The 97,975-nt window shown below is 42.0% G+C and carries 76 protein-coding genes; 41 read left to right on the forward strand and 35 right to left on the reverse strand.

Annotated features, from left to right (window positions below; all coding sequences use genetic code 11):
• The 6 genes from IYN84_RS20260 to petA form a co-directional block, all read right to left on the reverse strand.
• Positions 1-549, reverse strand: a 549-nt coding sequence (locus IYN84_RS20260; RefSeq protein WP_196141106.1) for a hypothetical protein, incomplete at its 3' end; no start/stop codon positions are given.
• Positions 550-844: 295 nt separating this feature from the next.
• On the reverse strand, positions 845-1,372 hold the full coding sequence (locus tag IYN84_RS20265) for a ClpXP protease specificity-enhancing factor (RefSeq protein ID WP_196141107.1): 528 nt from the start codon (positions 1,370-1,372) through the stop codon (positions 845-847).
• Positions 1,373-1,447: 75 nt separating this feature from the next.
• Positions 1,448-2,077 (reverse strand): stringent starvation protein SspA, encoded by a 630-nt coding sequence (sspA, locus tag IYN84_RS20270; protein WP_196141108.1) that lies wholly within the window; start codon positions 2,075-2,077, stop codon positions 1,448-1,450.
• Between the two features lie 109 nt (positions 2,078-2,186).
• Positions 2,187-3,065, reverse strand: coding sequence for a cytochrome c1 (locus IYN84_RS20275; RefSeq protein ID WP_196141109.1), 879 nt, complete (start codon positions 3,063-3,065; stop codon positions 2,187-2,189).
• Positions 3,065-4,276, reverse strand: a complete 1,212-nt coding sequence (locus tag IYN84_RS20280) for a cytochrome bc complex cytochrome b subunit (RefSeq protein WP_196141178.1) — start codon at positions 4,274-4,276, stop codon at positions 3,065-3,067. The genes IYN84_RS20275 and IYN84_RS20280 overlap by 1 nt, the downstream gene beginning before the upstream one ends.
• Before the next feature lie 8 nt (positions 4,277-4,284).
• Positions 4,285-4,869 (reverse strand): ubiquinol-cytochrome c reductase iron-sulfur subunit, encoded by a 585-nt coding sequence (gene petA, locus IYN84_RS20285; RefSeq protein WP_196141110.1) that lies wholly within the window; start codon positions 4,867-4,869, stop codon positions 4,285-4,287.
• A 417-nt stretch (positions 4,870-5,286) separates the two neighbouring features.
• Here petA and IYN84_RS20290 point away from each other — a divergent pair, with 417 nt between their 5' ends.
• The 4 genes from IYN84_RS20290 (at position 5,287) to IYN84_RS20305 (ending at position 9,064) form a co-directional block, all read left to right on the forward strand.
• Positions 5,287-6,540, forward strand: a complete 1,254-nt coding sequence (locus IYN84_RS20290; protein ID WP_196141111.1) for an Nramp family divalent metal transporter — start codon at positions 5,287-5,289, stop codon at positions 6,538-6,540.
• 52 nt (positions 6,541-6,592) lie between these two features.
• The gene (gene pxpA / locus IYN84_RS20295) at positions 6,593-7,339 is read left to right on the forward strand and encodes a 5-oxoprolinase subunit PxpA (RefSeq protein WP_196141112.1); all 747 of its coding nucleotides are present in this window, start codon (positions 6,593-6,595) and stop codon (positions 7,337-7,339) included.
• Positions 7,340-7,406: 67 nt separating this feature from the next.
• Positions 7,407-8,123, forward strand: a complete 717-nt coding sequence (pxpB, locus tag IYN84_RS20300) for a 5-oxoprolinase subunit PxpB (protein WP_371735025.1) — start codon at positions 7,407-7,409, stop codon at positions 8,121-8,123.
• Positions 8,120-9,064, forward strand: coding sequence for a biotin-dependent carboxyltransferase family protein (locus IYN84_RS20305; RefSeq protein WP_196141114.1), 945 nt, complete (start codon positions 8,120-8,122; stop codon positions 9,062-9,064). The genes pxpB and IYN84_RS20305 overlap by 4 nt, the downstream gene beginning before the upstream one ends.
• 122 nt (positions 9,065-9,186) lie before the next feature.
• Here the strand turns inward: IYN84_RS20305 and IYN84_RS20310 are convergent, their stop codons facing one another.
• Both IYN84_RS20310 and IYN84_RS20315 read right to left on the reverse strand, forming a co-directional pair.
• Positions 9,187-9,852 (reverse strand): VWA domain-containing protein, encoded by a 666-nt coding sequence (locus tag IYN84_RS20310; RefSeq protein WP_196141115.1) that lies wholly within the window; start codon positions 9,850-9,852, stop codon positions 9,187-9,189.
• Positions 9,853-9,867: 15 nt separating this feature from the next.
• A complete protein-coding gene (locus tag IYN84_RS20315) occupies positions 9,868-11,322 on the reverse strand; it encodes a hypothetical protein (RefSeq protein WP_196141116.1) in 1,455 nt (484 codons plus the stop codon).
• 188 nt (positions 11,323-11,510) lie between these two features.
• Between IYN84_RS20315 and IYN84_RS20320 the strand changes: the two genes are divergently transcribed.
• On the forward strand, positions 11,511-12,308 hold the full coding sequence (locus tag IYN84_RS20320; protein ID WP_196141117.1) for a response regulator transcription factor: 798 nt from the start codon (positions 11,511-11,513) through the stop codon (positions 12,306-12,308).
• The gene (locus IYN84_RS20325) at positions 12,296-13,984 is read left to right on the forward strand and encodes a sensor histidine kinase (RefSeq protein WP_196141118.1); all 1,689 of its coding nucleotides are present in this window, start codon (positions 12,296-12,298) and stop codon (positions 13,982-13,984) included. The genes IYN84_RS20320 and IYN84_RS20325 overlap by 13 nt, the downstream gene beginning before the upstream one ends.
• A 67-nt stretch (positions 13,985-14,051) precedes the next feature.
• On the opposite strand, the gene IYN84_RS20330 is transcribed toward IYN84_RS20325, so the two are convergent.
• The 4 genes from IYN84_RS20330 to IYN84_RS20345 all read right to left on the reverse strand — a co-directional run bounded on the left by IYN84_RS20330 (position 14,052) and on the right by IYN84_RS20345 (position 24,704).
• Positions 14,052-17,549, reverse strand: a complete 3,498-nt coding sequence (locus IYN84_RS20330) for a PAS domain S-box protein (protein ID WP_196141119.1) — start codon at positions 17,547-17,549, stop codon at positions 14,052-14,054.
• A 6-nt stretch (positions 17,550-17,555) separates the two neighbouring features.
• Positions 17,556-21,497: a response regulator gene (locus tag IYN84_RS20335; RefSeq protein WP_196141120.1), complete on the reverse strand. Its 3,942-nt coding sequence runs from the start codon at positions 21,495-21,497 to the stop codon at positions 17,556-17,558.
• 188 nt (positions 21,498-21,685) lie between these two features.
• Complete coding sequence (locus IYN84_RS20340) at positions 21,686-22,741, reverse strand: HD-GYP domain-containing protein (protein ID WP_371735014.1); 1,056 nt, start codon at positions 22,739-22,741, stop codon at positions 21,686-21,688.
• Positions 22,742-22,889: 148 nt separating this feature from the next.
• Positions 22,890-24,704, reverse strand: a complete 1,815-nt coding sequence (locus tag IYN84_RS20345) for a monovalent cation:proton antiporter-2 (CPA2) family protein (RefSeq protein ID WP_196141121.1) — start codon at positions 24,702-24,704, stop codon at positions 22,890-22,892.
• A 566-nt stretch (positions 24,705-25,270) separates the two neighbouring features.
• Between IYN84_RS20345 and IYN84_RS20350 the strand changes: the two genes are divergently transcribed.
• Entirely contained in the window at positions 25,271-26,167 is an 897-nt protein-coding gene (locus IYN84_RS20350; protein WP_196141122.1) for a universal stress protein, read from the forward strand.
• A 132-nt stretch (positions 26,168-26,299) separates the two neighbouring features.
• Here IYN84_RS20350 and IYN84_RS20355 read toward each other — a convergent pair whose 3' ends face one another.
• From IYN84_RS20355 to rplM, 3 genes are all read right to left on the reverse strand, one after another.
• Complete coding sequence (locus IYN84_RS20355) at positions 26,300-29,284, reverse strand: TonB-dependent receptor (protein ID WP_196141123.1); 2,985 nt, start codon at positions 29,282-29,284, stop codon at positions 26,300-26,302.
• Between the two features lie 293 nt (positions 29,285-29,577).
• Complete coding sequence (gene rpsI, locus IYN84_RS20360; RefSeq protein ID WP_196141124.1) at positions 29,578-29,970, reverse strand: 30S ribosomal protein S9; 393 nt, start codon at positions 29,968-29,970, stop codon at positions 29,578-29,580.
• 12 nt (positions 29,971-29,982) lie between these two features.
• The gene (gene rplM / locus IYN84_RS20365; RefSeq protein WP_196141125.1) at positions 29,983-30,411 is read right to left on the reverse strand and encodes a 50S ribosomal protein L13; all 429 of its coding nucleotides are present in this window, start codon (positions 30,409-30,411) and stop codon (positions 29,983-29,985) included.
• 355 nt (positions 30,412-30,766) lie between these two features.
• On the opposite strand from rplM, the gene IYN84_RS20370 reads away from it, so the two are divergent.
• Positions 30,767-31,105 (forward strand): HU family DNA-binding protein, encoded by a 339-nt coding sequence (locus IYN84_RS20370; RefSeq protein WP_196141126.1) that lies wholly within the window; start codon positions 30,767-30,769, stop codon positions 31,103-31,105.
• Between the two features lie 93 nt (positions 31,106-31,198).
• On the opposite strand, the gene zapE is transcribed toward IYN84_RS20370, so the two are convergent.
• Complete coding sequence (gene zapE / locus IYN84_RS20375; protein ID WP_196141127.1) at positions 31,199-32,296, reverse strand: cell division protein ZapE; 1,098 nt, start codon at positions 32,294-32,296, stop codon at positions 31,199-31,201.
• Between the two features lie 47 nt (positions 32,297-32,343).
• A complete protein-coding gene (locus IYN84_RS20380; RefSeq protein WP_196141128.1) occupies positions 32,344-32,997 on the reverse strand; it encodes an alpha/beta hydrolase in 654 nt (217 codons plus the stop codon).
• A gap of 311 nt (positions 32,998-33,308) precedes the next feature.
• On the opposite strand from IYN84_RS20380, the gene IYN84_RS20385 reads away from it, so the two are divergent.
• From IYN84_RS20385 to IYN84_RS20395, 3 genes are all read left to right on the forward strand, one after another.
• Positions 33,309-33,875, forward strand: coding sequence for a YhcB family protein (locus IYN84_RS20385; RefSeq protein ID WP_196141129.1), 567 nt, complete (start codon positions 33,309-33,311; stop codon positions 33,873-33,875).
• 220 nt (positions 33,876-34,095) lie between these two features.
• Positions 34,096-35,382, forward strand: coding sequence for a YdgA family protein (locus tag IYN84_RS20390; protein ID WP_196141130.1), 1,287 nt, complete (start codon positions 34,096-34,098; stop codon positions 35,380-35,382).
• A 204-nt stretch (positions 35,383-35,586) separates the two neighbouring features.
• Positions 35,587-36,723: a S1C family serine protease gene (locus IYN84_RS20395; protein WP_196141131.1), complete on the forward strand. Its 1,137-nt coding sequence runs from the start codon at positions 35,587-35,589 to the stop codon at positions 36,721-36,723.
• A gap of 89 nt (positions 36,724-36,812) precedes the next feature.
• Here IYN84_RS20395 and murA read toward each other — a convergent pair whose 3' ends face one another.
• Together murA and IYN84_RS20405 are read right to left on the reverse strand one after the other, a co-directional pair.
• Entirely contained in the window at positions 36,813-38,075 is a 1,263-nt protein-coding gene (gene murA / locus IYN84_RS20400) for a UDP-N-acetylglucosamine 1-carboxyvinyltransferase (protein WP_196141132.1), read from the reverse strand.
• 37 nt (positions 38,076-38,112) lie between these two features.
• Entirely contained in the window at positions 38,113-38,343 is a 231-nt protein-coding gene (locus IYN84_RS20405) for a BolA family protein (protein WP_196141133.1), read from the reverse strand.
• Between the two features lie 322 nt (positions 38,344-38,665).
• On the opposite strand from IYN84_RS20405, the gene IYN84_RS20410 reads away from it, so the two are divergent.
• The 11 genes from IYN84_RS20410 to IYN84_RS20460 all read left to right on the forward strand — a co-directional run bounded on the left by IYN84_RS20410 (position 38,666) and on the right by IYN84_RS20460 (position 47,375).
• Complete coding sequence (locus IYN84_RS20410; RefSeq protein ID WP_196141134.1) at positions 38,666-39,643, forward strand: calcium/sodium antiporter; 978 nt, start codon at positions 38,666-38,668, stop codon at positions 39,641-39,643.
• A 220-nt stretch (positions 39,644-39,863) separates the two neighbouring features.
• Positions 39,864-40,838, forward strand: a complete 975-nt coding sequence (locus tag IYN84_RS20415; protein WP_196141135.1) for a KpsF/GutQ family sugar-phosphate isomerase — start codon at positions 39,864-39,866, stop codon at positions 40,836-40,838.
• Positions 40,838-41,377 carry a 3-deoxy-manno-octulosonate-8-phosphatase KdsC gene (gene kdsC, locus IYN84_RS20420; protein ID WP_196141136.1) on the forward strand — a complete coding sequence of 180 codons (540 nt, stop codon included), beginning with the start codon at positions 40,838-40,840 and terminating at the stop codon, positions 41,375-41,377. Before IYN84_RS20415 ends, kdsC begins: the two co-directional genes overlap by 1 nt.
• Complete coding sequence (gene lptC, locus IYN84_RS20425) at positions 41,374-41,970, forward strand: LPS export ABC transporter periplasmic protein LptC (RefSeq protein ID WP_196141137.1); 597 nt, start codon at positions 41,374-41,376, stop codon at positions 41,968-41,970. The genes kdsC and lptC overlap by 4 nt, the downstream gene beginning before the upstream one ends.
• Positions 41,970-42,704 carry an LptA/OstA family protein gene (locus IYN84_RS20430; protein ID WP_196141138.1) on the forward strand — a complete coding sequence of 245 codons (735 nt, stop codon included), beginning with the start codon at positions 41,970-41,972 and terminating at the stop codon, positions 42,702-42,704. The genes lptC and IYN84_RS20430 overlap by 1 nt, the downstream gene beginning before the upstream one ends.
• A 20-nt stretch (positions 42,705-42,724) precedes the next feature.
• A complete protein-coding gene (gene lptB / locus IYN84_RS20435) occupies positions 42,725-43,450 on the forward strand; it encodes an LPS export ABC transporter ATP-binding protein (protein ID WP_196141139.1) in 726 nt (241 codons plus the stop codon).
• 250 nt (positions 43,451-43,700) lie between these two features.
• Complete coding sequence (locus IYN84_RS20440) at positions 43,701-45,218, forward strand: RNA polymerase factor sigma-54 (protein WP_196141140.1); 1,518 nt, start codon at positions 43,701-43,703, stop codon at positions 45,216-45,218.
• Positions 45,219-45,306: 88 nt separating this feature from the next.
• Positions 45,307-45,594: a ribosome hibernation promoting factor gene (hpf, locus tag IYN84_RS20445; protein WP_196141141.1), complete on the forward strand. Its 288-nt coding sequence runs from the start codon at positions 45,307-45,309 to the stop codon at positions 45,592-45,594.
• Positions 45,595-45,703: 109 nt separating this feature from the next.
• Positions 45,704-46,165, forward strand: coding sequence for a PTS IIA-like nitrogen regulatory protein PtsN (ptsN, locus tag IYN84_RS20450; protein ID WP_196141142.1), 462 nt, complete (start codon positions 45,704-45,706; stop codon positions 46,163-46,165).
• Positions 46,166-46,253: 88 nt separating this feature from the next.
• Positions 46,254-47,108, forward strand: coding sequence for an RNase adapter RapZ (rapZ, locus tag IYN84_RS20455; RefSeq protein WP_246723072.1), 855 nt, complete (start codon positions 46,254-46,256; stop codon positions 47,106-47,108).
• 3 nt (positions 47,109-47,111) lie between these two features.
• Positions 47,112-47,375 carry an HPr family phosphocarrier protein gene (locus IYN84_RS20460; RefSeq protein WP_196141143.1) on the forward strand — a complete coding sequence of 88 codons (264 nt, stop codon included), beginning with the start codon at positions 47,112-47,114 and terminating at the stop codon, positions 47,373-47,375.
• 29 nt (positions 47,376-47,404) lie between these two features.
• Here IYN84_RS20460 and IYN84_RS20465 read toward each other — a convergent pair whose 3' ends face one another.
• The gene (locus IYN84_RS20465; RefSeq protein WP_196141144.1) at positions 47,405-48,316 is read right to left on the reverse strand and encodes a transcriptional regulator GcvA; all 912 of its coding nucleotides are present in this window, start codon (positions 48,314-48,316) and stop codon (positions 47,405-47,407) included.
• Between the two features lie 604 nt (positions 48,317-48,920).
• On the opposite strand from IYN84_RS20465, the gene IYN84_RS20470 reads away from it, so the two are divergent.
• Together IYN84_RS20470 and IYN84_RS20475 are read left to right on the forward strand one after the other, a co-directional pair.
• The gene (locus tag IYN84_RS20470; protein WP_196141145.1) at positions 48,921-49,898 is read left to right on the forward strand and encodes an arginine deiminase-related protein; all 978 of its coding nucleotides are present in this window, start codon (positions 48,921-48,923) and stop codon (positions 49,896-49,898) included.
• Between the two features lie 84 nt (positions 49,899-49,982).
• Complete coding sequence (locus IYN84_RS20475) at positions 49,983-51,680, forward strand: protein kinase (protein ID WP_196141146.1); 1,698 nt, start codon at positions 49,983-49,985, stop codon at positions 51,678-51,680.
• Between the two features lie 29 nt (positions 51,681-51,709).
• Here IYN84_RS20475 and IYN84_RS20480 read toward each other — a convergent pair whose 3' ends face one another.
• Positions 51,710-52,834, reverse strand: a complete 1,125-nt coding sequence (locus IYN84_RS20480) for an FHA domain-containing protein (RefSeq protein WP_196141147.1) — start codon at positions 52,832-52,834, stop codon at positions 51,710-51,712.
• A 288-nt stretch (positions 52,835-53,122) separates the two neighbouring features.
• Positions 53,123-54,469, reverse strand: coding sequence for a DUF819 domain-containing protein (locus IYN84_RS20485; protein WP_196141148.1), 1,347 nt, complete (start codon positions 54,467-54,469; stop codon positions 53,123-53,125).
• 362 nt (positions 54,470-54,831) lie between these two features.
• Here IYN84_RS20485 and IYN84_RS20490 point away from each other — a divergent pair, with 362 nt between their 5' ends.
• The 6 genes from IYN84_RS20490 to IYN84_RS20515 all read left to right on the forward strand — a co-directional run bounded on the left by IYN84_RS20490 (position 54,832) and on the right by IYN84_RS20515 (position 60,042).
• Entirely contained in the window at positions 54,832-55,395 is a 564-nt protein-coding gene (locus tag IYN84_RS20490; RefSeq protein WP_196141149.1) for an RNA polymerase sigma factor, read from the forward strand.
• A complete protein-coding gene (locus IYN84_RS20495; RefSeq protein ID WP_196141150.1) occupies positions 55,385-56,056 on the forward strand; it encodes an anti-sigma factor in 672 nt (223 codons plus the stop codon). The genes IYN84_RS20490 and IYN84_RS20495 overlap by 11 nt, the downstream gene beginning before the upstream one ends.
• The gene (locus IYN84_RS20500) at positions 56,056-56,949 is read left to right on the forward strand and encodes a hypothetical protein (RefSeq protein WP_196141151.1); all 894 of its coding nucleotides are present in this window, start codon (positions 56,056-56,058) and stop codon (positions 56,947-56,949) included. Before IYN84_RS20495 ends, IYN84_RS20500 begins: the two co-directional genes overlap by 1 nt.
• Positions 56,950-57,073: 124 nt before the next feature.
• Positions 57,074-57,994 carry a DUF1684 domain-containing protein gene (locus IYN84_RS20505; protein ID WP_196141152.1) on the forward strand — a complete coding sequence of 307 codons (921 nt, stop codon included), beginning with the start codon at positions 57,074-57,076 and terminating at the stop codon, positions 57,992-57,994.
• A 93-nt stretch (positions 57,995-58,087) separates the two neighbouring features.
• Complete coding sequence (locus tag IYN84_RS20510) at positions 58,088-58,462, forward strand: BlaI/MecI/CopY family transcriptional regulator (protein WP_196141153.1); 375 nt, start codon at positions 58,088-58,090, stop codon at positions 58,460-58,462.
• Positions 58,462-60,042 carry a M56 family metallopeptidase gene (locus IYN84_RS20515; RefSeq protein ID WP_196141154.1) on the forward strand — a complete coding sequence of 527 codons (1,581 nt, stop codon included), beginning with the start codon at positions 58,462-58,464 and terminating at the stop codon, positions 60,040-60,042. The genes IYN84_RS20510 and IYN84_RS20515 overlap by 1 nt, the downstream gene beginning before the upstream one ends.
• A gap of 66 nt (positions 60,043-60,108) precedes the next feature.
• On the opposite strand, the gene IYN84_RS20520 is transcribed toward IYN84_RS20515, so the two are convergent.
• Positions 60,109-60,669 (reverse strand): hypothetical protein, encoded by a 561-nt coding sequence (locus tag IYN84_RS20520; RefSeq protein WP_196141155.1) that lies wholly within the window; start codon positions 60,667-60,669, stop codon positions 60,109-60,111.
• 165 nt (positions 60,670-60,834) lie between these two features.
• On the opposite strand from IYN84_RS20520, the gene IYN84_RS20525 reads away from it, so the two are divergent.
• The gene (locus IYN84_RS20525) at positions 60,835-62,094 is read left to right on the forward strand and encodes a hypothetical protein (RefSeq protein WP_196141156.1); all 1,260 of its coding nucleotides are present in this window, start codon (positions 60,835-60,837) and stop codon (positions 62,092-62,094) included.
• A gap of 537 nt (positions 62,095-62,631) precedes the next feature.
• Positions 62,632-64,296 carry a S8 family serine peptidase gene (locus IYN84_RS20530; protein ID WP_196141157.1) on the forward strand — a complete coding sequence of 555 codons (1,665 nt, stop codon included), beginning with the start codon at positions 62,632-62,634 and terminating at the stop codon, positions 64,294-64,296.
• Positions 64,297-64,911: 615 nt separating this feature from the next.
• Here IYN84_RS20530 and IYN84_RS20535 read toward each other — a convergent pair.
• The 3 genes from IYN84_RS20535 to IYN84_RS20545 all read right to left on the reverse strand — a co-directional run bounded on the left by IYN84_RS20535 (position 64,912) and on the right by IYN84_RS20545 (position 71,287).
• The gene (locus tag IYN84_RS20535) at positions 64,912-65,829 is read right to left on the reverse strand and encodes an RHS repeat-associated core domain-containing protein (RefSeq protein WP_196141158.1); all 918 of its coding nucleotides are present in this window, start codon (positions 65,827-65,829) and stop codon (positions 64,912-64,914) included.
• Between the two features lie 194 nt (positions 65,830-66,023).
• Complete coding sequence (locus IYN84_RS20540) at positions 66,024-66,899, reverse strand: RHS repeat domain-containing protein (RefSeq protein ID WP_196141159.1); 876 nt, start codon at positions 66,897-66,899, stop codon at positions 66,024-66,026.
• Between the two features lie 17 nt (positions 66,900-66,916).
• The gene (locus tag IYN84_RS20545) at positions 66,917-71,287 is read right to left on the reverse strand and encodes an RHS repeat domain-containing protein (RefSeq protein ID WP_196141160.1); all 4,371 of its coding nucleotides are present in this window, start codon (positions 71,285-71,287) and stop codon (positions 66,917-66,919) included.
• 467 nt (positions 71,288-71,754) lie between these two features.
• Here IYN84_RS20545 and IYN84_RS20550 point away from each other — a divergent pair, with 467 nt between their 5' ends.
• Both IYN84_RS20550 and IYN84_RS20555 read left to right on the forward strand, forming a co-directional pair.
• Positions 71,755-72,228 carry a hypothetical protein gene (locus IYN84_RS20550; RefSeq protein ID WP_196141161.1) on the forward strand — a complete coding sequence of 158 codons (474 nt, stop codon included), beginning with the start codon at positions 71,755-71,757 and terminating at the stop codon, positions 72,226-72,228.
• A 17-nt stretch (positions 72,229-72,245) separates the two neighbouring features.
• On the forward strand, positions 72,246-76,424 hold the full coding sequence (locus IYN84_RS20555; protein ID WP_196141162.1) for a two-component regulator propeller domain-containing protein: 4,179 nt from the start codon (positions 72,246-72,248) through the stop codon (positions 76,422-76,424).
• 145 nt (positions 76,425-76,569) lie between these two features.
• On the opposite strand, the gene IYN84_RS20560 is transcribed toward IYN84_RS20555, so the two are convergent.
• Entirely contained in the window at positions 76,570-77,559 is a 990-nt protein-coding gene (locus tag IYN84_RS20560) for a CoA ester lyase (RefSeq protein WP_196141163.1), read from the reverse strand.
• Between the two features lie 512 nt (positions 77,560-78,071).
• Here IYN84_RS20560 and IYN84_RS20565 point away from each other — a divergent pair.
• The 4 genes from IYN84_RS20565 to IYN84_RS20580 are packed head-to-tail and all read left to right on the forward strand — an operon-like array spanning position 78,072 to position 82,902.
• Positions 78,072-79,193: a CoA ester lyase gene (locus tag IYN84_RS20565; RefSeq protein WP_196141164.1), complete on the forward strand. Its 1,122-nt coding sequence runs from the start codon at positions 78,072-78,074 to the stop codon at positions 79,191-79,193.
• 3 nt (positions 79,194-79,196) lie between these two features.
• A complete protein-coding gene (locus tag IYN84_RS20570) occupies positions 79,197-80,882 on the forward strand; it encodes an acyl-CoA synthetase (RefSeq protein WP_196141165.1) in 1,686 nt (561 codons plus the stop codon).
• The gene (locus tag IYN84_RS20575) at positions 80,879-81,775 is read left to right on the forward strand and encodes a CoA ester lyase (protein WP_196141166.1); all 897 of its coding nucleotides are present in this window, start codon (positions 80,879-80,881) and stop codon (positions 81,773-81,775) included. Before IYN84_RS20570 ends, IYN84_RS20575 begins: the two co-directional genes overlap by 4 nt.
• A 47-nt stretch (positions 81,776-81,822) precedes the next feature.
• On the forward strand, positions 81,823-82,902 hold the full coding sequence (locus tag IYN84_RS20580) for a MaoC family dehydratase (protein ID WP_196141167.1): 1,080 nt from the start codon (positions 81,823-81,825) through the stop codon (positions 82,900-82,902).
• Between the two features lie 17 nt (positions 82,903-82,919).
• Here the strand turns inward: IYN84_RS20580 and IYN84_RS20585 are convergent, their stop codons facing one another.
• Positions 82,920-83,762, reverse strand: a complete 843-nt coding sequence (locus tag IYN84_RS20585; RefSeq protein ID WP_196141168.1) for a 1-aminocyclopropane-1-carboxylate deaminase/D-cysteine desulfhydrase — start codon at positions 83,760-83,762, stop codon at positions 82,920-82,922.
• 219 nt (positions 83,763-83,981) lie between these two features.
• A complete protein-coding gene (locus tag IYN84_RS20590) occupies positions 83,982-84,299 on the reverse strand; it encodes a hypothetical protein (RefSeq protein WP_196141169.1) in 318 nt (105 codons plus the stop codon).
• A 449-nt stretch (positions 84,300-84,748) separates the two neighbouring features.
• Here IYN84_RS20590 and IYN84_RS20595 point away from each other — a divergent pair, with 449 nt between their 5' ends.
• The gene (locus tag IYN84_RS20595) at positions 84,749-85,708 is read left to right on the forward strand and encodes a porin (protein ID WP_196141170.1); all 960 of its coding nucleotides are present in this window, start codon (positions 84,749-84,751) and stop codon (positions 85,706-85,708) included.
• A 99-nt stretch (positions 85,709-85,807) separates the two neighbouring features.
• Here IYN84_RS20595 and IYN84_RS20600 read toward each other — a convergent pair whose 3' ends face one another.
• Positions 85,808-87,760, reverse strand: coding sequence for an EAL domain-containing protein (locus tag IYN84_RS20600; RefSeq protein ID WP_196141171.1), 1,953 nt, complete (start codon positions 87,758-87,760; stop codon positions 85,808-85,810).
• 215 nt (positions 87,761-87,975) lie between these two features.
• On the opposite strand from IYN84_RS20600, the gene IYN84_RS20605 reads away from it, so the two are divergent.
• Positions 87,976-88,521 carry a peroxiredoxin gene (locus IYN84_RS20605; protein WP_196141172.1) on the forward strand — a complete coding sequence of 182 codons (546 nt, stop codon included), beginning with the start codon at positions 87,976-87,978 and terminating at the stop codon, positions 88,519-88,521.
• A 419-nt stretch (positions 88,522-88,940) separates the two neighbouring features.
• Positions 88,941-89,462, forward strand: a complete 522-nt coding sequence (locus tag IYN84_RS20610) for a hypothetical protein (RefSeq protein WP_196141173.1) — start codon at positions 88,941-88,943, stop codon at positions 89,460-89,462.
• Positions 89,463-89,538: 76 nt separating this feature from the next.
• Here the strand turns inward: IYN84_RS20610 and IYN84_RS21030 are convergent, their stop codons facing one another.
• From IYN84_RS21030 to IYN84_RS20630, 5 genes are all read right to left on the reverse strand, one after another.
• Positions 89,539-89,835: a hypothetical protein gene (locus tag IYN84_RS21030; protein ID WP_210330773.1), complete on the reverse strand. Its 297-nt coding sequence runs from the start codon at positions 89,833-89,835 to the stop codon at positions 89,539-89,541.
• 115 nt (positions 89,836-89,950) lie between these two features.
• Complete coding sequence (gene ssb / locus IYN84_RS20615) at positions 89,951-90,475, reverse strand: single-stranded DNA-binding protein (RefSeq protein ID WP_196141174.1); 525 nt, start codon at positions 90,473-90,475, stop codon at positions 89,951-89,953.
• Between the two features lie 552 nt (positions 90,476-91,027).
• Positions 91,028-92,608 carry an NAD(P)-binding domain-containing protein gene (locus tag IYN84_RS20620; protein WP_196141175.1) on the reverse strand — a complete coding sequence of 527 codons (1,581 nt, stop codon included), beginning with the start codon at positions 92,606-92,608 and terminating at the stop codon, positions 91,028-91,030.
• 20 nt (positions 92,609-92,628) lie between these two features.
• Complete coding sequence (locus tag IYN84_RS20625) at positions 92,629-93,870, reverse strand: MFS transporter (protein WP_196141176.1); 1,242 nt, start codon at positions 93,868-93,870, stop codon at positions 92,629-92,631.
• On the reverse strand, positions 93,863-97,975 hold a 4,113-nt coding region (locus IYN84_RS20630; protein WP_196141177.1), incomplete at its 5' end, for a non-ribosomal peptide synthetase. The genes IYN84_RS20625 and IYN84_RS20630, both read right to left, overlap by 8 nt.

The following is a 97,975-nucleotide window of genomic DNA, read 5'->3' on the forward strand; positions in this document are numbered from 1 at the left end:
CGAATAGATAGTAGTGAAATTCAGCGCATCGGCACCACTGCCCTGGTAGATATTATCATACTGGATTTTTTGGCCGCTGGAGCAGCTGATAGGATTGCCTTCAGCGAGTTCTATTTTACACTCTTGTCTTCCGCAGGCTTCGGGGGTTCCGTCTTTGTTGGCATCTAGCACAGAGGCATGAGATGAACTATCACAATAAGTTTCAGCAACATTAATGCTGTAAAAATCTTTGGTAAGCCAATTTCCACTAGATGGGCATCCTTTGCTGGCTAATCGATATTGAACACTAAATCTTGCAACTTCACCGTCGTAAAGAAAACCGACAAATGATTCCTGACAAACAATCCAGCTTTGACTACTTTTCCACGCTTCATATGCTTCTACTTCTGTCGAATATTGCTCATCATTGACTAGCCATTTTTTAACATTTGGATCGTCTACCGGTGCAATCCAATTTAGTTCCTGAGCGTGCACTTCATAAGTGACCAAAAGAAAAAAAGAAATTATTAAACTAGAGGTTAAGTGTTTCAAAAGCTGTTTGGCAATCATTTTACATTCCTTGAAATATCCTAGAACCAAAAACATATTTTTATAATGATTTAAAACCAACGATATGATTAGGTATCAGGTTATCTAGGTGCGGTTAGCGTTAGGCGGCGCATCGTAGCGAAAAAGGGCTAAAAAAGCTACAGGCAGGCAAGCATATCCTTAGTAAATATTACACATATCAAATAATTAATTCGCTCCATAAACCAATTTATTTGATTCATAAAAAAACGCCGGATATTGACCGGCGTCTTTTGGAATAATCAAATTATGGATTTTAGAAAAATCGACTAAGAACCTACTTGATAACTTTCAGATGGGAACCACTACGACCTTTGTCACCACTTTTGTCGTCCGTCTGAGCTTTACCTTTTGCTCTTGAATCTTTTGCTTCAGAACTGGTTGGTGACTCCACCGCTTTAAGACCCTGAGACTTGTTCGGCTCATCTTCTACAAGTGCATCAGTTTCGACGATTTCTTCAGACTCATCCGCCTCTTCCGTTTCCAGAACCGGAAACGCCATTCCCTGACCATTTTCCTGCGCATAGATGGCAAGAATAGCATTCATTGGAACATATATTTGTCGAGACTTGCCTGAAAACCTTGCGCTAAAAGATACCGCATCATTGTCAGCAAACCAGTCTCTTACCGCACCAGGACTCGCATTAAGTACGATTTGATCATTTTGAATGTGCTCAACCGGTACATCGACATTTTTTTGAGTGGTATCAACTAAAATATAAGGCGTCGCACCGTTATCCAGAATCCACTCATAAATTGCGCGGAACAAATAAGGTTTGTTGGAACTAAAATTGTCTTCGTGCATGATTTCTTGAACAGGTAATTTGAGAGGTGCTTTAACGGGAGCGATTAAACTCCCGTCAAGCGGGTAAATAATGACTTAGTTACGCAAGTCGCGTTCTGAGTCAGTTAAGCTGGCTTCGAAAGAATCACGCTCGAAAAGTAACTGCATGTAGTTACTGACTTCCTTCGCGCCACGACCAGTCAACTTGATTCCCATTGCCGGTAAACGCCACATAAGAGGAGCCAGACAGCAATCAATCAGAGAAAACTCTTCACTTAAAAAGTAAGGTGTTTCACTGAATACTGGTGCAAGTGTTAGCAAGCTTTCGGTTAGTTCTTTACGAGACTTCTCAGCTTCTTTTTCTTTTCCATTCAGGATGGTATTCATCAGACTGTACCAGTCTTTCTCGATTCGATGCATCATCAAACGAGAACGTGCGCGAGCTACAGGATAAACCGGCATCAAAGGTGGATGCGGAAATCTTTCATCCAGATACTCCATAATGATTGGAGACTCAAACAATACCAACTCTCTGTCCACTAAAGTCGGTACAGTGTTGTATGGGTTAAGGTCAATTAAATCTTCAGGTGGCTGCTGATTTCCAACCACTTCGATGGCTTCAAAGTTAACCCCTTTTTCAGCCAGAACAATACGAACCTGATGGCTGTATACATCGTCTGAGCCTGTGTAAAGAGTCATTACTGATCGTTTGGCTACTGTTGCCATTGAGAGCTCTCCGTAATTGCACAAAAGAGTAGCGAGCTAAAAACTCACTACTCTTTACAAACTAATAATTAAATCAAACGAAATCTATTCTTAAAAGCTTTCGCATTTATTAGTGAATATCTTTCCAGTATTCTTTCTTCAAGAAGTACGCCAAAACACCAAAACCAAGAATAAACAACAGAACCCAAACGCCCAATCGTTTTCTTTCCTGCTTAATAGGCTCCCCGACGTAATCCAGGAAATAAACCAGATCAGTCATCGCATGATCAAACTCTTCTGGATTCAAGTTACCTTCTTGAACGATCTCGAAGTACTTACCTTCTTTAGAAAGTTTCACCAGTTCAGCTTCTTTTTCGTGAACCAGTTTTTCTGCTGCAGAAAGAACTTTTCTGGCCGCTTCAACATCGTTTCCATCTTCAATTTGCTTACGCGCATTGGCGATATCCGCTTTTGCGTACTCGATATCATTTTCAAGACCTTTAACCTGCTCGGTTTTGGCTTGAATACCTTGCATTAGCTCGAGCACGTGTGGCATACCAACATCTTTAAAGACACCGTTGTTTACCCCATAAGGACGCGACTCATCCTGATAGAAACCACGCAAATAGTTATACAACCAGTGGTTTCCACGAGAGCGAGCGATAAGCGAAAGATCCGGCGGCGCAGCACCAAACCAGTTAGCCGCAGCCTTCTTGTTCATATTGTTGGTCATCAAATCACCGATTTTTCCACCGGTAAAAATCAGATTGTCCAACATTACATCTTCAGGAATTTTCAAGTCTGTCGCAGTACGCTTATAACGCTGAAAGCTCAGTGCATGACAACCCATACAGTTGTTCATATAGATTTGTGCACCATTTTGTTGAGCAATAATCAGCTTGTCGCCAGTCAACTTTGGCATGTCATCATTTGGAAAAGTGAGCCCTGCTTCCGCCGCAGAAAGAGACAATGAAAACAGCGCACTGATTGCTATAATTAATTTTCTCATTAGTGTGTCACCCTCTCTGGAACAGGCTTAGTTTCTCCCCAAGTACTCCACCAAGGCATCAACAGGAAGAAGGCGAAGTAATAAACCGTACAAATCTGAGCGACCAAAGTTCGCATAGGTGTTGGTCCCTTCATTCCCAGATACCCCAGGATAACAAAGGCAACAACGAACAAAGCAACCCATAGTTTGAAGCTCCAGTGCTTGTAACGAACCGACTTAACTTTTGCTCTGTCTAACCATGGCATAAAGAAAAGTACGATTAATGAAGCAGCCATTGCAACAACACCTAACTGTTGATCAGGAACCGCACGCAGAATCGAGTAGAAAGGTGTGAAGTACCAAACCGGCGCAATGTGTGCAGGTGTCTTTAATGGATCCGCTGGCGTAAAGTTTGGTGGCTCAAGGAAGAAGCCGCCCATTTCTGGCGCAAAGAAAATAACCAGACAGAACAGGAACAAGAATCCAGCAACACCCACAATATCTTTTACTGTGTAGTAAGGATGGAATGGAATGCCGTCTAACGGAATACCATTTTCATCTTTGTTTTTCTTGATTTCGATACCATCAGGGTTGTTAGAACCAACCTTATGAAGTGCAACGATATGCAAGAAAACCATCAATAATAATGCCATTGGCAAAGCAACAACGTGCAATGCGAAGAATCGGTTCAAGGTAGCGCCAGAGATAATGAAGTCACCACGGATCCACTCAGTGATATCTGCGCCATAAACAGGAATTGCACTGAACAGATTAATAATTACCTGAGCACCCCAATATGACATGTTACCCCACGGAAGCAGATATCCCATGAAAGCTTCTGCCATCAGAAGAACAAAGATGATCATACCGAATAGCCATACAAGCTCGCGAGGTTTACGGAAAGAACCATAAATCAGACCACGGAACATATGCAGGTAAACCACAACGAAGAAAGCCGACGCGCCAGTGGAGTGCATGTAACGCAGTAACCATCCCCACTCAACGTCACGCATGATAAATTCAACCGATGCGTAAGCGCCTTCACCTGAAGGGTTATAATTCATAGTTAACCAGATACCAGTCAGAATTTGGTTGACCAGTACAAGTAACGCTAAAGAGCCAAAGAAATACCAGAAGTTGAAGTTCTTTGGAGCGTAATATTCGGCCAGATGTTCATTCCAGACTTTTGTCGCAGGGAAACGATCATCGACCCATTGCATCAATGCAGCCATTTTAGTCATTATGCGGCCCCCTCATCGACACCGATCATGATTGATGAATCGGAAGTATAAGAATAAGGTGGTACTTCAAGATTTTTTGAAGCCGGAACACCCGAGAAAACACGACCAGCAAGGTCAAAACGAGAACCGTGACATGGGCAGAAGAAACCGCCGCCCCAATCAACTTCGGTTTCTTTCTGATGCTGTGGTACACATCCCAGATGAGTACAGATACCAACGAGTACCAGTACGTCTGGTCTGACAGAACGAACATCTTTGTCGACGTAAGCTGGTTGCTGTTCAGGAAACTTTTCTGAAGTAGGATCTTTTAAATCATGTTTTGTATTTTTAAGCGCCTCAATCACTGAGTCGCTACGCTTAACCACAAAAACGGGTTTTCCACGCCACTCAACCTTGACCATTTGGCCCACTTCCAATTTATCAAGAGAAACTTCTACAGGCGCACCAGCAGCTTGTGCTTTTGCGCTAGGGTTCCACGACTTGACAAAGGGTACGGCCACGCCAACCGCGCCTACTGCACCAACAGCAGAGGTTGCTAGCGTTAAGAAACGGCGCTTGCCGTTATCTACACCATCATTACTCATTCGGATAGTCTCCCCATCGACCGGTAATTCTATTCATTACATTGTTTTTATCTGGCAGTTTGATTCAATTTTCAGCCATTTTTCGGGCCATCAAACCACCGAGAAATAGGATTCGCGGGCAGATCATAAAGAAAACCTATAACTTTTACAAGGAAATGGCATTTTTTGTTTATAACATATTGTTTTATAACATAATTTATTTTCTAATTCAGAAAAGTCGCTGCTATGTTCCAGCCCTTTTTGTACTAAGAAATTAAGGTTATTTGGCTTTGTCGTTAAAAAGAGGATATTTTTAACTAAAACCAGCATGTTTTACTCTGTGAGCAAATTATGACAATGTTGCTCGCGAGCCCTGAGTTAGCACCGATATAAAGCAGGCTACCAACAATCCGATAAAACAACTAGTCAAACGCCCATATGAACAAAAGCAAGCTCCACTTTAAACTACCTCAGCTGGGACCAGCGATATTGGTTACCGCTGCATTTATAGGTCCGGGTACGGTGATTACAGCAAGCCTGGCGGGGGCAAATTTTGGTTACGCCTTACTTTGGGCCATTTTATTTTCAGTGCTGGCAACGATTATATTGCAGGAAATGACCGCAAGACTGGGAATTGTAACCGGCAAAGGTCTGGGGGAAAATATTCGAGCCAATCTGAAACACCCTTTGTTGCGAGCGCTTTCAATATTGATGGTCGTTAGTGCGCTCATTATTGGCAACGCAGCCTATCAGGGTGGCAATATCTCGGGAGCAAGTCTCGGGCTGTCAGCTCTTGCGGGAGATTTAGCCATCTCAAGTCAATCTATTAATAATCAATCGATTAATTTCTGGCCACTAATTATCGGTAGCATTGCCTTTTTCCTGCTTTGGCGTGGCAGTTTTAAACTGGTTGAAAAGTCATTGATGGTTCTGGTTGGCTTAATGAGTGTTGCTTTTTTAGTGACCTTTCTGCTAACCCGTCCTGATATTGGTGCGCTATTTTCGGGATTATTGCTTCCGGTTTTTCCAGAGGGAGCAACATTAACCATTATCGCGTTAATTGGAACGACGGTAGTTCCCTATAATCTTTTTCTGCATGCTGCCAGTGTCAGTCAAGAATGGAAGCATCCGGAAGATCTGGGCAAAGCAAGAAAAGATCTGTTTATTGCCATTCCTGTTGGCGGTCTGATTTCTATCGCCATTGTGTCAACCGCTGCCGCTGCGTTTTTCGGAAAACAGATTCAACTCTCTTCGGCGGCAGATCTCGCACCAGCCCTTGAGCCGCTTTTTGGCGAGTGGGCAAAAGTGTTTATGGCATTGGGTCTTTTTGCTGCCGGGATCTCTTCGGCGATTACTGCACCACTTGCTTCGGCCTATGCGCTAAGCGGTATTCTCAATTTGAATAACCAGCTGAACTCTCTGCCATTCCGAATAGTATGGATCGTCATTCTATTGGTCGGAGTAACTATTGCTAGCGCCGGATATCGACCAGTAACCGTGATCTGGTTTGCACAGGTTGCCAACGGCATTTTATTGCCCATCGTCTGCATTTTCTTGCTGTGGCTGATGAATCAGCCGATACTTAAAGAGCATAGAAATGGAACCATCCAGAACATTCTGGGATTTATTGTTTTGGCAGTTACCCTGGTTCTGAGTGCGCGAAGCTTAATGTCAGCTTTTGGATTGTTGTAACTTTGAGCGGGATTCTTTTTTTGAGAAATAATTTTTATCAGGTATAGCTTTTGTGGATATTAACTGCGATATGGGAGAAGGAATAAGTCTCGCTGACTGTCTGAGCGACAATCAGTTAATGCCTTATATCACCCGTTGTAATATTGCCTGCGGTGGACATGCCGGTAGTGAAGCGATTATCAGAGAAACCATTCTTAATGCCAAAAGACACAAGTTGTCTATTGGCGCTCACCCCGGATATGAAGACAAAGCTAACTTTGGTCGCAAGTCTCTTGATCAATCAGTAGAAAGAACCGTTGAATCAGTGCAAAAACAGCTTGAATGCTTTTTTGAGATCGCAAGGCAGTGCGAAGTTAAAGTCGACCATATTAAACTGCATGGTGCGCTCTACAATGATATAGAAAACAGTGAAAACTCAAGGTCAGAGAATGAACTGGGCAGAAGACTGGTGAAACTTTTTCAGAGTGATTACGATCAAGTTCTGATTCTGGGCCTTGCACAGGGACAACTTGCTCATCTTTGTAAAAACAGTGGGTTGATATTTTTTGGAGAAGCCTTTATCGACAGACGATATTTGGCGAATGGAAAACTGAGTCCGAGAAATATTTCCGGCGCAGTCATTCAAGATGCAGAACAGGCATCCGCTCAAGCACTCAACCTTATAGAAAAGAAACCAATTGAAACGCTGGATGGGCACTCTATCTTGATAGAAGCCCAAACTCTGTGCATTCATGGGGACAATCCGGCAGCACTCGGAATATTGCAGGCAATTCAATCACGATCTAAGATTAATCATTGACTCGGTATTTCACACTTAAAATTCATTAAGCCAAGGATCAACCATTAATCCGCCAGACTATAAAATTATTGCCAATGGCGACAGTGCGCTGACAGTTGAATTCATGGCGCGCGTAAGTCCCCTTTTATCCCAATATATTCATCAGTTAAGTGAGAATTTAAAAAACCATAAGCCTCAGTGTGTGAATGAAATAATACCGGCGTATCGAAGTTTGACTGTTTGTTTTGATCCTCTGATTTTTGAGCACAAAATAGTTGAGGAACAACTGGAAAAAGTAATCGCTCAATCGTATTTTAATGACCTGCTGGAAGCCAATGAAACGCTCATTAAAATTCCAGTTTGTTATCAGGGAGATTTCGCGTCGGACCTAGCCTTTGTCGCAGAAACAAATAATCTGACCTGCGAACAGGTTATTGAGCGTCATACAAAGCCAACCTACCTGGTCAATATGCTTGGCTTTCTTCCCGGCTTTTTATATCTCAGCGGTTTGGATGAAAGTTTACATACAGCCCGTAAAGCGATCCCTGCGCTTCAAGTGGAAGCGGGAGCCATTGGTATCGGCGGAGGACAAACCGGAATTTATCCTTTTGCCAGCCCCGGAGGGTGGCATATCATAGGTCAAACACCAGTCAAAATATTTAAGCCTGAATCAGACACACCTTTTATCGCCAAACCTATGGATCATATTCAATTTGTTCCAATTGACGAAGCTGAATTCCAAAGAATCGCCCGGTCAGAAAACGAGTTTTCAGGTGTCGATATTAGTGAGAAAAACCGGCTATGAGTTTACGATTTATTAAACCAGGGTTACAAACCAGCCTGCAGGATTCTGGTCGTTCAGGCTTTATGCATCATGGAATAGGCGCCGGTGGTGTAATGGATAGTGATTCAGCTAGTCTGGCAAACTGGCTGGTTGGCAACCCTGCTAACGCCGCGGTACTGGAGATCACCTTAATAGGCCCGGTAATTGAGTTTTTGTCACCGATGACGATTGCCGTATGTGGCGCAGAGTTTGTTCTGTCCCTGAATGAATTCCCAATTGAAAATGGCGAGAGCATTGAAGTTGAAAAAGGAGATATTTTGACTTTCGGTCACAGAGAAAGCGGTTCACGTGCTTATCTGGCTTTTTCCGCCGAGCCCGATGTTGAAAAATGTTTCGACAGTTTTTCAACCCAGCTCTCAGCCGGTTTCGGTGGTTTTAAGGGCAGAGCATTTCAAGCCAATGAAGAACTTGCACTGAAGAAGATTCGTCAGACGAAAACTCGTCGCCTACCGCGTAGTCTGGTTGCAAACTATCTGGGAAAATACCTGTTTCGCTGCTGCCCTGCGGTGGAAACCGAAAAATTTGAAACATCTGTACTGCAAAAGTTTCAACAATCGGCCTATCAGGTTTCAGCGGATTCAAATCGAATGGGAGTCAGGCTAATTGGCGAGCCTATCGACTACCAGGCAATTGGCGAAATAATATCCGGCGGCCTTACTCAGGGCTCCATTCAGTTACCCTCGTCAGGCTTGCCTATTATTTCGTCAGTGGATGGACAAACTATCGGCGGTTATCCCAGAATAGCCAATATTATTAGTGCCGACCTTCCGCTGCTGGGTCAATTAAGAGCAAATGACAGAGTAAGATTTCAAATAGTTACTCTTGAAAAAGCAGTCAATTTTCTACGACAGAAACAGGCTTATTATAATCGGCTTTTAGCAGGCAAACTCACAGCACATTAAACGACTATTTGACTTGTTCACTAAGACTCAACTTAAACCTGTGTGTAATCATGATAGCAGGTAGAAGGACTTCATAAATTCATTTATTTCCTTCCTTCTACCTTCTACAAAGCAGATCTTCACTAGTAGCTAATCAGCCTGTCCAGACGCTCCAGGTCATTAAGCACTCGCCATATTCCTCCCCCTTTTTCGACTCGCTGCTGCCAGGCCAGTAATCGATGTTTATAGTCTCGAGGGTCAACATTATCACTACGCAATTTGGTAACGTTTAAAGCAACAACATTGATCCCGTGGACATCAATTGGAAAATTTCGAATATGCCCTTTGGGTAGATCCTCTTCCAGATCGGAAAAGATAAATACATATTTCTCTCCGGCCTGAGTCTCATTAACAAAGTCTGATGCTTGAACAACCCCGCCAGTAATATCTGTATTGCGGCTACCGAATTTTACCTGCGCAACAAAGTTATCAATTTGTTGCTTAAACAGTCGCTTTTGATCATTAGCGGTACTAGGCCTTAGATCGAAGGTAGCTTTGGCAATAATATCTTTTTCGCTAAAACTTCCACTATCAATTCGAGCAACCGCTATCGAATCACCACTATCGAGAGTCGCCAGTAAATAATTGATTATTACCTGTGCTTTTTGCAGCTCTTCTGTGTAAGTTCCGGATGTATCGAGCAACAAGTAAACAGCCCTGTTTTCTCGCTTGCCTTCACCGCAAGCAGAGAGTAGCAGTACTCCAAGCACAAAGCTGATAGCTATCACACATTTTATCAGTTGTTTCATTTTACGCTCCTCCATCTAGCCCAACTTCTGCACCGATACATTTTCTTTCTGTTGTTCGGATTTGCTTTTATCGCTTTGCCTGGACTTTACCAGCTGTTCGATACTCAAAGGCAACATAATAAAAATATCAAAAAGATAAATCATCATCTTGCTGAGGTGTTTAAAAAAGCCTCCGACCATTCTCAAGACTAATCGTAGAGTTCTTAACAATCCGATGGCAACTAACCCTAAAACAACCCTGAGAGAATGAATAAAACTCTCCAGAGGAATTGCAATAAACGCGAGTGCAAAAGGCAAAATAAATCCCATAATCATCTGTCCTATTGAAGGTATCCAGCGGAACTGTGCTTCGACAATCCCTCCCGCTGCACCGACGTTAACAAGAGATTGTTGCAGCGCTTCCCGATCAAGCGCTAACAGATCACGCATATAAGCCAGGGATGCTTCAATCGTTGCCAGGATTGTCAAAAGAATAAAGGTCACAACCATCATCCGACGGCGCATTCGATCTTCCATTGTTCCGATGATGGGAAATAAACCAGTAATTCTGAGCGACTCGAATAAAAACAGTCCCATGGCGATTTCAATCAGAATAATCACCAAAGCAGCAATGTCTGAAGTTTTCATGCTACCAATATAGCTTGAGCCACCAACCATTTCAGACATAGGCATAGCGATTAATTGAAAATTGATTAAGCCGCCCAGCACGGCAATAATCAACACCAGCCCGGAAATAAAAAACTGGGTCAAAGCTGATGAACCTAGAGCACTTAATGCAGAGTCTTTTTTATGCAGTATTTCAGCATAGTCGGCGATCTGCTGATCGATGTTTTTCGAACACTGATCGAGACCATTGATCTTTTCATCAACCTGGTTCAACTTGCTGTCAATATTTCGCCAATGGGGCTGCATTGCGGAGAGCAAGCGGTGGCTTTCTGCTGCCGATTTTTTAAAAGCTTTCAGAGTTTGCGCATGGGATTCATCCACTGCTTTCTTGATATTAGTTAGTATTTTAACGACTGTTGGATCGCCACTACTTGGCAAACTGGCAATCGTTTCCACAACATTACCCCATGCCGGTGGAAGTGGGGCCACCTGGGTCGACTTCTGATAGTCCGATTCAATATTTTCTATCGACTCTGAAATTTGCCGGTGAAGCGACGGATACCCGGACAGATCTCGCTTTACGATATTATTGATGCGGGTAAACTCTCTCTCTATGGCTTTTTCCGCCGCTTTTTCGCCATTAGCTAGCAGGACCTCATGATTTCTTTGAGTTAAACGTTTCTCCAGTTTGGACACACCAAATGCCCAAACTCTCAGCGTAGAATAAATGGAGTATCCACTTGTCCAGAAAAGCTGATGAGCCTGTTTACGACCCAGATACAAAATAATAATCGCGATAACAGCCCAGATAACCAGCGAAGTCGCCGGGCTATCGGACCAAACCTGTAGTAATTCATTAGCCATTGCTACTCTCCTAATTTGAATGCTGGTTGAATGAACCTGCAATTTGATTGAGCCTGGATTATCCCCCCCTCCAGTGAAAAATCTGTGAGAAAAATACGGCCTTCTGTGCGATAAAATATTTGAACTAAGTCGATGCATCCGACCCAAGCTATTGATAAGATAAAATTAACTAATATGAGGAGCGAGTTTTGGCGAGAATTTTCTGGGTTGAAGATCAATTTCACTGGATTGACAAGTTCAAGCCAATACTGGAGTCATCTGACTTTGGAGATTCTTCACTGACACCTATAAACAAGGTTGAGATTCATAAATTTCAGGAATCAGCCTGTCGCGCGATAAACCACGCGACAGACGAACCGGATATTGCCATTCTCGATGCGAATTTAAACGGAAATGATGATGCAGGGCTTACCATATCAAAGTTGATCACTCAAAAATGGCCCTCAGTACCTATCATCTATCTGTCTGAGCATAGCGGTACCGGAATCGAGCAAAAGGCCTTTGAAGAATCCAGTGCGCAAGACTTTATCGCCAAACATCAAAGGAATGTTGAGCAAGTCCTTACCTGGCGAATAAAGGCCTTACTACGTCATAAACAGATGCAGTCAACCAGTTTATCTTCTACCTGCGACAGAATAGTGAGCGGTCAACTAACTATCGACCTGACCACCTGGAACGTCTACTGGCATGGTGAACGGCTGATGAATCCCAGCAATGCTCAAAGACCACTTGCGCCGATGCCGCGAAAAATACTTAAATTGCTGGTTGAAGCATCTCCCAGTCCATTAACAACAGACCAAATAGCCGATAAGCTCGGTGTAGAAAGTTTCAGTTACGCCAACTATCGACAACACATAAAAACGCTACGTCACTCGTTTGAACAAGCCTGTCAGCGAAAACAGATAGACAGCTTTATTGACCAGGCTAAAAAAGGAAAGGGAATAGTCACTTTTGGTGACGAAGGAGCTTATCAATGGATGAAATAATCGAGCCTGAGAAGGTAAAAGCATCAATGGCATCTTCAAGTTTTCAACCGTTAAAGACTGTCAAAAGGCCTTTCTTTCATACGCCCTGGCTAAGTTTAATCACAAGCGTCATTTTAATCTTATACCTTTTCGCTACCAGTACGCCCCAGGTTTTGCAGAATTACGAATTTGTTAAAACTTTTCTTTCGCCACAGATTAGAACGCCGCTCCTGGTTGTTTTTTTTACCATCTATTTATTTGATTTTTATCTTTTGAAAAAAAGTCAAAAAAAAATAAAAGCACGACTTATCAGTCTTGACGAACAACTGGAACTTGCCTGGAAACAAAAAGCGAAACAACAGGCAAGAGCGAATACCTACTCTGGTCAGACCGATAAGCTGAAAGGCTTTATCAGTGACAAACTTCTGGAGTTTATGGAGTTTGATGAAAAATTTGTTCATTTTAAAGGGATCGCGAGCGAGGTCAGGCACAATGGCGTTATCAGCTTTGATAAAGTTATGAGTGCCTTGAAAAAAGCGATAGAACAACAAGGTTTCCTTTCGATCTATGAACAGAACAAGCAAGAGAATGACGACAATGAGCAATTATCCAGTCAAACTTTAAATGCAATGGCGCAATACCAGGACGCGCAGGACGCGATGGAATATCTATGGGCACTACTTGATCTATCTACGGCAGATAATATGGCAATTCATATTGGCAACCAGTTAATAGAGTGCGAAGAACATTATTTTCAACTTCAGCTGGATGCTGAAAAAAGTATGGACATAACACAAAGCATTCCGGTTTCGCCAACATTCTACCCACAACTCTCTCTTCTATTGACTTTATCATTATTGTCAAATGAACAAGAAATTAGGAATATGATTGCCTTATCAAGAATCAATCACAGGGTATTTGAGGAGCCGATCGAATTTTGCAATGAACAATTCTCTGTTTACGCAGAAGCTACTGACGAACTCCTTGGCAATTATAACCATATTATTCTGTTATTGGAGAATCTTATTAAAAATGCGCTTTTTTTTAGTAGAAAAACACCTTACAAACAGTCTGCTGATAAAGTTGTAATAAGACTATTCAATGAGACATCAAAAAACATTACTTTCTCTGTTTACAACAGAGGACCACATATCGGCATTAACGAAATGGAGAATATTTTTACTCTGGGTTACTCAACCCGTCGTAATCATAAACACAATGGAAAAGGCCTCGGACTTTTTTTTGGCAGACAAATCATTGACGGTTATCAGGGAGAAATTAAGGTTGAGAATATAGCGACGAACGCTTCGAAGCTTATAGTAAAATTAGTATTAACTAATGGAGAAGAGCTTTGTCACGAAATAGAATCCATTGCAGATAATGGGCGTCCGCAATGTCGTCTGGCTGAAGAAAAATTTACTGATAAAGTCCAGCTCAACTCTGTTATTCCTGTAAAAACACTCATATTTTGTCTTGCAGATACTTCATCAGAGCAATTCGACTTAGCTACGGAAGACCTGACAATGGAAAACCTGGCAATGGAAGACTATATCTACAATGAAGAAAAACTGCCTGTCTGGCAATTCAATTTCAGATCCTCAAAAAAGTCCAGCTCGCTTATATTAAAGGCGTTAGATACCACAGGGGTTCAGTTTAAATTTAGCCTGCCTTCGGCAAGCTCATTGTTGGAGGAATAATCAGATATCCCTGATATATTCGGGTTATCTGGCAAATAGAATATTCTTTGCTAAACTTTTGAGTACCTTAGCTGGATAACTGGATCCAGAAGGTACTTCCTTCCCCCTCCTGACTGTCAACGCCTATTACACCGTTCATTGCTTCGATAAGCTTTTTGGATATGGCGAGCCCCACGCCGGTTCCTTCTATTCCTGAGTCAAGGTTAACCAGACGCTCGAAGGGTTTAAATATTGCTTCATGATACTCGGATGGGATTCCGCCGCCTTCATCTTGAATAGAAAGTTTCACCAGGCTCTCCGGTTGCTTTTCAAAAAAGATATTAACTGTTCCTTGTTGACGGTTATACTTGATAGCGTTACTGAGTATATTCATTACCACTTGTCTTAAACGGAAAGGATCGCCCATTACCATGTAGTGATGTTCGTCTCTTTCATAAACTATTATATTCTCTCTTTCCTTTGCCATTGGCTCACATTGTTTAATACAATCTTCCACTATGTCTCTCAAAGAAACTTCGTCTAATCGAATATCGAGCCTTCCACTCTCTATCCTGCTAAGATCAAGTACTTCATTGACCAACCCTAATAGATGACGTCCCGCCCGCATTATTTCTTCTAAACTATCTAGCTGATCACCATCTAGCGGCGAGGCCTCGCTTTGTTGTAGTAACTGTCCAAAACCTAAAATAGCATTTAATGGCGTGCGTAACTCATGACTCATTCTGGATAGAAATTCTGTTTTTGCTGCGCTCGCCTTCTCCGCATTCTCCTGAGCGTTTTTCAACTCGGCCGTTCGCTGCTCCACCAACTCTTCCAAATGATCTCGGTAGTTTTCCAGCTCCAGTTGTGACGCCTTTCTCTGTGTGAGCTCCTGTGAAACGGTTGCCATGGCGATAGGCCTTCCTTTATCATCATCGACTCGAAATATGTCGAACCACATCAAGATTCTGTTTTTGTTCTTAAAGTGCTGAAAATAGAACTCACCAGACCATCGCCCCTGACTTAACACCGTGGGAATAATCTCATTGTTAACCTGCGGCTTATCTTCATCTGCAAAAAAATCAATAACCGTTTTACTATTAAACTCCTGATCACTTTCAATTCCAACCAGCTGCCTTCCCGAACTATTCAGGAAAAGTGCATTTCCCTGAATATCAGCGATACCGATAAAGTCGGAGGAATTATGAACAATAGATGCCAGCCTGGTCACTCCCTCCTCAGCTTTTTTTCTACGTTCAATATCGGTAATAAAACCAGTCATGATTTCTGGTTTACCTTCACTATCAAACTGAACCTGCCCCCTGGACTGTATCCAGCGATACTCACCATTTTTTTGTTTCAAACGCATCTCTACATCATAGGGAATATCTTCACTAAAGTGCATTTCCAGTGCTGACTTTACTCGTTCCATGTCCGCGGGATGAACAAGGGATGAGAAAGTATCGACATGATAGGGAAGTTCTTGTGGTTTGTATCCTAAAATCTCAAACCAGCGAGGCGAAAAATAGTCATGACCGGTTTTTATATTCCACTCCCAAAGGCCATCATTGGTTCCTTTTTCAGCTCTTCTATAGCGAGCTTCGCTATTCTTAACAGCTTTTTGAGCCAGGTATAAATCTGTAACATCCTGTACAGTTCCTCTTGATACGAGCGGTTCGTCATTTTCGTCAAATTCGGTATTACATCTTTCTTCCACCCATTTAACTCTTCCGTCCTTCATTAATAGTCGATGAGTAATTCGATAGGGCTCCTTTGTTTCAAGCGATATAGAATAAGCCTCGTTAACCCTATCCCGATCTTCTTGATGAATAGCCTCAATAAACGCTTCATAAGTTGCAGGAAACTTACTTTGATCAATTTCAAATAGTTTAAATATCTGGTCTGTCCAAAACAATTGGTTAGTTTTTAGGTCTAACTCCCAGCTACCGATCCTGGCGATATCCTGAGCACGATTTAATCTTTCTTTGCTCGCCTGCAATGTCTCATCTTTTTGCTTGCGCTCAGAAATATCCCTGACCACACCGGTAAAAAACGAACGGGAATCTCGCCTGGTTTCACTAACAGTTAACTCTATTGGAAAAACGGTTTGATCTTTTTTTATGGCATTAACTTCTCTTCCCAAACCTATCATCTTCTTTTTTCCGGTGTTTAGATAGTCTTTAATATATTGAGCATGGTCACTGTGGTATGGTTCAGGCATTAAAATTGAAATTTTTTTTCCTAACAGTTCATCTTTTGTATATTGAAAAAGTTCTAAAGTTGCGGGATTGACGTCCTGAATGATTCCACTGTCATCGATCAAAATAATACTGTCTACCGCAGCCTCAAGAATGTTGCGAATATTTTTTTCGCTTTCACGTAATGCTGTCCATGCTTTTGTTTGCTCAGAAATATTCTGACCAATACATATCAGAGAGGTATGTCCAGCTCCCGTATCTTCGAGCATTTCGGAATACCAGGCTATCGGAACCAGGTGCTTCTCTTTATTAACCACTGGAATTACCAAAGAGTTCATATGCTGTTGAGAGCAAGCCTTTTCAAAAGCCTCTCGAGCCTTGCTTTTGGTTTCAAGTGAAGCAAATAAAAAGCCCCACTCCTGCCCAATAGCGTCTTCCTCAGTAAATCCTAATAACTGAGTAAACCATGAATTAGTTTTTTGAATAACGCCCTTCTCATCCAGTTCAATAATAATCATCGGAGCGGTTTCAACAATACTTTTGGCAAAGTCTCTTTCTTCAGTAAGTTGAGTAGTTAACTCGTCAAATTTCTTTGCCAAAACCCCAAACTCATCTAATGTACGAGGTTTTATCCTCACTGGGGGAGAACCAATTTGACTGTTTACTTGGGTAAGATTTTTTAATGGAATAATACCTTGCTGAAAACTATTCCAGGCCAGTCCGGTACCTCCGACGGCTAACAATAGTAAAGTTAACCAGATAATCACGGTTTCTATGCCGAAGTAACCTGTTTTATTATAAAAATATCCAAGGAGAAAGCAGTCAACCAATAAAGGAGTAACTATCCCCAACATCATCACCTTATTTTTTATGGGCACAGCGTTGACACACACGTCATGAGGGATAACATATTTTCCCAATCGATCAACAAAATAAAAAAACAATGGAAATGACGAAATAAGTACGACAGGAACGATACCCAGCTGATGAACCAGCTTGTCATCTAGAGAGTATTCTGCGTAGCCTAGTCTTTGAAGAGTAATGTCTGCAAGATAAATCCCTCCCATAGAATACAGCGCAATTGCTGAAAAGGTAAACCAGGGCAAATGAGCTAAAACTGTTTGAACTTTTTGTTCAGCCTGGAATCTATCCGCACCGAGAATGCTTTCAAACCATCTCGCAAACTTCTTGGCCATTAACAATCCAGAAAACAGCAATACCAATACATATATTCCGCCAATATCGATAAAAATCAGATAAAACTCTGGCATTGGATAAAAGCCAGCTAATGCCATAAGCGAACCACCGACAAAAGGCGGTAAAAAACATGCTAAGATGATAAAACGGTAAGCCAAGCCAGTAATCGAATCTCCCTTATTTTTAGTCATTCTTCTCTATCCAAAAAACTGACTTAATTTTTGTTTAAATTGCTTTACATCAATTGGTTTTATTAGATAATCAACAAATCCAGCTTTTTTTCCTCGCTCAATATCGTGTTGCATTGCATTAGCAGTGATGGCAATTACAGGAATATTGCTAGTTAACTCATTATTCTTTAGTTCATCTAGTACCTGATATCCGTCCATTCCAGGTAAATTAATATCCAGTAAAATAAGATCTGGATGATAAGAAATGGCGATTTCTATGCCTAGCTCCGGGGAAGGGGAAGAAAGTAAGTTAATATCATTATTTGCTTGAATTATTTTTTCAACCAATTTTAAGTTAGCAGGGTTATCTTCGATATACAGAACCTTGTGTTGTTTATGACCATGTGACATGGAAGAAGTAGCAGTAGTTTTTTCTCTAATATTCTGGTAGCTTAAATTCGAGCGGCGGCTAGCATTTCTGGACAAACTCCCTTCGGGCAAAGTAATCCAGAATGTGCTTCCTACACCAGCTTCCGACTCAACGCCTACTGACCCTCCCATTTGCTCAACAATACTCCTGACAAGGGCAAGTCCAATGCCTGTACCTTCAATACTGCTATTTTCGGCTTCTAATCGATTAAATGGCTGAAAAAGTTCTCCGATTCTATTTTTTGCAATCCCTAGTCCTGTATCGATAATCAATATTTTTGTTTCTCCATTTTCTTTCTTATCAAGTTTTAGTTCGACCGAACCATTTTTCTTGTTGTATTTAATCGCGTTGGACAACAAGTTGAGTAAAACCTGACGTAGCCTTACTCTATCAGACCAGACTGTTCCTGAGCCAATAGAGTCATACCGGATTTCTATATTTTTACCTTGAGCAAGAGGTGATACCAGTTTCATACAATCTTCAACCGTTTTCCGCACACTCACAGGCTCCAAAGTCAGGTCAATTTTTCCCGATTCAACTTTTGCCAGGTCTAACACATCGTTAATCAGCGATAGTAAATGCTTTCCAGCTTTTTCTACTTCTTGTGCGCACTCTTTTTCGTCTGCATTAATTGATTTACTATTAAGAATTAGCTGATTAAACCCAATAATCGCATTCATGGGTGTCCTCAGCTCATGACTCATATTGGATAGAAAATCCGACTTGGCCTGATTCGCTTTTCTCGCTTCTTCCAAAGAAATCAGCATTTCCTCTTCAGCTCTTTTACGCTCATCAATATTTATTGAATAGCCTAATATTTCCTGAGGTTCGCCTAATTCATTCTTTATCAGTACCAGCTTATCCATAACCCAGCTATATTGTCCTGAAGCATCTAATATGCGGTACTCTCGCTGATAGGTCCCTGCTTGCATCAACTTTGAGTAATCATCCTCCAATTTTTTTCGATCGTCTGGATGAATTCTATCTAACCAGAAATCCTGACTTTCGATAAATATTTTTGGTGAGTATCCTAACTGTTTCTTAATGTTTGAACTAATCCAGGTCATTTTTAAGGGAGGATTCTTATCGCAGGTAAACAGTGTCACCGGAGTTTCGGAAATTAAAAAGTCCAACCTCGACTCACTTTCTTTGAGGATTTCCTCAGCATTTTTTCTTTCACTAATATCCCGCACTATTGCAACGAGGTTCGACTCAGCTCCATGTGAACCGATATACTGCAGAAAGATCTCTACCGGTGTTTTTCGACCATCTTTGGCTTTTACTATAGCTTCCTTCCTGAATGTGGACAGCTCGCCAAGTCTCATCGAGTTGGCCAGGTTAACCATTTGCTCTTTGCTGACATTTACCAGAATTTCATCCGGAAGGATCGAAAATATCTCTTCGCGAGTATAGCCGAGAAGTTTTAATGCGCCTTGATTAACATAGGTAAAGCTGAGATTTTTGGCGTCAGCAATAAATACGGCATCGAGAGTTTGATCAAGCGTTTCTCTAAATCTTTGAAGTACCTGTTCAGAACTACGTCTTTCAATTTCATTTTCGATGCGAGAAGCAAATATTTTCAGAATTGCGAGTTTGTTGCGGGGATCATGAATGACCTTCTTATCCATAATTCCTATCACACCAATACTTTCACCTTTTCGGTTTATCAACCTAACGCCGATAAAACTTTCAATATCATTCGTGTTGGCCCACTGTATATCGGAAAAACTTTCACTCATACCACTCGAACAAAGATAAGTCTTTTGTTCAAGCAAGTACTCTATGGGAGTTCCTTTTGCGTCAAATTTATAACTTTTAACAAGGTTGCTATTATCCCAATAGGCGAGCATTTTGAAATGTGTTTTCTCGGTTGGAATGGCGAAGAAACAGGAGTCAACTTGACAGGTTTTCGCCAGTCCTTCCATCATTCGTTGAAAGAAGTTTTTGTCGGTAACGGCGACCATATTTTCTACGAGCGCCTGTAGTGCGAATTGATGTTGCTTAGTCTCAGTAATGTTCGTTCGAATTGAGGTATATCGGTACGGTTTTCCTTCATTATCAAGAAACGGTGTAATCGTTGAGCTAACCCAGTAGAGACTGCCATCCTTACGACGATTACAAATTTCACCATGCCAGGTTTTACCAGATGATATACAACTCCACAAACTTTGATAAAAGTCTGACGAATGAACTCCGGACTTGAGAATTCGATGATTTTGTCCAATTAACTCTTCTTTTGAATAACCGCTAATATTACAGAATCTTTCATTAACGGCAATGATGTTTCCTCGTCTATCAGTCGTACTGACTATGGCGTGTTCGTCCAGTGAATATTGAATTCTTTCCAATTCGTAGAGATTCTTTTCAAGCCGTTGTTTGGTCGCTTTTATTTCTCTGTACCTGAAGGCTCTAACCGTAACCATCGAAACAAGATGCTTGCCATCAACCGGTTTCACCAGAAAATCATCACCTCCTAATCTCAAAGCATTAATCTGTTGTATCGGATCTTCCTCGGAGGAGAGAAAAATGATCGGAATATCCAGATATTCAGACTTAAGCCGTATCATCGATGCAAGTTCAGGTCCCATTATTTTTGGCATATAGACATCAAGCACAATAACATCCGGCCGAAAAGATTCGAGCAAATCCAATGCTTTTGTTGGGTCAGAAAGTTCTTCTACTTCTATCCCCACCTGGGCGAGATTAAGACTCTGTATCTCTAATACAAACTTGTCGTCATCAACCATCAATACTTTTATTGGTTTTTGCGGCCTTTTCTGTGCAAGCATTGAGATCCCTTCTATCAAGGTATCGGGGTCAAATGGCTTACAAATATATCGACTCGCGCCAGCTTTAAATGCCGCTAAACGTGCTTCTTGTGATTGTTCTACGGAAACAACAATTATGGGAATTGTATGCCTTTGCTGATCGGTAAGATTCTGAATTGCCTCTATACCGGCATAGTGATTTCCTTCCAGATTTAAATCCATTAGTACGACATTGGGTAACTCAGAATTTTCTTTAAGTAACCCTTTTTTGAACTGTTCTGTCGAAAAAAAACACTTGGCTCGAAAACCTGATTGAACAACCAGATTTTCTAGCACTCTGGATTGCTCTTCATCATCTTCGACAATAAAGACCAAAGGACTGTCTTTTAGAACATTGCTCCCAGCGGTTTGAAATGAGCCGAACGGACGGATTTTAGGTGGTGAAGTTAGCTGGTTTTGAATAGTACTAAGTAATGAATCAATGGTCTGCCATTCTGTTTCGTTGGCAGACAGTTCATGCAACTTTTCATTGAGTAGCAGTAGTTCTAGCTGTCCCGCACTATTATAAACGGATGAATGCTCATACACCCCGGCTAAACCTTTCAGGTTGTGCACCAGCAGCCGCAAATCAATTTGTAGCTCGGGCGAATTGGTTTCTTTCTTGAGCTTTTGACAAAGACCATAAATTTCGACAAACCTGGCTTGAAGCTTACTAACGTAAGCTTTGTCAATTTTGCTAAGGCTGACAGCTGGTGATTTATCGCTTTTCACAGTCTAAGATCCCATAATTTTCCTGTCCAGAATGTCACAAGGCTCTGATGCATCATCCCCCATCAGACCTGAACTATTTATTTTTTCTCTTTGTTTTCTCTGTTATCATCACAATCAACCTCTTTATAAAAATCAACAAGCCAGACAATCTCAAAGTTTTCACTTTGAAATACTAATCGGTTGCTTGTCTAGTCAGAAAATCGTGATCGAATTTCGAGAATACCCGGCAATATATTCAAAAACGTCTCGACTACTCTTGGTTCGAAATGGCTGCCCTTGTTAGTCTGGATAAACTCTATAGCTTGTTCGATAGGCCAGGCTTTTTTGTAAGGACGTTCAGAAGTTAGAGCATCAAAAACGTCAGCAAGCGCAGCTATTCTGCCGGCTTCAGGAATTTCTTCACCTCGGGTTCCATTGGGGTAGCCTGAGCCATCCCATTTTTCGTGGTGAGTAAGGGCGATCTCTCTCGCCATAACGAGAAGCTCAGAGTCATCCCCGTCGAGTAGTTGAGCACCTATTTGCGCATGGGTCTTCATAATCTCCCACTCATCAGGTTCAAATCTTCCCGGCTTAAGCAATATGTGATCTGGGATCCCTATTTTGCCAATATCATGCATGGGACTGGCGTTAAGTATCAATTTACAATCTTTCTCATTCCAGCCAAGCGCCTCTGCCAGTAATGCGCAAGAGTGACTCATGCGCAAAATGTGATTACCTGTCTCTTCATCGCGATATTCGGCTGCTTTACCCAACCGCTGCACCACTTGTAACCTGGTATCTTCCAGCTCCTTAGTTCGCTCCTGAACAAGTTGCTCCAGCAAAGCTTTTTGATCATGAAGAAAATGATGGGCAAGTTGAGCATCAAGCAAATTTTTAACCCGCATCAGCAGCTCATTAGTGTCAAAAGGCTTGGAAATGTAATCTCGAGCCCCAAGTTCAAGCGCTTGAAATAACGTATCCTGACTATTTTGTGCCGTTAAAATAACTACCGGAGGTAACAAATCGTCGTTTAATGCATTCAGCCGCTTTAACACCTCGAACCCGTTCAAATAAGGCATATTGATGTCCAGCAAGATAAGCTCTGGACGATTTGCTCTATAGGTATCGACGACCTCCCTGGGATCATCGATTAATACGAGGTCTTTATAGTTACTCCGGCGTAAAACTTTTTCGACTAGCTTCAGGTTCGACTGGTTGTCATCGACAATCATTATTTTTTTCGAATAATTGTCTGTTTGATACACGCTAAACTCCCACAAATACCGCCCATTCACTAAGAATAGTAGATTTTGTGAAATTCTCCTTAAAATTCACGGTATTACTGATTGTTCTGTCGCCTGCTGGGCTATCCATACACAGCGCCATTCGCACCAGAACAACGCCCCTCTTATTTTAGCGCTCGTTACTATCCTTTTTCTCCTTTTTATCTCTTTGCAGCACCTGTTTAAGATCTTCCATTCGCTGTCTGACCGCTGCGCCATAACTTTTGTCATCTCCCCATAGAGAAGCCAGCATCGTCAGTGACTGTTGATCATGTAGCGCAAACATCTTACCAGCCTCTTCAGCTTGCTGGTAATTAACGCCCAACTCAGTTAATGCCTGGATACCGAGGCGCAGCGCAGAGTCAAATGTTTCTCTTTGGTATCCGGCAATGTCTTCTCGAATTAACTCGTAGGCATGACGTCTGTCGATAGCTCGTGCGAGTATTCTCAAGTGTGGAAAATACTTTTTTGAAGTCTTTACAATTTCAAGCGTTTTATCTGGCTCATCAACCGCGATAACTAAAACCTGGGCTTCGTTTGCTCCTGCCGCAATCAACAGATCTTTCCTCGAAGCATCTCCGTAGTACACCTTGTTGCCAAAACGCCGTAACAAATCGATTTGACTGGGACTATGATCGAGAATGGTTAAATGAAATCCTTGAGAGTCCAGTAAGCGGCCAATGATTTGTCCAAAGCGGCCGTATCCTGCAATAATTGCGTTACAGGTAGGTTCGATTTCATCTTTTTCGCCATTTAACACTTTTTGCCCTGGTTGACTGTTATACCATTCGAAAAAAATAATCAGTAACGGAGAAACCAGCATCGAGAGTGCAACCACCACAGTTAAAGTATTACTAATTTGATGATCAAACACTCCAAAATTTAAGCCTGTTGAAGTAATTACAAAGGCAAATTCACCTCCTTGAGCAAGAGCGAATGTAAACAGGAAGCCTTGTTTATTACCCATCTTAAAAATAATGGAAAGAACTGCCAAAACCAGCGCTTTGAGTGCAATCAAACCAATTGTCGCTCCCGAAATCAGAAGAGGTGATTCAATGAGCACAGAAAAGTCAATATTGGCGCCAACGGTTATAAAAAAGAGTCCTAAAAGCATTCCCTTAAACGGCTCGATATCAACTTCCAGTTCATGTCTGAACTCACTTTCAGCCAACACCACGCCAGCAAGAAAAGTCCCCAGTGCAGGAGACAGTCCAATCGCTTGCATAAGCACCGCAGTGGCAACAACTATCAACAAAGCAAATGCGGTAAAAATTTCGCGCAAATGAGTTTCAGCAATAAAACGGAATATAGGTGCTGACAAGTATTTTCCACCGACGACAATACTGACGACAGTTGCGATGGTTACGATAATCTGTACCCAGACCGGGTAATCAGCAATCAAACTTTGATGAGAAACAGGATCATTGGTAGCAGCCGAGGAAACCGCCAATAATGGTAGTAAAGCGAGAATTGGTATTACCGCAATATCTTGAAAAAGTAGTACCGAAAAGGCATTTTTCCCGGCCTGTGTTTTCAGAAGTCCTCGCTCAGATAGCGACTGAATCACAATCGCTGTTGATGATAAAGCGATAGCCAACCCTATCCCCAGGCTGGTTTTCCAACTTAATGAAGACAGTTGCATTATAAAAAAAGTGACAAGCAACGCAGTAGCCGCAACTTGTAGAACGCCGAGTCCGAGAATTGTTTTTCTTAATCCCCAAAGTAACCCCGGACGAAGCTCCAGGCCTATAAGAAAAAGCATCATAACCACCCCAAACTCAGCGAAATGCATTAGATCGGCATGATTATCAACTAGCTTGAGCGCAAAAGGACCGATTAAAATCCCTGCGAGTAAATAACCAAGTACCGAGCCCAACCCCAATCGTTTAGCGATAGGAACAGAAATTACGGCAGCACATAGATAAATCATTGAAGCGGCGAGCATAGAAATATTCTTTTTATGTTGGTTCTATGTTAAATCTAGTTGAGAAGCGACTATTTTTGAAGTCGGTTGTTGTGGCGCAGTATTTCATTCGCTCCGAAGAGCCTGCCAGGGAGTGCTATTCAGAGCTATTCAGAGTTATTGAGTGATACAGGCGAAATCTGAAGCAGGACAGCTCAGTTAGCAGATTCAAATGGAGGATTAACTGACCAGAACAGTGCAGGATGGATACTTTGAGAATATTCATACTGCGACATACGATCTACAACTAACAACTAACAAAACAGTCATCACCTACTTTTTATCGTTTCGATAGAAAGCTGAGTTAATGACAACTTGCATTCCAACTTTTTGTTTAATCCCTAAAATATCTCAGGGCGATATTTATTAGACTGTCTGATGCTTATTGGTGACTGCTCGTTTTTATAGGCATATACTTTTTTAGACCACTTGGAATACCAATCCGGTTCGGCTAAATAAAACCTATTCTCCAGGACGGTTCACTAAATTTTTCGATATCTACAGCCTGTTTATAACAGGATTTCGTGTTGTCGATAAGGAGGAGCAAAATGGACAGTTTCCGCAAGGTACTAATTATTGATAATGACAACGAAAGTCTGCAATTAGTCATTGACCATGCCTTAACGGTAAAAGATTCGTCTGACACCGAGTTTCACTTTTTAAGTTGTAAACCTCAAGAAGTCCCGTTTATATCGGAGGCCAGTCCAGACAGACATAAGCAGTTTTTTCATGAACGAAAAGAAGAGCGAGTGAACTACCTCGTTCAACTTGCTGAAGAACATATTCCCGCAACCCATAGAGTTGAAATCCATGATTTATGGACTCATCCTCCGATGGAAGCTATCGAACTCGCTTGTGAACTAATCAAACCCGACCTACTGGTTAAGTTATCGGATCCGAATCATTATTCGGAGTTTTTTCATAGTAGAACGCTAGATTACAAGCTCATTAAAAGCTGTCCAACGGCATTAATGCTCGTTAGAAAAGACGAATTTGGAGATAAAAAGGTACTTGCCGCAATCGATGGCGGAACACAAGATAACGTAAAATGTGAGTTGAATGAAAACATTCTGGAGTGGGCAGAATCTATTGCCGGCTCTTTCGGCTCTTTACCTAGTCTGATCAGTGCTCATATGACTCCGATCCTCGATCCGGCTGAGTCGTATCAAAATAAAACACTCCGCAGATACCGTCAGAAAGTCGTTGAAGAACAGCACGAAAATATTCAATCATTGGTGAAGCATAGACACTTTCACCTGAAAGACAGACACATTGTAGAGGGCTATATAGAAGATCGAATTAACGAGTTGGTCGAAAAAGAAAACTATCGGCTGGTCGTTTTAGGCAATCACAGAAACCGAGGACTTAGAGGGCACTTTGTTGCCAATACCGCAGAGCGATTAATGGAAAGAGGAAAGTCTGATTTACTTCTTGTCCCCTATTAACAAGAGTTAAATCGCTATCGAAATACAAACACGATTTTTTCACCAAAAAAGAAAATAATATTCTGCCCAACAAAAAATGCCACCCTGGTGGGTGGCATCAGATTACAGGTGAATCAAATCGATCTTATTTGCCTAGAACTCGACTCTTGCAATAAGTGAAAGATATCTTTCCTGCTGATAGATCTCTGTCAATCCATAGTTTCCACTATTAGTCCATTCATTGACATCGACTGCAGTATCCGCCGCAAACAAGTTATAAACGGTAGCTTTCAACAATAGACCTTCGAGAATCTCATCGTTTCGATAGCTGAACGAAAGATCAACATTATGCGTCCAATCCAGATTGCCAGCGGAACCACGTGGAGAAGGATTTCCTTCAGCATCGTAGAAACCACCAATATACCAACGGCTGACACAATCAGACCAAGGGCTATCAGGTGCACATGAATCCACTCCTTCAGGATGCGGAGTCAAAGTATTTAATGGACGACCTGAAGCACCACGATATACAAAGCTCAAAGCCATGCTGTCACTAAGATCATAAACTCCAGAAACCTTGACTGAGTGGCGTCTATCATTCGGTAAATCACCATAGGCATGATCGAGTGCATCACCGTAGTCATAGTCAGACGTCCAACCAGGATCCGCCTGACCATTGGTTGTTTTTACCAACCCTTCGGTATTACCGTAGCTGTGAGACCAGGTGTAAGAAGCAAATATTTCAAAGTCATCGGTAACAGGACCGTTTATCTGAAAATCCCATGCGATATATTTTCTAACCGGTTTCGCGAGCTGCAATTCATCAGGTGTCAAAGTAACATTATCCACCGTTCCATCGCCATCAAAGTCATAGGCAATCTGAACCTCATCACCAGGATTTGCAAGAATATAGAAGCTACCTTGTCCGGTATTGTTATCGATACCAAGTTCTTCCAGCTTGGTTGATAAAACCGGCATATAGTCAGTATCTTCAACTGAACGGCCGAGTTCATTATAGGTCGCAGTAACACTTGCGGTGTATTCATTTAGTTGAGTAGAGTAGCCTATCGACAACTGGTCAGAATACATGGCTTTTAGATTTTTGGATGCGATCAGGTTTGGATCGGTAATTCCTCTTTGACGATAATCTCGAGGAAGCAAACGATCTCCACGAGCTGGAGAACCATCTTCCAGACGCGCTGGAACTTCACCTGGCGTTAGATTCTCATAATAGTCAAAGTACTCGACTGAAGAAGATCCCTGAACAATGTTCATCCGCGCAGCAACAGGTTGAAAGTAACGCCCAAGCGACATAAACAATTTGTCTTCACCTTTGCCATCAATGTCCCAGATAGCAGCCAGTCTTGGTGCAATATTGCCCGAAGTATCAACATATTTTTCTCCACTGGAAACAGTGTTAGCAAAGTCGACAACACGAACCCCATAATTGAATGTCCATTCATCATTGAACTTCCAGCTATCTTGCGCATAAAACGCTTTTGAACTCACCGTTGAGTCTGAAAAGCGATTTCTGATTCTGCGTCGAACAAATTCGGTACCTTCTGCCAATCCAGCTTCAACAGCAGCGGTTCCAACACTTCCATAAGCGTCACCCGCAATACCGTAGGCCCACCAACCGGTAGCCGCGCTGTCATCCAGATCATTAAGGTCACCAACAGCAACACCATTTTGACGATTGTTAACATATACATCGATATCGTATTGATCGATACCAAAGGCAATAGAGTGACGATCAAGGTCAAAACGAAAATCTACCCTAAACTGATCGCGAGTAAACTTCTGTGGTTCAATACTGGAATTGCTGTAGGAATATCCGGGGATATCAGTACAGGTTCCGGTGCTGCAATCTAACACTGAAGGATAAAAGTTAGCGGGTACTGGAACCTCCTCTTCTTCAGTTTGACCCCAGACCATATCCAGAGAGAAAACGTCATTGAATTCACCGTGATAAGTGATCCCCTTGAACATGCCGCCATCTTCAGCAAAAGATATACCATTAGACTCAGGCGCAATTGTATCGCTGGCAACATCGTATGAATGATTGAGAGTAGTGAATTCCCTTTTTGTATTGAAAGCTGTTACCCCGACAGAGTGACCTTCAAACATGTGCCAGTCAACATTAAGGAACCAACGGTCTGATTTAGTTTCCGTGCTGTACCAGGAAGAATTTCCCGCGCCTTCGGAATTGGTCGTTTGTGGGTTGTACAAGAAATAGAAGAAAGCTTTGTCTTCGACAATAGGACCGCTTGCCCAGATATTGTACTCGGAAAACTCTAGCTCATCTCTTTCGTTATTCAGCTGGTATAACTCAGGATCACTCATCAGCCTGACAGAATTATGTGGCTTGTAACCAAATTCTGGATCGATTCGGTATTGAGCACCGAATTTGAATTCATTATCACCTGATTTAGAAACTGTATTAACAATACCACCAAGGGCACCACCAAACTCAGCTGTAATTCCGCTGGTTTGAACATTAGTCTGTTGAATAGCTTCCCACGGCATTCTGAAAGAGCCTAAGCCAGATTCAATCTGAGTAATATTAATACCATTCAGGTAATAACCATTTTCTGCAGAAGATGCACCCCCTATCGAAGACGCGCCATTGAACGCTCCTGGTGCAGCATTTTCTACCGTACCCGGTGTCATTAATACCATTGACTCAAGACCCGCTTCTACCGGCATAATCTTGATTTCTTCAAAATCAAAAGCACGACCAGCAGTTGTCTCTGCCATATCGAGCTTTTGCATGCGGGTCCCGACAATCTGTAGGACCTGACCACGGTTTTCCTCTCCGAGGACAGTCTCCATAATAACGGGCTTACCAATCAATACTTTGAATGACTCAGCCTCAGCTTCAAATCCATCTCTCTCAATCATTAGCTGGTACTCACCAGCAGGAAGATTTCTCAGGGTGTAATTTCCCAGAGAGTTGGTTCTTATGGTTCGCGTTATACCCTTTGTTTTGTGAATAACGGTAATCGCAGCATTTGCTACGTCTTTACCACTTGCCGACTCAACGTGTCCGCGCAACTCCCCACCTGTATCTGCCGCCATAACAGCGGCTGAACATAAAGAGAGTGCGAAGCCAGCAAGTATTTTTGTTTTTAGTTTCATGCTATCTCCTAGTTCCCCTAATCGACTTGCTTACAATCGATAGATAGTTGTTTCTCGGTTGTTAGAGCAACAATGAAATCAGCGACTCTTAGAATCGCCAGTTTGCATCTGATTACTCGAAGGCAACACTATCACAACAAAGCTATTGCGCACAATAAACATTTTTTTATATACACATAATTGAATTTCAAGGAGGGTCTGACAGTTTTTGACGGGCATAAAAAAACGCCTCCAGAAGGAGGCGTTTTGATAAGCAAAACCGTTTGGGGAGGGGCTGTTCCCCGAATGAAATTTTAACGCTTTGAGAACTGTGGACGCTTACGCGCTTTGTGAAGACCAACTTTCTTACGCTCAACAGCACGAGCATCACGTGTAACGTAACCTGCTTTGCGAAGTGTTGGACGCATTTCTTCATCATATTCCATCAATGCACGAGTGATTCCTAAACGGATTGCACCAGCTTGACCTGTATCACCGCCACCTTTAACAGTAACGTATGCATCGAATTTCTCTAACGTCTCAGTCAACTCAAGTGGCTGACGAACAACCATTCTTGAAGTTTCACGACCGAAGTATTCATCCAAAGGCTGTTGGTTAACAACAATGTCACCTTTACCTGGGCGAAGGAATACACGAGCGGTTGAGCTCTTGCGACGACCTGTACCGTAATATTGAGTATTTGACATTATCTTCACCAATTAAATGTTAAGTTCTTTTGGTTGCTGTGCCTGATGCGTATGCTCAGGACCAACAAAGATTTTTAGCTTGCGTAAGCAGGCACGACCAAGAGGATTGCTTGGGATCATACCTTTTACCGCGTTGTGTAAAATGCGCTCTGGCGCCTTTTCTCTTAATTTATCAAGAGTAATTCCGCGGATTCCACCTGGGTAGCCGGTGTGGTGGTAGTATGTCTTAGCAGCTTCTTTATTACCTGTTACAGCAATTTTCTCAGCGTTAACAACAACGATGTAATCACCGGTATCAACGTGAGGAGTATATTCTGCTTTGTGCTTGCCGCGTAAACGACGAGCGATTTCTGTGGCCAAACGGCCAAGTGTTTTACCAGTTGCGTCAACAACGTACCAATCACGTTTAACTGACTCTGGCTTTGCACTAAAAGTTCTCATTTTTAGCTCCAATTTCGGGCTTTGCTAGGCCTTGTTTAAGTTATTACTTTAAAAAAGAGCGCGAATTTTACAGAAATGGTAGCGCTAGCACAACCTATTTTAGCTAAAAAATAGCCCGATATCGGTAATTATGGTTATTAATTCGACAATTTAACCAAACCCCATGAATCACAAGGGCTAGATAGTGCAAATAATCGAGTTTTTTTGCAAATAATGCTTTATTTCCGCGGGTTTCTAAGTTAAAAAGCTCTACAGCTAGGGGCTTTTTTCAATTAACCCACATTTTTGGCTAAATTTCGAGCTTTTGCGGCTCAATCGTTAACTTCTAATCATAATTTAACTTTCAGGAACTAAAATGGCTGCTAAAAAACCAAAAACCATTAAAGAAAGATACACTAAAACTCAGATTCTTAACGAAATTGCCGAGTCTACTGAGCTTTCCAAGAAGCAAGTTGGTGCTGTACTGGACGAGTTGACTGACATTATCGATCGCCATATTAAAAAGCGTTCTTGTGGTGAGTTTGTTTTGCCGGGATTGTTGAAGATTCAAGCGCAAAAAGTACCTGCTCGTAAAGCGAAGAAAGGCGTTCCAAACCCATTTAAGCCTGGCGAACTAATGGACGTTGCAGCTAAGCCGGCGTCAATTCGTGTAAAAGTGCGTCCTTTGAAAAAATTGAAAGACATGGCCAGCTAATCGCGGTTATTTCATTCAAAGAATTAAAAAAGCCGTGGTCATTACCACGGCTTTTTTGTTTATGATTGAGAAAAAAACAAATAAAATACAAGGCTAAGCAAGATGCTGTTTTGCCAGGTAGTCATGTGACTGCATTTCCTGTAGACGACTGAGTGTCCTTTTAAACTCGAAAGCTAACTGGCTCCCCACATAGAGCTCTTCCAACTCAACTGCAGCAGTTATCATCAACTTGACATTTCGTTCATAAAACTCATCAACAAGACTGATAAAACGTCTTGCCGCTGAATCATCCTTTGCCTCGAGTTGAGGTATATCACTCACCATAACTGTATGGTAACAGCGAGACAACTCAATATAATCGGAATGGCTTCTCGCAGTCTCGCAAATTGCTTTAAAGTCGAACCAGACGACGCCTTCCGCCAGACGAATAGTTTCAATCATTCTATGTTCAACTTCAATAGATGTTCCTTGTCCCACTTCTTCAGTCGCTAACTGGTCAAAACTGACATTTAAATTATCAATGGCAGCCTGATCATGGGGAGTATGGAAAATATCTGCTTGCTCCAAAGTTCTTAGTCGATAATCAACGCCGCCATCAACATTTACAACCTGAGTATGGGCTTCAATTAATTTGATTGCGGGTATAAATCGTTCCCTCTGCAAGCCGTTCCAATAAAGACGCTGGGGAGGAATATTTGACGTTGCCACTAATGCCACTCCGCGCTTAAATAGCGCTTGAAACAAGCCTCCTAATAACATCGCATCGGTGATGTCACTGACAAAAAATTCGTCAAAACAGATGACACAGGTTTTGTTCGCTATATCATCCGCGATTTTATTTAGAGGGTCGCTTTGCCCCTTGTGTTCGGTCAGCTGCTCGTGTAGCTGATGCATAAACCGATGAAAATGCAGTCGCATTTTGTTTTCTAGCGGTAATAGATCGTAAAACATATCCATTAAATAGGTCTTACCACGACCGACGCCCCCCCAGAAATAAAGCCCTTTGACCGGCTCCGGAGTTCCGCCAAGCCAGGCTCTAAACTGCGTAAGCATCCCTTTAGGCTGATTCGCCCGTATTAGACGATGAAATAAGTCATCAAGCAGCTCGACAGCCATTGCCTGAGCGGCATCATGCGTATATTGACCTGACGCCATATCTGCTTGATATTTTGACAAAGGAGTTTGTTTCATAGTCTTGGTGTTAATTTCCTGCTGCAGGTTAATGATTATCGCTGGCGCTAAAATTTAGATGACAAATTTACATGATGACTCACAATTTCTTCGATATGACTACGCAGCTCCACCAGGCGCCCGTGAAAAAAGTGGCTGGCACCTTTCATTGTAATCATTGAAGGAGTTTTTTCGAACAATTTGACCCATTCAACCACTTCCGAATAATCCACTAACTCGTCGTCGTCCCCCATAATAATACGCCAGTCGCAATCCGGACGAACAAACCCGTTAAAATCAAATCGCTTAACCGGTGGCGCAACGCTTATCAAAAGTTCTGGTCGCAGTCGCGGTGAAGCAAAGGAAGATACATAGGCTCCGAAAGAAAAACCACTCAATATCAATTTTTTATCTGGAAATTTTTGCTGCATCCATTTAATGACAAACTCGAGATCTTGCTGTTCTCCTCTGCCCTCATCATATTTTCCTTCACTATTACCAACCCCTCGGAAGTTGAATCGAATACTCGGAAATCCAAGACCAGCAATAGTTCGTGACAAAGTATGAACAACTTTGTTAGATAACGAACCTCCATGAAGAGAGTGAGGATGACAATTGACAGAAAAATAAGGAGCACTGGACAAGTTCTCCGGCATATCGAGCAAAGCTTCTATTGTACCGTCAGGCCCAGCGATGGTTACTTTTTCGCTTGTTAGTTTCATTACAGATATATTAATTGACTATTCAGACTATCAAAATCGCGGCATTTTCTCACTAAACCACTAAAACTGCCAGAGCTTCATCCAGTCTGCTCATATACTCAACCTGTTGCAGCTCAAACTGACAGCAAAAACTTTATGACAAGGATCAAATTAGACCAAATGCTATTCGACTAGACAGGCTAACTGGTATATATTTAAGGAGGTAGTATGATCTATATGTTAACAAGGTTAAGCAAGGCCAAATACCTGTAGAATCAGGTTGTATAGTTCATCTGACAAGCGACTTGACGTATTAATTATGAGGTAAGCTAATGGAATATTTTGCAACAGTTCTGGGAATAATTATTGCGGGAGCAGCAGGCTTTATATTCGGACGCAATTATTCTACAGATGCAAAAGAAAAGTCGAGATTAGAGCAGGATCTTAAGAACAAACAGGCCGAGCTAGAGGCATTTAGAGGAAAAGTAACCAGTCATTTCGAAAAGACTGCTGACTTGTTTAACCAGGTTTCTGATAGTTATCAATCACTTTACGATCACATTGCTAAAAGTTCTAATCAGCTATGTTCAGCCCCCAGCTTTCAATCTCTCCCCAAAAAAGAGACTGAACATTTAGGCGCTCCTGAGAAGCAGGCGCCAAAAGCTGGAGGAGAAGAGCTGTTTGATGCAAACAAGCTCTACAATGCACATGACTATAGGAATCACCTTGAAGAGACTGCGACGGAAACTGAGAAAGAGTCTGATACCGTTGTCAAATTTAGTAAAGCGAAAGAAAAGGATAGCAGCAACTCTAGCGAGCCAGCGTTGGACTATGCAGTAAAAGCAGAAGGTGTAATCAATCACAACAGCCTTGATATAGACGGCGTTAAAACTTCCTAGTTACCCGGCAGCCATTCGCCAGGACCGATTTCCCCAAAAGAGACTTTCGAGTCTCTTTTTTGATTACCAATTGCACATTCCAGAGATAGTCACAACGCTTAGTGGAATAAGACACAAGAAGTTTCGTTTTCCTGTGGTATGATGTGTTGCCTCGGCTTCTCGCAGTGCAGCCGAAATAGCATCAATAACAGGAACAAACGACTGAAATCAGGAAGTTATAATGAAAAAGCTCTTAATCATCATCATTTTACTGGCTGCAATTTTGCTTGGTGCGCCATTTTTTATTGGTTCTTCAGCTGAATCACAGGTTCGTCAGATGTATACATCAATAGATGAGCATCCGGCTATCTCCCTAAAACTAACCGAGTACCAAAAGGGCTGGTTAGAATCGGCAGCTAAAGTTGAACTATCTTTCGAAGCGCCAGAATTTAATGAAGTACCACGAATTGTTTTTACCCAGAAGATCTATCACGGTCCGATTCTATGGAAAGCAAACGGATTTGGACTTGGAATTGCTGACTCCATATATGGTGCAGAATTACCCGATGACGTGAAAGCAGAACTAGCAAAAGTCGACTCTATCAATGAGGACACTTTTAAAGTTACAACACGTATTGGATTTGGTGGCTCATTTGAATCGCACCTGGCACTTAAGCCTTTTTCATTTGAAAAAGACAATGTTAAGTTAGATGTGGAAGCCGCAAATATTGACTCTAACTTTGATGCAAGCGGCATTATCAAGGGTGAAGGTCACTGGGGTGGTATGACTGTCACCAAAGAAGGAAATGAAGCGTTTACAATGAAAGGAATGACTCTTTCTAGCAACCAAACCCTAATTAGTGGAACTATGTTCAGCCCTGATATGCTAACAGCAGGCGATGTAAAATTTTCTATCGAGCAAATCAATGTAGTTGGTGAAAACCCGGGACAAAATGTGAAGGTTGGCGATGCCTATATCAACGCAGATTCTTCGGTTGAAGCAGGACTAATGAACTTCAGCCTGGTGTTTGGCGCAAAATCAATTGACGCTATCGGAAAGAGCTTTACTGATTTAATCTATGATATATCCTTTGATAACCTCGACATAGAGTCAGTCCAGGAGTTAAACAAGCTGGCGAGTGATCCTGTATTGAAAACTAACCCAATGGCAGGAATGGCTAAGATTCAGGGAATGCTACCACAACTGGTTGAGAAGAACCCTATTATTAAAATCAACCAATTGGGAGTTGTTACCCCGGAGGGTGATATCTCTTCAGATTTAGTTTTTGCGATTGATCAAGAACTTTATGATGCAAACAACCCTATGACCATGATGTTTGCTATGGATGCAAAGGCCAAAGGCCATGCACCAGAGTTATTCTTCACTCAAATGGGTCTGGGTGGTCAAATAGAGCAGATGATTCAACAAAACTTTCTGGTAAGAGACAATGGCCAGCTAAAGTTTGACTTTATGTTTAAGCAAGGCCAGGCGACCTTGAATGGTCAGCCTATGCCGATGGGTATGTAATCCTTAACCCAACAAATCATTTGTACCGAATAAGGCTCCTACAAGGAGCCTTATTTTTTACAAATCCACAATTAGTTGCTGATGTCTGCTTGCTATGAACCTCAGGTGTGAATTACCATTATTTGCCAAGCGGACTTCAAAAATACCAGGGGAAACCAAAGGCCTTTATTACCCTGGCACCAAAAAACAGTGAAATTAAGATCTATGACAAAATTTATTTTCTACTTTAAGTCTATTTTCTGGGGTGTGCTGTTCGGCCTTACAATCCTTTTTTTCCTCCCCAATAGCAAACTACCTTTTAACTGGGAAGTTGCCAATGAAATGTATCAATTTCTGAAAAGTGAACATCACCGCCATCTGGATGATAGAAATCAGATACTAACGATTGAAAGCCTGTCTCTCGCGCCAGCTGTAGATGACGCCTCCCCTTCAGTAGTTAGTATTAATGTATTTCGTCCCAGACGCTTGCGCTCTGATAGCCGGTTAGCGCCAAATCAAAGAATAGTAGACTTCACAGTAGGTATTGGCTCCGGGGTAATTATTTCAGAAGAAGGATATATTGTTACCAATAACCATGTTATCGAAAATGCAAAGCAAATAAGCATCAATCTACCGGATGGACGAAAGCGGTTTGTTGAGCTGGTTGGCAGGGACAAAGAAACTGATCTTGCGGTATTAAAGACCGACTTGAAAGGGTTAAAGCCAGCTAAACTGGCTGACTCTTCAAAAATAAAACCGGGAGAACTAGTCATGGCAATCGGCAGTCCCTTTGGTGCTACCCAGTCAGTTTCACTGGGAATTGTCAGCGCAATTACTTATGGTCTGCCTTTCAACAGAATTCAGACAGATGCAGCCATCAACAGCGGTAACTCTGGAGGAGCCCTGATCAATACCAAGGGTGAAGTGGTTGGTATTAACCAGATGATTTTAAGCTCATTGGGAGGCGGGCAAACAGGCGTTAACTACGCTATTCCAATCAACTTTGTAAAACGCATCGCATCTGAAATCATCAGCGATGGATTTGTCAGACGAAACTGGCTGGGAATAAATGTTGGTGAACTATCCGCAGAAATCTATCAACGCTATTTTCCAGATGTCGAATCAGGAAAAGGGGTCGGCATATCATCAGTGGATAAGGATAGTCCGGCAGAAAAAGCAGGCTTAATGCAGAACGACCTGCTTATTTCGTTTGATGGACAGACAGTTGAAAATTTGAAACTGTTTTATGAACTATTTTCTTCTACTCCTATCGGAAAAAATGTAGAGCTTGAGGTTATTAGAAGTGGGGAAACGCTAAAACTCAATGTCCAGCTGATTGAAAAACCATTTGGACTCGATTGAGACCTCAGCAAAACACTGGTAGGTAGAAACCTGTGTGTAAAAAAGCCGTCAATCGACGGCCTTTTTAGTTTTAAACAATTACCTGCAAATTAACTTGGAACCCGTCGAATACTTGCCCCCATTAATTGCAGCTTTTCTTCAATACACTCGTATCCTCGATCAATATGATAGATACGATCAACCAGGGTATCACCTTCAGCCACAAGTCCTGCAAGTACCAGACTAGCTGAAGCTCTTAAATCAGTCGCCATCACTTGTGCGCTAGACAGATGCTCTACTCCCTTACAAATAGCAGTATTTCCTTGTATTGTCATGTCAGCTCCCATACGTTGCATTTCACTAACATGCATAAAGCGATTTTCAAAAATAGTTTCTATGATCACCCCCGTCCCTTCTGCAACCGCATTTAGCGCAGTAAACTGAGCCTGCATATCAGTCGGAAAACCAGGGTATGGTGCAGTAGTAATATTCACAGACCTGGCCCGTTTTCCTTCCATATCCAGTTCAACCCAGTCAGGACCAGTAGTAATCGTCGCACCAGCTTCTTCCAGCTTTAGTAATACCGACTCCATAATTTCAGGATCAGTATCTCTAATTTTGACTCGACCTCCGGTAATTGCAGCTGCTACCAGATAGGTTCCCGCTTCGATTCTGTCAGGTAAAACATTATGATGACAACCGGACAACCGCTCTACACCTTCAACAGTAATAATATCCGTGCCAGCCCCGCTTATTTTCGCACCCATAGCGATAAGACAGTTAGCCAGGTCCACAACTTCCGGTTCTCTGGCAGCATTTTCAATAATACTGGTGCCTTTGGCCAAAGTTGCCGCCATTAAAATGTTTTCGGTTCCAGTTACACTGACCGTATCCATAAATACTCGCGCACCCTTCAGGCCTTCTGGCGCTCTAGCTTTGACATAGCCGTCGGTCACATCAATTTCAGCGCCCATTGCCCGCATTCCTTTGATATGCAGATCAACCGGACGAGAACCAATAGCGCATCCACCAGGCAAAGAAACATCAGCCTTTCCGAAACGGGCTAGTAAAGGACCAAGTACCAGAATTGAAGCCCGCATTGTTTTTACCAACTCGTATGGGGCTTCAAATGAATGAATGTTAGTAGTGTCAATTTCAACCGTCATTTTTTCATCTAGCGTCATCGAACACCCAAGAATACCCAAAAGCTCCAGGGTGGTCGTTACGTCATTAAGATGAGGGACATTACCAATTGAGGTGACTCCATCTGCGAGCAGCGTCGACATTAATATTGGCAGCGCAGCATTTTTGGCACCGGAATTTCGGATACAACCATCAAGCTTTTTACCACCGGTTATTTGCAATTTATCCATGGACTCTCCACTAAAGTTGGATGACCAGACGCTGCAATCAAGCAGCTTCTTCCGGTGTAAGCGTTTTTAAAGACAATGCGTGCAGATCACCTGAAGCGATATGCTCTTGAACAGTGGCGTAAACCATTTGTTGGCGCGCAACCGGGCGTTTACCTTCGAATTCTTTGGAAATTACCGTCGCTTCAAAGTGATAACCATCACCACCAACTTCGACGGATTCACAATTGAGACCCGCTTCTATCATTATTTTTACTTCATTTTCAGTCATTTAGCTTCTCGTCAGTTTGACAGACCTGCAATTTAGCCGCGCATTGTACCGCGAAACAAATGTAAGTATAAACTTTCTGTTACCTAAATTTGTGTTTTTCTGGCGTACAAATGTGACGGAATTAAGTATAATAGCGCGCTTTTTAGGCAAGACTTATCGCGCAGAACGCGTTATTTCGCCAGTTTGGGGACGAGTCTGTTAACCTTTAAGTTAACGGATTGATACAATTTTCTTTTTGCTAATCAATTAATTAGAGAATTACACTAGGCATTCTTTTAGTTGTTTTAGCTGTTATTAGAACAAAGGTAATAATCTAACCGATATGCTTCTTAATTTTGCGATGGTCATCTCTGGCATTTCTTTGCTGGTATGGAGTGCTGACCGATTTACAGACGGAGCAGCCGCGATCGCGAGAAATTTGGGGATATCACCACTGATTGTAGGTCTGACTGTAGTAGCAATGGGCTCTTCAGCTCCGGAAATTATAGTGTCACTCAATGCAGCAGCCGCAGGCACGCCGGGTCTGGCAATAGGAAACGCCATCGGTTCAAATGTAGCAAATGTCGGCATGGTTTTAGGAATTGCAGCAATAGTCACTCCGCTACATGTTCAGTCGGCAACCCTGAAGCGCGAAATTCCGATACTTTTTGGAGTGATGGTGCTTGCTTTTGCGCTGATGATCGATCACGAACTATCAATAGCCGATGGCCTCATTCTTTTGTCCAGTCTGGTGGGATATCTCGTCTGGCTTACTTTTTCAGCTCTACGCGCTCGACACAAAAAAGACTTGATGCTTGAAGAAATTATCGAAGAACTTCCTGAGCAAATGGCGACCTGGAAAGCGACCCTTTGGGTAATTGCCGGACTTTTACTGCTTCAAATCAGTTCAAAGCTTCTGGTAACCGGGGCGGTAAGTATTGCTCACAATATTGGCGTAAGCGACTTCGTTATCGGAGTTACAATTGTTGCAGTAGGAACCAGCTTACCTGAATTGGCAGCTTCTGTGACAAGCGTGCTCAAAGGTGAACATGAACTAGCTATTGGTAATGTTATTGGTTCAAATATTTTTAATTTGCTCGCCGTACTGGGCGTACCTACACTAATCACACTGGTTGATGTCGACCAAAAAGTATTAGTCATCGATTATGCCTTCATGGTTGGTCTAACTGTCGCAGTCTGTTTTATGGCGTGGGGACAGAAAGGAAAACCGGGTGAAATAACCAGGTTTGAAGGGGGACTGCTTCTTGCCTTTTTTATCGGCTACCAGGCCTATCAATTTATTTCAGTGTCAAACCATTAAGCCGCACAACTTAGATAAACGGCTTATTTCCTAAACCAAATGAAGTCACCTCTGTTTGGACCAATGGAATTTGGTAAACAACTTCTTCCTGAGCCCTATTTTAAGTCAGAAGCAAATAACACAGGTCAATAGTCTACAAATATTGTTAAAATAGACTGACAATCAACGATATACTTGGTTAACTTAGTTAATCGAACAGACAATGGTAAAATCTAGCACTATGACTGACCCAGCCCAGCTTATTCGCTGCGGACAAAATGTAATCGACATTGAGCAGTCCGCAGTTTCAAAGTTAAAAGACAAAGTTAATCAGGATTTTGTTAAAGCCTGCCAATTGATTCTCTCGTGCAAAGGGCGTGTTGTTGTCATTGGAATGGGTAAGTCCGGACACATCGGCAATAAAATCGCGGCTACACTGGCTAGCACAGGCACCCCCTCATTTTTTGTTCATCCAGGAGAAGCCAGTCATGGTGATCTCGGAATGATTACTGAAGCAGATGTTGTCCTTGCTCTTTCTAACTCCGGAGAAACCAGCGAGTTAACCAGCATCCTTCCCGTGATCAAGCGCAAGGGAATACCTTTAATTAGCATGACAGGAAACGCAAAATCGACACTTGCAAGTGCTGCAACTGCCAACCTCGATACGAGCGTCGAAAAAGAAGCTTGTCCAATGAACCTGGCTCCGACCGCATCAACGACTGTATCTCTGGTTATGGGAGATGCTCTGGCAGTAGCTTTGTTGGATGCAAAAGGATTTACCGAAGACGACTTTGCTCTATCTCACCCAGGAGGAAGTCTGGGCAGACGTTTGCTACTAAAAGTAGAAGATATTATGCACAAGGATAAGGATATTCCGATTGTTAAACAGGATACGCCGATTAGTGATGCCCTACTGGAAATTAGCGAAAAACGTCTGGGTATGACTTGCGTGGTTGACGATTCAGGGAAACTTGTCGGAATTTATACTGATGGCGATCTTAGACGAACTCTGGAAATGGACGTCAATTTTAAGACGACACCAATCAGTCATGTTATGACAGCTGGCGGGAAAACCATTGGCGCTAATAAATTAGCTGCCGAAGCTTTACAAATTATGGAAACCAGCGCTATCAATGCATTAATAATTACAGACAAAGATCACCGCCCTACAGGCGCGTTGAATATGCACGATTTATTGAAAGCAGGAGTTGTTTGATGATACTCAATTATGAGCATTCGCTCCTGGAAAAAGCGTCTCAGATTAAACTACTAATTTGCGACGTAGATGGAGTACTTAGTGACGGTAAAGTTTACTTTGGTAATGAACAGGAAGAGCTTAAGAACTTCAATATCAAAGATGGGCTTGGCATCAAACTAATGCAAAAAAATGGTATCACTGTAGCGATAATTACCGGTCGCCAATCGAATATTGTCGAACGCAGAGCCAAAGAGCTTGGTATTGAAAAAGTATATCAAGGCAGAAGTGATAAGCGAGCTACCTACCAGGAAATAATTGAAGACATGGGACTTCAAAAAGAACAGGTTGCGCATATTGGAGATGACTTACCAGATCTACCTTTGATGAAACGCTCCGGACTGGGTATCTGCGTTAATGATGGTTACTACTTCGTTAAACAACACGCAGACTGGGTCACTCCGAGTAACGGTGGCAGCGGCGCAGTAAGAGATGTCGCAGACTTATTACTAACTGCTCAGGGAAAACTACCGAATATCCAGGCGGAATATCTACAATGAGTATGACTTTAAAAACGGCGATCATATGTAGCCTGCTGGCTGCTATCCTTGCTTTTTTCTATTGGTCGCCCGTTTTTATTGCCTCTTCTGACAAAGAGGTGAGTTCATTCAAGAAGCCAGACACCCAAGCCGACTACTATTTCGAGAATGTAAAAATCGAAACTTTCGATGCGAGTGGCTTCCGCCTCAATCAAATTGTCGCTCAGAAAATAGAGCATTTTGATTCCACCAAGACCTCGGAGATAGCTGCACCGAAGGTAATCGCCTATAGCGAAAGCGACGCTCAATGGCTAATAAATGCAGCACATGGCAAAGTAAATCATCAGAGCGAAGAGATACAGTTGGAAGGTAGCGTGAAATTAACTCAAACAGCCCAGTATCAGCTTACGAGCCCGACAACGACACAAATTGATGTTGATGACCTGAGTATAAGCCTTAACCAGAACACTGCTACCAGTGAGAATGGCGTTAAAATTCTTTCAGGTAATTACTACACGACGGCAAAAAAATTAAACGCGCAGTTAAAAGAAAACACTATTTCCCTTTCTGGGCAAGTTGTGTCTTCAGAGTTAGAAAGTGAGCTCCAAAAGTAATGAACAATAAAAACGCAACAAAATTGTATCGCAAGTTATTCCTCGCTTTTCCTTTGAGCGTTGTATTTTTCTTATCTTCTACCGCCAATGCGGTAACGAGTAGCGAGATTGGCAACAATAAAATAACTAGCGACAGTTCCAAATTTGATTTAAATAGTAATCGGGTTTATTACATGGGGAACGCCCTTTTTACCAACAATCTGTTTTCCATTAGTGGTGAAAAAATAATTGCGCAAAAAAATAGCGCACAAGATACCAGCCAGATTGAAGTTGAAGGTAATTTTGCTCAGGTTCTGCGGAAGAAAGGCGTCGATGGAAATCAACTTAATTTTTCAGCAAAGCGCATAAAATATGAGATGTTAAACAAAAAAATGCTCGGAGAAGAGCTGGTTAGTCTGGAAATAAATACTATAGAAGGAAATCATTTTCAACTACAAGGAGAGCGTCTGGAAATGCTTGAAATCCCTACCGGGGACTTAAACTTAAAAGGACGCCCGTTAACACTTACTATATCTCCTGGCGATGGACAAAAGTTAACCGCAACTGCAGAGATACTCAATTATACTCAGAAACAACAAGTATTTGAGCTAGTAGGAAATGTACAGCTTAAAACGAGTAGAGAAACGATAAAAGCTGACCGACTTTTTTATGACGCAAAAAATAAACTCATAGATATTCCCCGCTCACAAAAGCAACAAGAAATGGTTCAACGTGTTAAATCCAATAACAATTGAAAAAATTAAAAGATAGACTCATGACAATACTTTGCGCTCAACATTTAGCCAAGATATATAGTGGAAGAGCTGTTGTATCCGATGTATCCCTAAAGGTGTCAACAGGAGAAATAGTCGGACTACTCGGTCCCAATGGTGCGGGAAAAACGACTTCTTTTTATATGATAGTAGGACTAGTTGCTGCCGACGGCGGAGAAATCACACTGGATGATGAGTCTCTCACCGCAATGCCAATGCATCAACGAGCTCAAATGGGAATCGGCTATCTTCCACAGGAAGCTTCCGTTTTTCGAAGGTTAACTGTTGAACAAAATATTCTCGCAATACTTGAGCTAGATACAACTTTGAGCAAGACGCAAAGGACAGACAAAATGATGTCCTTGTTGGAAGAGTTCCAAATTACACATATTCAGAAAAGTCTCGGAATGTCGCTGTCAGGCGGAGAAAGACGACGGGTCGAAATTGCCAGAGCGCTGGCCAGTGATCCTAAGTTTATTTTGCTGGATGAACCATTTGCAGGGGTCGACCCTATATCGGTCAGCGAAATAAAAAGTGTCATACAACAGCTAAAAGCCAGAGGCCTGGGAATACTGATCACCGATCACAATGTTAGAGAAACGTTAGATGTTTGTGAAAGAGCCTATATTGTAGAGTCAGGTAAGCTGTTAGCAGAAGGTACTCCGGAACAGGTACTGGCAAACGAACAGGTCAAGAAAGTTTATCTTGGCGAGAACTTTCGACTCTAGCAGATTACTGCTCGAGTCCCCTTTTGTCCTCACCCTTGATTGCAGGCTGTTTCTTTTTTATACAAAAAGTAATAAAAAATAATTTTGTTACTCTTTTGACTTGAATCGTGAACAAGTCAGCATCATATTAGTCTCATAGAAGATAAATTCTGCATAGAAACGAATAAGAATTTTTATCAATCAAGCTCGTTTACTGCTATAGTTAGAATTAAGTGGGGCAAGTTAAAACAGCCTCCGGAAAATAAAATTAATGAAACAATCTTTACAGCTTAAAATCAGTCAATCTCTAACCATGACGCCTCAGTTGCAGCAGGCGATTAAATTATTGCAACTTTCCAGTCTTGACCTTCAATCAGAAATACAGCAAGCATTAGATTCCAACCCTTTACTTGACTCCGAACAGGGCGATGACGCAACCTTTGACGGTTTGGGCGAACAGGATTCCAAACGAGATGCAGAAGATAATTCTGAACGGACGCTACTGGATGCATCGGAAACAGAAACCTCTGACAAGATAAATAGCGACAAAATAGACTCAGATCTAAGTATCGATACCCAATGGGAAGACTGGGGATATACCAGCACATCAAGCGGCAATCGAAACAGTGAAGAATCTTCCCAGTTTGAATATCAGGGCGAAACATCAGAGTCGCTGAGAGATCAGCTCCAATTCCAGATAGATATGCTTCGTCTTTCCGAAGTAGATAGAGCAATAGCGACAATTCTTATCGACTCAATTGACGAACGTGGATATATGAATGCCTCGATAGAAGATATTGTGGAAATGTTCCGGGAAGAGAAAGACGATCTACTTGATACATCAGAAGATATCGACATTGTTGAAGAAGATGAAGTAGAAGCAGTATTACACCTATTGCAAAGCTTCGAGCCGGCGGGTATAGCAGCTAGAGATTTGCAGGAATGTTTATCCCTCCAACTTGATAGACTGGAAAAACAGACTGTTGAAGTTGAGCTGGCAAAAGCAATTGTTGGACAAGAGTTTAAAAATCTTTCCAGTCGAAATTATCGCCAGATAATGAAGTCTATGGGGGTTAATGAGGAACAATTGAAGCGTGCGGTAGAAGTCATCCAGTCTCTAGATCCTCGTCCTGGCAATCAATTGACTCAAAATACGGCTGAATATGTAATTCCAGATGTCTTTGTTGCAAAAAATAGCAAAGGCGAATGGACTGTCGAACTAAACAACAGCGTAGCCCCAAAGTTAACAATTAATGAAAATTATGCAGCCTTGATTAAAAGAGCTGACAACAGTCCGCAAAACCAATATCTAAAGAATAATTTGCAAGATGCCAAGTGGTTCATAAAGAGTTTACAAAGCCGCAATGAGACGCTTCTGAAAGTTGCGGCTTGTATAGTCAAGAAACAGGAAGGCTTTCTGGAGTATGGCGAAGAAGCCATGAAGCCAATGGTTCTTAATGATGTTGCAGAAGAAGTCGAAATGCACGAGTCCACCATTTCTCGGGTCACTACTCAAAAGTATATGCACACCCCAAGGGGAATATTTGAGTTGAAGTACTTCTTTTCCAGTCACGTTGGAACAACTGCCGGTGGAGAGTGCTCTTCAACTGCTATTAGAGCAGTCATAAAAAAGCTTATTGCCGCTGAAAACCAGCAAAAACCTTTGAGTGATAGCAAGTTAGCAAACTTGTTGAAAGAGCAGGGTATAAAAGTAGCGAGAAGAACGGTCGCTAAATATAGAGAAGCTATGTCCATACCACCATCAAATGAGAGGAAAAAATTGATCTAAAACACTATTTAATATGACTACCAGCGTTAACCTGTTAACCAGGAAATGCAGAAAACAGTTTCCGTTCAACTAAAGAAGGAATAATACTATGCAAATTAATTTAACTGGCCACCATTTAGAAATCACTGAATCTTTACGTAATTATGTTCATGAAAAATTCGAACGGATCGAGCGTCACTTTGATCATATTAACAATGTCCATGTGATTCTACAGGTTGAAAAGCTTCGTCAAATTGCCGAAGCAAAATTGAATGTCAATGGCGGAGAAATATTTGCAAATAGTGAGTCTGAGGACATGTATGCTGCAATAGATACCTTGATCGATAAGCTTGATCGCCAGGTGATCAAACACAAAGAGAAGCTGATCCGACACTAAGGCATCAAATTTTTATCTATTTAGTAAAAAATAACTAAAAATATCGGGGTCGATTGTGCTAGAGTTATGCCTCAATCGACCCTTAGTTTTTTTATCGCCAATTTGACCCATGAAAATCAGTCAAATCCTATCGCCTGAAGCGACCTTTTGCAGTGTTTCCATTTCGAGTAAAAAGAAAATTCTGGAAAAAGTCAGTGAAGAAATGTCCAAATCTATTGATTGCCCTGCCCAGGACATATTTGAAAGCCTGTTTGCCAGGGAACGTCTGGGAACTACAGGTTTGGGAGAAGGTATTGCGATCCCCCATGGTCGAATAACAGCCTGTGAAAAGGCCACTGCGGTCTTTTTATTACTGGATGAGGCAATTGACTATGATGCGCCAGACGGCAAGCCGGTGGACATTATTTTTGCCATTTTGGTTCCAGAAAATGCTAATAGTGAGCAGCTAAAGTTTTTAGCTGAGATTGCAGAAGTTCTATCACAGCCGAATGTTGTATCTCAAATTCGCCATGCACACTGTGGTGATGCTTTGTTTCAAATTATCGATCAGGCAACTCAAAGACTTCATTAATACATTAAATTTTACTAACATTTAATGGCAATTTAACGCGGCAACGCTAGACTTATAATTAGAAAGTCCATTTTAATAACGGAATGAAATGATGAAGCGAATCATCGTTAGTGGTCGCTCTGGATCGGGGAAAACTGTCGCCCTTAGAGCCCTGGAGGATCAAGGTTTTTATTGTGTTGATAATATTCCTATCAAATTGATTCCAGCCCTTCTGGAGCAGGTTGAGTCCCATTATCCCGGCCTGGCGCTAGGTATTGACGCAAGAAACGTCACCCATACCGTAGAAGAATTTGACGCGCTTATTCAGCAGATAGAACAAAGCCAATACCACTTTGAAGTCGTATTTATTGATGCCAACGATGCAACATTACTAAAAAGATTTAGCGAAACTCGCCGACGCCACCCAATGACAGTTGAAGGACTTTCTTTGTCGGAAGCGATAGAGCAGGAAAAAAAGCGACTGGAGCCAATTAGCCGGTATGCTGAACTTGTGATCGATACCACCTCCAAATCGCCACACGAACTTTGCGAAGTGGTTATAGAAAGAGTGCTGGGTAACAAATCATCAAGGCTAAGCTTGTTGTTTGTCTCTTTTGGCTTCAAATACGGCGCCCCAAATGATGCAGATTTCGTGTTCGACGCCCGCTGTTTGCCCAATCCTTACTGGGACGAATCATTGCGTCCATTCAGTGGTAAAGATCAAGCCATCATAGAATATCTGGAGAACCAGCCGGCGGTACAAGAATACTACTGGCAGCTCAAAGTATTCCTGCAAACCTGGATACCAAAGTTTGAGCAGGATAATCGAAACTACCTGACAGTGGCTATAGGCTGCACCGGGGGCCATCATCGTTCGGTTTACGTCGCAGAGAAGCTGGCAAAGAACTTCTCGCCAGTCTACCCTGAAATTCAAATCAGACACAGAGAGCTGGACAAACATTAATCTATGCCAACAATTACTTGTCAGGTTGTCAACCTAAAAGGAATGCACGCCAGAGCAGCTGCACAGATAGTCAAGCTGGTTTGTGGCTACCATAGTCAGGTTACTTTAAGACATAAAGACAAGGAGGCTCCCGCCGATAGTCTGATAAAGCTATTAACCTTAAATGCTCCCCAGGGGTCGACAATTACCATTGAAGCAAGAGGAAACGATAGCGAACAAGTTCTTGAAGCTTTGAATGAACTTTTTGCAATAGGATTTGGAGAGTAGGTTTTCCGTTGAAACCGAAATCAATCCAGTTACCCTGCCGCCATAATTTCACCAGCTTCATCTTGTACAGTTTGCAGTAACCAGTCAGTAAATGCCTTTATTTTAGGTCGCTGCGCTGACTCCTTAGGGCATACGATATCGTAAGAAAAATCACTTTCCAGCATTAGCTCGAAAGGTCTGACAAGTCGACCAGCCTGAACTTCGGCTTGAGAGAGTACAATATGCCCCATAGCAATTCCCTGCCCATAGATTGCGGCCTGTTGCACCATTGAGGTGTGACTAAAAACGGGCCCCTGATTAAGGTTGATACCTTTCACTCCTGCAAACTTTAGCCAGCGACGCCAGTCATTTGTATTTCCGTCATGCAACAAAGTATGTCTGCGAAGATCTTCTGGCGACTGCAGTGGTTTATCTCCTTCGAGCAAGGCAGGCGAGCATAAAGGGGTCAGGCGCTCACTTAAGAGAGTAACTGAGTGCATACCCGGATAATCGCCGGTATCATAATAGATCGCGACATCAACATCTTCACGCACAAAATCAACTGTCTCATCACTCGCTTTAAGGCGAACTTCAATATCTGGATATAGCTGATTAAAACGAGATAGCCTCGGAACTAACCATACCGTTGCAAAAGTAGGTACCACGCTGACGGTTAAGGCTCCAGAGGCTCTTTGCGCTTTGATTTCTTCAGTTGCATTGCTAAGAATTTCAAATATATCTCTGATTTTCGGCCAATAGTTCTGACCTTCATCAGTCAATAGAAGCTGCCGATTTCTTCTAACGAAAAGCGGCACTCCCAGAAACTCTTCAAGTGATTTTATCTGATGGCTAACAGCTGCTTGTGTCACAAAAAGTTCATCTGCGGCGCGAGTAAAGCTTAAGTGTCGCGCCGCAGCCTCAAAGGCCCTCAGGCTTTTAAGTGGTGGTAAACGTCTTCCCACACACCTCTCCTAATTCATTAGTTTTTCTAATGTGAAACATTATAATTGATCGTTTGAAAAGGTACAAATCGATGCGTATAGTTCGCCCTGTGTTCAGCAGCGACTGTTCACACTACTGAAACATGATTGGTATACGCTATTTTGTAAACCGCTAGTTTCTGCTGATGACAAAGCTTTGTTAATCAGTAAATTTTCCAGTTATGCAGGGCGTTATTCGCTTCTGACTAACTAACACTCTAACAGAGTGTAGTCCTCCGCGGATGGTTAGTCATGGAATTAGAGGCTATGCCTCGAGATACATTGACTTGTATCAATGCTTGCCAGGTTAGTCTGCCCAATAATGGCAAGCACAGGGTTGAGAAACCCAAGTTTTGAGAGTTGTTTTTTGTTTCTGTCCCAACAGAATTTAATTAGTGAATGCTGTGGCCTCCTACCCCTTTTTTGGTCCTAAATTTCACAGCAAATTACTAGTAAGGCTTGCATTGCAAGCCTTTTTTTTTGCCTGAATTTCACGGTATTATCTAAAGCTATCAACAACTCGACAAAAACCAGCACAACTTGAAAAAGCTCAGTTGCTGGAAAATGGCAGGAGCAAGCTACAGCAATGTCCACAAATGTGAATACACAGGATAATAACCTACATCGGCAACCTCATCTTACCGAGTCGTTAATAATGGTGGAGCCGCTGGACTTTGGATTCAACCCTCAAACCGGGCTTGATAACGAGTTTCAACACCAGCCAAGTTCAAATCAGTCTGAGGAAATCAAGCTTTCTGCCCAGAAAGAATTCAATCAAATGGTTGAAAAACTGTCTCGAACAGGCCTCGAAATCATCACTCTTGGAAAACCACATACAAAAGCTCCCTTGCCTGATGCAGTATTTCCCAACAACTGGTTTTCTACCAGAAATGACGGAACTCTGTTCATCTATCCCATGAAAACTGAGAATCGTAAAGCCGAAGTACAACAGGACTCTCTTTCACAGAAGCTATCTGGAGAAGGCTACCAGATAAAAAAAGTGATGGATTTAAGAAATCAGTATCAACCGAAAGTTGCTCTTGAGGGCACTGGAAGTCTGATATTTCACCATCCAAGCTCACAGGTTTTTGCCGCTATCTCAGAGAGGTGTGACCCGGAAGCTTTCAAAGAATTTTGTGACACCTATGGTTACCGAGCTAACCTGATGCAAACCAAAAGCGCGAAAGGAACACCTATTTACCATACCAATGTTCTAATGAGTTGCGGTGAAAATTTTGCGCTGATAGCTGAGCCGGTAATTTCTGATGACATTAGCTCACAACAAACTTTGTCGAATCTGCGGGACATTGTTAGTGACGTAATCACTATCAGTGAAGCGCAAATGGCGGAAAACTTTTGTGGCAATATTTTACAAGTAAAGAATAATGAAGGTACTCCTCTCATTTTGATGTCGCAATCAGCATTAGAAGGATTTAACCGGGCTCAGATTAAAACCCTTGAGGCTCATGGTGAGATAGTTGCCTGCGCCATTCCCACTATAGAATATGTAGGGGGGGGAAGCGTTCGTTGTATGCTCGCAGAGAACTTTCTTCCCAGAAGATAGCAGGGTTACATCGCGATTAAAGGAAATTCCGGACTTTTGGGTCTAAAATGGATATAACGTAAAATATCCAGAATAAATAGTTCTATGGGATTTCCGCTCCTCGACGGATACAAAATCAATAAAGAGTTTGCCTCTGGCGGTATGGCGAAGATTTATGATGCGGTTCAGATATCCCTTAACCGCCCGGTAGCCATCAAATTTCTAAGCAAGCAGCTTCTGACTCATCGAGAAGCCAAAGAGCTCTTTGAGCGAGAATCATTGATTATTGCTCAGCTCAACCATCCAAACATCGTTCAGGTGATCGACAAAGGAATCTCAAAAGAGTCCCAGCCCTATTTTGTTATGGAGAAGCTCAAAGGAATTGATCTTTCCCAATTACTTGGTGGTGGAGAGCTCCCATATAGCAAGAAGATGGATATCGCTATTCAACTGTGCAAAGGGTTAGCCTATGCACACAAAAACGGTGTTATACATCGAGATATCAAACCTTCAAATATCATTATTGATCAACACGGTGATGTAAAAATACTCGACTTTGGTATTGCACTGGATAGTGAACAGCAATCGCCGGATTCAACACAATCAGCAGTCATGGGAACGCAGGGATATGTTGCTCCAGAGCAAATCGATGATTATAGTAACGCAACCTTCGTGAGCGATATTTTTTCGGTCGGGGTGCTTTTGTATGATCTTTTCGGCAAACCAGCTAAGGATGGAAAAAGAAGAGCGGATGCTCGACTGGATAATCAACTACCCTCTGACCTCGTCAAATTAATAAAGAAATGCGCACATGAAGATCCTCAACAAAGATATCAGTCATTATCATCTGTTCGTGATGAATTGCTGCGAATATCTCAAGGTACTCACCTTGGGAATACTGTCAAACAGGCCAAAAAAGACAATGAGGATCTGACCAAGAACTTTAATCTTCTGGATATATTAAGCGACCAAAAATATAAGAAAGTTTATTTATTTCAGAAAAAGAGCAATAAGCAACTACTCGTTATTAAAAGAACTGTCGGTGATAGTTCCGGGGTGAAAGAAGCCAAATATCTGTCAAGCCTGAAACATCCAAACATTGTCAATATTTATGCTGCGGTGAAATCAAAACAGAACTCAACTGTAATCAGTGAGTATCTTCCCGGCGGAAGTCTGAGCAATCAACTCATCCAGGATATCGGAGAGCAGGAATTTTTGGTCCAGGCCTGTCAAATATGTTCAGCTCTTTATTTCGCGCATCAAAATAAAATTCTCCATGGCAATCTATCTCCGAATAATATTTTGCTTGATGAAAAACAGAATCTTAAGTTAACCGACTTTGGGCAAAAAGCGAGCGCAAATGACAACCCCGAAGAAATCAAGGCTTACCATCCTCCCGGTCAACAAGGTCTTTGTGAGCAATATGACATCTATTGCATGGGTGCAATATTTCACCATATGCTATACGGCGTTCCTCCGGGGACCTCTACACCAAATTCTCATCGAAAAGTATCTTTCCGTCTCGAAAAGTTGATTGATTCGATGTTAGCGCTCGATCCTCAACATCGCCCCTCCACCGCCCAACAAGTCCTGGTAGAACTGCAGCGGATCGCAAATAACCCTGCAAACAAGAAGCTGAAGTCTCAGATGGGGGAAGATAACGACGATGCTTTCTTTCGAAAGAGAAAGCGTACCAGAAGAAAAGCTCAGGAAAAAAACAGCAATAGCTTGTGGCTTTCAATCCTGCTGGTACTTTCGTTAATGCTTAACGTCGCTTTAATTGTACGAGAATTAGTTAAATAAAAGTCTGATTTATTTTTATTCGCCTGGTTTTAAATAACACCAGAAAAAACCAGCGCAGCAACAATAGCGGCAATAGCGATCAAACCAATAACCAACTTTCCACTACTGGCACTGCTTTGCATTGGTTTGGCGTAATCCAATGGTTTATCACCAACGGATTGAAACTTCAGCAGAGTTCCTCCGACTACAAGTTCATCGCCATCTTGCAAAATAGCCTTGGCTTGCATTTTGCCATTGACCAGGAGACCGTCTGCCGCACCATTATTCTTTATTTCCCAGCCGAGCTCTGTTTCAGTCAAATAAACGTGTCGTGCAGAGACACTCTTTTCACTTGTAGACAAGTGATGTCCCAACATACGAGAAATATGATTCTCCGCATTCGTTATTTCGAACACTTTTCCCAAAGCATCAGATGACAACCCGTGCATAAAAACCTTGTGACTTGCTTTACCGTCCTTACTTATTACTTTACCATTAGATTTTGCTTTCGATTTTTTAGGCTTTGACACAGCATCTCGAACAACGGTTCTTGGTTTTGCTTCAGTATTCCCCTCAGGTCCTACAAGACTAAAAATAAACTCGTCCAGCCTGATTTCATCACCGTTACGCAACTCACAGGATTTAACTCTTTCGCCATTGACATAGGTTCCATTCGAAGAACCGAGATCCTGAATAGTCAATTTATCTTTATCAGAATGAAATTTGGCGTGCTTTCGTGAGACGTAACTCAAAGGAACAACAATATCACAAGCGTTATCTCGTCCAAGTACGGCTCCGCTGGTAATTGAAAAGTATTGACCTTCAAGTGGTTTGGTAAGCGCTTTTAACATCCAGGGGCTCACCGCCTGACGAATAACAGTTTTTGGAGCGTCGTGTTCGGGTTCGTTAGATCTGCGACTTCTCTCGGTTAAAGGATCAATGATTTCCAGCTCACTCTGACCAAGTCTGATGATATCCCAAGCCTTTAGTTGTGTTTGTTTGACAATAGGCACCTCATTGACAAAAACACTTCGCTTGGCGCTAATGTTTTTAAGCACCAGTTCGTCTTGCTGAATCACAATCTGGACGTGTTTTCCGTCCACGCCTTCATCAGAAACAACAATTTGACAATCCGGATCGGAACCAATCTCTAGCGTGGAGTCGACTAACCACATTGCTGGCTTCCTTCGATCCTTGAATTGAATTTTAAGCATCAGAGTAGGAATTCCCTATTTTATTGTTGTATTTTCAGAAATCAGTTAAATAACTTAAGTAGTTACTTTTTCAGCCATATAATAACTGTAAATCAAGGATTTAAAAATAAAATTTTGCCTGTATGAAAGGGTTTCTGTACTAAGTTTAGTTGATTTAGGCTAGATTTTCGGCAGAAAAAGCCGGGATACCGGCTCTTTCTCACAAATTTGAGAGTGTTTCAACTACTCTCCTCTACCTGTGTATGATGTTTAAACGGCCGCTGCCTTGAGTATCAACCCACAAATATAGGCAGCATAAGTTCCAAGCGCGTACCCCAGCACAGCGAGTAGAACACCTACCGGCGCGAGCGAAGGATGAAAAGCAGAAGCAACGATTGGAGCTGATGCCGCACCACCAACATTGGCCTGGCTACCAACAGCCATATAAAACACAGGAGCTTTGATCAATTTAGCGACAATAAGCATTAACGAAGCGTGAATAAGCATCCAGATGGCACCGACTACAAATAACCAGGGACGTTCAAAAATCGCCGAGATATCCATATGTAAGCCGATACTCGCAACCAGAACATAAATAAAGACAGAGCCTACTTTTGAAGCACCAGCAGCTTCAAATTGTCTAAGCCTGGTGGTTGAAAGAATCAGTCCAACGGTTGTTACAGTAACAATTAACCAGAAAAACTTGCTGGTTAAAGAATACTGCTTCGCTGCCGGCCAAACTTCTGCAATATATGGAGCCAAATTGTCCGCAACGAGATGACCCAGCGAAGTGGCGCCAAAAGCAATTGCAACAATGAGCATGAGATCAGTGAGATCGGGATTGCGCGAATGCTTTTTGTGAAACTGTTCTACTGTAGTTTTTAATTCTTCAATTGCTGAAGTATCGGCTCCAGAAGCTTCATCAAGCTGTTTGGCTCTTCCCGCCATTAACAACAGAACCGCCATCCATACATTTGCAACTATCACGTCGACAGCAATCATACTGGAGAACAATTCACCAGAAACCTCAAACACTTCCTTCATTGCCGCCTGGTTAGCACCACCACCAATCCAGCTACCGGCAACAGTGGTCATGCCTCGCCACACATCTCCGGCGACTACGTCAGGATTAATTGCCGCCATAATCAAAATTGCAATGGGTCCCCCGATAACAATTCCCATAGTACCGGTGAGAAACATAATCAGGGCCTTTGGTCCTAAAGCTTTTATCCGTTTAAAGTCGATGCTGAGAGTCAAAAGTACCAAGCTGGCGGGCAATAAGAATCTGGAGGCGACATAATATAGTTGCGCACCACTGGCTTTTATTTTTTCGTCAGTAGGGTCATCAAATGCCTGGCATTGCTCTAAAACTTTTGTGCCAGCATCGATCACTCCACCGAGTACTTTTCCACAATCATAGTCATAAGGAACAATATGAAACGTGTGTAGTAATGAAGGAATGAAATAACATAAAAGTAACGCTGGAACATATTTATAAAAAGATTTTAAAGTCGGGTGCTCACTTTTATGGGTATAGAAAACCAGTCCGAGAATAACGGTCAAAATACCAAATACAACGCCGTTATTAGTAATTAAATAGGTTATCGGTTCTTGCATGATTGCCCTTAGATCGTTTGATTGCCTTAGAATTTTCTTATAATTATTATTTTAACCGTCCATCAGGACGAACAACTCCCACCTGAGGCTTGTACTAACGCCTCGCATAAGCCGAGTCATAAGATAACAGCAGGCCGCCGAAATGTCATATCTATTGTCATTGATTTAATCAATATAAAATAGTCGGCAGCCTTGCGAGCAATCGATAATAGTCTTATAGTTCAATGAGTTAGATTCATAAAAATGGAAAAACTTGCATAGTTCCCGTAAGCGCGAGCCAAAAATCTATATTTATTTTATTTCAAAACCAACTTTTTACCTCTGCTTAACGACTTAGGTAAGCAGAAATTAACTAATCACTTATGCCCATGTTTATTAAAAAGAGCGATGAAAAACTAATTGAGCAAGCCCTCGATGGCTCTCAGAGCTCCTGGGTCAAACTGGTGAAGCGTTATGAAGGACTGGTCTACAACTATTGCCTGAGAATGACGTTTCAACAAACCGATGCCATGGATTTAATGCAGGAAGTATTTTTAGCGGTGTATCGCAACCTTCCAGCCTATCGAGGGGATGGACAGTTTAAGGCCTGGATGATGCGGATAGCAGCCAATAAGACAGCTGACTTTTTAAGAGCAAGAGGACGTAATCCTCTCTATCAGGCCGGAGAAGTAGAACATGATAAATATCATTCAAGCTCTTCACCTGAAGCAGAATACCAGCAATTTAGTCAAAATAGAGAGATCCTCAAAATGCTGAGTACGCTCTCAGAAGAGCAAAGAATGGTGGTTGAACTCAAGTTTTTTCAACATTTTACTTTTGAAGAGATCAGCCAACAAACCGGTGTTGCTATTAGCACCATAAAAACCCGTTTGTATTCGGCCCTACAAAAACTGAAAGGCCAGATGGAGGTTCAAAATGCACTGTAACCATCAAATTGTCACAGAGCACCTGACAGACTATATCGAAGGTAGACTATCGCCCGCTGTTAAAAAGCAGCTTGAGGAAACCCTTAATAATTGTGAAAGTTGTGCCCAGGTCTATCAAAATGCTCTCGCATTAGAGCAAGCAGCTCATCAATGGCAAGAACAAGTCGTGCCTGACTGGCACCGCACAGAATATGCAGTAAGGCCTAAGCCTAAAGTGAGTAATTGGCTTAGCTGGGGGGCATTAGCCACATCAACACTTGCGATATTCATGGTTATCTTTCAAGTTCAGATAGAAAGTACCGAATCAGGCTTTAACGTAGCTTTTGGTGGAGCCAGTGAGCAAAAAGTTAACCGGCTTGTTGAGAAAAGGCTTGCCGCTTACCAAAAACAGCAAAGCGTTTTGCTCGATGCAAGATTAATCGAACAAGAACAGAAGCTAAGCGATGCCAACAAAATAGCGCTTGCCAGCTTTCTTGAAAAAACTCGAGAAGAACGGCGCGATGATCTTAACTTTCTGGTAACAGGAATTCAGAGTCAACGAATGGCTGACCGACAGAAAGTCGAACGCCAAATTACCGCACTTGCTGATAACCAGATAGAGAATAATCAGTATATTAATCAACTAATCCAGTCTGCAAACTTAACTGAGGGAGACAAGTAATGAAACTCAAATTGTCTACAAATAAAACAATGCGTGTATTAACTATTGCATTAGCAAGCTTCGCATCTTTTTCACTAACTAGCGTAGCCGCCCAAATGGGAGAGGAGCAATATCAACGCTCGCAAAAAGAGCTAAAAATTATGAGCAAAATTTTTGAAGCATCGCTCACAGAAAATAAGGACCGCAGAAAAAATGTATTTTTTACTACGAAGCCCAAAGCAACCTATCTAGCAAAACAGGGTATGGTCTTTAGTTTCAATTTTGGTCGAACGAGTTTCGAGCATGCTAGTGACTGGGCTGCATTTGGAGAGGGCGTTGGCGCCCTGGTTGGTGAAATTGCGTCCGATGTGGGTAGTGCACTGGCAGAAATACCGGAAGCCCCTCCAGTTCCTGAAATCAATATTATGACAGAAGAGTACATTGAAGATTTTGCTGAAGCTTATGGTCATAGAATGGAAGTTCTGGAAAAAATGCGTGAAGAAAATCGAATGCAAAGAGAAAAAGTTAGAGAGTTGCAACGCGAAATTCGTTCAATAGAAAGAGATGCTGAAAGAGATAGCTCAGAGTCCGAGCGACTTAAGCGCAAACTTGAAAGCAAGCTGGAATCTCTTGAAAAACAAATGCGAGAGTACAAAAAGTCGATGGAGGAATATCGTCAGAAAAGAGATGCAAAATATACCGAAAGTCAACGTAAAAAAAGTGATGCTTTACTAACAACCTTATGTGACTATGGATCAACCTTGCGAAGCCTGAAAAGTGATGAATATGTGACTCTGATATTTGAGAACTATGAGAATAATAAAGACCAGGTCTATGTTTTTGAGTATGACGATGTCAAAAACTGTGACTCGGGTAGAGATTTACTGAAACGAGCTATAAGTTATCAGAATTGATACTCCGTACGCCAGTCACTACTTTTTAAAGGCACCCCTCTGGTGCCTTTTCATTTTTTGACAGTTTATCGACAGCCTGTCATGATTAGAGAAAAATTAATAATAGATAAGCAAAGTCGACCGAATGCGAATTACTATACCAGCTTTCCTCCTATCACTGTTTGCCCTTTCAGCTTCGATTGAGATTTTCGCCAACGATAGAGATAAAGATAAAAATCCTTACAATATCTACTCAAAAGAAAGCTGGTCAGAATGGAAAAAAGGTTACTGGCAAGAAGTTGCCGGACCTGGCGGCTGGCTTTCACTTAGAGGGCTTTTCTGGTTAACTTCCGGTATCAACAGTATCGGCTCTGACGCCCAAAATGCTCATCAATTTCCTTCGGATACACCCGCTTTTTTGGGAACTTTAGAGGTGTCTGAATCGACTCCTGATAGCGTACTTTTTGAAACAAACTTGCCGCAAGTCCTAATTAACGGAAAGAATTTGAAACAGTCCGAATTATCTCTATTGAAGCGAGATAAAGTCAGTTTTGAACATTATGAGTTTTTTATTATTCATCGAGAAAAAGGTTTTGCCGTCAGGCTACTCGATAAGTCCTCAGAAAACAGTCAAACTTTTAATGAGATGAAGTTCTATCCCTTTTCTACTGATTGGGTTATACCTGCAACGCTTATCAAGAGTAGCCCCAAGGATACCATTCGGATGGGAACCGTTTATGGAACAACACGTGAAGAAAAATCAGCAGGTTGGTTGGAATTTAAGGTGAAAGGAGAACTACATCGTCTCGAAGCTGTAGATTTTGGCAAGAATACCCCTCTTTATGTAATGTTCTCTGATGATACCAATGGTGAGACGACCTATGGAGCTGGTCGATATATTGAAGTCGACAGGCCAATAGATGGTAACAACACTATAATTGACTTCAATCGAGCTTATAATCCACCTTGCGCATACACCCCGTATGCTACCTGCCCGTTGACCCCTATTCAAAACGTCCTCTCGGTCAAAATTCTTGCCGGAGAACTCGACTTCCACAAAAAATAACTGCTGTTTTATTGGACTAGACTTGACAGCTCACCTTACATTCTCTACAGTTGTAGATATAAATATCTACAACTGTAGACATAAGGAGGAATTATGGAGTTATCTGACTTCGAGTTAGAAGTAATGCACATCCTGTGGCGAGCAGGCGAATCCAGCGCACCTCAAGTTCACAAGGCGATTGAGCAAAAGCGCGAAGTAGCCTACACCACGGTAAAAACCATAATAGATCGACTAGAGAAAAAAGGAGCGCTCGAGCGCACCCGGCAAGAAGGACGTACAATATTTTTTACCGCAACTATTGAGAAGAGCCAGTATCGTAAACCCATTATTCGCGATTTTATAAATCGAGTGTTTCTAGGAAACAGCAAACCGTTAGTGGCTCATATTCTGGAAGAAGAAGAGCTCAGCAAGGATGATATTCAATACCTTGAAGCGTTACTGAAGGAAAAGAAAAAGGAGCTAAAATAATGCTGACTTATTTAGCGGTAAACTCTTTAATTTCATTGCTAGTTTTGTTGGTTGTGAAGAGAATACAAGGACAAATAGATTACCGCTATTACCTTACTCTTTTTGCACTGATATTCTGGTTAATTCCTATACCGTATTTAAAAACACTATTACCAATGGAAGCTCAAGTCACAGGAGCAAACTGGCTGATTCCAAATGTCGAAATCACCCAGCCTCTGACATTTGTTGATAATATTGAGACCACCTCACCTGTTAACCTTACCCTTATTGCCAAAATTTTATTTAGTGTGGGTTTTCTTATTTTTGTTTTTGAATTAATTCGACATTTTTTATGGAAAAATTCACTGAAGCAGGAGCAATGTGGGACATTGACGATAAATAGTCCGGAAAAAATCAAAGTTAACCTAAGTAAAAAAATCTCCAGCGCCGTTCTTATTGGCTGGTTAAATCCAACGATTTGGATGAATCCCAGATTTTCAGCCAAACAATATATGGATGTAATAGTTACTCATGAAATTACTCATTTAGAGTCTCATGACAATATCAAACTTTTACTATTAACACTGGTTAAATCCCTGTTCTGGTGGAACCCACTTGTTCGACTACTTGTGAAAGAAATTCACTTTCTTATCGAAGCCAGCTGCGATAGAAAAGCAAGCAATAAGCTGGGGAGTTCAAAATACTTAACCGCTCTATCTGAAATTATGCTGCAAACAACCCGTTCCAAACCTCAGCTTTCTAGCAGTATGGCTTCAAGCACTCACACTAATCTCAAGCGAATTCAAATCATTAAGGAGAATCCTCAAATGGATACGACGAGAAAAATAACCTATATGTTCACCCTGACTTTTTCATTGGCATTATTTGCACTGGCTTCATTTAATACTCACTCCGAGTCTTACAGAATAAAGCAGGAATCGGTCAATATGAAAAAGTCGGAAGCCCCTGTTTCCATGCACTTTGAAAAAATCCCATTAAAAACAGCCTTTGAACTAATCGCGGACTTTACTGAAGCAAAAGCGATTGAGGTTGATAAGAGCATACAAAATACTCCTATAGACATCGAGGTAGAAGAGATATCAACCATTCAGTTAATGGATTTAATGGCATCGCACTTCAATCTCAAAATTATCAGTCAGTCGCAAAAGCTTTTTGTGAAACCAGGCAGCGGTGGCGTTAATGCAGAATCGAAGCTAGTTTTTGTTAAGGACAATAAGCCGGAAGGCGCTCATATTAGCTTTGCTATAAAACTCGAAATCAAGGACCCGGATAATTCCGAAAAGACCAACACCAAAAAAGTCGACTTCTCTGTTTGGAGCGAGTTCGACAAGCAGTCTTTTATAAAACTTCCTAACAATTGGCAAATGGTTATAAAGATCTCGGATAAAGACAATATAGCAATGCTAGATGTTAAGATGTTGGACTCGTCAAAATCTCCTATCATGGAGCTTATCGCCGAACCAAAATTATTGACGCCTTTTGGAGAAGAAGCTTCTATCGAAATGGGAGACGATAATCAGATGCTTTCGATAACGATCAGGGCAAACCGTTCATCTCTGGAGGATGCCCAAAAAGGATAGCCGGCTTGAAGAAGTCACTCAGTTACTGAGTGACTTTTATTTTATATCCAGACAGTGCAAACAGTTCTAGAAATTATATCTAACACCGAACATCGTTTGATCAAAATCGGATTCTTTTTTAAAGTCCAGAGTCAGAGCTATATTTTTGTTGATATTATAAGCACCACCAACAACAAACACACTCATATCATCATCACCTACATCGGTATATTCATAGGCAAGCTTACCTTCAAATTCCTTAGTTAGCATACTTCTTACACCCACACTAGCACGATAGCCGTCATCATCGAACCCGAATGAATTTTCTGCATTAATCCAGTCTAGTTGAGCAAAAAATGTTGATGAATCGCTCACATCCGACATAAACCCTAACCCTAAAGCAGTTGACTCTACCTTTGCGCCAGACTCTGCGAAATTTGTATAGTCGACATTCAGATAGAGTGAATCGGTTAGTTCATGATTCCATTTGACTTCGAATCCATCCAGATCACCTCCAGCATCATAGTCAAGATTAGCGTGGCTCACTTGCAAATAATCAAATTCCGGAGTTTCCGCAAAGGCCTGGTTTGTTGTTCCAGCTAAGGCTACTGCCGAGGCAACAATGGTTGAAAGTAATAGCTTTTTCATAATCCTTTTCCTTTATGATTAATAAACACGGGAGCAAGGTTAGCTTTTTGAAAGTTAACGAAAACTGAATAGCAACTTTTAGTTACATTTAGCGGGTATTAAAGCTAGAATCTAGTTGAGCACAATTTAAACAACAACTATCGATAAAAGGGATATCATCTGGCCATGAAAAGAACACCTCTCATATCGCTATTATTCAGCTTATTCGTTTTTCACAGTTTTAATATTGAAGCCGGAGAACTAACAAGAGAAAAAATAAAGGGCACTTACTATCTGGGAACACCAGAGCGAGGGAAGCAGCAAGTAGAAATTGACTTTGGGCAATTGGGTAACAAGTATGTCTTAGCTGTTGCCTGCAAAGGCTGCGCGCCTGCGACTTACAGCTTTCTCAAAGAGGAAAGCTCTACTCTTCAGGTAGCAACTTTTATGACGGCAGGATTATATGTATTTCAATTTAGTGATGATAGTTTCGTAGTCGTTCAACCGGATGCTTTACTTGGAAGAAAAGTATGGTCTCAAATTAAATATGCCAATATTTATTCAAAAAATCCGGATACCGCAAAGTCAATAACGAAGGAGCAAATTCAAAATTTTGCGCTCGATTTATCAAGAAAGATAATGAATCAAGACGTGGGTAAAATGGCGCATAGTGGCGGTACTTATCATCTAGCTGTTCCTATGAAGCATATGGGTAAAGCTCAAAAACAGCATCAAGTTACTTTCATCAGCGAAGGTCAAAAGCAGATCGATGTAAAACCCTGTGAAAGATGTGGTGTTAATCAATACAAATATTTACCTGAAGAAAGCGCTATTGCCGGGGTTGATATTTATCGCCATGCTACAAGTTACTACCTGTTTGATCTTAAAGACGGAGTTTTGATCTATACATTTGCCAACGCTTCCGGTTTAGGTAAAGTGTTATGGGGAAAAAACAACCACTACAATGTCTGGTCTAACAATCTTAATTACATCCGTCAGTTATTGAATAGTAAGGACAAGCAAAACGCTATTGACAAGTTAATGAGCAACTATTTTGCATCAATAAAATCTGAATTTGAAAAACGTGCACAAGAGGCTCATCAAAAAAAGGTCGCCAAACAGGAACTTCCAACGTCGGGGTTGAATGATAACAATCAGCGCAAGCAGGCTACGGCGGCAGCGAAACGTTGGGCAAAAGCCTGGGGCTGGAAAGAGTCAATAAAGGATGCTTACTTTACATCAGCAGACTGGGCCATTACTCGAAATCCCCTCTCAGGTATAATCACCGGGAAGGTCATTCGAGGTTTTGTCACTATGACTCACCCCGATGGTCGCTGTCGTTTTCAATATGTCAGTTTTCGACAGGACTATGATGGCACGCAATATATGAATTTTCATATGACAGGTGTCGGACCGGTGTATGATTTAGGCTGCGACAGGATTTAAGTTTTTTAAGGGCGTCAAGTGACGCCCTTTTCTTTATATTTTTTATATTTTTTATATTTTTCATACTTTTAGTATTGGCTAGCCATCAGGTACTTTTGTTTTTATCTTTATCTTCGTCCTTATTCTCTCGCCTGAAAAACAGTTCCAGAATTATTTTGTCGCTCAAATCCGACATTGATTATTAACCAAACGACATATCCGTCCACTTTTGAAACTACTTTTCTTCATTTTTTAGAAGTAACCTAAATATGTTTCCTTTTTGAACAAACTCTTTTTCAGCAAAAATTCTGAAATATTGACTCATCGAATTTGACTGTGACGGAAAAATTTTTCACCGAATGTCGCTTTCCAGATAATCTTTGTCGTCTTTGTACTAGCCCCAGTTTTTTCTTCAGTGCTAAAACTATTTACGTCGCTACGGCGAAATATCAAATAGTTCCAGTCGCTATTTTGTAATCATTCAAGTCCGATTTTCTTTGTTTAAACATAAAGAAAAAGAAGAAGTAAGTATGATAAATATTAAAAAAGGTAAAACTTATGAAGTCCAAAATTGCATTAGTAACCGCTGCAACTTTGTTGGCGCTAGGCGCTAACGCTGAAGCAGCAAATAAAGAGCGAGTAATCGTAAAATTTTCACCGGGTAAAGGTCAATTGGTTAAGTCTCTGGCAAAAAAAGCTGGCGGCCAGATCAAAGTTGACCTTCAAAAGCATGATGCTTTTGCTATGGAAGTGCCCTCTTCTGCGTTAAATGGACTGCGTAACAACCCAAATATTGAGTATATTGAAGCCGACGCCAAACGAAAGCTACTTTCAACTAATCTCAATGCAACCGAACTCGAGCCATGGGGAATTAGCCGAGTACAGGGCGACATAGTATCAGACAGCCTAGCTGGTAATCGCAATGTTTGTATCATCGATTCGGGATACGATATTCGCCACTCCGATTTAAGTGGCAATGTGGTTTCTGGAACAAGCGATTCAGGCACAGGTGACTGGTCTACGCCAGGAGGTTCTCACGGAACTCACGTAGCCGGAACTATTGCCGCTATCAATAACGGTTCTGGTGTTGTCGGCGTCATGCCAAATGGCAATGTCAATCTACACATCATTAAAGTATTTAACGAATCAGGTTGGGGCTACTCTTCCAGTCTGGTGAGCGCGGTTGATAACTGTGTAAACGCTGGAGCCAATGTTATCAGCATGAGCCTGGGTGGTGGACGTAGCAGCAGAACTGAAAAAAATGCGTTCAGCAATTACTATGGCCAAGGCGTGCTTAGCATTGCCGCTGCTGGTAATGACGGAAACACATCTCACTCTTACCCTGCGTCTTACGATGCGGTTGTTTCTGTTGCAGCTGTCGACTCTGGCAATAAGCACGCAAACTTTTCACAACGCACCAGCCAGGTTGAACTTTCCGGTCCGGGCGAAGCAATTCTTTCCAGTGTCGGTCTTGGCGATGGCCAACTAGCTCAGCTAAGTGTTGGTGGTACAGACTATTTTGCCAACGGCGTTGTTCCCCATATCTTCTATAACAGCAGCCTTAGCTACGATCCTCGTGGTAACGATGGTTCGGCTTCAGGCGAACTCGGCGTATGTACAACTACCGGTACTAGCTACAACTGTGGCGATATGACCGGAAAAATCTGCCTGGTTGAACGTGCTGAAAACCAGCAAGATGATTCAAGTTCAACCGAAAATAAATACCCTGAATTCCGTGGCGCGAATGCTTGTGCCGACGCAGGAGCTGCTGGGATCGTGATATACAGTAATGCTGCTCGCCCAGGCTTGCAGGCTCCATTTATGATCGACTTCAATAGTAAAATTGCCGGTATTCCAACGGCTTCTATTGATCGCGCAACAGGGTTAGCCATCGCTGCAAAAGCAGGACAATCTGCCAGCCTTTCCAAGTCAGGCAATCAGGACTGGGAATACTACAATGGTACTTCCATGGCAACGCCTCACGTTAGTGCTGTCGCTGCGCTAGTTTGGTCTCATCACAATACTTGTTCGGCATCGGAAGTTCGTAATGCACTTAAAGCAACTGCTGAAGATCTGGACGCTGCTGGTCGTGATGACAAAACTGGATACGGTCTGGTTAAAGCCCAGGCAGCTATCGACTATTTGACAGCTAATGGTTGTACCGGTAGTAACGATGGTGGCTCAGGTGGCACTTGTAAAGGTGGCCCTAAGAAGTGTGGGTAATATATAAGTAAATATCGAAATTCATTGTTACATTTGTAGTAATGTTTTTTGAATAAAAGCTCCGGCCTAATTGGCTGGAGCTTGAAGTGTATTCAATTGCTCTAAATATCAATTAAGATAGTCGATGGTGATAAGCCTTCGATACATTCCTTCATTGCACAAGCTTCATCAAGGCTACCTTCTATACCGAAAAAACGGATAAAGAGCGGATTCTTATGGATTCTACAAATGCAAACTCTAATCACATTCGGCGCCTATTCTAGGCAAAACTGGCATCAGATCCAACCAAAATAGGTAATCATTCCGAGCCGCCTCGCCAGCCAATAGCCTAAGCAATAAAAAGCCCCGAATCCTTATCAAAGTGCGAGGCATTTGACTAAAAATAGTAGGGATCACTTCAGTTTTTTATAACTATTAAATGTAGATAAAGTAATGAATATTGCGTAAACACCAATTATTAATGGGTGTGAAAATGCCCTAATATAAATATCTGAGTTCCACAACAGTCCAATTCCTTGGTCACTGGTAAGAGCTACCAAAATAAGAATAGGCACAAAAAATGACAAAAATACCACTGACGCATTTTTCACACCATCTCCGATAATTTTAAGTAGATTATTCACAAACCTCACTTGTACAACCATTAGTTATTCCTTGAGTTATACCTTCTTGAGTAACGGTAGCAATTGCTTCACCTGTAGCTTTACCACCTGCCAATTTACCAGCCTCCCCAAGGACGTTTGATTTTGTAACAGCTCCGACTATCTTATCGCCAGTTACTCCACCTAAGACGGTACCTACCGCCGCAGCACCAGCTGAAAGTGCCACACCTTTGTTTAATGGATCTCCATTTGCTGTGTTTTCAACCATTTGTGTCACCCCTCCTCCAACAGCGGCAACAGTAGCGGAGGGAATAAGCACTGTTGCAGCCGCTTCTGCACCTGTCAGTCCAATTTTAGCAACTGCTGCACCAGCCAGACCTCCAGTTGCTCCTACAGCAGCTCCGGTTAATATCGCAGCTCCAACCGTAGACCAGTTAATTTTCCTATCTCCAGTTAATGATTGAACAGCAATGGAAGACAAACCTCCAATAGCGGCTCCGACCGCGGCTCCCAATAGCCCGAACTCACCATCAGGATCTACATATTTGTATGGGTTGTTATTGACGTAAGGATATTTACCGAATCCAAGAACTAGATTCCCACGCCGCATATGTCCCAGATTATCGACCGGATCCCCCCCCATAAATCGCCCAATCACCGGGTCATAATACCTAGCCTGCATATAAGTCAGCCCTGTAACATCATCCTTCTGGTGACCGGTAAACCCAACATCACTATAGTTTTGTGATGGGTTTTTTCTTCCATCACCATAAGGGTCGTAGCTTTCACGCCAAAGAATATTCCCACTTTTATCCATGGCCGCCATAGGCGACCCGGATACATCATTGATAAAGTAAGTTACGGTTTCGGCGGTTGTTGAAAATGACAACAGTGCCACCAATAGAGTTAAAGTAGTTTTCAAAAATTTCATTTATAACGTTCCTGAATTAAAGATTCTATTAACGCTTTCCTACAGCTTTCATTAGGCTTTCTGTACGTAGAAATACCTTTTGTGTTTTGCGCTGAAAACCGAGTTACTGTTTGCCTGTAAAACTCCTTGTCTATCGATATATATTGCTACATAGACTACGAGCTAACTAGATACTCTTGACAAAAGCATATTAGCTATTCAATTTTCACTTTTTCGACTGCTTTATCTGCTAGCTTCTTAGTTAGCTTCTTCGCAACAACCTCAACACAAGCAGCATATCTATGCTTCATACCCGCCTTAACCGCCAGTTGTTCAACTCCTTGTCCGGCTCCAACTGCGATATAACTTACTAAAAGCTCTTTTCCTGTGCTTTCTCCCGCCAATAAATCAGCCCCTGTACTCGTTAGGCTTCCGATAAGCTCTAACTCAGTAGAAGCAACAGCTAACTCAGGAGAAATGGGAGTAGGAACGCATGCTAACTTTCCTGTAATATCCGAAAATCCATAAGCAGCCTTTGATGTCATCCTAAGTACATCAATTGAAATTTCCTTAGATGCAACCGCGGTGTCATTCGCAAAATTTGCATTTGCCTGTTCCCTCTCCTTATAACCGAATGCCTGATATAGATTCTTAATTAAATTAGGTTGGTTAATCGCCAATCCTTCTCTTCCATCTGGATCAAAATATTTGAAAGGATTATTGTTGCTATACGCATAAGGATTAAAGCCGTGAATACTCTCTTTTCTAAAATGCTCTATAGTTCCAACCGGATCAATCCCATAAAAACGCCCAATCACGGGGTCATAATACCGCGCCTGCATATAAGTCAGATCAGTCACATCATCCTTCTGGTGACCAGTAAACCCAACATCACTGTAGTTTTGTGATGGACTTTTCCGCCCATCACCATAAGGGTCGTAGCTTTCCCGCCAAAGAATATTGCCGCTTTTGTCCATGGCCGCCAAAGGCGACCCGGACACGTCATTGATAAAGTAAGTTACGGTTTCGGCGGTTGCTGAAAATGACAAGAGAGCCACAAATAGAACTAGTGCAGTTTGTAAATGTTTCATTGCTTACTCTCCTATTCTCAAAATTCTTTGGATGGATCCCAGCCACCACCACCAGGCTTTCCGCCGGTGTCGACATTTGTCTGCACGTTTCCGCTGTATGAACTACAGCCGGCACTGTTACAAGCGCGAACTCGGAACGTTTGCAAACTGGTAAGGGAGAGATCATTCCAATAGGAGGTATTGCTATTATTTGAAACCGTTAACCAACTACCCGCGCCAACTTTTCGATCAAGTTCATAACGCGTCGCGCCAGAAACGGCGTTCCATGTCACTTCATAGAAGCCATCGGAGTCACTGGAAGGAGCACTAAGTCCTGTCGGCGTTGCTGGAACCGAAGGTTCAACAGGCGCATTCACATCAACAACACTCGATTCTCGATACAAACTGCAGTAACCACCAGAGCAACTGCGTACACGATATTGATACGTTCCTGTTGAACGATTAGTTAATGTTTTGCTTGTTGCTGAGCCCGAATAAACGGTGGTCCAATTACCCGAGTTTTTCTTTTCCTGAAGAATGTAACTGGAAACGCCTTCCTCACTTCTCCAGTAAACGGAATAGCTTCCGTCATTGTCACTTTCGGGCACGGTAATATAACCGGGTGTAGCAGGTGCCTGAGGACCTGGTGCGCCTTCAACTTTTGCGATCTGTTTGCCGGCCAGGTAAACGTAGTCTGCAGGCTTTGAACCGCTAACACTAAATTTATGCAGAAACTGTCCAGCCTTGTTGTAAACAGGATAGTGAGTGCCGGTGTCATCGATGACTTTTGCCCTTCGTTTATGCGCATCATATCCATAACGTGCCACTGAACCGCTATTGACAGTCAGCATCAAATTCGCTTTATCATAAGCAAAGGTATGGCGCCCATTACTTTTCACATTACCGTGAGCATCGTAGCCAAAACTGTACGAGCGGCTGCCCGTTACTGAACTTAATTTGTTAGTGCTTCGGTTATAGCTGTATGTATAATTTCGACTGCCAAGTTTTTTATAAGTTATGTTACCCAGCGCATCATAGTTAAAGCTACCAGTTCCCCAAGGGCCATTCGCTGTCTTTAAACGATCCAGACCATCGTAACTCATGGTTCGATTCTCCGAACTGGAAATATAATCGGTGATACGGGTAACGTTAGCATTGGCATCATAGTCGTAATTAACCTTTGCGCGACTATCTACACCAACCACATCCGGAAGCATCTGAGCATTCAATGTTTGATTAAAGACTTTTCCATTACCATAGGTAAACTGTTTCAACTGGCCTGACGGATGATACTTAACATTTCTGGCGTAATTACCCGCTTTTGTTTGTTGGCCAAAAGCATTCGGTAACAAATCAATTAGACGTCCACTGGGGTAAGTAATGGCGCTCAAGTTGCCACGACCATCATAGGAGTAAGATATAGGAAAACTGCGACTATCGATAGCGAGTCTTTCCGAACTTAATTCATTCAAACTGTTGTATGTGTAGTACCACTTAACGCTACCACGATCGGCAGAAGTTAGATTGCCATTACGATCATAGGAAAAGCTCAAATCAGATGTACCTGATGGATAGTTTACTGTTTTAATATCACCACGAGCACTGTAAGCAAATATTGTTGCTTCACTTGGCGCAGTTGCTCCCTGATTACACCGGTTTGAACTATCACCAATTTTTTCCCACTTAAGCAAGCCAGCATTATCATAGTAGGTAGACGTATACCCTGTTTCCGGATTATAGGTTCGGCACAATTGATGACGGTTGTCGTACTCGTAGGTTCGCGTAGCGGATACACTGCCATTTCCCTGAGTGATCGACTTGGTTTTACCGAACGCATCCAGCTCGATGACAGTATCTACATTTTCAGGCGACTCAATTTTTGTAACCCGCTCGTAAGAGGGAGCACCAAACGCCTGGTAGGTATAGGTGGTTGTATGATAACGAGGATTGATCACCTCTTTGCGATTACCGCTAAGGTAGCTCATCGTTGTTTTGCCCACTGGTGTCGTTACGCTGACGACTCTCCCTAAAGCGTCATATTCAGTATGTGTTCCTTTCGTCTCGCCTGCATACGAAGCGGCAACCGACTGAAAAGTGACGCGATTGTAAGCATCGAATTCTGTTCTAATATAACGAGTCAAGGACGAGTCCATTAAATCAACTTCTTTTAACAACACGGTACGCATCAGTGCATCAAGATAGCGAGTCTTCTGATAATCGCCTTGAGTAACAACCTGCTTCCATTGCCCTGACTCCAGTCCTGCACCGCTGATAGCTATGTCGTCACCGTCAACCTTTTGATAATCAATATTGCTGCTTTGCCAATAATTGGTTCCATTTTCCAACGGGAGTACTATCTTGCTTAAACGCCCTACGACATCGTAGCTATATTGATTTTTGTTGCCTTCAAAATCAGTAACCGATGCAATGGTTCCATCGTTATTGACAGATGCAGACATAGGCGTCGTTATACCTGGAGAATAAATCGTTTGCGGCAGTCCGCGCTTATAATTGGAGAAAGTGTAGACTTTGCTGTTAGCGTCCTTAATCGTTTTGTAATTACCATCGGAATGATAAGTCCAGTCGACCACCTTTACGCCATTTTTGTACATGCTCGATGGCAAGTATTTACGACAAGTTGTAGTATTCGATGTGCAATAGACATACTTTTCAGTTGACACCCTGTCGTTATCAGTTGACGTATAATCGATATGGGAAACAGTGTCTTCCAAACCAATAACCCAATCAGCCACATGATCAATATAAGTGGTTTTCTTGATTAGCTTTTGCGATGCACCTTGCAAATAACTTTCTACCTGCTTTGGGCGATCAAATATGTCAAAGTCGGAATATTTTGTGTAGTAGTCATTGCCCTGATGAACTACTCGTTCCTGAGTGACTAGCTGAAGGTATTGGTCATCTTGAATATTCGAATTCAATTCATCAACAGCGCCTATTAATGTTCCTCTTGTATAGGAAAAGTAAGTCGACTGCAGATCAACATTATTTTCATCACGTACTCGGACTTTATACTTCAAGCCTTCACGCCAATCGTAACTGCGATGAAAATAGGTTACAGTATCTGTGCCATCAGGCGCAGTTGTGATTACATATTTATATACACTAGGCGCACTATCTCCACTGAAGGCGCCGTCTGTTTCACTGTAGTAATAGCTCCAGGTCATATTTTTCAATCCCGGACCGGTCAAAACCTTTTTAACCAATGACATGGTGTCAAACATGCGTTCTTCATAGTTGATAGACATACCGCTGGTCATCACTCGACGCGGAACATTGATTCTTCCGTGAGAGCGTTCCGACAAATAGAAAGTCCCTTTCAGACCATTAGGAGAAGTAATCGAACCTTCTGCAGAATTACGATTACCTTCTTTGGCCGGGTAGGTATATCCGCTATCACCATTGCCGTCAGTCCAATAATTCGGGATTGGTTTTACCGTGGCGATATCCATTAAATCCAGTTTCCAATATCTGCTATCAGGCAAGGTTATTTTATCCAGATAGGATTTACCGTAGGAATCTTGTGTATAACTATAACGCCAGGTTTTCCCATTGGCTGTGGCGGAACTAATCAATCCGCTAGCGTTATAATTAATGCTAATTGAGCGTCCGTCGTTGGAAGTGATAGAAACAAGTTTGTTACCATCATACTTGTAAGTAACTTTGTTTCCCCAAAGATCCTCAATTTGAGTAACCAGCATAAAGTAGACATTGCGAGGCATCATTTTAAAATCTTTATAGACACCTGGTGCTGGCGCTGAAACTAACTTATTAAAAGTGTACTTGACACCAGAAGGCGAACGAGCCACAAAGCCCTCTGAAGTACTGCCGATACATTGAATGGTCCAGAGTTGCTTAGTAATTAACTCCGTTCCAGACGGAACATTGGGAAAACTATTGCTACTATGCTCTACGATCTTTTGAGAGCTGCCGTCCGGCAAATTAAGTTGAACACCATTCCAGTATTCATGTGCTTCATAGACACTACCATTAGACATAATCGGTCCAGGATTTAAACCTCCGCTACAGCGATTACTTTTCCATCCACGAGACTGAGGTAGCGTGGTAGAAATACTAGGAATATTGAGCCCCCAATCACCAAAATCACGAGAATTCCGATCATAGAAATCAGCCCCATGAAATTTACGCCCCAGAGAAACAGGTAAACCACTATTTCCGGGAATTGAAATATCGGTATGATAAAAGCTTAAGCTTCCTGTATATAAATCAATCGTTTCGCCGAGAGAGTCAGTAGTATCAACAGTGATTTCATCATTCACTTTAAGTCTATTTATCACCTCGGTGCCAACGAGGACTTTTCCCTCACTGGCTGCCAAAGATTGCGACAAGAGTGACACTGCCGCAAAGTACTTTAAATATTTTGTCTTCATGATTTCCTCTAATCTTGTTCAAACACTCATGATGGGTTGGAGAATCCCAAACAAGTTTGCAGCTCAACGAATTTCGGTAGCGTGTTAACTACAGACCTCGCCTTGATACCAAGTGGTGCTGCCTACAAAGGGCAATTCGTGCCTCCTTATATCCGGCTGCTCAAAAATTCAGCACGACACAGGAGCCTCGGTTGCTTCGACGGTATTTTTGATTAATTCTTTAAAATCAGGTTATTACAGGAGTGCCAAGAGGTTGCAAAATCGTGCCCATCGGTAAAATGTCACATCATGTGGCGTGATATTTACAGTAAAATAGCTTCCGAAATTGAGATTTGAACGAATGAACCAATAGTAGAGCTCAGGCTTTTGAAACTTTACTTTTTTGTTTGTTTTATAATCAGCGGCAAAGTAGCGCTGAGTATGTAATGGAACTCAAGATGTTCAACTATTGATATAAGGAGAATAATTTGAAAGCGATACAAAAAACTGTTGCCATTTTGACATTGCTCTGGGGAGCAAGCTTATCAGACAGCATTCAAGCCAATCCGGGAGACGTTGGAATATTGAGCTTTGATCATCTGATAGACGCTCAGGATTTCTGTACCAATGTCAGTGACGTTACTGATTATTGTAACTACGATCTACGCTATCACTATAAATGGGGATGGGACTGGGTAGTTGATTATAGAATCAGGGAGTTTGACGAAGATCTACTAAACCAGGAAATGCCTTTTGTTGAACAAACTGACGCTCTCAATTACTGTAGCGAAATCAGTTCTGCAGTTGTTTCATGCACAGTAGCCAGCCGATCTGGCGGTGGCGAGTCATGGTTTATCGCTCAGGTTATGTCTGATTTAGATGATAAATGCCGAGTCTGCTCCGGTACGACCAATAACGTTGGCCTCCCTACAGATCCTGAAGAAGATCCCGACCCATTTTAATCTTACGGCACATAAAAATGCTAAAAATAACTACAAGGATATTGTTACTGTCAGGTTTTCTTTGTCTGGGCGTTCCTGCCCAGGCAAAAAGCACTATTTTCCTACAAAAGTCGAAACTGGTAACCCGGTATAGTACCTCACAATTCAACGATGTTAAGTTCGTAAGTTCAATCGAACAGGATAAGTACGGCTTTATCTGGATAGCAGGCTCTAGTGGCTTGTTCCGCTTTGATGGCTACAGTTTAACCAAGTATGTTCCCGACGAACTAACAACAGACTCTCTTCCTTATCATGATGTTAACCAGCTCCTCTACACTAGCGAGAAAAAACTCTGGGTAGGAACAAGCTACGGTCTGGCTATCTACAACGAGCAGTTTGATAACTTTAGGCAGGTAAAACTCGGAAATAGTGCTTCCAAAGTCAGCATCACTGCTTTGTATGAAGACAAACACCAAAATATTTGGGTTGGAACAAGAAGAAATGGTGTTTTAAAAATTGATAAACACCTTTCAGTCACTTCCTACTCACATGACTCACAGCCAGATTCTGAAAGAGAGTCCAGAATCCTAAGTTTTTTTGAAGATAGTGATGGAAGCATCTGGGTCGGAACACAGGATAGCTTTAGCCAGGTGGACCCTCAAAATAAAAAACTTATACAAAGACTAATAAACAAAAATATTTCCGTAACAAGCATTGTTTCTCATAAAGGTCAGCTATTATTGGGAACAAGCAAAGGTATAAAGATATTTTCGAAAAAGAATAATAGGCTCACAGGTTCTCTGTTAGAAAATTCCCAGTTTTCAAATGTCAAGATTCTATCAATATTCAAAGAAGAAAATGGCGATTTTGTGATAGGGACGATGAACGACGGTGTGTTATTCTATTCTCAAAAAATGAACATTCCACTACAATATTCTCACGACCAAGACGATTCAAATTCCCTATCGTCTAATACTGTCAACACTATATTCTTAGACCAGAACGATGAGATTTGGATCGGCTCTGACGTTGGCGTAAATAAAATTCACTATGGTTTAAAACAGTTTGACCTTTTTCAGAAGCAGTTCAATTTAAAAAACTGTCTGGCAGGAAACTCAGTTTATGCTATTTTTTATGATAGTTTTGACAATTTATGGATTGGTGTTGAGGGACAAGGATTAAATCGTGTAGATCTCAAACAAAAAAAATGCCAACTCTACAATGCAACAAATATTGAACTCACTGACACCAATTTCGAACTGGTTTTTGATATTAAAGAAGACGACCACGGACAAATTTGGATATCCTCATATAATGAAGGACTAATCAAATATGATCGAAACAATCAAAAATTCACCCGTGTAGAGCAAAAAAAAGGAAGTATAGCGGAGAAAATTTTAAATACCGCTTTTATTTATAAAATATTGAATGGCAAAAACGATCTCCTATGGCTTGCAATGCAAGATTACGGAATCGCTACGCTAAACACAAAAACTAATGAGTTCAAGCTTATTTCGCCGATAATAGAAAAAGCTTTAAACATTGAAGGTTTTACATCTCAAACAATCATAGAACAAGATGAATATATATGGTTCTCAGTTGAGGGTCATGGTCTTGTTTCGTATAACAAAGAAAATGATCAAGTCAAAAACTTTGTAAGAAAATCAAAAACTGCCCCAGGCATTCCAGAAAATATATTTGCGGCGACAAAAGATAAGAACAATAACCTATGGTTAGGCAGTCAGGGGGATGGTCTGTTTAAATTTAACATTAATGATAAAAGCATTAATAGATATAATCAATCCAAAGGGCTGCCTAATAATTCAATTTGGAGTATTATTGCCGACACACAGAATAAACTTTGGATAGGTACAGAAAATGGCCTATCAGTATATAGAGAAGAAAACGACTCATTTTCAAATTTCTTTGATACCGATGGACTTCAAGGGAATGACTGGCCTCCAACCGCATATTACAACGCTCGAATGAAGCAACTTTGGCTTGGAGGTTCTCAGGGAATTAATAGAGTTTTTACTCAGGACGAGCTTTCTAAACAAAGAGAAAACACTCCAATAATAACAGAAGTAAAAGTGAATTTTGAATTACCATTTGTCGAAGAAAATGGAATTGAAAAACCACTTTCTAGTTTAGTTATTGAGAAAACCCAGCTAAAGCTAAAGCATTTCCAAAACAATCTAAACTTTTCGTTTGTAGCAATAAACCATAGTGAAGCAGATCGAATAAAATACCAGTATAAACTGGAAAACTATCATGACTGGCGAGATACAGAATTTAATACGCGACACGTCAATTACACCAACCTGGCACCTGGAGAATATAAATTCTCGGTCAGAGCCAGCAATAGCAATGGTCAATGGAGTAACCAAAGCGCATCAATAAAAATTGTTATCTCTCCTCCTTGGTGGGCAAATCCTTTTGCATATATCGCCTATGTGATAACGCTAGTTATTTTTGTTTTTTCATTCATTGCCTACAGAACCAGACATCTGAAAAAGCGTTCGCAGTTACTGGAGAAAATGATATTTGACAGAACAGAAGAACTGTCAGAAGAGAAGAAAAAGGTCGAATTGTTACTCGATCGTAAAAATGAAGAGTTTGCGAATATATCGCATGAGTTCAGAACACCATTAACGCTCATATTGGGACCAGTACGTCGCCTGCTCAGCGAGCAACCAAACGAAGCGCAATTAAACAGCTTAAATGTGATAAAACGCAACGGCCATCGCTTACTTAGACTGGTAAATCAGCTGCTTGACTTAGAGACATTCCGAATACTAGGTATTACTCAGAAGCGGCTTTACGACACAGAAAAAACGACTCGCATGTTAACAGAGGCTTTTTCTGATTTGGGTAAGGAAAAAGGAGTAGCAGTCACAGTCCTGAAATTGGCGCAAGTGAACTGTCAGCTAACCAGTGACAGTTTGGAAAAAATATTACTCAACCTTCTATCCAACGCAATAAAGTACACCCCCTCCGGTGGTACAATTACAATTGAAACAACAAGAACGGTCAACAACTACCTTGAAATAAGGGTTTCAGACTCTGGAATTGGCATCGCCGCTGACAAGCTGGATTTTGTTTTTGAACGGTACAGCCGAGTTCTCACTCAGGATAGCGAACAGGTACCAGGAGCAGGCATTGGTCTGGCCTTGGTAAAAAATCTCGTAGAAAGCCAGCATGGCAGAATAAAAATTGAGAGTACGGTAGGCAAAGGAACAACTGTTTCGGTATATTTACCTATTGTAAATGAAACCAATGAAGTTATAGCTGACTATCAAGAAAGTAGTGATTTGCTTTCATTAGAAATCGAAAGCTTTAAGGATGGAAAAAAACTCGGAACCGACGAAAATAGCCATTCTTCTGACATCGAAACTGACGAAAGTCCCCTGGTGCTTGTTATCGAGGATAATCAGGACATGCAGCAATACATAGCCTCATGCATTAAAGACGAATATCAGGTAATCATTGCTGACGACGGCGAAAAAGGTATTCAGATTGCGGAGGCCAGAGTTCCCGATTTAATCATTAGTGATATTATGATGCCAAATAAGGATGGCTATGAAGTAACAAAAGCAATCCGTGAAAATAGAGTGACAAATCATATCCCAATTGTTCTTCTCACTGCTCGGGGAGATAGAAAGAGTAGACTTAAAGGGTGGAAATACAAAGCCGATGAATACCTGACAAAGCCATTCGATGTAGAAGAACTTAAACTTAGATTAAAAAGTTTGATAGACATTAGAAACCTACTAAAAAGGCGTTTTTCAGACACGGCTTTTACCCAAATATCGAATTTAGACCTAAAGGCTAATTTTGAGGTCAACGCATCCCCTTTTGGTGAACAGCCGGAATCCGAGCACAGTTTCACCGCACAAGACAAATTCTTGCTCCAACTCAACCAATCAATCGAAAAACTCTACAAAGATGCCAGCGTCACGAATCAAAGCATAGCGGACGCAAATCACATGAGCTTACGTCAGCTTTTCAGAAAAACGAAACAGGTCGTGGATATGACCCCATCTGACTACTTACGGCGATTTCGTCTGGAAAAGGCGAAACATTTGTTACTTCAGGGATTCTCAGTTAATCAAGTAGCGCTGGAAGTTGGTTTTTCTTCACATAGTTACTTTAGCAAATGTTTTAAAGCTCATTTTGGACAAGCGCCGAGTAGTCTTATAGATCAGAAGGAGGGCTAATATTTCTCAAGAATTATTAGCAAACTTTTCTCAAGTTTCAACTAAAAGACAATCCCGGTAGCACGTAGTTTTCAAAATTTCGAATACTATTTTAATACAAAAAAGACGCCTTCTGGCGTCTTCTCGTTTTATGGCGTTTAAGTCTCTAAAAGAAAGCCTTCTTAGCCTCTTCAGAAAGTTCCAGTCCACTCACATTCGCCCGCTGCAAAAGCTGCCAGTAATAGCGATAGGTCGCTCTGTCATGCAGCTCACCTTTAAATTGAATCGGTCCCCAGTCAGCAGCTTGCGCGGCCAGTAAAATTCCCTGCGCATCTTCTACTTCAGAATAATCTGGCTTCATTGCATCAACGATAGCCTGAATTTGAGTAGGATAAATACTCCACATTCGCAAGAAACCAAATTCATTACGCGCACGTTTTGCATCAGCCAAAGTTTGCTCTGCATTCTTGAGATCGAGGGTTACATTGTGGGCAGGAACTATGCCGTTGGCTAGTGCTGCCGCCACCATTTCAGTTTTTGCTCTGGCGAGCAAAGGATGATCAAACTGACCGGGACTGCGCATACAGGCTGCAGGAATAGCCCCATTGTGACCACTGACAAAATCCATCATGCCGAAGTCCAATACCTGGATCCAGTCAACCTCTGCAATTTGCCATACCTCTTTTAAAGCACCATGAGTCTCAATCAGAACATGAATAGGAATCGCCCGATGAATATCGTTTTCCCGTGCCACCTGTTTGATATAGGAAACCATCTCTGCAATTTGTGCCGCCCTTGTGCATTTTGGCAAGGTAATATAGGCTACTTTTTCACCGATTTTCGGCACCAGGATATCGACATCTTTTTTCCAGTGAGGGTGAGTATAATCGTGAATTCGAACCCCCATCATTCCGTGGATGTTGGAATCACTGGAGATCACTCTTGCGACCATTTCAGCATGTTCAGCCTCAAAGCCGGCTGCAGCGCCGTCTTCACAATCACAGGTAATATCAAACACGGGCCCCATTTTCTGCTGAAGTTCCAGAGCTTTTAAGATCAATTTTTCACTACCGGCGAAATGCTCACAACTAGGGATCACCGGAAACGGCTTTTCCTCATCAAATAGTGCATCGTTAGGATGAACGCTTGCTGCCATTATTTGCTCCTTATTAATTGGTGGTCAGAAGTTAAATTAGCCTCTTTTTGGCATTTTCGCTGACCTTTTATTAGTTATCGCACCATTTTTTGCCCGAATCAACTCGCTTCTTCCTATACTGCATATAGGCAATTTGTTGTACGAGTTTTGACCTGAATCCTTTAACCTGAAATAAGAGCTGAGCGACAAACGGCCAGTGATCTGCGACTGATTGCCAATAGACATATGTCAGATCATGGTTTCAAATCAAACTACTGACTAATTTAAAGCGCTTTTGAACTCACAACAGGTTTGAAATCCTGCAACTTTTCAGTTAGATTGAACGCAAGACATCGGACCAGTTAGAATAACAAGCTCAACAATAACGAACAAATGGCAATTTGGGAAATTAATTTTAATAAAATCCATGGCCACCTGATGGCGCATGAGCACCATTTTAAAAGGGCTCAAGTGATAATTTGAAGCGTAAGAAATATCTTTGGTAATAGAAGCAACCTAAAGGACAGGCAGATATGAACTACCATAACGAATTCCTGGAACAGGTAAACGAAGAAGATGTGCTTGGCGGCTTTTGGCCTGGCATTCAGTTGTATTACCCGCCAGTAAAGTATTCGCCCGCACGCGGCGAGTATGAAACCATGGAAGATGCCGTTGAAAGACTGAGAAGACATGCTCACAACTGCCCTGCACATACCCTGCTGTTTGACCTTGAAGATGGCTGCCGTCAAAAAGAAATGAGTCGTGAGCTGCTGCGCAATGAGCTACCTAAGTTCCCGGAGCGAAAATTCCAGATTGCGGTCAGAATTAATCCGTTCCGTACCGAAGAGTACGAAAAAGACCTGGAAATGATTCAGGAGGTAGCTGAATATATCGATGTAATTATCCTGGCTAAAGCAGGTGAAATGTATGGGCCAGCAGAGATTCGCGATCTATCTTCATGGTTGGTAGGAGTAAACCCCGACATTGAAATTCAACCGATTATCGAGCATCCTCGTTCGCTGAAAATAGCACCGGATTTAATGGCCTTCTCTACTGTTAAACATGTTGTCTTTGGGATTCACGACTTCTCCAAAGCCATGGCTATCCATCTTACTCCAGAAGGCTGGATCGACGAGTTAAAAACCTACTTACGTAACCTCTTACTGGAAGCAAGAATCTCCGGAACTGGGGTTATAGGGGGTGTGGAAGTACTTATTAACGACACACCAATGCCCGAAAAAAATATTGAGCCTCATGACGTCAGACGCTGGTTAGATTTGCACGGCGATCATGAAAGCCATGTCGTTCACCGCCACGCTACCGTCGAGGCTCAAATGGGACTGACCGGAAAGCAGGTTATCCATCCATACCACATCCACCTTTGTAAGGTTGCCTTTACTCCCTCACCGCTGATTATTCAACGTAATGTAAACATTCTTAAGGCAGCAATCGATGCCGATGCCCTGCTAGGTGGAGCGATAAAATTCGAAGGTGAAATGCTGGATCCCCCGATGTTTGGTAAAGCCCTGCAAACGCTATTAAGAGCCTACGCATTGAAGTCTCTCTCGCCTGAAGACAAGCTTTTTGCCATGGATGTTCTGAAGAAGCTACCGATCCATGTGATCCGAGAAAACTGGCCATACGGAAGGATTTAAGCAATGACTGCGAAATCAGAAAAAACCTCCAGGTTCGATACCTATTTAAATCAGGTAGATGGTGAGTGGCAATGGACTCTTCCGCAAGAATTTAACATTACCCAGGCGTGTGTTTGTTCTCATGTAGCTTCCGGTAATGGTGACAACATTGCGCTAATTGTGGAAGATCATGCTCTGGGAACCAAGCAACTGAGTTATCAATCGCTGGATGAACAGAGCGCGCGTCTGGCCAATGCGCTAAGCTCAAATGGTATAGTGACCGGGGACAGGGTATTAATCCGACTCCCCAACTCGACCGACTACCCGGTTAGCTTTTTCGGTTGTATCCGACAGGGTGCTATCGCAGTGCCTACCTCGACGCTATTGGCGGCTTCAGAAGTTGCCTATCTGGCCAAGGACTCAGGCGCCAAAGTATTGATAGCAGCCAAGTCAATGTGGCAGGAATTAAAGAGCCTGCTGGATGAAGATACTCAGCTTGAAGCCATCTACCTTGCCGGGCCGGGAGATCTCCCTGAATCTCCGCAAAACTCGCCAGTCAAGTTGTGTGACTTTGAACAACTACTGGTTGAAGCTTCAGCGCAACATCAGGTAATTGCTTCTTCACCACATGATCCGGCTTATCTGGTTTACACCTCAGGGACCACGGGCTACCCAAAAGGCGTGCTCCATGCGCACCGCTCTCTTATCGGCCGCTTGCCTGCCAGCCGCTACTGGTTTGATTTTAAGCCGGGTGACCGCATCATGCATTCTGGAAAATTCAACTGGACCTATGTTCTGGGTTCTGCACTGATGGATCCACTATTTCATGGGCAGACAGTGATTGTCCACGAGGGACCTAACGATGCCAATACCTGGCCGGAACTGATTAAGAAACACAACTGCACCATATTTATCGGCGTGCCAACTATCTACCGTCAGATCATTCAGAAAACCCAGTTTGGCGCGAAAGACGTTCCATCACTTCGCCATTGCATGAGCGCCGGAGAGCATCTTTCGGACGAAATGCTACTTGCCTGGCGAGACAGGTTCGAAATGGATGTCTATGAAGCTATCGGTATGTCAGAGTTTTCATACTATATTTCCCAACATAGAGGAGCACCGATTAAGCCTGGAGCAGCGGGTTTTCCGCAACCCGGACACAATGTCATGCTACTCGACGGTGAAGGGGAACCCAGTAAACCAGGCGAAGAAGGTATGATCGCCATTCCGGAAAATGACCCGGGACTGTTTTTAAATTACTGGCAACTACCAGAGGAAACTGAAAAAGCTCGCCATGATGGCTACTTTTTCACCGGTGACTATGCACGAATGGACGCAGAAGGCTATATCTGGTTCCTGGGAAGAAAAGATGACATTATCAATACTTTCGGTTATCGCGTTTCCCCCCATGAAATTGAGCGAGTGATCAAAACTCACCCCAAGGTCGCTGATTGCGTCGCGCTGGGAGAAGACATTGCCAAAGATAAGACACTGGTCAGTATCTGTGTCATACCGGTTAAAGACAGTGAACTAACCGAATCCGAATTACTAGAGTTTGGCAGCCAACAGCTTGCCAAATATAAAGCGCCCAAGATTGCCCATCTGTATGATGACTTTCCCAGGACCAAAAACGGTAAAGTCCTTAGAAAACAGATGCTACAACAACTGGCAGAAATAAGAGCGCAACAAGAAAAGGGAGAAACCGCATGAGCTTTCAATATCGTCCGCGTCGCAGCGTGTTATACGTTACCGCACACGAACCAAGACATATAGAAAAAGCGAGAAAACTGCCGGTCGATACAATCGTTTTTGATTTGCAAGAGTCTGTACCGCCGCAGCATAAAGAAAACGGACGAGCACTGCTGATCAAGTCATTGGAGAACAATGACTTTGGATATTCAGAAAAGATTATTCGAATCAACTCTCTCGACTCAGATTGGGGAATGGATGACTTGCGCGCAGCCGTGAGCTTGAATGTCGACGGAGTTCTCTTTCCAAGTGTCGAGAGCGGAGGTCAACTCAAGGCGGCTATCGCCACGCTGGATGAACTAGGCGGAAGTCATCTGGACGTCATGGCAAATATTGAAAGTCCAAAAGGCGTGCTGAGAGCGGAAGAAATTGCAGGCGCCAGTAATAGATTAAGCGCAATTGTGATGGGAACTACCGATCTTGCCAATTCACTACGTATTAACCTGACCCAGGATCGCACAGGTCTGTTAACCAGTTTGTCCATGTGTATTCTTGCTGCACGCGCGCACGATCGATGTATTATCGATGGACCTCACTTTGATTTAAAAAATATCGAAGCTTGTGAATTTTCCTGCCGACAAGCCAGAGATCTTGGCTTTGATGGAAAGGCTGTCATCCACCCGGTTCAGCTGGCCTATACCAATGATGCCTTCACCCCCAAAGGCGAAGACGTTAAACGCGCCAAAATGATTATCGAAGCTATCGGAGAAGCTCACGAACGAGGCCGCAGCACTGCGGTAATTAATGACCGTTTGATAGAGCCTTCTCTTGAACAATGGGCCAGACGTGTCATCGCACTCTACAACCAGGTGCATGAGTTGGGTCAGAGTGAATTAATTGGTCCTGAAAAATAACCTAATGACAATCTTGCTTTTCTAGCGAGCAGTAAAAGGATAAATGAATGAGTAAAGCGGGACGAAGACTGGCAACTCCGGAAGGAAACTTTTTTGAAGATTTTTCCATCGGTCAAAAGTTTGTTCACGGTGTACCCAGAACCATAACTCAGGGAGATTCTTCTCTTTACACTGCGCTCACCGGTAGCCGTTTTGCACTCCACTGCGCAGACACTGTCGCTAAAAATTGTGGATTTAACACCACTCCGCTGGATAACTTTCTGGTTTTTCATATTGCATTTGGAAAAACCGTCAACGACATTTCGCTGAATGCAGTGGCGAATTTGGGATATGCTGAAGTAAAATTTTATCATCCCTGTTTTGCAGGAGACACTCTGTCAGTCACTAGTGAAGTAATTGGCCTTAAAGAAAACTCCAATGGTAAAAACGGCGTTGTCTATGTACATTCACAGGCAATAAACCAGTCAGCTCAACTAATTGTGAGCTGGATCCGCTGGGTGATGGTCGAAAAACGTCAATCATCAACACCTGATACCAGGCCACAAATTCCTGAATTTAGCAAAACACTCGACGCCACAGATATACCTCTACCGGAAACGCTCGACTTGTCCGGCTGGAAAAGTTCCGACGGCGATAACCAGTACCGATTTAATGATTTTGAGATAGGCGACAGTATCTTTCATCGTGATGGCATCACGATTAACGACAGCGATCACTCACTGGCAACCCGCCTCTACCAGAACAACGCCCGAGTTCATTTCGACCAGAAAATGATGGACTCCAGCCACCATGGCAAGCGACTGGTTTACGGCGGACACATTATTTCGCTGTGCCGAGCTCTTTCCTACAACGGCCTGGGCAATGCACTCTGGCTTTGCGCTATCAATGGCGGCACCCATGCCAATCCGAGTTTCGCCGGCGACACTATCTATTGCCATAGCGAAATCATCGATAAGAAAAGGGTTGAGGGAAGAGACGATTACGGATTGCTTCGCTTGAGAATGCTGGGCATAAAGAATGATTCCCCCGACCTGATGGAGTTTATGTACCGTCAGGATAATGGTCGTACTCGCTATCATGATAATCTAGTGCTGGATCTGGATTTTTGGGCACTGGTTTATCGTTAAGTATTCTTCCACACGAATTACTGGCGAAGCCCCTGTAAGCCTCCACAATGAATAAGAAGAATACGGCTTCCAGCTTCAAAGTAGCCACCTTCTATCAAGTCGATCGTCGCGAAAAACGATTTTCCGCTATAAACTCTTTCAAGCGGAATATGGTATTGAGCTTCAAACTTTTCGATAAAACCATCTAGCTCACTAGTCGACTTGGCATAACCGCCAAATTCGTATCCTTTGATCACCCGATGACTATCTTGCCAATGTTTTTCCAGTAAATGGTAGCCAGCTTCTTCCTGCGCTAATAACTGGTTAAGGTGCTGCTCAATTTCATCATCGTTCTTAAGGACAGCTACCCCCAATACTTTTGTTTGCAATTTCATATAACGCGTAGCTTGAATATAGCCCGCCATACTCGTACCTGTTGCACTGGCAATCACAATATAATCATAGCTTTTTGGCACTTCCATCAAAGACTCAATGGTTCCTTTAACGGCTAATCGGTCAAAGCCTCCTTCAGGTATCCAGAAGCTCTCCTCTTCAAGTTTCGGTGGAGCCTCCCTAAGCTCACGAAACGCTTGCCGATCGACAAGATGGATAGTGGCTCCCCAGCGCAGTGCATCTTTAAGCATTGGGGTTAAAGGCTGTTCTGGATAACCGCGAACATAAAGTTTAACTTTCCAGCCTAGAAGATAGCCGATGTAGGACACTGTATGAAGCAAATTGGAATACCTTCCTCCCATTACCGCAACGCTGCGACTCCCTTGTTCCTCAATAGCTAATAAGAGGTGCTTCAACTTCCGCCACTTGTTGCCGGAGATGAGCGGATGCAGCAGATCGTCGCGCTTTATTTCCAGACTAACTTTCATTTTCTCTGCAGATGGGTGCAGAACCGGATGTACAAGGGAGTTTCCTAGCAGTGAATACAGATGTGATACTTTGCGAAATTGCACGATAAAAAAAGCAGTAATGATGGGCGAAAGAAATTATAAACAGGGTAATGAAAAAAGAAAGGCTAAGGGAGAAAAAAGTGCTCAGTTAGCGAGAAAAAAATCGACAAACCAAACGGACGGCCAGATGATTATCACCTAGCCATTTACGACTTGAGCGGAAGTAACAAGCCAGGAAGTATCTTTTCGGCGCCGATCCTGACGCTGACGTCTGTCCAGACCAAAGTTTCTTAATAGTGTTTCGACTTTCTCGTTACGACCACCTCTACGACGTTCAATACGACGTTCCGGCCCAACGTATATCCTTTCACCATTAATTACTCTGAAATTACTTTCTTGCGATACAGACTTGTTCATTATCTGGTCCTCATTCCAACATTCGACCTGTACTGGATACTGCGCAGAGCCTTTGCAAGCAATAGATTGCTTTCCCTGGTTCCACACTAAACCCGACATTCTACAGGCCAGTTCCTGCAATTTTAGTCGTTATTGGTCAAAATTCAAACTATAACCGGATAACCGGATCGATTTTGGCGATTAAGCGCCATCATTGTGAAAAAGCAACCATTTAACATCCAGAAGAGAGATTCCTTTGTTATCAATAACTTAAAAAAAACATTTTTCACTAACAAAGGGTAATAAGGAATATCATTCGCAGAATACAGCGTAATTATTTACATTCAGTATTTTAGGCTTAACTCTCGTTTTTTACGCCCTACTTTTAAAGTTAATCTTTTATGACCTATAAAATATCGCACTAAAAGTATAAAAAAGGGCTAAATTTGTATTCTGAATTTAATCGATTAGCGATATATGTCATATTTCTGTCAAATACAACCTCTAGAATGCCGAGCGTTCACAAATCTAAATATATAAATTATTTAATATCTATCGGAGAATAAGTAATGAAAATCAAAACTTTCGCTTTATCTAGCCTGGCGCTAGCGACTATGGCTGCTACAGCTCCAGCGTTTGCGGATGACGAGTGGGTTGATGTTTACGGCAAAATCATGGTGACCCTGGACAAAGTTGACAACGACGGTGGCGACGATCAGTGGGAAGTTAACAGTAACGCTTCTCGCTTTGGCATCAAAGGAAAAGGCGAAGCAGGTTCTCTGGAAGCATTCTACCAGTTGGAATGGGAAGTTGACGTTTCAGATAGCTCTAAAAGTTCTGATGACCACATTAAATCTCGTAACCAAATTGTTGGCGTACGTGGTGGATTCGGTGAAGTATTCGTTGGTCGTCATGACACTCCAACCAAAAAGCTTCAAAAGAAAATTGACCTTTTCGGCGACCTAAGTGGCGATATCAAGTACACCTTCAACGGCGAAGAGCGTGCTGACAATATCGTTCAATACACTACCCCGAAAATGGGTGGCTTCAAAGCTAAATTGGCTTTCGTTCCTGGTGAACAAACTGACGTAAATGATGGTCTGGCTGACGGAACATCTTTGGCACTTGAATACAAAACTGGTGATTTAAATCTGGGTGTATCTTTCGACTCTGACATCGAAGGTACTGACGTTGACACAATGCGCGCAATGGCACAGTACAAAATGGGTGACTGGCAGTTTGGTTTGATGCTTCAAGACACTGAAGTTGCTTCAGGCGAATCTTTCGATGGCACTATGGCCAGCGTAAAATACTCAATGGGTGACAGCGCACTTAAGCTTCAGTTGATCGATTCAGACATCTGGCAGTCAGGAGTTGCGAAAGCAAAATACGGCTCACAAACCTCTATCGGTTATGACCGTAAACTTGGCAAGAAAACTACTTTCTTCACTTACTACACTATGGGTGAAGTTGCAGAAAGTGGCTTAGATGACAGCATCTTCGGTCTTGGTCTTGTACAAAAATTCTAATGTAGGAACTCAATTTGAAGACGCTTGATGATATGAGCGTCCCATATATTCCTCAGAGTATTTTTAGCGCCTTTCACAGGCGCTTTTTTATTCTCTTGATTATACCGCTTTTAAATATTTTTCAATCGTATCAAGACGTTTAGGCTTTGCGTAATAGTACCCCTGAGCACCATCGATTCCTAATCGAGACAGACACCTCGCCTCATCTTCATTTTCAACCCCTTCCGCAAAAATTAAAAGTGACTTTCCTTTTAATGCAATCAATAAAGATTTAACTAACAGTTGGTGCGACTTTTCATCATGAATATTTCTGGTAATTCTACGATCTAGTTTAATCATACTAACCGGCAATGACTCCAGATAAGCCAAATCCTTATCCGGTGAGCCAAACCGATCAATACACCAATGAACACCAAGCCGGTGAATTTGTTTCATTAAAGGAAGTAATACTTCCAGATTATCCACAACTTCAGTTTCTTTTACTTCAAAAATAAAGCGATGACACATTTGAGGAAAGCAGGATAATTTACGAACCAGCCAACTGACAAAACGCTCATCCAGCAGGCTTGAGAAAAACAGGTTGATAGAAAATCGAGATTGTTTGTCAGTGTCTTCCAGATAGAGACAATGTTTAACAAGGCTGTCAATTACCTGTCGATCAAATTCCGACGCCAGACCACACTGCCTTGCCATTGGTAAAAACATATCAGCAGTTAAAACATCATCATCATCAAGCAAGCGCATGTAGACTTCCTGGTGATTGTGACCGCCTTCAGCTATTTCTGTATTTGCAAAGTAGACTAACTGCTGTCCATAGAGCTTAATTCTTCGCTTATCCAATGCATTTTGTAAAAAACTGCGCCACTTCAGATTTCCTCGAACCTTATTGTCTGCGAGGACTTCACCGTAAATATACCAATTATTGCCACCCTGAAGCTGCGCATTTCTAAGGGCCATATCAGCCTCAGCGAGGACCTTATAATAATCAAATCCCTGTTGATAGACAGACAGACCAATGTCAACAAAATGTTCTTTCACCGCAGTCTTGTCAAAGACTCCTCTTTCAAGATTGGAAATGAGCTTTTTACATAATTTATCAACATCAGACTTCACCTGATTTGGCAGTAGTAAAGCAAAATCGGTGACTTTTAATCTGGCCACCAAAGTGTCGTTCATTCCGGCTACAAATTGACGCAGATTTTCGGCGATTTCTTTAAGCAATTCGTCATCTAATACTCGATTATTGTCCTGATCAAATTCCCGAAAGCTAAGTAACATTAAGAGTCCCGTTTCCGGGCCATCTTCCGGCGACTCATGCTGATGAAGTCTCACTTGAAATTCGGCTTTGAAAAACATCTGGTTTCCCAGCTCCGTTATGTCATCGATGAACGAAGTTCGTCGAATTTCATTGGTTAGTGCCTGTTTGTCCTTGGTCAGGGTTCGATTACTGGCCAGTAGATACCCCAAAGCTCGAGCGATAGGAGTTCCTATTTCCTTTAGTTGGTTACCAGAAATCCCCTCGGGTTGGTTTAATACATCAACCGCGGCATCTTCGGTTCTAAATAATGGTCTAAACCAGTAGTAACCGCTAATACCTATCAACAAAACCAAAGTAATTAATAGAATCAGATTATTACCACCAAGTGCGCTTCCATATGAAGAGTCCAGCTTAAAAAATAGTACTAGCGTATAAAGTTGATTGTTACGATTAGTAAAATAAAATTGCTGCATGACTTCGCCAGCGTTTTCGACGTGACGCCCTATCTTGCTATCAATTCGTTGACCGTGATGATCAAGCAAATACCAATAGGAAACAGAAGAGATGCTATCAATCGATTGCAACAGTGTGGAAAGCCCCTGTCGATGCTTCAATTCATTTTCTAGCTGGACGATAATCAGGTTTACCTGAGCTGCCAGCTGAGCCTGATTGTTTCGTTCACTATTAACGGTCTGCTGCAAAGTTGTACTAAATAAACTTTGCTGATAGAGGGAACTGGAAAACAGCAGAAAAGCAATGACTAGCAAAAACTTGAATGCATTCTGTCGTAACATTAGAAATCCCTTTAAGATTTGTATAGCCTGTTATCAATAGCTCTACAACCTGAAAAGAGCCGTCCACAATCAAATAGATAATAACTATTTAAGTTTAGCCCATTCTTTAATTACTGTTACAGCAATTAAAGAACTCTTCACTATAATGGAGAAGATTACTTATTGCCAAGTTAATAGAATACTGTTCAAATAATTAAAATTCTGGAGATTGTTCAATGAAAACTTTACTTTCTAGCATTATGGCGACTTTCGCATATTTTTTCTTTTCGGCTAGCGTTTTCGCCTCATCAAATATTTGGGAGGGTGTTCCTTTGCCAGAGTTTGAGCTAGCAGATCAAAAAGGCGAGATAAAAACCAAAAACGACTTTCTTAATGATTGGCTAATCCTTTACTTTTACCCTAAGGACAAAACTCCAGGATGTACCGTTGAAGCCCAGAACTTCACCAATGACTATGCAAAGTATAAGGCGTTGGGAGCAAACATTGTCGGCGTCAGTTATGATGATGTGGAATCTCATAAAGACTTTGCTGATACCTATGAAATTCCATTTACGCTGTTAGCAGACACCGATGCAAAGTTAAGCAAGACCATGAAAGTCAATCGAATTTTACCCTGGCCTCATGCTTCACGAGAAACCTTTGTAATCAACCCTGAAGGTATTATTGTTCATCATTATTCAGATGTCAGTCCCAAATCACATTCTCAAGAGCTGCTAGAAGACTTGAAAAGTTATCAGAACAAACAATCTAAAAAGCAGTAGTTCCGGATAAATACCTTCTGAACGGGACAGAAACATTTTCCCTGATTAGCCACCTCATTCTTTGGCTCCAGGCTTGCGGTAGAAAATTTCTGCCACAGCACAGATAGATAAGCCATAGAACTACAGGCTTCAGGGAACAATGAGTTTCATGTTCAAAGTGCAGAAAAAGCCTGAGTTGTTCCGCAATCAAAGGTAAATTGTCCAAATTTTACCAGTTTTTCCTTTTTCTTCCTGAAGTATAGATATCCTCAGATAGGTCACTACCATAATCTTAAGCAGCAAGTTCAATGAACTGAATCAGCGGTAACCGGAAGCAGAGCTAAAAGTATGAAGATTTTGCGCCATTTCAAAAGCGCTATTTCTATCCAAGGCTCGCGACAGGTTGCCGAGTGACTAAAACATTTACAGGATTATTAAAAATGAAAAAACAGACTTTGTTTGTTGCGATTCTTTCTGCTTTAAGTCTTTCAGCTACAGCTCAGGACACCGGACCTAACTGGGGCAACCCCTACGATCTCTGGATTGGGGGCGTGACCTATCAATCGAATGGTACTGCCGGACCAACTCATAATGGCACTCATGGTAATACAGTTACAGGCGGCAGCTATAGCGTTTGTAATGGACGCCTGCAGGATGCGATTGCATCACACGCGAGCGAACCTCAAGTTTCCATGACCGGTTGTTATCTGAAAACGACCGTATTGTTTCAACCAGCCTTAGTCGCGGATGATCCGGTTACCAACTCAAACTCCGACAACCCGATTTGGGCAGAACTGGATGCGCTCAAGCTGCGCTATAACCTGTCAGGCTTCAGCAAGGAAATTCAGGCGTTGGAACAAAAATACAATATCGAAAGCTTTAGAACTGAATTTGAAGCTTTGTATATTAAGTCGATAACAGACCCCAATACAGACCCTGATGCTGGATATATAAGCCGCTAAGAAAAAGTTACACTTAAAGCCGATAACAATTATCAGTCCTGATTTTGGGGCTGATAATTTGAGACTCTTTTAATGACTATCCTTTATTTCTTTTCCTTACCGATTTCCTAAATTCAGACTCAGGCAGTTCTGGCTTTTTGTTTGTATTTTGAAGAAACGTTTTAAATGGATTACCTAAATCTGAATTAAAGGTATATCCATTTTCGAACAGAGGTCTTAATTTGGTCCATGCCTTTGTATCAGTTGATTTAGGAGCCTTAAATGCACTCCCGGTATTAAACATTGGGTTGGAGCATTGAGGACATAACGTGTCATATTCGACTTCTTTCCAGTTTCCTCGCTTATCCTGGATATACTTGTACTTTTTAAACACCTTGCGGCAATCTAGACATGCAAATCCTATTGTTATGTCTTTTTTTTGCGCGCCCAAACCCCACAGCAAAAAAAAAACCGCTGATACAGCGGTTTTTCTTAACTAACTCTGCTTACTAAAACGGGATATCATCATCAAATGAATCATTAAACCCTGTATTAGCTGGCGCAGGTTGTTGCGGTGCCTGCTGCTGTTGAGGGGCAGCCTGCTGGTAACCACCGCCTTGCTGCTGATAGCCTCCTTGTTGCTGACCGCCAGCGTTCATTCCACCGCCAGTACCACCTTCGGCACGGCCGCCCAACATCTGCATTTGGCCACTAAAGCCATCAACTACCACTTCAGTGGTATAACGATCCTGGCCTTGTTTGTCTTGCCACTTGCGGGTCTGCAATTTACCTTCAATGTAAATCTGAGAGCCTTTTCGTAAGTATTCACCAGCAATTTCAGCCAGCTTGCCGAATAGAGAAACTCGATGCCACTCAGTCTTTTCCTGCATTTGACCAGTATTTTTATCTTTCCAGCTCTCGCTAGTTGCCAGACTCAGTGAAGTTATTGCACTACCGTTTGCAGTGTATCTAACTTCTGGATCCTGACCCAGATTACCGACCAAAATTACTTTATTTACGCCTCTAGTGGCCATTCAACTACTCCCAAAAATATACTCGAATTTCAAGGAAAGGAGACTAATGACTAAATTTGGGGACAAATTGCCAACTCCCATTCCCGATACCGTTAACTGCATATCATATAACAACTGGCAAGCCATGTGAAAAACATTTCCAGTCAGTTTTTCAGATATTTCATTCAAGTGCCTGTTACCGCCATTTGCCATGGTAACAGCGGATTACTCTAAGAAAATCTCCCCCTGACAGGAGTTTATGTGGCCATCTGGATGGACAATTGTTCTGATTATGAGTCGCTTGCTTTATTTCTCAGCTTACTGCTGGCTAAGAATTGCTAGCCCGCTTCCCCCGTAGACAATTGCATATTATTCCATCAATTACACTTCGAATCTGTGCGTAGTTACCATAGCTTCCAAGGTTCATTTATGAAATTTTGCTCAATAGCAGACGAAATTGCCAGTTCTATCTAACGAGATCTAAATCGTTAAGGGGCACTTCAAAATTTAGTGGAATGGGCTTGATAACCCAGGCCAGTAAAGACCAACCCGGGTCAAATAATGTATAGCAAACTAAGCAATTGCTTCGACTTGAGAAGGCTTAGATACAGCTAGAGCTTCCGTCAGGTATTCACGCAGTGGTTGAATATGGTGTTCGTGATCGTGCCATTCCCCGTATAAGTTTTCGAGTAAATGAAACTCCCCCACAACCTCACCATCCACAATCTGGCGAAAAACAGGATGCAAGAATACGCTTTCTTTTGCCTTTTCAGGTACAGGATTACGATCAATCGCAAACGGATTGCCTACAACCTTACCGAACTCCAGAGATACCGTAAGGTAGTGTCTGGAATCCTTAAAATAAGCCTCGCGGATATAATCCATTGGCAACTCATCATAGTATTTTGCTTGTTCTTGACCGGCATCCAAGTCAATAACATCACATAAAAAGCCAAACTGCTGCCACAATGCAGAAGAAGTGTTAACTCTTTGCATTGCATTTTCAATAATGGATTCTACATCGCTATCAATATTGCGAGACTCTATAGCAGCCCCCTTATATTTGTGCTTAAGTATCTTGCTCAAAGCTTTAACGTTATAACGGAATCCGTGAATAAAGCCTGAAGTAGTTTTTCTAAAATCGCGTACATGAGTGATAGTACCAGCAAAGTACATATCACTAACATTGGTGCTTTCCCAGTCATTATTTTGCATCGGGAATTTATTCATATTGCACATTTCAGGTTTGATGCTCGGATCAAAAATGCTGTTATCAAATTTAAACCCGGTACAGTTAATAATACGGTCATAAACCAGAACTTCTTTTTCACCATTGGCATGCAAATAATCCACACTGACATGATATTTACCGTCAACAATTTCAATTTTTTCTATAAAAGCATCCAACAGGGCATTCTGAGATTTCAACTGATAGGTATCAAGGAAGTTATTGTTCACCGCTCTTAAGTGTCCAACATAGTGTGTTTCCCAGGCGAACTGTAAAACTTCGGGGCTGATAACATGAATAACAGATGCTGTAGGTGTTAAACTGTCTGCCGTTTCAAAAGCAGAATTACCTTTACCGATAATAAGAACTTCCTGATTAATAAAGTCCTTTGGGTCAACCGAAACTTCAGTGTAACAGTCTGCCAGTTCCATACCAGGAATATTCGGCTGATTAGCTTTTCCAAATCCTGTAGCAACGACTAATTTATTACAGAAGTACTGTTCACCTTGCTCATTAGTCAATATAAACTGACCCTTTTCACCTTCGCGCGTAATCGAAGATATGCGCTGTCCGTAATCAATATTAAGATTATAACGTTTGGCATATTCATTCATGTACTCGACTAATGAATCTGCATGAGGAAAATAGTCTTGATCAAAATCCTTAAATAGAAAATCGTCATGATCATTTAGTAGCGAATTCCAGTCCCAGCGTAGATTAACTTCTTTATCATCATAGCCTGTGTGGACTTTATTAATAGAAATCAATGTACGATGACGAGGGAACTTTTCAAACGAAGTTCCCGCTTGCTCGCCGGCTTCAAGAATCTTGTAATCCTCACCAGTTTGTTCGAAATGAAAGCCTAGCTGCAAGCCTGCAGGACCTGCACCTAAAATTATATAATCGAAAGTATTTTTTCGTTCCATGATAACTCCATTTTTTTTGTTTATTTAATAGTTGATTTAAAAATTGCGATAAGGATCAAGATCCCCCCGATAAAAAGAATGACATTGTTCACTAGAAAAATATCAGCAGCATAGCCAGCGGCAGCCATAGATAGCGGTGCCAGACCAACCGTAGTGAAACTCAATAAGGCCATCACCCTCCCACCAAACCGCGAAAGGGTATTACGCTGGATTAGGCTCTGGAGCGAGATAAACAGACAACCCGCAAAGATTCCGACGAAAGCTAGACATATTGCAGCGTAAGCAATAGTCGTCACCTGGCTTAGTGCAATAAGGCAAATTCCCAGAACGACACAACTGGTGACTATCAGCGCATTGATTTGCCTCTTTATTTTAGGCGCGAAAGCACTCGCCAAAGCCATGCCTACGATCATTGATATTCCATGAGCACTAAATAAAATACCAAGTCCTTTCACTGACTCGTTAAGAGTCGTCTTAACCAGTAGTGGAAGAGAAACAACAATTGGTCCTTCAACGAACAAACCGACCACTACGATAAACAACAAATTGTCTCTCAACACTCTTTTTCTTAGTACGTAACGTACGCCCGACTTAAGCATGGAAAACATCGGCTCTTCACTTTTCTCTTGCTGGATTTTTTGGCGTAAGAAAAATAGAGGTAAAAGAGAAGTCACTAATAAAATGCCTTCGAGGCCAAATGCATTAATCACTCCTTCTATTTCATTCTCAGGTATTGAGATGAACGTAGCTACGACCAGAGGCGCTATCACCTGGCTTAGCATTTGCCCTGAAAATAGCATCGAATTAGCTAATTCAAGTTTCTCGGAAGGCGCTAAACGAGTTAAGAAAGTTCTTACTGCAGGATGATTTATTCCATCAAGCAAGCCATGGACTATCGCAAACAACCAGACATACCAGAGACTCAACTGATTTATCCATAAGATAAAGCAATAAAGCCCAAGAAAAATCCCTAGTAATGCCCGGCTGACGATAAGCATTGTTTTTGGATTAAACTTGTCAATCACAGTACCGGACAGCAGCATAATTACAGCTCGACAGCTAGCTTGAATGGCTAACGCCAGACCTAAATACTGTGCCTTTCCGTATGCGCTGAGCACCAACCAGGGAAAAGCTATCACCGAAAAATAGGCTGCAAAAAAGTAAATAAAAGATGAAGCAAGAAACACGTAGAATTGCGTGTTTAGTTTTGTTTGCTTTTCTTTCTCAGACGGAAGTTCAATTTCCGCAACACGCTCATTCATAGTTCTTTCCTTTATCTCTTATGTAATCCTTAATTAAGCTAGCAACTTCACTTCCACACTCATTTGCAACCAGGGCCACATGACCAAAAGGTAATAAGTAGTGATGAAATTGTTGACAGCGTTCATTCCAAAATTGATAACAATTTGGAAATTTTTCTTTTCGATAACGTTCTCTGGAGTCTTGAGTTTCTATCAACAAAACTTCGGGCAATTCTTTTTGGGGTTGGTGATACTCCATTTCAATTTGAGTACAATAGGTCTTGAACATTCCTTCAAACACATCCAAATCAGCATGCTCAGGTAACTCATCCTTTTCTTTTAGATGCCGAAAGACTCTGCTAAGATTTTCACTCCAATCAGCTTGCTTGCTCATTACTTCATTTGCGTTTTCACTGAGCATTGAAAGGAGCTGCAACATTGCATCATATGGCTCAACTGGAGTACCAGGTAGATAGCCGCCATCCAGTAACACCAAACCACTTGCGCCATATCCAAGTTTCTGCTCCATAATACGATTCATTTCCGCTATCACGGCGCATCCAATTGAATGTCCCATCAACCAAACATTCTTCTCCAATATTTCAGCAGGTACTTGTTGCAAATAAAATTCTGCTAACGCTTGTGGAGAATCTTGCGGCTCACCATCTGCAAACAAGCCTTTTGCCTGAAAGGTATACACTGGATGGTCTTCAAAATTTTCTGCAAATTCGTGCAAGTAAGATCCGAATCCAGGACTACAGGGAGCTATTAAGATAGGCGTTTTATTTCCGCTAGCTTTTAAAGGTAAGAAATAGTTGTGTTGCGACGACAATTTCTGCCCCTCAATAATATTCGCTAGTCGCCGAATGGTTTGAGATTCAAATATATGATTGATTGCAATCGTCGCCTCAATAATCTTGTTCACCTGGGTAACAATTGAAATAATTGATAACGAATTGGCACCTTTTTCAAATAAGTTACAGGTCACCCCCATCTGACAGTCAAGAACCTGAGTAACGATTGCTAGCAATTGACTTTCAAGCTCACTATCAGGCTTCACGCAGTGTTCAACCAAGTGAGTTTTCGGCGCCGGCAATCGCTTTTTATCGACCTTGCCATTTGCAGTCAAAGGAAGTTCTGACAGCAAAGTTATTGATGCAGGTACCATATATTCTGGCAATGCTTTTTCTAATCTCAACTGTAATGCCTGAATAAATGAATCTTCTTCTGATAAAGATTTCAGTGGTGTATTGGCGACAATATAGGCCGACAATACATCTCCTTTGCCAACGACAACAGACGCGGCCTTTACTTTATCGTCAAGTTTAATTTGGCTCTCAACTTCACCCAGCTCAATCCTGAGTCCTCGCAATTTTACTTGCTCGTCCGCGCGGCCTAAAAATAGCAAATCTCCATTAGGCAAAAATTTCACCCAGTCACCAGTTCGGTAGAGACGCTCTTCTTTAATCGCGTGATGCTCAATCGATATAAATGCTTCATCCGTTAGTTCCGGTTTATTCCAGTAGCCTTCAGAGAGGCCATCACCTGCAATATACAACTCACCTCTCACCCCAACAGGAACCGGTTTTTGATTTGAATCCAATACATAGAATCTTGTGTTGCAGATTGGCTTACCAATCGATATTGGTGCTGTTTTGCTTTCTCTGGTAAACGACTTCGCACTACTCCAGATACTCACTTCCGTTGGACCATACTCATTTACTAACTTGGCATTCTGGCTCCACCGCATTTCCTGATGCTTTGTAACCACGGCGCTACGTAAAGAAGAACCGCCAACCACCACAGCTTTGAGGTATTGACCATTAAGTTCCATTTCCAGTAGGTTAAGATAGACCGTCGGAGGAATGATTAAATGAGAAACCTGTTTTTGCTCTATCAGGTTTGCCAGATAATTCATGTCAAGAATGCTTTCCTGCTCCGGTATACACAACAGACCACCATCACATAGGGTCCAGAAAATTCCCGCAGTTCCGGCATCAAAAGAGATAGAAGGAAAAGACAAGCAAACATTTACATGTTCAGGCGCATAATAATGCTTGCGGGCCTCATTGGAATGAACCAGTTGTCGGTGGTTTATTTTGACGCCCTTGGGCATTCCGGTTGAACCGGAGGTATAAATTACATAAGCGCCATGCTCCGGACTAATCGCGTATCCAAGATTATGGCCGTCATACTGGTTCAGCTTCTTCTCTATAGATTCGAGAGGAATACAATAAGATTTTGTTTCCGGCATTTTGCTTTGAAGAAGCTCACTGGTAATTAAAACGCTAATACTTGCATCTTCTATCAAATACTTTATGCGCGCTTCAGGTAAAGCAGGATCGATCGGAACATATGCCGCTCCCACCTTATGAATTGCCAGGATTGCAACCGGGATCTCAAGACAGCGCTCTAAACATATGCCAACATGATCACCAACCTCAACACCTTCCTCCACTAAATATCTTGCTAGTTGATTTGCTCGATGATTTAGCTCTTTATAGGTAAGACTTTGCTGTTGATAACACACTGCAGTAACATCTTCATTTCTATCAACGACACTTTCTATCAAACGATGTATTGGCTTATCCGTAGATATTTCATATTGAGTCTGGTTCCAGCGTTCAAATTGTTGATACTCTTTCTGCGAGAGTAGTTCCGCTTCAAAGACTGAGATTTCAGGTCTCGCGATTAAACTTTTTAGTAAGGTTTTAAAGCCCAGTGAAAGCTGCCGGATAGTAGACTCTTCAAACAATTGAGTGGCATACTCCCAGGACAAAAGTAGCTGACCATTCTCTTGCTTTATCGATAACGCTAGATCTGTTTTAGCTATAGTCTGCTCAACGTGGTAAGTATTTGCTTCCAGTTGACCTAATTTAAAATCACCTTCGCTCTCGCCCTGATAGCTAAAGAACAACTGGAACAACGGATTGTAGGCCAAACTTCTCTTCGGTTGAATTGCCTCGACTAATAATTCAAAAGGCAAATCCTGATGTTCGAAAGCTGACAAAACCATCTCTTTTGAACAGGTCAAATAATCATCAAAAGTTTGAGAGTCTCCTATCTGATTACGCAAAACTAAAGTATTAACGAAAAAGCCGATAAGCGACTCAGTTTGCGGGTGATTTCGACCAGCGATAGGCGTTCCGATAACAATGTCATTCTCGCCACTATAGCGAGCAACCAGTAAAGCGAAAACTGACTGTAAAAGTATAAAGTCGGTAATGTTATGCTGTTGACAAAACCGTTGAATATCTTGAGTTAAGTTGGACTCTATTTCATCAAGTATCTGACATCCGCTAAAGTCCTGGTTAGTGGCACGGGGGTGATCCAAAGGTAATGCATGCAACTCGGGGATCGAGTTTAATTGCTCGCACCAGTAACCTAACTGTTCAGCTTTGACCCTATCAATATGCGACTTTTGCCAAGCAGCAAAATCTTTATACTGAATCGACAATGGTTGATATTCTATTTTTCCTGTTTTGCTCCATTGCCGGTAGTAATCTGAAATTTCAGATAATACGGTGGACATTGACCAGCCGTCAGCGGCAATGTGGTGTACCACTATAACGACTATGGAAACTTCAGCCAGTTGAATCAGATTTACTCTGAATATTGGATCATGCTCTAAACTAAACGTTCGCGTGATTAACTCTTGAACACGAGACCGAACTTCTGGTGAATTCTCGTTTAGTGCCAGACCACTCCAATTATCAACGTCTAACTTACTTTGCCACTGTTCATCGATTTCTTGATAAAACCTTGTATTTTGTTTTTCAGTAATCGAGGTGTATCGAGTTCTTAAAATACTATGCCGTTCTACAAGTGCGTTAAGGGCTGCCTCGAGTGCAGTAGTATCAACATCCCCCTTGACAGAGAACGCTAATGGAATATTGTAAGAAGCACCGACATTTTCAAGCTTTTGCAAAAAGCACAATCGCTCTTGTGCATATGAAAGTGGAGGGTAAGTTTGCTCAGAAACGGGGATCGGCTGAAAGCCGGCATTCCAATTTTTACCCTCTAATAGCGATGCAAAGCTTCTAATGGTTGGAGACTCAAACAACTGCTTGACGCTAAGATTAACATCGAATCGTTGCTGAACCTTGTTAACTAGTCTGGTTGCCAA

Origin of the sequence: Aliikangiella sp. G2MR2-5 (genome assembly GCF_015687155.1) — a bacterium.
Classification (GTDB): domain Bacteria; phylum Pseudomonadota; class Gammaproteobacteria; order Enterobacterales; family Kangiellaceae; genus Aliikangiella.

What these genes read in the sequence shown, in the direction of transcription:
- rplM (WP_196141125.1), bottom strand. Translation starts at nt 30,411, where the DNA reads ATGAGAACTTTTAGTGCAAAGCCAGAGTCAGTTAAACGTGATTGGTAC.
- IYN84_RS20440 (WP_196141140.1), top strand. Translation starts at nt 43,701, where the DNA reads ATGAAACAATCTTTACAGCTTAAAATCAGTCAATCTCTAACCATGACG.
- rapZ (WP_246723072.1), top strand. Translation starts at nt 46,254, where the DNA reads ATGATGAAGCGAATCATCGTTAGTGGTCGCTCTGGATCGGGGAAAACT.
- IYN84_RS20305 (WP_196141114.1), top strand. Translation starts at nt 8,120, where the DNA reads ATGAGTTTACGATTTATTAAACCAGGGTTACAAACCAGCCTGCAGGAT.
- lptB (WP_196141139.1), top strand. Translation starts at nt 42,725, where the DNA reads ATGACAATACTTTGCGCTCAACATTTAGCCAAGATATATAGTGGAAGA.
- murA (WP_196141132.1), bottom strand. Translation starts at nt 38,075, where the DNA reads ATGGATAAATTGCAAATAACCGGTGGTAAAAAGCTTGATGGTTGTATC.
- IYN84_RS20395 (WP_196141131.1), top strand. Translation starts at nt 35,587, where the DNA reads ATGACAAAATTTATTTTCTACTTTAAGTCTATTTTCTGGGGTGTGCTG.
- IYN84_RS20575 (WP_196141166.1), top strand. Translation starts at nt 80,879, where the DNA reads ATGAGCTTTCAATATCGTCCGCGTCGCAGCGTGTTATACGTTACCGCA.
- IYN84_RS20460 (WP_196141143.1), top strand. Translation starts at nt 47,112, where the DNA reads ATGCCAACAATTACTTGTCAGGTTGTCAACCTAAAAGGAATGCACGCC.
- IYN84_RS20275 (WP_196141109.1), bottom strand. Translation starts at nt 3,065, where the DNA reads ATGAGAAAATTAATTATAGCAATCAGTGCGCTGTTTTCATTGTCTCTT.
- hpf (WP_196141141.1), top strand. Translation starts at nt 45,307, where the DNA reads ATGCAAATTAATTTAACTGGCCACCATTTAGAAATCACTGAATCTTTA.
- IYN84_RS20610 (WP_196141173.1), top strand. Translation starts at nt 88,941, where the DNA reads ATGAAAAAACAGACTTTGTTTGTTGCGATTCTTTCTGCTTTAAGTCTT.
- rpsI (WP_196141124.1), bottom strand. Translation starts at nt 29,970, where the DNA reads ATGTCAAATACTCAATATTACGGTACAGGTCGTCGCAAGAGCTCAACC.
- IYN84_RS20540 (WP_196141159.1), bottom strand. Translation starts at nt 66,899, where the DNA reads ATGAAACATTTACAAACTGCACTAGTTCTATTTGTGGCTCTCTTGTCA.
- IYN84_RS20415 (WP_196141135.1), top strand. Translation starts at nt 39,864, where the DNA reads ATGACTGACCCAGCCCAGCTTATTCGCTGCGGACAAAATGTAATCGAC.
- IYN84_RS20565 (WP_196141164.1), top strand. Translation starts at nt 78,072, where the DNA reads ATGAACTACCATAACGAATTCCTGGAACAGGTAAACGAAGAAGATGTG.
- kdsC (WP_196141136.1), top strand. Translation starts at nt 40,838, where the DNA reads ATGATACTCAATTATGAGCATTCGCTCCTGGAAAAAGCGTCTCAGATT.
- IYN84_RS20560 (WP_196141163.1), bottom strand. Translation starts at nt 77,559, where the DNA reads ATGGCAGCAAGCGTTCATCCTAACGATGCACTATTTGATGAGGAAAAG.
- IYN84_RS20570 (WP_196141165.1), top strand. Translation starts at nt 79,197, where the DNA reads ATGACTGCGAAATCAGAAAAAACCTCCAGGTTCGATACCTATTTAAAT.
- IYN84_RS20595 (WP_196141170.1), top strand. Translation starts at nt 84,749, where the DNA reads ATGAAAATCAAAACTTTCGCTTTATCTAGCCTGGCGCTAGCGACTATG.
- IYN84_RS20625 (WP_196141176.1), bottom strand. Translation starts at nt 93,870, where the DNA reads ATGAATGAGCGTGTTGCGGAAATTGAACTTCCGTCTGAGAAAGAAAAG.
- IYN84_RS20505 (WP_196141152.1), top strand. Translation starts at nt 57,074, where the DNA reads ATGCGAATTACTATACCAGCTTTCCTCCTATCACTGTTTGCCCTTTCA.
- IYN84_RS20580 (WP_196141167.1), top strand. Translation starts at nt 81,823, where the DNA reads ATGAGTAAAGCGGGACGAAGACTGGCAACTCCGGAAGGAAACTTTTTT.
- IYN84_RS20495 (WP_196141150.1), top strand. Translation starts at nt 55,385, where the DNA reads ATGCACTGTAACCATCAAATTGTCACAGAGCACCTGACAGACTATATC.
- lptC (WP_196141137.1), top strand. Translation starts at nt 41,374, where the DNA reads ATGAGTATGACTTTAAAAACGGCGATCATATGTAGCCTGCTGGCTGCT.
- IYN84_RS20315 (WP_196141116.1), bottom strand. Translation starts at nt 11,322, where the DNA reads ATGGCTAATGAATTACTACAGGTTTGGTCCGATAGCCCGGCGACTTCG.
- ptsN (WP_196141142.1), top strand. Translation starts at nt 45,704, where the DNA reads ATGAAAATCAGTCAAATCCTATCGCCTGAAGCGACCTTTTGCAGTGTT.
- IYN84_RS20480 (WP_196141147.1), bottom strand. Translation starts at nt 52,834, where the DNA reads ATGTGGTTAGTCGACTCCACGCTAGAGATTGGTTCCGATCCGGATTGT.
- IYN84_RS20515 (WP_196141154.1), top strand. Translation starts at nt 58,462, where the DNA reads ATGCTGACTTATTTAGCGGTAAACTCTTTAATTTCATTGCTAGTTTTG.
- IYN84_RS20605 (WP_196141172.1), top strand. Translation starts at nt 87,976, where the DNA reads ATGAAAACTTTACTTTCTAGCATTATGGCGACTTTCGCATATTTTTTC.
- IYN84_RS20500 (WP_196141151.1), top strand. Translation starts at nt 56,056, where the DNA reads ATGAAACTCAAATTGTCTACAAATAAAACAATGCGTGTATTAACTATT.
- sspA (WP_196141108.1), bottom strand. Translation starts at nt 2,077, where the DNA reads ATGGCAACAGTAGCCAAACGATCAGTAATGACTCTTTACACAGGCTCA.
- IYN84_RS20385 (WP_196141129.1), top strand. Translation starts at nt 33,309, where the DNA reads ATGGAATATTTTGCAACAGTTCTGGGAATAATTATTGCGGGAGCAGCA.
- zapE (WP_196141127.1), bottom strand. Translation starts at nt 32,296, where the DNA reads ATGAAACAAACTCCTTTGTCAAAATATCAAGCAGATATGGCGTCAGGT.
- IYN84_RS20620 (WP_196141175.1), bottom strand. Translation starts at nt 92,608, where the DNA reads ATGGAACGAAAAAATACTTTCGATTATATAATTTTAGGTGCAGGTCCT.
- IYN84_RS20390 (WP_196141130.1), top strand. Translation starts at nt 34,096, where the DNA reads ATGAAAAAGCTCTTAATCATCATCATTTTACTGGCTGCAATTTTGCTT.
- IYN84_RS20600 (WP_196141171.1), bottom strand. Translation starts at nt 87,760, where the DNA reads ATGTTACGACAGAATGCATTCAAGTTTTTGCTAGTCATTGCTTTTCTG.
- IYN84_RS20590 (WP_196141169.1), bottom strand. Translation starts at nt 84,299, where the DNA reads ATGTCGGGTTTAGTGTGGAACCAGGGAAAGCAATCTATTGCTTGCAAA.
- IYN84_RS20585 (WP_196141168.1), bottom strand. Translation starts at nt 83,762, where the DNA reads ATGAAAGTTAGTCTGGAAATAAAGCGCGACGATCTGCTGCATCCGCTC.
- IYN84_RS20325 (WP_196141118.1), top strand. Translation starts at nt 12,296, where the DNA reads ATGGATGAAATAATCGAGCCTGAGAAGGTAAAAGCATCAATGGCATCT.
- IYN84_RS20520 (WP_196141155.1), bottom strand. Translation starts at nt 60,669, where the DNA reads ATGAAAAAGCTATTACTTTCAACCATTGTTGCCTCGGCAGTAGCCTTA.
- IYN84_RS20410 (WP_196141134.1), top strand. Translation starts at nt 38,666, where the DNA reads ATGCTTCTTAATTTTGCGATGGTCATCTCTGGCATTTCTTTGCTGGTA.
- IYN84_RS20370 (WP_196141126.1), top strand. Translation starts at nt 30,767, where the DNA reads ATGGCTGCTAAAAAACCAAAAACCATTAAAGAAAGATACACTAAAACT.
- IYN84_RS20380 (WP_196141128.1), bottom strand. Translation starts at nt 32,997, where the DNA reads ATGAAACTAACAAGCGAAAAAGTAACCATCGCTGGGCCTGACGGTACA.
- IYN84_RS20555 (WP_196141162.1), top strand. Translation starts at nt 72,246, where the DNA reads ATGCTAAAAATAACTACAAGGATATTGTTACTGTCAGGTTTTCTTTGT.
- IYN84_RS20470 (WP_196141145.1), top strand. Translation starts at nt 48,921, where the DNA reads ATGTCCACAAATGTGAATACACAGGATAATAACCTACATCGGCAACCT.
- IYN84_RS20510 (WP_196141153.1), top strand. Translation starts at nt 58,088, where the DNA reads ATGGAGTTATCTGACTTCGAGTTAGAAGTAATGCACATCCTGTGGCGA.
- IYN84_RS20330 (WP_196141119.1), bottom strand. Translation starts at nt 17,549, where the DNA reads ATGACTAAAAATAAGGGAGATTCGATTACTGGCTTGGCTTACCGTTTT.
- IYN84_RS20345 (WP_196141121.1), bottom strand. Translation starts at nt 24,704, where the DNA reads ATGCTCGCCGCTTCAATGATTTATCTATGTGCTGCCGTAATTTCTGTT.
- IYN84_RS20530 (WP_196141157.1), top strand. Translation starts at nt 62,632, where the DNA reads ATGAAGTCCAAAATTGCATTAGTAACCGCTGCAACTTTGTTGGCGCTA.
- IYN84_RS20475 (WP_196141146.1), top strand. Translation starts at nt 49,983, where the DNA reads ATGGGATTTCCGCTCCTCGACGGATACAAAATCAATAAAGAGTTTGCC.
- petA (WP_196141110.1), bottom strand. Translation starts at nt 4,869, where the DNA reads ATGAGTAATGATGGTGTAGATAACGGCAAGCGCCGTTTCTTAACGCTA.
- IYN84_RS20535 (WP_196141158.1), bottom strand. Translation starts at nt 65,829, where the DNA reads ATGAAATTTTTGAAAACTACTTTAACTCTATTGGTGGCACTGTTGTCA.
- IYN84_RS20485 (WP_196141148.1), bottom strand. Translation starts at nt 54,469, where the DNA reads ATGCAAGAACCGATAACCTATTTAATTACTAATAACGGCGTTGTATTT.
- IYN84_RS20430 (WP_196141138.1), top strand. Translation starts at nt 41,970, where the DNA reads ATGAACAATAAAAACGCAACAAAATTGTATCGCAAGTTATTCCTCGCT.
- IYN84_RS20525 (WP_196141156.1), top strand. Translation starts at nt 60,835, where the DNA reads ATGAAAAGAACACCTCTCATATCGCTATTATTCAGCTTATTCGTTTTT.
- IYN84_RS20280 (WP_196141178.1), bottom strand. Translation starts at nt 4,276, where the DNA reads ATGGCTGCATTGATGCAATGGGTCGATGATCGTTTCCCTGCGACAAAA.
- IYN84_RS20405 (WP_196141133.1), bottom strand. Translation starts at nt 38,343, where the DNA reads ATGACTGAAAATGAAGTAAAAATAATGATAGAAGCGGGTCTCAATTGT.
- IYN84_RS20350 (WP_196141122.1), top strand. Translation starts at nt 25,271, where the DNA reads ATGGACAGTTTCCGCAAGGTACTAATTATTGATAATGACAACGAAAGT.
- IYN84_RS20310 (WP_196141115.1), bottom strand. Translation starts at nt 9,852, where the DNA reads ATGAAACAACTGATAAAATGTGTGATAGCTATCAGCTTTGTGCTTGGA.
- ssb (WP_196141174.1), bottom strand. Translation starts at nt 90,475, where the DNA reads ATGGCCACTAGAGGCGTAAATAAAGTAATTTTGGTCGGTAATCTGGGT.
- IYN84_RS20290 (WP_196141111.1), top strand. Translation starts at nt 5,287, where the DNA reads ATGAACAAAAGCAAGCTCCACTTTAAACTACCTCAGCTGGGACCAGCG.
- IYN84_RS20545 (WP_196141160.1), bottom strand. Translation starts at nt 71,287, where the DNA reads ATGAAGACAAAATATTTAAAGTACTTTGCGGCAGTGTCACTCTTGTCG.
- IYN84_RS20265 (WP_196141107.1), bottom strand. Translation starts at nt 1,372, where the DNA reads ATGCACGAAGACAATTTTAGTTCCAACAAACCTTATTTGTTCCGCGCA.
- IYN84_RS20355 (WP_196141123.1), bottom strand. Translation starts at nt 29,284, where the DNA reads ATGAAACTAAAAACAAAAATACTTGCTGGCTTCGCACTCTCTTTATGT.
- IYN84_RS20490 (WP_196141149.1), top strand. Translation starts at nt 54,832, where the DNA reads ATGCCCATGTTTATTAAAAAGAGCGATGAAAAACTAATTGAGCAAGCC.